Below are 104,019 nucleotides of genomic sequence, written 5' to 3'. Positions count from 1 at the left end.
GTGGGTGCGATCGGTGAGATCGCGGACATCATCGGCCAGATCAACGACTACCAGCTCACGATCGCGTCGGCGGTGGAGGAGCAGACCGCGACGACGAACGAGATGGGTCGTGGTGTGGGCGAGGTGGCGACAGGTTCCAGCGAGATCGCCGTCAACATCACCGGTGTCGCCGACGCCGCGGCGCAGTCGAGCGAGACCCTCGCACAGATCGGCGACTCGGTCTCCGAGCTCGCCCAGGTCTCCGAAGCGCTGCGTGCCCAGGTCTCGCGCTTCCAGATCTGACCGACCCGGACATGACCACCCGCACACCGAGGACGGCCGCTCGCCCGCGGCCGTCCGCGCACCGCCCGAAGGGAGGGCACCGATGATCCGCGTGCTCGTCGTCGACGACTCCGTCGTCATCCGCCGTCTCGTGACCCAGACTCTCGAGCGGGACCCGGACATCACCGTCGTCGGCACGGCGGCCGACGGGCGTCTCGCGCTCGCGAAGGTCGCCCAGCTCGACCCGGACGTCGTCACCCTCGACATCGAGATGCCCAGGATGAACGGCATCGAGACGGTGGCCGCCCTGCGCGCCGCCGGCCGCCAGGTGCCGGTGATCATGTTCTCCACGCTCACGGAGCGGGGGGCCGCGGCGACGCTCGACGCGCTGACCGCCGGCGCCACGGACTACGTGACGAAGCCGAGCGGGACCGGCTCGATGGCGACCGCCCTCGAGCGGGTCGGCGTCGAGCTGGTGCCGAAGATCAAGGCGCTGGTGCCTCAGGGCACCCGGCCGGCGGCCACCGCCCGCCCGGCCGGCGGACGGGCGGTGCAGACCGCTCGGCGCACGAGCCCCGTCAAGCCCGTGCGCGCCGTCGTCGTCGGCTCCTCGACGGGAGGGCCGGAGGCGCTGCGCCGCGTGCTGTCGGAGCTCGACGCCCGGCTGCCCGTGCCCATGCTGGTGGTCCAGCACATGCCGCCCGTCTTCACGCGTCAGCTCGCCGAGCGCCTCGACCGCGTGGGACCGACGACCGTCGTCGAGGCCGCCGGGAACGAGCCGCTGCTCCCCGGGCACGCGTACCTGGCACCCGGCGGCCGACACCTCGAGGTGGTCGGCCAGGGTGCGGGGGTGCGGACGCTGCTCACCGACGGGCCACCCGTCAACTTCACCCGCCCGGCCGTGGACGTGCTGTTCCGCTCCGCGGTCCGCGTGCTCGGCGGGGACCTCCTCGCGCTCGTGCTCACCGGCATGGGATCGGACGGGCGGGACGGCGCGGGGGAGATCGCCCGCGCCGGCGGCCACGTCCTCGCCCAGGACGAGCAGACGTCCGTCGTGTGGGGTATGCCCGGCGCCGTGACCACGGCGGGACACGCCCACCAGGTGCTGCCCGTCGGCACCATCGCCCAGGCCCTCGCGGCCGCGACCTCAGGGACGCGCCCATGACCGTATCCACCCAGTCCTTCACCTACGTGAGCGACCTCGTCCGCACGCACAGTGCGATCCAGCTCAGCTCCGGCAAGGAGTACCTCGTCGAGTCCCGGCTCGGTCCGCTCGCGCGCGAGAAGGGTCTCACGGGCCCGGGCGCCGTCGAGAGCTATGTGCAGCGCTTCGTGCGCGGCGGCAGCTCGACCGAGGTGGTGCGCGTCGTCGAGGCCATGACGACGAACGAGACCTCGTGGTTCCGGGACACCGCGCCCTTCACCGCCCTGCGCCAGGTGATCGTGCCCGCGTTCGCGGGGGCCGAGATGAAGATCTGGTCGGCCGCGTGCTCCACCGGCCAGGAGCCGTACAGCATCGCGATGGTGCTGCGGGACGCCGGGGTGCAGCGGTACTCGATCCTGGCGACCGACCTCAACGCCACCGTCGTGGAACGGGCGCGCACGGGCCGCTACAGCCAGCTCGAGGTCAACCGCGGGCTGCCCGCCCCGATGCTGGTGCGCAACTTCCGCCGCGCCGGCGCCGAGTGGGAGGTCGACCCCGCGCTGCGGCGGTCCCTCACGTTCGAGAAGCACAACCTGCTCACCCCGCCACCCGGGTCCGGGTTGTTCGACGTCGTGTTCATGCGCAACGTGCTCATCTACTTCGACCTGCCCACCAAGCGGTCGATCCTTGCCCGGCTCCACCGACGTGTGCGACCAGGGGGCTTTCTCGTCCTGGGCGCCGCCGAGACAACCGTCGGCGTCGACCCCGCCTGGGAGCGGGTCGACGTCACGCAGGGCTCCATCTACCGACTCAGAGGAGGCAGCGCATGAGGGCGCTGATCATCGACGACGCCCGCGTGATGCGCAGGATCGTCGCCACGACGCTGAAGGATCTCGGCTTCGAGACCGCCGAGGCGGCCGACGGCCGCCAGGCCCTCGACCTGCTCGAGGCGGGGGAGGAGTTCGACCTGGCGTGCATCGACTGGAACATGCCGGTGATGGACGGGCTGGAGTTCGTCCAGGCGGTCCGTACCCGCCGGGAGTGGCGGGACCTCACGCTGATGATGGTCACCACCGAGTCGGAGCAGGGCCAGATCGTGCGGGCACTCGCCGCCGGGGCCCACGAATACCTCATCAAGCCGTTCACCCCGGATGCACTGATGGCGAAGCTCGACCTGCTCGGGCTCCTGGCGACGAAGGAACCCGCACGATGACCGACACGACGACCGAGACGATGACGGAGACGCTCGCGCGCAGCGTCCTGCCCATCGCCCAGGACCTGTTCAGCGCCATGATCGACGGCGAGCCGGGGCTGCTCCAGGCCGGGACCGGCACGGCCGACCTGGCCACCGGCTCCGTCCGGGCGCGGGTCGACATCGTCGGCCCGACGTCGACGCGTGCCGAGGTCGTCACGACCCGGCCCACCGCCGACCGGATCGCTCGCGCCCTGCTGCAGATGGCGGACGACGAGCCGCTGTCCGGCGAGGACGTCGAGGACGCGCTGGGCGAGGTGGCGAACGTCGTGGGAGGCAACCTCAAGGGGATGCTCCCCGAGGGGTCGTCGCTCACCCTGCCCGTGGTCGAGCTCGACGGGCCGGCGTCCGCGTCGGCCGCCGACCACGACGAGCTGTTGCTGTGGCGGGGGGAGCCCCTCGTCATCTCCCTGTGGACCATGAACGGAGAAAAGCTGTGAAGGTACTGGTCGCCGACGACTCCCGCGTGATGCGGCAGATCGTCATCCGCACCCTGCGTCAGGCGGGCTTCAGCGCCTGGGAGGTGGTCCAGGCCGGCGACGGCGCGGAAGGGCTCGACACCACCCTGCGCGAGAAGCCCGACCTCGTGCTGTCGGACTGGAACATGCCCGAGATGAACGGCATCGACTTCCTGCGCGGCCTGCGGGCAGCCGGGTCCCAGGTCCCGTTCGGGTTCGTCACGTCGGAGGGCTCGCCCCAGATGCGCGAGCTCGCCGAGAGCGAGGGCGCGCTCTTCCTCATCGCCAAGCCGTTCGACGCCGACACCTTCGAGGACGCGCTGCGGCCGCACTTCCGCTGACGGAACCGGTGTCGCCAGACGTGCACGACGCCAAGGACCCCCGGCTCAGGCCGGGGGTCCTTGGCGTCGTGGGGTTGAGCCAGACCCACCGGTCGTGCCCCAGATCTGGGGGTGGCCGTGCAGGTGCAGGCGGTCCGCGCCGGGTGTCGTCCCGTGCCGGGAGTCGCCGGGAGTCGCCGGAGCTGTTGACGCAGCAGCGGTGCCCCTCGGCCGCGGCCGGGCCGGGGAGGTCTGGTCAGCGCAGGACGACGGTGAGCGCCCCGCCGCCGTAGCCCGCGATCTGCACCGTGGCGTCGAGACGCCGGCCCGTGCTGCGCAGGAACGACACCGGCAGACCCGGGAGGGCCCCGCGGTCGGAGTCCACCACGTCCTCGAGCTTGAGGTGCGGGGCGTCGTCGGCGTTGAAGAGGGACGCCGTGACGTTGAGGACCTCGCCGAGGTTCTCCAGCAGCACGTCGCTCAGGGAGTCGTCGGCCACGGCGTCCTTCGCCGGGCCGGGCGGCATGAGGCCGATCGCGGCGCCGAGGTAGGCACCGAGCGAGAGGTCGACGGCGACGACGGCCTCGACCTGGGCGCGGCGGCTCACATAGGTGGCCGCGACGATGCCGCGCGTCTCGGGGGTCATGAGCGCGCCGGCGCGCTCGGCGGTGCAGTCGCGGCCGACCAGGCCCGCGAACAGGTCGCGGATCTCCTTGAGCTGGGGCAGTGGCGTGATGGTCACGGGATTCGTCCTTCGGTAGCAGCGTGCGTCGTCGTGCGGGTGTGGCGGGCGCGTCGCGAGGCGCGGGCCGGGCTCAGACCTGGACGAGCGCGCGCCGGATGTCCAGCCCCTGCCCGTCCAGCACGGTCTGGACGGCGGCGCCGGTGTCCGGGTGCACGAGCACGGGCGCCAGGAGGTTGACGCTCAGCGTGCCGTCGTGGGTCCCCGCGACGACCAGCACCACGGGGTCCGGCCCGGCAGCGGCGATGCCGATGCGCTCGAGGTCCGGGGCAGGCAGCGCGGGGGAGTAGTCCGGCACCCACAGCCCCGGGTCGAGCACGAGGAGCGTGAGGCCGGGGGCGTCGAGGGCGACCAGCGTGTAGACGCCGTCGGCCGGCTCGGTGACGAGCTCGAAGCGACGGGCGGCGAGGCCGGGGGGCGGGGTGACGAAGGCGAGAGTGGTCATCAGCGGAGGTAGTCCATGAGGGTCGGTTGGAGGATGCTGGCACCGATGCTCAGCGTCGCCTGGTAGGCCACCTGCTTGAGCTGCAGGTCGATGGCGAGCTCGGCGAGGTCGACGTCCTCGATCGTGGAACGTCGGGCCTCGAGGTCGGTACGTACCCCGAGGTTGGTGTCGGCCGCCCGCTCGAGCTGGCTCTGGCGGGCCCCGACGGTGGTGTGCTGGGCGAGGACGGCGTCGAGGCGCTCGTCGACGGCGGCGAGGTGGCCGCCCGAGCCGTTCCCGGCGCGCAGGTCGGCCGCCATCGTGTCGAGCAGCGCGAACACCGAGCCCGCGCCCGCACCGAAGACGGCCGAGCCGTCGACGTCGACACGGACGGTCGAGTCGGCGCCGATGCGCCGCTCCACGGTGGTGCCCGCCACGCCGGTGTACGAGTAGTCGTCGCGGAACGCGACGCCCTCGTCCGAGGTGCCGGCGAACACGGTGCGGCCCAGGTACGTGGTGCCCGACTGGCGCAGCAGCTCGTCACGGAGCTCGATGAGCTCGCCGGCGATGGCCTCGCGGCCCTCGGCCGACGTCGTGTCGGAGGCGCCCTGGAGCGTCAGGTCGCGTACGCGCTGGACGATGTCCGTGACGGTGCCGAGCGCCGAGTCGAGCGTCGCGAGCCAGCCGGTGCCGTTGTCGACGTTGCGGGCGTACTGCTGCTCGGTGGCGAGCTGGTTGCGCACCGACATGGCGTCGGCGGCCGCGGACGGGTCGGACGAGGCCCGCGAGAGCCTGCGCCCGGAGGTGCCCTGCTCCTGGAGCTCGGCGATCCTCGCGAGGTTGGTCTGCAGGCTCCTCGTGACGTACGAGGCCTGCATCTGAGGGGTGACGCGCACGGTTCTCCTCCTGACGGACGGCGGGTCGGGCTACAGGCCGACGCGGCCGGTGCGGTTGATGAGCTGGTCGAGCATCTCGTCGACGGCGGTCAGCACCCGCGCGGCGCCCGAGTAGGCGTGCTGGTACTGCATGAGGTTCACGGTCTCCTCGTCCAGCGAGACGGCGGAGTGCGACTGCAGGTCGTAGACGGCGGCGGACGACGCCGCGGACGCGATCTGCGCCTCGTAGTCGGCCGACCCGGACCGGACCGCGAGCTGCGTGACGTGCGCCGACCACACGGCGTCGGGGCCGTCGTCGTCGAGCCCCAGTCCCGCGATCGCGTCCGCCACGGACCCGTCGAGCGCGCCGGACCCGGCGGCGCCGGCAGCGACCTGGCCGGGTGTCGTCACGGCGACCCGGAGGCCGGCGCCCGCCGGCACACCGGGGTCGAACGTGAAGAAGTCGGCGCCCGCGTCGCCCGACGGGGTCAGCGCGCTCGCGTGCAGGTCGTTCACCGTCGTGGCCAGCGTGGTCGCCAGGGCGTCGTAGCCGGCCGCGGCCTGCGCGTAGACGCCGCCGTCCGAGGCGGGGGCCATCGCCGACAGGTACCCGGCGAGCTCGCCGCCCGAGAGGTCGACGTCCGAGCCGGCACGGTGCGCCCACTCGAGCCGCACGGGGTCGCCCTGCGTGCCGTCGAGCGTCGTCGAGCCGGCGAGCCGCACCTGGTTCGTCCGGGTGCCGTCGACGAGGAGGTTGCCGCCCACGAGCACGTCGACCGTGCCGTCGGGCGAGGTGCTGGTGCTCGCGCCCGTCAGCCGCGCGAGCTGGTCGGTGAGCTGGTTGCGCTGGTCCACGAGCTCGTTGGCGGTCCCGCCGTCGGAGTTGAGGATCCGGTCGTTCAGGATCGCGACCTGGCCCGCGACGGTGTTGACCTCCTCGACGCGCGCGGAGGCACTGGTGCGGGCCTGCGTCCACTCGGCCGCGACCCGGGAGCGGCCGTCCGCGATCTGCGTGGCGACGGCGCCCGCCTGCTCGATGACGACCCACCCCTGCGCGTCCTTGCCGGGGGAGTTCGCGACGTCCTGCCACGCGCCCCAGAAGGACTGCAGGGCGGAGGCCACGCCGATGTCGGAGGGCTCGCCGTGGATGTCCTCGGCCGCCTGGTATGCGGCGGCACGCACCGACGAGTACCCGTCGCCGGACGCCGTCTGGCGCACGCGGGCCTCGAGGAAGAGGTCGCCGAGACGCGCCACGCCGTCGACGGACACGCCCTGGCCGTTGGTGACCTGCCGGCTCATGCGGCCCAGTCCCATCTCGGTCAGGGGGGCCACCGCCGACTGCTCCACGCGCTGACGCGTGTAGCCGGGCGTGTTCACGTTGGCCACGTTCTGGCCGGTGACGTCGATGCCCGCCTGGGCGGCGCTCAACCCGCGGAAGGCGGTGTTGAGGATGGCGAACGAACTCATGGGGGACTCCTCCTGCGAGGTCCGGGACGGTCGGGTCGGCCAGGGGTGCGGTCTACAGGACCGTGTCGAAGAGGCGGGCGCCGTCCGACTGCGCGGTCGCGGTGCCGGACGCGTCGTAGGTGCGCGCCTCGCCGTCGAGGTTCGCGAGGGTCTCCTGGGTGGAGCGCGCCGCGTGCGTGACGAACTGGGCGTTGGAGTCGCGGACGGTGCGGATGCGCACCGTCAGCTCGGTGAGCCCGGCCAGGTGACCCTCGAAGATCTCGCGCCAGGGCCCGGGTTCTGGCGCCCCCGCGGCGAGCTCCCGCAGCGTGGCCTCCGGCGCGAGGCCCCACGAGGTGGCCACCGTCTCCGAGGCGACGGTGCGCACCAGGGTCGCCTCACGGACCTTCTCCATGACGTTCTCGACCTCGCGGTTCGCCTGCGCGAGCCAACGGGTGCGGCCGGAGGTGAGCAGCAGCTGCTCCTCCTCGAGCTTGAACTGCAGCATCTCGAGCAGCTCGCGCTCTCGCCACAGCAGGGTCGACAGCTCCTGGGGGCCCACGGGGCTCTCCTCTCGCGGGGGGGGGTCGGGATGTTCGGCGAGCGGTGCCAGCCACGGGGCAGGACATCGCTCAAGGAGCACTGTCGGCAGCGCTCGTGCCGATGTGGCCGGCGGACGGCGACTGATCGCCGGCCCCGGTGCATGGGGAGTCCCAGATGCGGCCGACGCCGCGTGACCGACTCTCGTCCCCGGTGCCGCTGCCGGGGGCGCCCAGCAGAAAGGTGCTTCGGCGTGAACCTCACCGAGCGCAACGCTCTCGTCGTCGACAACCTTGCCCTCGTGGGCTTCCTCGTCTCGGACCTCGCCTCGCGCGCCGACCACATCTCGCGCGAGGATCTCGCGTCGGTGGGGGCGATGGCGCTGACGACGGCCGCCACGAACTACGATCCGGCGCGCGGAGTGCCGTTCGGTGCGTACGCACGACGCCGCATCCTCGGCGCGCTCGCGGACGAGCTGCGCTCCCAGGACTGGGCGCCGCGCTCCGCACGCCGCCGGATCAAGGAGCTGACGGCGGTCGAGCAGTCGCTCACGGCCTCGCTCGGGCGCCAGCCCACCGACGAGCAGATCGCTCAGACGATGGGCGTGACCCTCGCCGAGGTGCGGGACATCCGCGACGACGCCGGCCGCTCGATCGTCGCCGTCGAGGACGACACCTACGACCGGGTCGTGCACGACGCCCCCAGCCCCGAGGACGAGGTGCTGGCGGTGGAGGAGAGGCACGTCGTGCGGCAGGCGGTCGCGGCCCTGCCGGAGCGGATGCGGTACGTGGTCGAGGCGATCTACTTCGCCGACCGCAGCGTCGGCGAGCTGGCGGCCGAGCTCGGGGTCGGGCACTCCACGGTGTCCCACACGCGGATCGAGGCCGTGCAGATGCTGCGCGAGGCGCTCGAGACGCACTATGCGGCGGCGTCCGACAACCCGCGGGCCGCGCAGCCCGGCGAGACCGCGCCGCGGGTGGCCGCTCCTCTGACGCAACGCCGGCGGGACTACGCCGCCGCGGTGGGCCAGCGGGTCGCGGGCGGTGCCACGCGCCGCGCCGCTTGGGCGGTCCGGGCCGCGTCCTGAGGTCCGGTCAGGTGTGACCCAGGTCACAGGCCACATCCGGGGGAAGCCTGTCGAGAGTGCTCCATGAACCGGCCCACGGATGGGCTGGAGGAGAACATTCCACCCGCCCGACTCACGGAGGATCTTCATCATGGGCTTCAGCGTCAACACCAACGTCTCGGCACTCAACACGTACCGGAACCTCACCAACACCCAGAACAGCCAGAGCAAGTCGCTCGAGAAGCTGTCGTCGGGTCTGCGGATCAACCGCGCGGCCGACGACGCCGCGGGCCTCTCGATCGCCGAGGGCCTCAAGGCCCAGGCCGGTGGCTACTCGATGGCCGCCCGCAACGCGCAGGACGGCATCAGCGTCGTGCAGACCGCCGAGGGCGCCCTGGGCGAGGCCCAGTCCATCCTGCAGCGCATGCGCGACCTGTCGGTGCAGGCGTCCAACGACACCAACAACGCCGACGCCCGCTCGGCGATCTCCGCGGAGCTCGGCGAGCTCGCCAACGAGCTCGACCGCATCGTCGACTCGACGAACTTCAACGGGATCAGCCTGCTGTCGACCACCGCCGCGGACCTGAACGTCCAGGTGGGTGCCGAGGGCACCGGTGACGGCAACACCATCACCATCGACCTGACGACCAACAACCTGCAGACCGTCATCGAGGCGGGCGTGTACGACGCCGGCGGCGCCGGTGGCACCGCCCTGGACGTCACCACGGCTGCCGGTGCCCAGGCCGCCATCGAGACCCTCGACACGGCCCTGACCGCCGTCTCGACCGCCCGCTCCGGCCTCGGTGCGACGCAGAACCGTCTCGAGTACGCCATCTCCAACATCAACGTCGCCGCGGAGAACCTGACCGCCGCGGAGTCGCGGATCCGCGACGTCGACATGGCCAAGGAGATGATGAACTACTCGCGGACCAACATCCTGGCCCAGGCCGGGACCGCGATGCTGGCCCAGGCGAACCAGTCCTCCGCCGGCGTTCTCCAGCTCCTCGGCTGAGTCTGACGGAGCCGTCTGCGGTGGGTGGTGCGGTGCATACCGCGCCGCCCACCGCGGCACCAGGGCACTGTCGCGCGCCCCACCCCTTCGCCCCCACCCGATCGACGTCCAATCCTGGAGGCTGCCCGCATGAGCATCTCGTTCACCGGACTCGCGAGCGGCATCGACACCGCCGCGCTGGTCAAGGAGCTCATCGCCGCCGAGGCGATCCCGCAGCGCCAGCTCCAGGCCAAGGTCTCGGCCGAGCGGTCCGAGATCACCTCGCTCCAGGACCTCAACACGCGCCTCGCGGCCCTCGCGAAGTCCGCGAAGGAGCTGACGGGCCCCGACGCCCTCTCCCTCTTCACCGCCACCAGCTCCTCGGACTCCGTCGCCGTCGCCGCCCGTGCGGGCGCGGGCGCCGGGAGCCTCGACATCGTCGTCGACGCCGTCGCCGCTGCGCAGACGTCGGTCACGGCCGCCACGAGCGCGGCGACGACCACCAGCTTCACCATCACCGGCTCCGACGGCTCGCACACCGAGCTCACCGCCGCCTCCACGTCGCTCGACGACGTCGTGAGCGCGATCAACGGGGCCGACGCCGGTGTCCGCGCCGTCAAGGTCGCCGCCGGGACCGAGGCGGGGACCGGCGAGCCGCTGTACCGCCTGCAGCTCACCGCCACCGACACCGGGGCCGCGAGCGCCTTCTCCTTCCACGCCGGCACGGCCGCCGAGGTCGACGCCGGCACGGCCACCGACCTGCTGGCCGCACCGGGTGCGGCCACCGTGACGGCCGCCGCCGACTCGTCGGTCCGCCTCTGGGCCGGCACCGACGCCGAGCAGACGATCACCTCGGCGTCCACGACCCTCACCGACGTGCTGCCTGGCGTGGACGTCACCGTCTCGAAGCCGACCACCGACGCCGTGACCGTGACCGTGGGCGACGACCCCGAGGCCCGGGCGAAGGTCGTCCAGGGGCTCGTCGACTCCGTCTCCGCCGTCCTGTCGCGCATCGCCACGCAGACGAAGGTCACCGTCGGCACCGACGGCTCCACCTCGGGCGCGACGCTGGCCGGCGAGTCGGTCGTCCGCAGCGCCCGCCAGGGGCTGCTCGAGTCGCTGACCTACCCCGTCGGCGGCGTCTCCCTGTCCACGATCGGCATCGAGATCACCCGCTACGGCGACGTGTCGTTCGACGCCGACAAGCTCTCCGCCGCCCTCGCTGCCGACCCGGACGCCGTCATGGCCCGGTTCTCGGCCGTGGCCACGCGGGTCCAGGAGACCGCCGAGTCGTTCTCCGACAAGTACGACGGCCTGCTGACCACCACCATCCAGGGCCGGGTGACGAGCGCGAAGCGGCTGGACGACCAGATCCTGGCCTGGGACTCCCGGCTGGAGCAGCGCCACCAGCGCCTCACCTCGCAGTTCACCGCGATGGAGGTGGCGCTCGCCCAGCTCCAGTCGCAGCAGGACTGGCTCACGGGGCAGCTCGCCTCGATGAACACGTCGTCGTCCCGCTGACCGCTCTCCCCACCGAGGAACTGATCGTGACCCACATCGCCCAGAGCGCCTACGGGCGCGACGCCGTCCTGACCGCGTCCCCCGCCCGGCTGCTCACCATGCTGTACGACCGCCTGGTGCTCGACCTGCGCCGCGCGCAGGCGGCGCAGGCCGAGGAACGCTGGTCGGCCGCGTCCACCCAGCTGGTGCACGCGCAGGCGATCGTCGCCGAGCTGATGGGCACGCTCGACCGGACCGCGTGGGACGGCGCCGAGGACCTCCTCGCGCTGTACGTCTACGTGCACGAGGCGCTCGTGGCCGCGAACGTCGGCCGCGACGTCGCGCGCACGACCGAGGCGCTCGAGCTCGTGCTGCCGCTGCAGGAGGCCTGGCAGCAGGCTGCCGACCAGCTCCCCGTGGGTGGCGGCACAGGTGCCACCTCGCAGGGAGGGATCTCCGGTGTGGCGTGATCGGCAGTCCGAGCACGACCGGTGGGCGAGCGTGCTGGACGACCTGGAAGCGATGGCGACCGGCGCCGTCGGCGTCACCGACGAGGCGATGGTCAGGCGGCTGCTCGACTGGGAGCCGCCCGTCGACATCGGCCGGGTACCGGTCGACCTGCGGCCGCGGGCGCTGGACGTCCTGGACCGGATGTCCGACGTCGCGGACCGGCTGCGTGCACTCGTGGCCGATCACCGCCGGCAGGCGCGTGCCCTGGACGGTGTCCCCCGTGCGCACGACCCCGGCGCGGCGGCCTACCTCGACGTGTGTGCCTGAGGCCCTCTCGGTCATGCACACGGACCCGCTCGCGGGTCCCGAGCCGAACGTACGGCTCACCTCTCAACCCCCTGCATAGGGGTCGAGTGACGAACAGCAAGAGCGCAGTGCGCACGGCGAGGACGGATCGCTCGCCCGGCAGGCCATGGGACGGCCGACCACAGCGACACGGGAAGACCTCCATGTTCGACTCCGTCACCTCCATGGCGCTCCAGAGCGCGCTCGACGGGCTGTCCGCCCGGCAGAGCGCGATCGCGGAGAACGTCGCCAACATCAACACGCCCGGCTACACGGCCAAGCGCGTGCAGTTCGAGGAAGCGCTCGCCGCCTCCGTCGACGACGGCGGCGGTCGCGTGCACCCCGCCGTGACGCGCTCGCTCGAGCCCACGCAGCTCGACGGATCGAACGTCAACCTCGACACCGAGACGATCTCGAACATCGACACGGCGCTGCGCTACCAGTTCGCGTCGCAGGCCGTCGGCGGCGAGGCCGCCGCCCTGCGTGCGGCGATGAGGACGGCCTGACATGACGTACGACGCCCTGGGGATCGCCGGCACCGGCCTGTCCCTGCACCGCAAGTGGCTCGACGCCGTGGCCGACAACATCGCCAACGTCAACACCGTCACGTCCACCGACGACGCGGCCTTCCGGGCCCGCTACGTCCTCGCGACCGAGGGCACCGAGGACGACCCGGGCGCGTACGTCGCCGGCGCCGCCTTCGGCAACCCGGAGGGGCGCCTCACCCACGAGCCGGACCACCCGCTCGCCGACGAGGACGGCTACGTGCGCTACCCGGACATCGACATGTCCGAGCAGATGGGCAGCCTCATCCTCGCCCAGCGGGGCTACCAGGCGAGTGCCGCCGTCGTGGACCGCGCGAAGACCGCCTACGAAGCAGCCCTGCAGATCGGGAAGTGACCCCCATGCCTATCTCACCAGTCGAGGCCACGACCGCGACCGGGTACCTCCCCCCGGTCGAGAACCCGGCCGCACCGGCGGCGGCCACGTCCACCGGTGCCACCGACTTCGCGCAGGTCCTCGGGTCCGCCGTCGACGGCACCCAGCAGCTGCAGGGCACCGCGAACGAGCTGGCGGTCGCCGCCGTCACCGGCGACCTGAAGAACGTCCACGAGGCCACGATCGCGTCGACCCGAGCCCAGACGACCCTCGAGCTCGTCGCCGCCGTACGCAACAAGGCGGTCGACGCGTTCAACGAGATCATGAGGATGCAGGCCTGACATGCCCGAGAAGATCAAGTCGTCGCTGGGTCGCGCCTTCGGGGCCGTCCGCGACTTCACCATCGCGCAGCGGACGCTCGCTGTGCTCGCCCTGGCCATCCTCGCGGTCGCGGTGGTGGCGCTGGTGGCCTGGATGGCGCGTCCCAGCTACTCCCCGCTGTACTCCGGGCTGTCGAGCGCGGACGCCGCGGCGATGGTCGAGCAGCTGCAGTCCGCCGGCGTCCCGTACGAGCTGGCCGACGGCGGCGCCACCGTCATGGTGCCCGAGGAGCAGGTCTACGACCAGCGCCTCGCGGCGGCCTCGGCGGGTCTGCCCGCCGAGGAGCCCGCCGGGGGCTACTCCCTGCTCGACGAGATGGGTGTCACCTCCAGCGAGTTCCAGCAGGACGTCACGTACAAGCGCGCCCTCGAGGGTGAGCTGGCGCGCACGATCTCCGCGATGGACGTCGTGCGTACTGCCACCGTGCAGCTCGCGGTCCCCGAGGAGACGGTCTTCGTCGACGAGAAGGGCGAGCCGACGGCGTCCGTGTTCGTCCAGCCCGAGCACGGCAAGCAGGTCGAGACGGACGACGTCGAGGCGATCGTCCACCTCGTGTCGGCCTCGATCGACGGTATGGCGCCCACCGACGTCGCCGTCGTGGACGCGAACGGCGAGGTGCTCTCGGAGGTCGGAGTCGGGACGCAGTCCTCGGGCACGCAGTCCGCGGAGTACGAGGACAGGGTCGGCGGCCAGGTCCAGGCGATGCTCGACCGCGTCGTCGGTGCCGGCAACTCGACCGTGGCCGTCACCGCCGAGATCGACCAGTCGAGCTCGGAGCGGCTCGCCGAGACGTTCACCTCCCCCGAGGGGGACCCGGTGCTCAGCGAGTCGACCAGCACCGAGGGCTACACAGGTGGCGGCGGGGGCACCGCGGGCGTGCTCGGCCCCGACAACATCGCCGTCCCCGACGGCGGCGGCGCGGACAGCAACTACACGTCCGAGGAGGCGACCCGCAACAACGCCGTCGACAAGGTCACCGAGACCACGACCACTCCCGCGGGCACGCTGACGCGGCAGCACGTCTCTGTCGCGGTGGACGCGGACGCGGCCGGCGGGCTCGACACCGCGGCGGTCACCGCCCTGGTGTCGACCGCGGCGGGCCTGGACCCCGAGCGCGGGGACGCGGTCGAGGTCGAGATCCTGCCGTTCGACACCAGCGCGGCGGACGAGGCCCAGGCGGCGCTCGCCGAGGCCGACGCCGCCGCGGCGGCCGAGCGCCAGGAGGCGCTGGTGCGCAACCTGGTGATCGGAGGCGTCGTGCTCGTCCTCCTGCTGCTGACCGTCGTGGGCCTGCTGCGCAACCGCAAGCGCCGCGAGCGTCGGGAGCGGCGCGAGTCGGTCGACCCGGATGCTCTCGCGCTCGCGAGCGGCGCCGACGACCTGCCGGGCCTGCCCGTGGGTGCTGAGCCGGCGCCCGAGCTGCCGCCCACGCCCCCGCGTCCCGCCATCCAGCCCCCGGTGTCCCGCATGACGGACGTGGACCAGCGCCGCGCCGAGGTGGACGCGCTCGCCGCGACCGACCCGGACAAGACCGCGGAGTACCTGCGTGGTCTCCTCACCGACAACCGTGCGGGGGTCTGACCGATGAGCGTCACGACCGTTCCCGCCGACGCGACGACCGTGCTTCCCGCGGTCGGCACGACCAGCCCGACGCCGGACCAGCTGCGCCGGATCGCGGCGATGACAGGCGTCCAGAAGGTCGCCCTCGTGCTCATGCAGATGAACCAGGAGCACGCCGCGACGATCATGTCGCTGTTCTCCGAGGACGAGGCCGGCGAGGTGGCGGCGGAGATCATGCGCACCCAGGTCGTGGACGAGTCGCTCGCCGTCGCGGCGCTCGACGAGTTCTACGACATGGCGCTGTCCGGCAACCCGCGCCCGCGTGGGGGCAAGGACCTCGCCGTCGGGCTGCTCGAGGCGTCCCTGGGGACCGACCGGGCTGCCGAGGTCGTGGACCGACTGGTGACGAGCATGCAGGGCAAGGCGTTCGAGTACTTGGACGGGACCGAGCCGGGGCAGATCGTCTCGCTGCTCGACGGCGAGCACCCGCAGACCGTCGCCCTGGTGCTCGCCCACCTCGGGTCGCACGTCGCGTCGGGGGTGCTGGCCAGCCTCGGGGAGGACTATCGCACCGACGTCGCCCAGGCGCTCGCCACGATGGGCACGGCGTCCCCGGACGCGGTGAAGCTCGTCTCCGAGCAGTTCCGTACCCGGATGGGCGCCAGCATCGCGCCGCGACAGCCGGCCGAGACCGTCGGCGGCGTCCAGCCGCTGGTGGACATCATCAACCGGTCCGACGCGGTGACCGAGAAGGCGCTGCTGGACGGGCTGGAGGCCCGCGACCCGCAGCTCGCCGAGGAGGTCCGTTCACGCATGCTCACGTTCGAGGACATCGCCTCGTTCGACGCGCGCGACGTCCAGACCATCCTGCGCGGCGTGGAGATGGCCGTGCTCGCGCTCGCCATGAAGGGCACGAGCCGCCGGGTCGTCGACACGATCACGGCGAACATCTCGGAGCGCAACCGCGCCCTCCTCGAGGAGGAGACCGCGGGCCTCGGCGGCGTGCGCATGAGCCAGGTCGAGGAGGCGCGCGCCGACATCGTGCGCATCGTCCGCAACCTCGAGGCCGAGGACAAGATCACGATCCACCGCACGGAGGAGGACGAGCTTGTCTACTGACTTCGTCGCCGCCCACCGGGCGGCGGACCAGCCGACCACCAGCACCTTCGTGCCGCAGGTGGCCCCGGTCCTGCCCGGCACGCACCTCGCTCGGCTGGAGGCCTCGGCCTCCGCCCGCGGGTACGCGCAGGGGTACGCCGCCGGTGCCCGCGCCGCGCGGGAGGAGGCTGCCGCGCTCCGCGTCAGGCTCACCGCGCAGGACGAGCGGCGTGCCGCGGAGCACACGGAGCGCACCGCGCGCGCGCGGCAGCTGCTCGACGAGGCGGTCCGCTCCCTCGGTGCGCGGACGGTGCCGGTCGTCGCCGAGGCGCAGTCCGCCGTGCTGGCGGGCGCCCTCGACCTGGCCGAGGCGATCGTCGGGGTACACCTCGCCGACCGTCCCCACGCCGCGCACGCGGCCCTGGCCCGGGCGACCTCCGACCCGCAGGGCGCCGTCGTGGCGGTGCGCCTGCACCCGGACGACGTGCGTCTGCTGGCCGAGACGGGCGTCGACGTGCCGCTCGTGCCCGACCGGACGCTGCGCCCCGGCGACGCCGTGGCCGAGCTCGAACAGGGCTTCCTCGACGCCCGCGTGCACACCGCCGTCGAGCGGGCCCGCGCCGCGCTGGACGAGCGGAGCGACCCCGCCGGACGTGCCTCATGACCGCCACGACGACGGCCACCGGCACCGCCGCCCACCGGAGCGCCGAGGGGGTGCCGTCGCGGACCCGGTCGCGCGCGTTCGCCGCGCTGCTGTCGGCCGCCCGCCCTGAACGGGTGGGGGTCGTCACGTCGGCGGTCGGGCTGAGCATCGAGGTCGCGGGGCTGCGCTGCGCGATCGGTGACCTGGTGCAGGTGGGCTCCGCCCCGCACGTGGTGGACGCGGAGGTCGTGGCCACCGCTGAGGGGCGGGCGCGCTGCATGCCCCTCGGACGGCTGTCCGGGGTCGGTGCCGGTGATCCCGTGCACACGAGCGGCAGCGGCGTGGTCGTGCCGACCGGGCGCGGACTGTTCGGGCGGGTGATCGACGCGCTCGGGCGCCCCGTCGACGGCCTGGGCCCGCTCGACAGCGGCGCCCGCGTCCCGGTCGACAACGAGGCACCCTCGGCGATGGACCGCGCCCGCATCGACACCCCGCTGACGACCGGCGTCCGCGTGCTCGACACGCTCACCACGCTGGGTCGCGGCCAGCGCATCGGCCTGTTCGCAGGGTCCGGCGTCGGCAAGTCGTCCCTGCTGTCGATGGTCGCGCGCGGCACCGACGCGGAGGTCTCCGTCATCGCCCTCGTGGGCGAGCGCGGTCGCGAGGTGCGGGAGTTCCTCGAGGACGACCTGGGCCCCGAAGGCCTCGCGCGTTCCGTCGTGGTCGTCGCCACCTCCGACGAGCCGGCGATGATGCGCCGCCGGGCCGCGCTCACCGCGACCCGGATCGCGGAGTCGTTCCGGGACGCGGGCAAGCACGTCGTCCTCATGATGGACTCCCTGACCCGCGTGTCCATGGCCCAGCGGGAGATCGGGCTGTCCGTGGGTGAGCCGCCGGCGACGCGCGGCTACCCGCCGTCGACGTTCTCGCTCATGGCGAGCCTGCTGGAGCGAGCCGGCACCGGTAGCACCGGCTCCGTCACCGGGATCTACACGGTCCTGGTCGACGGCGACGACCACAACGAGCCCGTCGCCGACCAGGCGCGCTCCATCCTGGACGGGCACGTCGTGCTGGACCGCGCGATCGCGGTCACCGGCCACTATCCGGCAGTCGACCCGCTCGGGTCGATCTCGCGCGTCGCGTCGCGCGTCACGACGGCGGAGCAGCGATCCGTGGCCCTGACGCTGCGCAAGGTGCTCGCCGCCCGGCGCAAGGCGCAAGACGTCCTCGACATCGGCGCCTACAAGTCCGGCACGGACCGGCTCGTCGACGCCGCGCTGGAGCACGAGGCCGCGATCAACGGCTTCCTGCAGCAGGCGATGACGGACCAGACGCCGGCACCCGAGGCGTGGTCGCGGCTGACGCGGCTCGCCGAAGCATTGGCTGGGGAGGAGGCCTGATGGCGACCACGTTCCGGCTTGCAGGCGTGCTGCGCCTGCGCAAGCTCACGGAGGACCAGGCGAAGCTGCGGCTGGCGGGCGCCGGCGCGGAGCTCGACGGCGCCCTCGAGCGGGCGGGCGGTCTCGCCGCCTACGTCGACGGCGCACCGGAAGGGGCGGGCAGCACCGCGTCGCTCGCGGCCCTGGCCGCGTCGCGAGCCGCCGCGAGCGCCATGTATTCCGTGCTCGAGTCCGAGGTGCGCCTCAAGGCGCAGACCGTGGACGAGGCACGCACCGCGCTGCAGCAGGCCCGCAGCGAGGCCATGGGGCTGGAAAAGCTCCAGGAACGGCACGACCGCGCCGCCGCCCTCGCCGAGGGCCGCGCGGAGCAGGCCGCGCTCGACGAGGTCGCCTCGTCGGCCTGGCACCGGACACCAGGAAGGACCACAGGACCGTGAGCATGACCGACGCGCTGACCAGGGTCGGCGAGATCCGCACCCAGATCGCCACGCTCCAGGACGTCGCCGCGGGGCGAACCACCGCGACGACGAGCGCCGCCACGTCGGCGACGACGCAGCAGAACGCCACCCAGTTCGCGTCGGCGCTGGCTGCCGCCACCGGCACGGACGTCACGAGGATCGCGGGCCAGCTCTCCGGCGCCACGGCAGCGGGCACCACCGGCACCCAGCCCCTGGGCGGGCTGCTGGCGGGCGCCCCGACGACGACGGGCAGCGGGAGCGCGACGAGCACCCCGGCGTCGACCGACGCCGGCGCCGCCAAGGGGCGGGCGATCGTGGAGACCGCGAAGGAGTACCTCGGCACCCCGTACGTGTGGGGCGGCGAGTCGCTCGCCGAGGGCGGCCTCGACTGCTCCGGCCTGGTGCACCTCAGCTACTCGCGGCACGGCATCGACCTGCCGCGCGTCGCCCGCGACCAGATGGGCGAGGGCACCACCGTCAGGTCGCTGGCCGAGGCCCGCGCCGGCGACCTCATCATCCAGCGGGGCGGCAAGCACGTCGGCATCTACCTGGGCGACGGGCAGATGATCCACTCGCCGCGGCCGGGCAAGACCGTCGAGATCGCGAGCATCACCGACGACCGCGTCACCACCATCCGACGCATCGTCGACTGAGGCGCCGACCCATGACACCGACGACCTCCACCGGCGCGCCGTTCACCGGTGTGGCCGCACCGGCCCGTCACCGTCCGGCGGCGGGCGGCGAGCACGCCGGCGTCCGGTCCGACGACTTCCGACGAGCCCTGGCGAGCGCCGCGGGCCAGGACGACGCCGCGGCTCCCGCCCGGGGCAAGGGCCAGGGCTCCGGCACGGGCATGTCCGGCGACGCCGACACCGGTGCGCGTGCAACTGCCCTCGCGGTACCGGCCGAGGCCGGGGCCCTGCCGCTGCCGGTCTCGCCCGCGACGCCTGACGGCGCGCTCCCCGGAGCCGGCCGTCTCCTCGGCGCGGTGAGCGGCGCGGAGGGTGCGCTGCCCGAGGGCACCGTGGCGGACGCCGCCACAAGCCCGCGGGGTTCCGTGCCTGCGGGCCACCAGCCTGCGGACCACCCGCCCACGGGCGACGTGCCGGCGGACGACACGGTCGCAGGCACCGTGCTGCCGTCCCTGTCGTCGACCGAGCCCGCCGGGCCGGCCTCCGACGCCTCCGCGTCGGCCGGGTCCGCCCAGGCTTCCGGCCTGGCGACCGGGACGGCCGCGGTGGCTCAGGCACCGGCTGGATCGGCCGAGCCGGGCCGGGCGGCGGCTGTGTCCCCGGCGGGGCTTCCGGCCGCGCCCGACGGGTCGACGCCCTCGGCCCCGGCAGCCCAGGAGTCGGTCGCACCGGCCGCGCACGACGGGTCGACGCCCTCCGCCCCGGCAGCCCAGGAGTCGGTCGCACCGGCCGCGTCGGTCGCACCGGCCGAGTCGGGCCGCCGGTCCTCGGCGCCGCTCCCGACGGCCGGGCCTGTCGGCCCGGACCCCCGGCCCCCGGCGACGCCGGCGGTGGGACCCACCTCGGCGGCCGGCCCGACCGCCGCGCCGCCGTCGACCCCCACCCTCACGGCCAGTCTGTCCGGCCCTGCCCCCGCCGCGAGCGCGCCGGTGGTCGCAGGTGCCCGCGCCGCGGGAGGAGCCGAGGCGCTGCCCGCCGCCCGGGGCGCTGCCGCGCCTGCCGCCCTGGTGGACCAGGCCGCCGCGGCACCGGTCCAGGCGCCTGCCGTCCCGACGTCGTCCGCCGTCACGCCGGCCGCCCCCGCGCCGGCCCTCGCGCCGCAGCAGCCGCCCGTGCCGCTGCGCACCCAGGTGAGCGGGCCGACGTTCCAGCTCCTCGCGGCGGGCGACGGCGACCACGTGCTCACGCTGTCGGTCACGCCCGAGAACCTCGGACCGGTGACCGTGCGTGCCCACATCTCCGGGGCGGACGTGCGCATCGAGCTGTTCGCGCCGCACGACACCGGCCGGGAGGCCCTGCGCGGGCTCACCGCCGACCTCCGCCGCGACCTCGCGGGCATCGCGCCCACGGCGACGCTGACCGTCTCGTCGTCGGACACGCCGTCCACGACCGGCCAGGGCGGGCCGCAGGCCGACGGCTCTGGCGCAGGACGCCAGGCGCCGGGCGACACCCACGGACGGGGAGGCGACCGGGCCTCGGGCACGGCCGCCCCCGGGACCGGTCCGGATCCGTCCACCACCGACACCACCGACCAGCCGACAGTGAAGGACGGGACGATCGGCGCCACCCGGCGCCTCGACGTCCTCGTCTGAGGAAGGAGCGACGTGCCAGACGCCGTGTCCGCAGCAACGTCCACCCCCGTGTACGGGTCCGTCCCCGCCACCGGGGACGCCTGGGGGGCCTCGTCGACGACCTCGACGCAGGCCACCCGCACGCCGAAGCAGGAGTACGACTCCGAGCTGTTCCTCGAGCTGCTGGTCACCCAGCTGCGCAACCAGGACCCGGCCAGCTCCATGGACACCGGCGAGATCGTCTCCCAGACGACCTCGCTGGCGATGATGGAGGCGCTCACCTCGATGAGCCAGCTCGTCGAGGAGACGAACCTGCGCCAGCAGGAGTCGTTCGCGCTGCAGATGCGCAGCGCCGCGGCCGACCTGCTCGGCCAGCGGGTGTCCTACCTCGACGCCGACGGCGTGGAGCACACGGGCACCGCCACGGCGGTCTCGTACCGCGCCGGGGTCCCCACCGTGACCGTCGACGGCACCACGGTCGACCTCGACCAGGTCTCCGCGGTCGCCCACCTGGGCGGCACGGCGGACAGCACCACGGACGGCACGGACGCCGCCGACAGCCCGGCTGCCACGGACGGCGCCACCGACAGCTCCGGCAGCGGCGACGCCGCCTGACCCGAAAGGACCATCGTGCTCCGCTCTCTCAACACCGGGATCTCCGGCCTGCGCGCCCACCAGACCATGCTGGACGTCACGGGCAACAACATCGCCAACGTCAACACGACCGGCTTCAAGTCCTCGCGCACCCAGTTCCAGGACACGCTGTCACAGCTCGTCGCGGCGGGCACCGCCCCCGGCGACCAGGCCGGCGGCACCAACCCGGCACAGGTCGGCCTGGGCGTGACCACCAGCGCTGTGACCACCCAGTTCACCCAGGGCGCCGCCCAGACCACGGGCGTGCCGACCGACCTCATGATCGACGGCGACGGGTTCTTCGTCGTCGAGCGCGGCGGGCAGGAGTTCTACACCCGCAACGGTGCGTTCAACTTCGACGGCAACGGCCGCCTGGTGAACGCCGACGGCGACATGGTCCAGGGGTGGACCGCCGTCGACGGACAGATCAACCCGGGCAGCCCGGTCGGCCCGCTCACGATCCCGGTGGGCGACGTCGTCCAGCCGCAGGCCACGACCAGGGTGGGCCTCGGCGGCAACCTGCCGTCGGACGCCGCCGACGGCACCGAGCTCGTGCGCGACGTCGAGGTCTTCGACGCCCGTGGTGGTGCGAGCCGCCTGTCCCTCGTCTTCACCGCGACGACGAACGGCTGGTCCGTCCGCGCGCAGGACGGCGAGACGGGCGCGGCGCTCGCCGGCCCGGAGGGCCTCACCTTCACGAACGGCCGGCTCACCGGTGGCGGGACCCTCGCGGTCGGTGGCATCGACGTGGACCTCGCAGGTGTCACGTCGTACGCCGAGCTGTCGAACATCGCGGTGGAGGACTCCGACGGTCGCGCCGCCGGCTCGCTCACCAGCTACTCGGTCTCCGGGGACGGTTCGATCGTGGGCCGCTACTCGAACGGCACCACGGAGGTGCTCGGGCAGGTCGCGCTCGCGGCCTTCACCAACCCGGGCGGCCTGGAGAAGGCCGGCGGCTCGCTGTACTCCGCGACGCAGAACGCCGGCGACGTCGTCGTGGGCGCCCCGGGCGGCCAGGGGCTGGGCGGGATCACCTCGGGCGCGCTCGAGATGTCGAACGTGGACCTCTCGCAGGAGTTCACGAACCTCATCGTGTCGCAGCGCGGCTTCCAGGCGAACTCCCGTGTCATCACCACGGCCGACGAGGTCCTGACCGAGCTCGTCAACCTCAAGCGCTGACCGGGCGCCTGACCGACCGAGCGCCTGACCGACCGACCACCGACAGTCCGACCCCGCCCGCAGGAGGCCCCCATGATCGTTCTCACGCGCTTCAGCGCGGAGCGCATCGCGATCAACGCCGACCTCGTGGCGCGCGTCGAGACCAATCCGGACACCCGGGTGACGTTGGTCGACGGCTCGCGCTACATCGTGACCGAGCCGATGGAGGAGGTGATCCGCCTGGTCGAGGAGCACAAGGCCCGCGTGCTCGCGCTGGCACGTGCTCTGCCCGAGACCGGCGGTCACCTCCCGGCCGACACCACCCGCCCCGGCCTCTCGGCCGTGCCCGCGATCCGCGACACGACCGAGGGCGCACCCGGCAGCTCCGACCCGGCTGCCGCGAACCCGTTCAACGCACCGAGGACGAAGTAGGCCATGGACCCCGCAACCATCATCGGCATCGTCATCGCGTTCGGCTCGCTCGTCGCGATGGTGATGCTCGAGGGCGCGCACCTCACGTCGCTCCTGCTGCCCGCGCCGATCATCCTCGTCGTCGGGGGCAGCATCGCCGCGGCGCTCGCGTCCGGCACCCTGAAGGACGCGATCGCCGCAGGCAGGGCGCTGCCCCGGGCGTTCACCGGCAAGCCGGCCCAGCCGGGCGCAGCGATCGTCGACGTCGTGCGTGCCGCGGAGGTCGTCCAGAACGACGGCGGCCTGCTCGCCCTCGAGGCGGAGTCGCAGAAGACCGACGACCCGTTCGAGCGCAGCGCCCTGCAGTCGCTGGCCGACGGGGCGGACGCCGACCAGCTGCGCACCCTGCTCGAGGAGCGGATCGAGACGAAGGCTCGCCAGGACGGCGTCGCGTACGGGTTCGTCAACGCCATCGGCGGATACGCCCCGACCATCGGCATCATCGGCACGGTCGTGTCCCTGACGCACGTGCTGGAGAACCTGTCCGACCCGTCGACGCTGGGCCCGATGATCGCTGCGGCGTTCATCGCGACCCTGTGGGGCATCATGTCGGCCAACTTCATCTGGCTTCCGCTGGGCGCCAAGCTCAAGCGGATCTCCGACCTCGAGATCGAGCGGCTGAACGTGCTGCTCGAGGGGTACATGTCGATCCAGGCGGGCACGCGCGCCCGCATCATCGACGAGCGGCTGCGCACGATGGTCCCCGAGGGTGCCGTTCCGCTCGACGAGGCCGCCTGATGGCGCGGCGCAGGCACGGGCGCACGTCGGCCGGCGGCGGCGACGGTCATGACAGCAGCGGCAGCGGCCGCTGGATGGTGTCGTACATGGACATGGTCACGGTGCTGATGTGCCTGTTCATCGTCCTGTTCGCCATGAGCTCGGTCGACCAGAGCAAGTACCAGGAGCTCAAGTCGTCCCTCGCGGCGGGCTTCGGCACCGTCGCCGACGCCGATGTCGTCGAGGCGCGGGTGGGCAGCCCGGCGAAGACGCCGGAAGAGGCCATGTCGCAGGCCGACGCCGACCTCGAGCGCGCCAAGGCCGAGGTCGCGAACCTCACCGCGCTGCGCGACGCGATGTCCGACGACCTCGCGGACCGCGGCATGTCCGACGACGTCCGCTTCGACATCGACGAGCGCGGCCTCACCGTGCGGCTCGTGTCCGCCGACACCTTCTTCTCCTCGTCCAGCGCCGAGCTCACCGCCGACGCGCGCAGGGTGCTCAAGGTCGTCGGCCCGGTCCTGGAGCCGACGTCGTACCAGGTCCGCATCGAGGGGCACGCTGACGAGGTCGCACTGCGCCGCTCCGTGTACCCGACGAACTGGGAGCTGTCCGCGGCGCGCGCCACGGCCGTGCTCCGTCACCTCGTCGCCATGAACTCCGTCGAGAACGAGCAGGTCGCCGCCGTCGGCTACGGCTCCGCCCGCCCGCTCGTCCCGGGCAAGGACGCGAAGTCGCTCGCCGCCAACCGTCGTGTCGACGTCGTCGTGCTGTCGGCCGAGCCGGAGGCCGTGCGTGCGCTCATCCCGGGTATCCTCCGCGGCGCCGAGGGAGGCTCCGCGGAGAGCTGACCAGGGCGGACCTCGGGGTCGCGCGTCGCGTGCAGGCTCATGCCGGGTGACGCGCATAGGAAAGTCACGTGAGCCCGACAACTGTCAGATCCGCAGGATCAGCCCCCCCACGCAAGGTCGAGGTCTACGACTTCCGCCGACCGACCACGCTCGTGCGCGAGCACCACCGCGTCCTCGAGATGGGGTTCGAGAGCTTCGCGCGCCAGTGGGGCACCCAGCTGACGGCGCGTGTGAGGGTCGTGTCGCAAGCCACCCTCACGTCGGTGACCATGCGCACCTACGAGGACTACGTCGCCGAGCTGCCGGTCACCACGACGTTCGTCGTGTGCGAGCTCGAGGGCGTCGCACCGCGCGCCGTCCTGCAGTTTCCGCACACCGACGCGCTGATGTGGATCGCGCACATGCTCGGTGCGGGGCCCAGCATCCCGCAGATCGACCGCAAGTTCACCGAGATCGAGCGGGCGCTCGTGACGACGCTGGTCCACGAGACGCTGCGCGACCTGCGCCACGCGCTCGGTCGGCTGCTCGACGGGCCGCTGCAGATCTCCTCGATCCAGCACAACTCCCAGCTCGCGCAGGCGGCACCGACCGCCGAGCTCATGATCGTCGCCGACTTCCAGCTGCGGGTGGGCGAGCGCATGTGCCGCGCGACGCTCGCGCTGCCGGCCGTCGCCCTCATGTCGAACCTCGGCGAGGCGAACCCGGCCGAGGACCCCGCCGACGCCGCCCTCCGTGCGCGCAAGCACGTCTCGCGGTCCCTCGTCGACGTCGACGTCCGGCTCGCCGGCGCGGCCATGACGCCCGGTGAGGTCATCGAGCTCGCTGTCGGGGACGTCGTCCACCTGCCGCACCCGCAGTCCCGCGCGCTCGACGTCGTCGTCGACGGCCACGTCCTGGCGCACGGCGCGGCCGGCTCGTCCGGCTCCCGTCTCGCCTGCCGCATCGTCACCATCGAGGAGAACTGACCCATGAGCACCGCCATCAGCCCCGACCGTTCCGCCGTCGACGCCGCCAACCAGGCCGCGGCCGCACTGGTCGCGCTCGTCCCCACCCCTGCACCGCTGCGTGCCGTGCAGCGCGGACCTGCCCCGGCCGTCCCGGAGGGTGCCGCCACCGTCCTCGCTACGTACGTCGGCGGGGCGGGCACCGACCTGGCTCTCGTGCTGATCGACCAGGCGTCGCTCGCCGACGCGTCCGAGGCCGGGCCCGTGGAGGTCACCGACGTCCTGCGCCCGGCCCTCGAGGCGGCGGGCGCCACGACCGGCCCCGGTGTGCTCACCGAGGTGTGGTCGGGCGACGCCACCGAGCTGCTCGCCGACGAGGCGTCCGTGGTCTTCGAGCTCGCCGGAAACGACGGGCCGGCCGGCTGGTTCGCCGTGCGCACGCGCCGCTCCGTGTCCACGGCCCGCGACGCCGTCGTGCCCGACAACCGGCTCGCCCGCATCTCCAACGTCCAGATGCGCCTCGAGGTCGTCGTGGGGCGCACCCGGATGGCCGTGCGCGACGTGCTCGGCCTCGAGCCGGGCGTCGTCGTCGAGCTCGACCGCTCAGCCGGCGCGCCCGCCGACGTCCAGCTCAACGGCCGCACCATCGCCAAGGGCGAGGTCGTCGTCGTCGACGGCGGCGACTACGGCGTGCGGATCACCACCCTCCTCGACGCGGACGACTGACCGGCATGGACCTCGTCACCGTGCTGCGGGTCGCGTTCTCGCTGGTCGTCGTGTTCGGGCTCCTGTGGCTGTCCTACCGGATCGCCGGCAAAGGGTCACGGAGCACGGCGAAGGCCTCCGGGGCGCAGCTCGCCGTCGTCGCCCGCCAGGGCCTGACCGGCAAGAGCGCCGCCGTGCTGCTCCAGGCGGGCGGCACGCAGTACCTGCTCGGGGTCACCGAGTCCTCCGTGACGCTGATCGACCGGCAGGACGCTCCCGCGGTGGACGCGGCCGTCACCGAGACGGCGTCCTCCGCCGTGCCGGCCGAGCCGCTGTTCGACGACGCCGTGACGGCCGCGCAGCGCTGGCTGGTCCGCACGCGCGTCGCGCCCCAGCAGGACGTCGTCGACGTGCCCGGCGACGACACGCACGACACACCCCGTGAGGCGGACGTCGCGATCCCACGCCCCGCGCTGGCCGACGCACTGCGGACGTTCCTCGCGCCCGCCACGTGGCGCCGCTCGGCCCTGACCGTGTGGGCGGGCCGGAGATGACCGCTTCCACCACGCCCTCCGCGCCCCTGGCGCGGCGGCTGCGAGGCCCTGCCCTCGTGGTGCTGATCGCCCTCGTCGTCGTGCTCGCGGCGGTCCTGTTCGCCCCCGCGGCGGGGGCCGCGCCCGTCGACCCGACCCCGCCGACCGCGCCCACGGACCCGGCAGACCCTCAGGACGCCGGCAGCAGCGTGTCGGTAGATATCAACGGACCGAACGGCGAACCCTCGTCCTCCCTCGTCACCCTCGTCGGCATCACCCTGCTGTCGCTCGCGCCGACGCTGCTGCTGATGATGACGTCGTTCACCAAGATCTTCGTCGTCCTCGCACTGACCCGGAACGCGCTGGGCACCGCCACGGTGCCCCCGAACATGGTCCTCGCCGGGCTGGCGCTCTTCTTGTCGATGTTCGTGATGTGGCCGGTGATCGGCCAGATCAACGACGTCGCCGTGCAGCCCTACCTCGACGGCGGCATGACGTTCGCCGACGCGCTCGACGCCGGCGCGGCCCCCCTGCGCGAGTTCATGCTCGCGCACACCCGGGAGGAGGACCTGGCCCTCATGACCCGGGCCGCGGACCTCGACAACCCGGCGAACCCCGACGTCGTGCCCATGACGACGCTCGTACCGGCGTTCCTCATCTCCGAGCTGCGGGCCGCCTTCATCATCGGCTTCGTCGTGTTCGTGCCGTTCCTCGTCATCGACCTCGTCGTCTCGGCCGCCCTGATGAGCATGGGCATGATGATGCTGCCGCCCACGATGATCTCGCTGCCGTTCAAGCTGCTCCTGTTCGTCCTCGTCGACGGCTGGGGGCTCATCACCACGACGCTCATCAGCACCTACGGGGTGAGCTGACGATGGAGACCAACGCCGTCATCGACATCGCCACCCTGGCGCTCACCATGGCCGCCAAGCTGGCTGCACCGGTGCTCATCACGTCGCTCGTCGTGGGCTTCGCCATCTCGCTGGTGCAGTCCGTCACCCAGATCCAGGAGATCACCCTCTCGTTCGTGCCCAAGGCCGCGGCCGTGGCCGTGGCGCTCATCATCTGCGGCAACTGGATGATCGGCGAGATGGTGTCGTTCACCCACGCCATGTTCGAGCAGATCCCCTCGCTGCTCGGCGGCGGCTGACCCGTGGAGCTCGACATCGACCTGGGCTCGCTCCAGGCGACCCTGCTCGCCGGCGTGCGGATGGCGGCCTTCATGATCATCGCCCCGCCGTTCTCGCACCGGGCGATCCCCTCGCAGGTGCGGGCGATCCTCGCCGTCTGCCTGGGCATGGCCGTCTCCGCCGGTGCCGCCCCCGGCTTCGTGCCCGTGGGCACCGCCACGCTCCTCGGGTACGTCGTGGCCGAGGCCGTCATGGGTGCCATGCTCGGCGCCCTCGTCATGATCGTCATGTCCGCGATCACGGCAGCCGGCTCGCACCTCGACCTGTTCGGCGGCTTCTCGCTCGCCATGGCCTACGACCCGCAGACGAACGTCCAGGGCTCGCAGCTCACCCGCCTGTTCGCACTGACCGCCGTCGTGCTCATGTTCACGTCGAACGCCTACCAGATGGTCGTGCTCGGGCTCGCCCGCTCCTACGAGGCCGTCCCCGTGGGGGCGCTCGCGGGCGTGCCCGTCGACTCCTTCGTCGAGGCCCTGACCGGGTCGTTCGTCGCCGGCCTGCAGATCGCCGGTCCCATCATCGTCGTGCTGTTCCTCGCCGACGTCGGACTGGGCCTGGTCAACCGCGTGGCGCCCGCGCTCAACGCGTTCGCGATGGGCTTCCCGCTGAAGATCTTCCTCACCCTGTCCCTCGTGGGCACGGTCGTCGTGGCGCTGCCGCACGCCGTCGCCGTGCTGGTGGACCAGGCGCTGGGCTACATGGGGGAGGTGGGCTGATGGCCGAGGGCACCGAGGAGAAGACCGAGCAGGCCTCCGACCGCAAGATGAAGGAGGTGCGGTCCAAGGGCCAGCTCAGCCGCTCCCAGGACCTGACGGCCTGGATCGGGATGGGAGTGGCCGGCGCCGTCCTGCCGTGGACCCTGAGCAGGGGCGCGCAGGAGGCCACGACACAGGTGCTCTCCTGGCGCACGGTCATCGAGAATCCGGATCCCGACGTCGCCCTCTCGTACGCGCAGCAGGCGCTCGGCTCCGTGCTGCCCACCCTGGGCATGCTCCTCGCCGCGACCGTGATCGCGGTCGTCGTCGGTTCGGTCTCCCAGGGCGGGCTGCACCTGAAGAAGCCCCGCATCGAGGTCGAGCACCTCGACCTCGTCAAGGGCATGAAGCGGATCTTCGGGCCGCAGGCGCTGTGGAACGGGGTCAAGGCACTGCTCAAGACGACGGTCGTGGGGCTGGTGCTCTACGTCGTCGTCCAGTCGCTCATGCCCGTCCTGCTGGCGGCCGGCGGCCTGCCGATCGCCTCACTGCTGCTGGCCGCGAACGGCGGGGTCGCCTCGCTCCTGATCTGGGCCACGGCGGCCGGGATCGCGCTCGGCCTGCTCGACGTGCTCGTCGTGGGCAAGCGCAACCGCAAGAAGACCCGCATGTCCAAGAAGGAGCTCAAGGACGAGCACAAGAACTCCGACGGCGACCCCCTCGTGAAGTCGCAGCGTCGGTCGATGGCCCGCTCCATGAGCCACAACCGCATGATCTCCTCGGTCGCGGACGCCGACGTCGTGGTCGTCAATCCGACGCACGTCGCCGTCGCGATCGCGTACGAGCCCGGGAAGTCGGCCCCTCGTGTCGTCGCCCGGGGTGCTGACCACGTCGCGGCCCGCATCCGTGAGCGCGCCGAGGAGGCCCGCGTGCCGATGGTGCAGGACGTGCCGCTCGCCCGGGCGCTGCACCGGGCGTGCGACGTGGGCCAGGAGGTGCCCGTCGAGCTGTACACGGCGGTCGCACGCGTCCTGGCGTTCGTCATGGCGCTCGCGCGGCGAGGTGCCGCGGCCTCCGCAGTGCCGCACCGCATGACGCAGCCGGCGATGGACCCGGACACGGTCGTCGCCGATCGCCCGCTGCGCCGTCGTGCGGGTGCATAGGGAGTCCCGGCGGCCCCCGCCGCCCTACCGGAACGTGAAGGAGCAGGTCGCACCGTGAAGAACCCAGGCCTCGGCATGATGGCGGTCCCGCTCGGCGTCGTCGGCATCGTCCTGCTTCTCGTCGTGCCGATCCCGGCAGGGCTGCTCGACGTGCTCATCATCGTCAACATCCTGCTGTCGTTGGTGATCCTGCTGACGGCGATGTTCGTCAAGAAGCCGCTCGACTTCTCGGTGTTCCCGTCGATGCTGCTCATCGCGACGCTGTTCCGGCTCGGTCTCAACGTTGCCTCCACCCGGCTCGTCCTGGGCGACGGCTACGCGGGAGAGGTCATCGGTGCGTTCGGGCACATCGTCGTCGACGGCAACATCGTCATCGGCATGGTCGTGTTCCTCATCCTCGTGGTGATCCAGTTCCTCGTGATCACCAAGGGTGCGGAGCGCGTGGCTGAGGTCGGTGCCCGGTTCACGCTCGACGCGATGCCCGGCAAGCAGATGGCGATCGACGCCGACCTGAACGCCGGGCTGATCAGCGAGACGGACGCTCGCGCCCGACGGGCCGAGATCTCCGCGGAGGCCGACTTCTACGGGGCCATGGACGGCGCGTCGAAGTTCGTCAAGGGCGACGCGATCGCCGGCATCGTCATCACGCTCATCAACCTGGTGGGCGGCATCGTCGTCGGTGTCGTCATGCACGGCATGCCGGCCATGGAATCCGTCGACACGTACTCCATCCTCACCGTCGGCGACGGTCTCGTGACCCAGGTGCCCGCGCTGCTGATGGCGGTGGCCACCGGCATGATCGTCACCCGGTCCAACGCAGGCGAGGGGGACGTCGGCTCGCAGGCGTCCAAGCAGCTCGTCCAGTCGCAGCAGGCGGTCGGCATCGCCGGTGGCGCCGCGCTCGTCTTGGCTCTCATCGACGGCATGCCCAAGCTTCCGTTCATCCTGCTCGGGATCGGGCTGCTCGTGGCGGCGCAGCAGATCCGGGCGAGCCACCAGCGTGCCGAGGCCGCGCGCGCGGAGGCTGCCCGCGCGGAGGCGTCGGCCGAGGCGTCGCCGGAGAGCTCCGACGACCTCCTCGAGCAGATGCGCGTGCATGCGCTCGAGATCCTGCTCGCGCCCGACCTCGTCGACCTGGTGACCGGGGCGCACGACGACCTCCTGGGCCGCGTGCGCGCCCTGCGGCGCAAGATCGCCATGGACCTCGGGGTCGTCGTGCCACCGGTGCGCACCCGCGACTCGATCGAGCTGCCCGCCTCCACGTACGCGGTACGGATCGCGGGCGTCGAGGCAGGCCGGGGACGCGCGCCCGCGGGCAAGGTCCTCGCCCTCGGTGACAGTCTCGACTCCCTGCCGGGGCAGGTCACGGTCGACCCGGTCTTCGGCATGGACGGCAAGTGGGTGCCAGCCGAGATGCGGCACAGCGCCGAGATGGCGGGAGCCACCGTCATCGACCGCGTCTCCGTGCTCGTGACCCACCTGTCCGCGATCATCTCGGCGAACGCCGGACGCCTGCTCTCGCGAGAGGACGTCCGGGTGCTGACCGAGGAGATCAAGCGTCACAACCCGTCGGCGGTCGACGAGCTCACGCCGTCGCTGCTGTCGCTCGCCGAGATCCAACGCGTCCTGCAGGGTCTTCTCGACGAGCAGGTGGCGATCAACGACCTGCCGCGGATCTACGAGGCCCTGGCGCTCGCGGCGAAGCGGTCCACGGACCCGGAGCACCTGGTCGAGGCGGCGCGCGGCGCGCTGGGCCCGGCGGTCCCGGCCCGGCACACGACGGGCGGCACCCTCAAGGTGGTGACCATCGCGCCCGCGCTCGAGCAGGCCATGCTCGCGGGCCGGCAGGCCGGCGGCGAGCACGGCACGTCCATCCTGCTGGACCCGGCGCGCCTCGACTCCTTCCGCACCTCGGTGGTGGAGCAGGCGGCAGCCGCGCGCGGCGCCGGCGACGACGTCGCCCTCGTGTGCGCACCGTCGTTGCGTGCCGCGGTCCAGCGCCTCGTCGCCACCCAGGTCCCCGACCTGCCGGTGCTCTCCTACACGGAGGCCACCGCGGGGCACGCGCTCATCGAGACCGTCGGGGTGGTGAACGATGCCCCGGCGATCGCGGGTCGAGAGTGACACCCTGCGGGGCGCCCTCGACATGGCGAGCCGCACCTACGGGCCTGACGTCCGGATCGTTTCTGCCGAACGCGTCATCACCGGCGGGTTCGCGGGCCTCTTCGGGCGCCAGCGCTACGAGGTCGAGGTCGAGGTCCCGGACGTCCACCCGATGTCGGCCGCGAAGCGGCCAGGCGCTTCCCTGGAGTCTCGGCGCTCCGGCATCGCCGTGCTGCTCGACGAGGCCGACGAGGCCGACGACCTGGACACGTCCCCCGGCGTCGACCGCGAGGTCTCGACGGGCGGACAGGAGTTCGCCGAGCTGCTCTCCGGGTTGATCGCCGAGACGGCCGCGCCCACGACGGCCACCGAGATCGACGGACCGTCAGCGCGTCCGGGCGACCTCGTCGCCCTCGTCGGGCTCGCCGACGACGCCGTCCCGGTCGTGCGGGACATGGCCGCACAGCTCGGGATGCTGCCGGCCTGCGCCGGTCTGGCACGGACCGACGGGATGCTCCGGGTCGACGGGAGCCGCGACGCGGTGGAGGCGCGCGCCCACGGCGTCCGGTCGGGTGTCTCCGTCGCGGTCGCCGTAGGAGTCGGGCTGGACGGCACGTCCGCGCCGGGGCTGATCGAGCAGCTCGGGCCGGAGCAGGTGTGGGTCGTCGTCGACGCCTCCCGCAAGCCCGAGGACACGCGGGCCTGGGTGGACGCCGTCCGCCAGGCAGCGCCCGTGCGGGCCATGGCGATCGTCGGCCGGGAGCTCACCGCGACGCCCGGCAGCGTGGCGGCGATCGGCCTGCCCGAGGGATGGAGGTCGGCTGTCGTCGAGCCCGGTGCATAGGTCAGGTGACATGTCAGGAAGACACAGGAAACGTCAGGAGGACGTCGATGCTGGTGCTGGGACGCAAGACGGGGGAGAGGATCCTCATCGGTGACGACGTCGTCATCACCGTGGTGTCCGCCGGGAAGGACGGGGTGCGCATCGGCATCGACGCACCTGACCGCCTGAGGATCCACCGGGCGGAGATCGTGGACCAGGTCGCCGAGGTGAACCGCGCAGCCACGGCCGCCGACGGCACCGCGGACGAGGCTCGCGCCCTGCTCGGGCTGCGACCGGGACGGTAGGCGATCCGGGCCGGCGTCCTGCCCGGCTCTCGGGTCGTCGGGCCCGACGGGACGCCCCGTGCCTCTCGGGGCGGGTGTCAGCGCCGGCCGTGGCCGGAGCCGCCGCGGCCGGAGCCGCCGCGGCCGGAGGTGCTCCCTCGGTCGTCGCTCTTGCCGCGGGCGCGCTCCTGGCTGTCGGTGCCGCGGTCGCGACCGTTCGAACCGGAGCCGGCCCGCGCGCCGTCGTGCCGGTTGCGTTCCTCCGAGGAGGTCTGGCGCCCGCGCTCGTGGCCGCGCTCATCCGCGCGCTCGTGGCCGCGCCCATCCGCGCGCTCGTGGCCGCGCTCATCCGCGCGCTCGTGGCCGCGGGGCCGGTCCGTGAACTTCTTCTTCGAGCGGTCGTCGTCGGCGCCTCGGTCGTGACGGCCCGTGTGGGCGGGACGCTTCTCACCCTTTGGTTCCTTCGAGGCCCTGCCGCCCGGCCCGTGCTGGGTCTCGGAGCTGCCCCGCCGGGAGTCCCAGGGGCGGTACGGCCGCGTCGCGGACGGGTCCTGCCGGGTGGTCTTCGACGACCCGCGGTCGGTCGTGCTCCCTGCGGAGGACTTCTCGGTGCGGTCGGTCGCGGACGGGGATGCGACGGACGCCGTGGCGCCGTCGGTCGGATCGGCGTCCTGCGACGTCTCGCGATCCTCCGCGGGCCCGGTGCCGGCCCGGCCCTCGTGCTCGAACCGGACGACGGACTCGGTGAAGGGGCGAACGAACGGACCGTCCGAGAAGGGGACGTCGGCGAGCTCCGGGAAACGGTCGGCGAGATCGCTCGTGCTCCCGGTCGGCCGCTCGAGTGCGATCTCCGCCGCGTCGTCGGTGCCGCGGACGGCGGTCGCGACGTTCGCCCCGACGAGCAGGGTGACCGACGTCAGGACGGCGGCGACGCCCCACCGGGCAGGTCCGACGGCTCGTCGCGGGTGCCGAGGCCTCGAGGCCGGGCGGCGGGACGGTCGGTGGGCTCGCGGCTGTGCGAGGGGTGCGACGGCGGCCGGCTCGGCAGGGGCGACGGCGCCCCACCGCGCGGCGACCTCATCGACCTTCGTCGTCGTGCCCGACGGCCCGGCGGCGCGGCGCAGCTGCACCAGGACCGCCCGGTCGGCGGCGAGACGCTGGCGGTACGGGGTAGCGGCCAGCACGCCGCGCGCCACGCCCTGACGTGCCGCGCGTGCGGACTCGAACCGCATCGTCGCCGGCCAGGCGCGGTCGTCGACGTGCCGACGTCCCGTCGCGACGTCCTGCATGAGGGCGCGCTGAGAGGTTTCGACGATCTCGAGGGCCGCGTACCGGGCACCGGCGGTCGCGCCGATCGTGCGGACAGCCCGCCGGGCGGCGCGCGCGAGCTCGGCGTCGTGCGCGACGACGACCGCGGCGAGCGCCCGCTCGCGTTCGGCGCCGGGCAGTGCCCGAACCTCGGCGAGGGCGTGCCTGATCCCCGAACGCTGTTCCCAGCTCCCCGGTCCGTCCATACCTGTTTGCCCCCCTCGTGTCGCCAGCCCCCGCGGCTGTGTCGCTGTCAGCGGAGATGTCCACGGTGCGTTCGCGATCTGCCCACCGGCACGTCTGGTGTGCCGGCCGACCGCGTGGTGCCCTGCTGCTCCTGCCGGCGGTGCCTAGCAGGCGTAGGCCGCGTCTGCGGTCCGCACCGGGCTGCCGGGCGGAGCGTCGACGGGCTTCGTGTCCAGGTCGCAGGCCGCCTCGATGCCCATGTCACGCAGGTGCTCGGCGGCGATCTCCCGGACCCGCTCGACGTGTGCCAGCGCAGTGCGCCGGGTGATACCGAGCGTCCGGGCGATCCACACGATGGTGTCCTGGCCCGGGATCGGGCCGTTGCCGTACGCGTCCGTCATCCACAGGGCCGCGACACGCCCTCGCACCCGGTGCTCTGCGCGGGCGACCTCGACCACCCGGCGCAGCAGCAGGGGCACGTCGAGCGGGTGCAGCACGCCGTCGGGCGCGGTGACGACCAGCTGGTCGGAATCGAGAGACTCGTCGAAGGACAGCGTGCCCCGCAGCACCAGCTCGTCAGCCTCGCTCACGACCATGCCTTGGCGGGCGGCGTCGGCACGGGTCGCGCTCAGCCGCTCGTTCGTGGCCGCCACCGCGTCCTTGACGCTCGGCGTGGTCCCACGGACCGCGGCGAGCTCGGCACGGGTCCGGGCGAGCTCCCGCCGGCGCCGCTGTGCGGAGACCATGCCGGAGGCCGGAGCGGTCGCGTGGTCCAGGAAGGACCGCACCCTCGGGCGCGCGGTGAACACGACGATCGCCAGGAAAGACCGCATCGTGGCCAGGAAGGTGGGCTCGCGGCGGGACCGCTCGAGCAGCTCCCAGACCGTCTCGGTCACGATCGCCTCGACGTCGTCCACGTGCTGGCTCGTGGGCACCGAGCTCGTACGGCACAGCCGGGCAGCGACGTTGCGCCAGTGCGGACGGTGGAGGGCGAGGAACTCGGTGAGCGCGGCGGGGTACGCCTCGTCGTCGAGCGCGGTGAGGCGCTCGATCTCCGCCCGGATCGGGTCGGTGCCGTTGGCCTCGCCACGCTCTCCCGAGGTACGTCGAGGGCGCACCTGGGTCGCACCTGGGTGCGCACTGGGGAAGAGCGGGATGTTCACGCTCACCAGTCTGGGGCCGGAAGGCCCTGTGGAGGTATATCCGGACGCATCTTTCACACTGGGGTTCACCCTGGCGTGAGAGCCGGAGGCTCTTGCCGCGTCGTCCCTCGTGGATACACTCTCTTGCTGATCCCTGCCACCGCGCGCAGGGGCGGGACGAGAGCCGGAGGTAGAACCGTGGCCAGGACGCCATGCGTGCGGTCTCCGCGATGAGAGAGCGGGACGAGGCTGCCCACAGCATGTGGGACGACACCACCTGGGCAGCCTGGGGGGTCGGGCTCGTCGAGCCGCTGCTCGACCCCTACGACCGTGTCGCGGACCTGGAGGCCATGCGCCTGGAGGCCAGGGGAGAGCGCTTGCGGGCGGTGACGCTGCTCGCCGGTACCCTCACCGACATCCTCGACTCGCTCCCCGACCAGGACCCCTGGCGACACGTCGACCCCAAGACGTTCGGGACCTACCGCGACGGCCTCGACCTGATCCCCACCGAGGCGACCGAGATTCGCGAGGACATCGGGCTCGCGGCGCTCGCGCGGCCGCTGGACCGGGACGCCGTCCGCCTCGTGTGTTCCGCGGCGCACGGGTGGGAGAGCGTCGCCCACGACGCGAACGAGTTCGAGGAACCAGTGATCCCGCTGACGCGTGCGGTCGCGTGGGCGTGCTGGCGACGCCGCGCCTACCTCGGCGAGGACAACTACCCCGTCCTCGTGCTGTTCTCCTGGCTGCGCCGTGCGGCGCTCATCGCAGGCGGCGGCGCACTCGACGACGAGCTGGCGCACCAGCAGATGCGGGCGGCGGCCAAGATCGTCGACGACGTGGTCTGAGCCGACCGGTCAGACGTCACCGAGACCCACCGAGGTCTCCACGTGGTCCGGCATGATGATTCCGAGGTCGATCCCCTTGGCGAGCGCGTCTTCGCGGCGCCGCACGCCGAGCTTGCGGTAGATCGACCGCAGCTGGCTCTTGACCGTGTTGACGGACACCGTGAGCGCCTGGGAGATCTCGGCGGCCGTGGCGTGCTGCATCAGGGTCACGAGCACCACGACCTCCCGCTCCGTGAGCGGCTGCTGCAGGTCGACCGTGGCCGCGAAGATCTCCGGGACCGGTTCCGCCGCGGCGATGACCCGCTGCGCGGTCAGGTCGTCGCCGCGGTCGGCGAGCTCCGCGAGGGCGAGCAGCTCGCGCCGCGCGGGCAGAGCGAACACGAAGGACAGCTCGCGGTCCGCCGTGATCGCGGCGAGCCGGCCGACCGCGTCGCGTGCCCGCGTCTCCTGGCCTGACCGGGTGAGCGCCGCCGCGAACAGCATCGCGTGCGTGGCTCGGTGCCGGGGCGAGGTGCTCGGCCCCGGAAGACGCTCCACGAGGAGCTCCGTCGCGGACTGCCAGTGCTCGGTCAGGAGCGCGACGTGCGCGCGCTGGAGCCAGGTCAGCGGCGAGCGGGGGGAGGCCCCCCGCAGGCCGGCGTGGACGGCGCCCACCCGGCCGCGGGCGAGGTTGAGCAGGCCCGCCGCGTAGGCGAGCTGCTCGCTGTTGCGGGTCGAGATGCGCTGGCGCCCGCGGTCCGCCGCGATGTAACGGCGCAGCCGCTCCGAACCGAGCGCCGCCTCGAACGAGACGAGGTCGATCACCGCCTGGACGGTGGCGAACATCGGTCGGGTCTCGAGCGTGGCGAGGTGCGGCCGCATGACGTCGAGGTGCGCCTGCGCCGAGCGCGCCTCGAAGCGTTCGACGCACACGATGGCGCGGGCCAGACGGTAGAGGTCGTGGTCCCGCCGGGCGTGCACCTGCTCGAGGGGTGAGGCCTCGATGACCTCGAGGTCGCGCTGCGCGTCGGGCATGTCGCCGCGCACGGCGTGGATGAGGGCTCGCAACGAGAGGCCGTACAGCGTGCGAGGATTCTCCGTGGGGGAGTCGCCCAGGTCTCCCAGCATCGTCAGGGCCTCGGCCGCCTCCCCGCCGCGCGCGAGCGACATCGCCATCTCCGCGCGCAGCCGCGGGATCTCCCGTGCGAGGCGCCGGTGCTCGTCCGGGCCCAGCTCACCCAGCGTCCTGCGTGCCGCCCGAGCCGGAGCGATCGCCCGCTTCGCCGCGCCCGAGCTGCGCAGCGCCACGCTCTCGAGCACCTCGAGCACCACCCGTTCCCCCGCCCTGGCGGCGCGGGCACGGGGCCGGAGCATCGCCACCGTGAGGCGGTAGAGGTCGATGGCCTCGTCGCGGCCCCCCGGCACGCTGTCGAGATGGATCGCGAGCGCCCCGCACAGCAACGGCCAGCGGCGCAGATCGGTGGGGGCGACCCGCTTGATCGTCGAGAGTCGCTCGAGGTTCCCCGGCTCGATCAGCTCGACCCAGTAGCGCGACACCACGGCCGAGGCCACGTCCAGTGCACCCGCGTTGATCGCGTGCCGTAGCGCCTGGATCGGGTAGGCGTTGGCGAGGTACCAGCGGGCCGTCGCCTCCTCGATCGAGGCGATCTCCTCGGCGAGCTCGAGGCGCGCCGTGTTCAGCACGAGCGACCGCACCACGGGGAAGAGGACGAACACCCGGCCGATCGATTGCCGCTCCCACGTCCCGAGGCCGCGCTCCTCCAGCATCGTCAGCAGGTCGACGGCCGTCGGCGTCCGGGTCAGCGTCACCGCGAGCTCCGAGGTGAGGGTCTCCGGGACGGCGCACCGCAGCAGGAGCTGCTCGAGCTGCGTGCGCGAGGGGCCCTCGAGCTGTCTGTCGAGCGCGGTGCGCAGCAGCTCGTCCGCGACCTGCACGTGCCCGGGCGTCCCGTGCGACCCGGCCATCTCGGCGGCCAGCATCGCCACCCGGAGGTAGAGCGGCTGGCCACCCGTACGCACGTACGCGTCCTGGGGGTCCAGGTCCAGCCCCGCGTCGCGCAGCACGGCTGCCGTCTCATCGGGTGTGAGGGGGAGCTGGTCCGCGGTGATGATGGTGCGGTCCAGCTCGAGGCCGACCCCTGGGGCCTCCAGCGGTGACGCCACCCGGGTGGCGATGGCGATCGAGAGCTTCGGGCACGATCTCAGGAGATCGAGGACGTCCGTGTGGACCTCGTCGTCCGTCACGTGGTGATAGTCGTCGACGACGACGAGCACCTCCCCGCGCACCGACATAGCCGCCTCCGTCAGCCAACCGAGCAGGTGGTCGGTGTCCGCGTCCTGGGGGACGGGCGACGCCGCGAACCCGGGCATCGACGCCCGGGTCGCCCGCTGAGCGATCGCACGCCACAGGTCGGCCCGGCTCGTCGCCGGCGGAGCCGTGAACCACACGCCCGTGGCGTCACGGTGTCGGGCCCACTCCGCCAGGAGGGCGGTCTTGCCACTACCCGAAGGACCGCGCACGACCCGAAGCGCGGCGTCGGCGTCGAGCCGATCCAGCAGTCGCTCTCGCCCGAGCTTTAGTTGCTGCGCCCTCGGGGCGCCGTACAAGCGAAAGTTTCTCTCCTCCGGTTGCCGCATTGCGTCTCCCAGCCCTCCCCCTTGCGCCGTCGGTACCGGGTGCGGCAGCTCTGCCCTCCGGCGGGCGCCCAACGTCAAGCGCTGTTCTGGCTTCACCCTAGGCGAGTCGGCCCGAGGATTCTCGGGGAAGAGGCTGACCGACCGGCTCGCCACGCGCGGGGTGCATAGGGGCTGACGACCCGTGACGCGGCGCCAGACGCCGGAGAGGAGAAGGGCACCAGCCCGCAAGACCGATGAACCGAACTCTCGTGATCCTCGCCGCCGTGCTGGTGGCCGTCCTCGCCGGCACGTTCGCGCCGTCGTCCGTCGCCTTCGCCGCCGGGTTGGGTGCGGCTCCGACGGCGGGTGCCCCCGACGCCTGCAGCGCCCCCAGGCCGGAGGAGACCGGGCCGGAGGAGACCGGGCCGGAGGAGACCGGACCGGAGGAGACCGGGCCGGAGGCGGTGAGCCAGATGCCCGGCACCAGCGGTGCGTGCGATCCCGGGCCGGATCCCGCAGTGCCCGTCGTGCCCGCGGATCCCGCGGTGCCCGGAGCGGAGGTGCCGGAGGGCGGGTCGGGGGAGGAGCCGGTGACCGACCCGCCGCTGTCCGGGCCGGACGCACCTGACGCTGATGCTCCGGACGGTGGCGGACCCGCACCGGAGGCGGACCTCGACATCGAGCCGGGTCCCGACCTCGACGTCGAGCCAGGTCCCGGGCCGGGTCCCGATCCCGGGGTCGAGGCAGAGCCCGGGGACGAGGGACCCGTGGACCCGGCCGTCAGCGTTCCCGAGGAGCAGGTGCCGGACGAGACGGTCCCCGGAGCCGCCGACCCCGACGAGGCGGTGACCGGTGCTGACGCCCCCGACCGGTCGACCGAGGGGAAGCAGGCCACGGCCTCGTCACCGGACCGGCGGACCACGGAGAGCAGCAGCACGACGGCAGAGCGTGGGGTGCGGGCGTCCGGCGGCCGCACCGACGAGCATCGTCACGAGGCGACGGACCGGTCAGCGAGACCTGGGTTCTCGCGACAGGCTGCAGGGCCTGTCGCCGCGACCGAGGTCCCGGCCTCGACCACGCCTGCGGCCTCGACGTCGGACGCGGACCCGGGCACGCTGCTCGTCATCGGCGCTGTGCTCGCTGCCGTGCTGCTGGTGCGCGGGCGCAGGGACCAGCTGCTCTGAGCCTCGTCGGGTACGGCCCGGGCAGCTCGCCGAGTCGGTGGGCGCTGGCCGAGGCCCGCTGGCGGACGTCCGCGAGCCCATGAGGACGGTCTACCCCTGACCGCCACCCGTCGCCCCGCCACCTCCGCGGCACTGCGGGCGGCACTGCGGGCGACGCGGGGGGTGGTCCGGGAGGTCAGCGGAGCCGGTCGCCGAGCCGCGCCAGCTGGTCCCGCAGCGCAGCCGGCATGCGGTCACCGAAGGTGTCGAAGAACTCGGACGTCAGCTCGGCCTCGGCGAGCCAGGCCTCCGCGGGCACGTCGAACAGAGCCTCCAGGTCGCTGTCGGAGACGTCGAGGCCGTCGACGTCGAGCGCCCCGGGCGCGGGGAGCAGCCCGACGGCGGACGGGACGGCTCCGGCGTCGGTGCGCACGCCGCGCGATCGGTCGATCTGCTCGGCGATCCACTTGACCACTCGCGAGTTCTCACCGAACCCGGGCCAGATGAACTTCCCGTCGGCGTCCTTGCGGAACCAGTTGACCTGGAAGATCTTCGGTCGCTTCTCGGAGTCCAGGCCGGCGCCCACCTCGAGCCAGTGCGACCAGTGGTCGGCCATGTTGTAGCCGCAGAACGGCAGCATCGCGAACGGGTCACGCCGCAGCTCGCCGACGGCGCCCTCGGCCGCGGCCGTGCGCTCGGAGCTGATCGTGGCCCCCATGAACACGCCGTGCTCCCAGCTCGTCGCCTGGGCGACCAGCGGCACGTTGGTCGCCCGCCGCCCGCCGAAGACGATCGCGTCCACGGGCACGCCCGCCGGGTCCTCCCAGACGTCCGCGATCGACGGGCACTGCGCCGCCGCCACCGTGAAGCGCGAGTTCGGGTGCGCGGCGGGCCGGCCGGCCTCCCCGTCGGTGGGCGTCCAGTCGTCGCCCCGCCAGTCCACCAGGTGCTCGGGCGGCTCCGGGGTGAGCCCTTCCCACCAGACGTCGCCGTCGTCCGTGAGTGCGACGTTGGTGAAGATGACGTCGTGGGTGAGCGTCTCGATGGCGGTCGGGTTCGTCTCGACGCCGGTGCCCGGTGCGACCCCGAAGAACCCGGCCTCCGGGTTGATGGCACGCAGCGTGCCGTCGGGGCCGGGGCGCATCCAGACGATGTCGTCGCCGATCGTCTCGACGGTCCACCCGGGGACCGTCGGCTGCAGCATGGCGAGGTTCGTCTTGCCGCAGGCGCTGGGGAACGCGGCAGCCAGGTGGTACTGGCGCTGCTCGGGCGAGGTGATGCGGATGAGCAGCATGTGCTCGGCCAGCCAGCCCTCGTCACGGGCCATCGCCGAGGCGATGCGCAGCGCGAAGCACTTCTTGCCGAGCAGCGCGTTGCCGCCGTAGCCGGAACCGTAGGACCAGATCTCTCGCGCCTCGGGGTAGTGGACGATGTACTTGGTCTCGTTGCACGGCCACGCGACGTCCTGGTCCCCGTCGGCGAGCGGTGCGCCTACCGAGTGCACGGCGGGGACCCACTGCTGCCCGCCCTCGATGAGGTCGAGGACCTCGCTCGAGACCCGCGTCATCACGTGCATGGAGACGACGACGTAGGGGGAGTCGGTGATCTCGATGCCCACCTGGGAGATCGGCCCACCCACGGGGCCCATCGAGAAGGGCACCACGTACATCGTGCGGCCCTTCATGGAGCCGGCGAAGACCTCGTCCAGCTCGGAGCGCATCTCGGCAGGTGCGCACCAGTTGTTCGTCGGGCCGGCGTCGACCTCGCGCTCCGAGCAGATGAACGTGCGCGACTCGACGCGGGCGACGTCGGACGGGTCGGAGCGCGCGAGGTAGGAGCCGGGGCGCTTCTCCTCGTTCAGCTTGAGGAGCGTGCCCGCCGCGACCATCTGGTCGATCAGCCGCTGCTTCTCCTCGGCAGAACCGTCGCACCACACGACCTCGTCCGGCTGGGTGAGCTCGGCGATCTCGGCCACCCAGGCGAAGGGGTCGCGGACGGGCACGGCGGCCGACGGCGCACCGAACGTGTCCGGGAAGCCGGCGGCATCGGTGCGGCCCAGCGTGTCCGGCGTGAGCTCCGCGACCGCGAGCCGGGTCCGTCGAGGATTGGCGGTGAAGTGCATGGCGGCTCCGTCCGTGATGGTTCTCCCGTCGCGGCGGACGGGCTTCCTGCTTCCACTCTGCGCCTCGGTGGCGGCGGGTTTCCATCCGGACGGCCGTGAAGATTCGCCGATCTTCACGTAGCGTGAAGCCATGACCACCACGGCGGCGTCGGAGACCCCGGACCTCATCACCCTGGGGCGGCGCATCCGGCACGCGCGCACCTCCCGCGGACTGACGCTGGACGCGCTCGGCAGGGCCGTCGACGCCGCACCGAGCCTCCTCTCGCTCGTCGAGAACGGCCGCCGCGAGCCCCGGCTCTCCCTGCTGCGCGCCATCGCCGAGGCGCTCGACGTGGGGCTCGCCGACCTCCTGGCCGACGAGCCGCCGTCGCGCCGCGCCGCCCTCGAGATCGCCCTCGAGCGCGCGCAGCGCGGCCCGCTGTTCGCCACGCTCGGGCTGCCGGGGATCAAGCCGAGCCAGAAGCTGCCCGTGCCCGTCCTTGAACAGCTCGTGGGCCTGCACGCCGAGCTCTCCCGGCGCGAGGAGGAGGCGATCGCGACGCCGGAGGAGGCGCGGCGAGCCAACACGGTGCTGCGGCACGAGCGGCAGGAGCGCGGCAACCACATGCCGCACATCGAGGAGATCGGCGAGGACATGGCGCGCCGCGCCGGGTACACCGGCGGTGCGCTGACGCACCGCACAGTGGCGAGGATCGCCGAGGACCTCGGGCTGACGATCCTGCACGTGGACGACCTGCCGCGCTCCGCCCGCTCGGTCACCGACTGGAAGAACGGCCGGATCTACCTGCCGCCGGCCTCGATCCCCGGCGGGCACGGCCTGCGCTCGCTGGCGCTGCAAGCCATCGCCCACCGCGTGCTCGGTCACGAGCGGCCCCGCTCCTACGCCGAGTTCCTGCGGCAGCGTGTCGAGATCACGTACTTCGCGGCGGCGTGCCTCATCCCGGAGTCGGCCGCCGTCGAGTTCCTGTCGCAGCGCAAGCGCGAGAAGGACCTCGCGGTGGAGGACTTCCGGGACGCCTTCGGCGTCACCCACGAGGCGGCCGCCATGCGGCTCACGAACCTCGCTACGGTGCACCTCGGTATCCCGTTGCACTTCTTGCGGGTCGGCGACGACGGCGCGCTGTTCCGCGGGTACGCCAACGACGGTCTGCCGCTGCCGCAGGACGTCACCGGCGCCATCGAAGGCCAGCTCGTGTGCCGCCGGTGGCCCGCGCGCGAGGCCTTCACCCGCCGGGACCGGGCGTCGGAGTCGTACCAGTACACGGACACACCGGCCGGTACCTTCTGGGACTCCGTGCAGACGGGCACGGCCGCCGACGGGCGGCAGTTCTCGATCACCGTCGGGGTGCCGTACGCGCACGCCAAGTGGTTCCGGGGTCGCGACACCCAGGTGCGCCGCACCTCGACGTGCCCGGACCCGGCCTGCTGCCAGCGGCCGCCGTCGGACCTCGCCGACCGGTGGCAGGCGCACTCGTGGCCGAGCGCGCGCATGCACCAGCAGGTGCTCGCCGCGCTGCCGAGAGGAGTGTTCCCCGGCGTCGACGACACGGACGTCTACCGCTTCCTGGAGCGCCACGCCCCCACCCCCGCCGAGGTAGAAGGACAACCGTCGCGGTAGTACTACCTCGGCAGCGCCGCTACTACCTCGCGCGGTCGGGGAGCGGGCCGCCGCGGGCGTCGAGGCGCTCCAGCAGCTTCGCGAACACGTCGCCGGCGCGGAGCCCGTCGTGCTCGAACTCGTTCGTCACCCAAGCCCGGGCGTTGCCCACCCGCGCCGCGGTGTCCAGCGAGAGGTCGGCGTCGACGAACATGTCGTCCTGGTACACCGCCGCCTCGAGCGGCACCTCGTTGGCGGCGAGCACGTCGAGGTCGTACAGGTCCGGCCAGTCGTCACGGGCCGCGAGCGCCTCCGCGGCGGCCCGGAACGGCCGCAGCGCCGCGACCTGCTCGAACATCCAGGGGTAGATCATCTCGCCGGTGAACAGCAGCGGTCGGGCGTCCGTGGCGAACGCGGGGTCGCCGTCGCGCACACGCTGCGCCGCCCACGCCGTCGGGCCGGTCCCCTGCTGCGCGTAGATGGACTCGTGCAGGACGGCGTACAGCGGGTTGGTCGCGAACCCGGTGGCGGCCTCGACCTCGGCGAGGAACGTGTCGGTGAGGGTGTCGACGCCGACCGGTGCGGACAGGTCGTCGGACGCCTCGTCGACGATCCAGTGCACGCGCTCGAAGCCGGGCCCCATGCCGAACGCCATGCCGAGGGACTGGAACCGCTCGACGCTCAGCAGGTCGCCGCCGGGCAGGCGGACGTCCCCGGCCGCGACCCGGTCGGCGATCCGGGCGACGCGCTCGACGTCGGCGGGATATCGCTCGCGGTAGAGCGCGTTCTTGGCGGCGACGCGCGGCTGGGTGCGCCGGTAGACCTCGTCGGCGCTCGCCGTGAGTCCGGCCAGGCCGCCCGTGACGTACGCCGCCGCCACACCCTCGGGTGCGAGCGACAGGTACGTCAGGGTCAGGAACCCGCCGTAGGACTGGCCGAGCGTGGACCAGCGCCGCCCGGCGTAGACCTCGCGGCGCACGTGCTCGGCGTCCCGCACGATCGAGTCGGCACGGAGGCGGGTGAGGTGCTCGGCCTGGACGTCCGCGTCGCCGAGCGCCGTCAGCGCGTCCGCCCGGACCGCCGTCGACCGCCCGGTGCCGCGCTGGTCCAGCAGGACGACCCGGAACCGCTTCAGGGCCTCGCCGAGCCAGCCGTCCGGGCCGGTGGGTCGCGGGCCCTTGCCGCCCGGGCCGCCCTGCAGGAACACCAGCAGCGGCAGGTCGTCGTGCCGGCGCTGTGGCGCGACGACCTCGCGCGCGAACAGCGAGAGCGTGCGGGCGTCGTCGGGGGCGGACCAGTCGAGAGGGACCGTGAGGGTGCGGTCGGTGACGTGGGCGCCGGGGATCGTGTACTCGGAGGTCGAGGTGATGCTCACCTCGCCACCCTAGGCCGGTTGCGTTCGTGGAGTGCTTGCTCCAATAATTGCGGCATGACCCCCACCGAGGTGCGCATGCCGCGCGTCGCGCCCATTCTCATCGCCTTGAGCGTCCTGGTGCTGGCCGTCGGGCTGGGCGTCGCGCTGCCACCGTTCGCCCGCTGGCTCCAGGACGTGCTCGACGGCACGCCGCTGCCGGTCCACGGCGCGATCAACCTCGTCGCCAGCCTGCCGCTCGGCTGGTCGGTGCCGATCCTGACGGGTCTCGGCCTGGTCGCCGGTGCCTGGCTCGCGCTCGTCGCCGTCGCCGAGGCGCTGCGGCTGACCGTCGCCGACGACCATCTCGAGCACCGCACCGACGAGCACGAGGGCTGGATCGAGCGGAGCGACGTCTCCGCCGTCTTCCGCGACGGCCGGCACCTCGTCCTCGTCACCGCGGAGGGCCGGGTGCGCGCCCGCCTCGACGCCGACGACCTGCGGGCGGCCGAGCTGCGCGACGCGCTCGTCGGCCACGGCTGGCCGTGGTGTGACGAGGACCCGTACGAGGGCGACTATGTCGGCTGGGTCGACGGCCGGCCCGGGTTCACGGAGCCGGAGCGGGCGCTGCTGCGCCGTCGACTCCGCGAGCGCAAGGACGCCGCGGCCGTCGCGGAGCTCGACACCGAGCTCGGTGCGCACGACCTCGCGGTCCGGGTGCGCGACGACCGTCTGCAGGTGCGCCGCACGACGGCCGGTGCCGAGGGCGGTGCCCGTGGCTCGTCCCGTTGACCCCGAACGGCGCGCGGCCCGTCGGCTGCAGATCGTCGACGCCGGCCTGACGGTCTTCGCGGAGCGCGGGTACGACGGCGCCACGACCGCTCGCATCTGCCGGCGGGCCGGCATCGGGTCCGGCACGTTCTTCCACTACTTCGCGACGAAGGCCGACCTGCTGCTGGCCATCCTCGAGCTCGGGACGGCCGAGACGAGGGAACGGGCGGCGGGCCTCGAAGGGCGGACCGACCCGCTCGGCGTCCTCCTCGAGCTCGTCGCCTCGACAGCGGACGACGCCGCCGACGCGCGGATACCCGGCTTCGTCCGGGCGGTGACCGGGGTGATGCACGTACCGCGGATCGCCGAGGCGCTGGCGGCCGACGACGCCGCCCAGCGCGAGGTGCTGCTGGTGTGGGTCGAGCGAGGTCAGGCGAGGGGCGAGGTCCGCACCGACCTGACGGCCGCCCGCCTCGTCTCCTGGCTGGTGCTGCTGACCGGTGGCTTCCTGGAACGGGTGGCCGTCGACGAGGCGTTCACCGCCGAGGGCGAGCGAGAGCTCCTGGTCGCCACCGTCCGCAGCTTCCTGCGCGGCGGCTGACAGGCCATCCGCAGGAGGTCACGCCGGCGGTTGCCAGCCCAGGATGCCGTCGAGCCGCCGAGCGGCGCGGGGCAGTGCCCAGCGACCGGCCGCGCGCATGCCCACCTCCCGGAGGCGGACCGCCGTCGGGGAGCGCCAGGTCGTCATCCTGCCGATGCGCGCCGAGGTCCGCGCGATCCGTCGGGTGCGGTCGCGCCGACGGTCCGTGTAGGAGGCCAGGGCCGCCGAGAGCTGCTCGGTCCCGGCATCGGCCACCACGGAGGCCAGCACCACGGCATCTTCGATCGCCTGGGCGCCGCCCTGCCCCAGGTTCGGCGGCATGGCGTGGGCCGCGTCCCCGACGAGCGCCACCCGCTCGACGTGGTAGCGGGCCAGCGGGGTGCGCAACCATCGCAGGTCGTGATGCAGGACCTGGTCGGGCCGGAGGGCCGCGAGCAGCGCGGGCAGCGGGTCGTGCCAGTCGGCGAACCGCCGTCGCAGCTCGCCGAGCTCGTCGTCGAAGCGTGTCCGTTCGGGCAGCGTCGCGGTGAGGTAGCCGTAGACCCGGCCGTCGGCGAGCGGCGTGAGGCCGACGACGGCGCCGCGCCCCCAGGTCTCCGCCGGCTGGACGATGACCGGTCGGTCAGTGACGAACCTCCAGGCGGTGGCGCCCGAATACACCGGTCCAGGGTGGTCCGGGAACAGCGCGGCCCGTGCAGGGGAGTCGATCCCGTCGGCGGCGACGACCAGGTCCGCCGACCAGGTCTCGGCACCGGTCGTCACGGTCGCCGGCTTGTCCGGCCCGCCGGGGTCCACGCCGACGACCTCGACGCCGAGCCGGAGCGACGCGTCGGGAAGCTCGTCGGTGAGCAACGACACGAGCCGGGCGCGGTGCAGGAGCACGGTGGCAGCCTCGCCGGCCATGGCAGCGTCACCGCGGACCAGCCAGTCGCCGTCGGGCCGCCGGATACCGACGGGGCCCTGCAGGGCAGCCAGCTCGTGCACCCGGTCGCCGACGCCCGTCGTCGCCAGGGCGCGCACGGCGTTGGGAGCCAGCGCGATCCCGGCACCGACGGGCTCGAGCGACGGGGCGCGTTCGAGCACGGTCACGTCCCAGCCGCGTCGTCGCAGGGCGACGGCAGTGGTGAGACCGCCGATGCCGGCACCGACCACCACGGCGTTCCTCGTCGTTGTCATGCTCCGATGATGGGGCACGGACGGTCACGGCCGACAGCGGCGAGCGCTCACGACGAAGGCCGCCGTCGTCCTGGGCGGCGGCCTTCGTCGATCGGCGGGGCGAGCGGGACTACTCGCCGGAGTCCTCGTCCACCCAGTCGAAGGTCTTGGTGACGGCCTTCTTCCACTGCCGGTAGAGACGCTCGCGCTCGTCCTCCGCCATCGACGGCGTCCAGCGCTTGCCCTCCACCCAGTTCTCGGTGACGTCGGACTCGCCCTGCCAGAAGCCGACGGCGATGCCCGCCGCGTACGCGGCACCGAGCGCCGTCGTCTCGGCGACCTCCGGGCGGACGACGTCGACGCCGAGCTGGTCGGCCTGGAACTGCATGAGCAGCTCGTTCGCCACCATGCCGCCGTCGACCTTCAGCTCGGTGAGCTCCACGCCGGAGTCCGCCTTCATCGCGTCCATGACCTCACGGGTCTGGAACGCGGTCGCCTCGAGGGCGGCGCGCGCGATGTGGTTGCGGTCGACGAACCGGGTCAGGCCGACGAGCGCACCGCGGGCGTCGGGACGCCAGTACGGGGCGAAGAGGCCGGAGAAGGCCGGGACGAAGTACGCGCCACCGTTGTTCTCGACCTTGCCGGCCAGGTACTCGATGTCCGGGGCGTCCGCGAACAGGCCGAGGTTGTCGCGCAGCCACTGGACCAGGGACCCGGTGACGGCGATGGACCCCTCGAGGGCGTAGACGGGATCGGCGTCACCGATCTTGTAGCAGACCGTGGTGAGCAGGCCGTTCTCCGAGGGCACCTTCTCGGTACCGGTGTTGAGCAGCATGAAGTTGCCGGTGCCGTAGGTGTTCTTGGCGGTGCCGACCTCGAAGCACGCCTGGCCGAAGGTCGCGGCCTGCTGGTCGCCGAGGATGCCGGCGATCGGCACGCCGGGGACCATCCCGCGCGGACGGCCGCGGCCGTAGACCTCGGACGAGGAGCGGATCTCGGGCAGCATCGACATCGGGATGCCCATGTCGGCCGCGATGTCCTCGCGCCAGCTCAGGGTGTCGAGGTCCATGAGCATGGTGCGCGAGGCGTTGGTGACGTCGGTGACGTGGACGCCGCCCTCGGGGCCGCCGGTCATGTTCCACACGACCCACGTGTCGGTGTTGCCGAACAGCAGGTCGCCCTTCTCTGCGGCCTCGCGGGCGCCGTCGACGTTGTCGAGGATCCACTTGATCTTCGGGCCGGAGAAGTACGTCGCCAGGGGCAGGCCGACGATCGACTTGTACTTGTCGGGACCCTCGTCGCCGCCGAGCTCCTCGGCGATCGCCTGGGTTCGGGTGTCCTGCCAGACGATCGCGTTGTAGACCGGCTTTCCAGTGTTCTTGTCCCACACCACGGCGGTCTCACGCTGGTTGGTGATACCGACCGCAGCGAGATCCTCGTGCGAGATGTTGCCGCGGGTCAGCGCCAGGCCGACCACCTCGCGGACGTTGTTCCAGATCTGCTCGGCGTTGTGCTCGACCCAGCCGGCCCGGGGAAAGATCTGGTCGTGCTCGATCTGGCCGGTCGAGACGCTGCGTCCCGAGTGGTCGAAGACGATGGCACGCGAGCTCGTCGTGCCCTGGTCGATGGCGAGGACGTAGTCCGCCATGGTGTGCTCCTTTGCGTCGTGGGGTTCGGTGGTGGTCGCAGGGACGAGGGGTCGTCAGAAGATGACGACGGTGGCGAGCAGGCCGGCGAGCGCACCACCCAGGAGCGGGCCGACGACCGGCACCCACGCGTAGGACCAGTCGCTGGGACCCTTGCCCCGGATGGGCAGCAGTGCGTGGGCGATGCGCGGTCCGAGGTCACGCGCCGGGTTGATGGCGTACCCGGTCGGGCCACCGAGGCTCGCGCCGATACCGACCACGAGCAGGGCGACGGCCAGGGGCCCCATGTCGCCGGGCCAGTTGGCGAAGGACAGCACACCGAAGACGAGCACGAAGGTCGCGAGGATCTCGGTGACCAGGTTCCAGCCGTAGGACCGGATCTCCGGCCCGGTGGAGAAGACGCCGAGCTTGACCGCTGGGTCCGCGTCCTGGTCGAAGTGCTTCTTGTAGGCGAGGTACGTCAGGACGGCACCGAGGAAGGCGCCGACCATCTGGGCGCTGATGTAGATCATCGCGTTGGCGAAGGTCGCGGGGATGCCGGGGCCGAACTCTTCGGCACCGTTGGCCATCAGCCCGACCGTGACCGCCGGGTTGATGTGCGCGCCGGTGGAGAAGGCCACGAACACACCGGTGAACACGCCGAGGCCCCAACCGAAGTTGATGAGCAGCCATCCGCCGTTGAAACCCTTGGTCTTCGGCAGGATGGCGTTCGCCACCACGCCGCCACCGAGGAGGAGCAGCACCATGGTGCCCATCATCTCGGTGACGAAGATCTGGCCTGTTGACATCGTCGTCTCGCTCTCTGGTCTGACTTGGAGGTCCGTCCCGGACATCGGTGTCGGGACGGTCCGGCGCCGGGGCGCTGGGGTCTGTGGTGGTTCGGGTCAGGCGGTCCGCAGCGGCTGCATCGGCGCCACGTCGGGGGCCTGGGAGCGGGCCTCCCCGGCCGAGGCGTCATCCGGCTGCCGGGCTGCGGCGTCCTCGGCGTCGGCGCGGGCGCGATAGGCCTCGATCTCGGCCTGCGTCGCCTCCTCGTCCCAGCCGAGCAGCGGCGCCACGATCTCGGCGATCTCGTCGAGCGCCGCCCGGCCCTTGTCCGCCACCTCGTAGACGAGGCGGGTGCGGCGCAGGAGCAGGTCCTCCAGGTGGAGGGCGCCCTCGTGGCTGACGGCGTAGTGGATCTCCGCGCGCAGGTAGGCCGGCGCGTGCTCCAGCGGCCTGGCGAGCGACAGGTCCTCCTCGCAGAGGGTGACGAGCTCGCGCAGCGCCGAGCCGTAGCGGTGCAGCAGGTGGTCGAGCATGGCGGGGCTCCAGCGGTACCGCTGCGACCAGGCGCGCGCCTGGCGACGGACGGCGGAGAGGCCGACGGCGCCGACGAGCGGGATCTGGTGCGTCACCGACGGCAGGGCGTGCGCGCGCTGGCCGATCGCGAAGTCGACGGCGTCCTTGGCCATCACCCGGTAGGTGGTCAGCTTGCCGCCCGCGATGACGGTCAGGCCGGGAGCGGGGGAGGCGACGGTGTGCTCGCGGGAGACCTTGGAGGAGCCGGTGCCCTCCTTGGTGCCGGGCTGCAGCAGGGGGCGCAGGCCGGCATAGGTGCCGATGATGTCCTCGCGCGTCAGCGGGTGGGCCAGCACGGCGTTGGCGTGGTCCAGCACGTAGTCGATGTCGGCGGCGGTGGCCACCGGGTGCACTGGGTCCTGCTCCCACGGTGTGTCCGTGGTGCCGATGATCCAGTAGCGCGACCACGGGATGATGAACAGCACCGACTTCTCGGTCTGCAGGATCAGGCCGACCTTGCCCTTGACGCGCTCACGCGGCACGACGATGTGGATGCCCTTGGAGGCGAGGACCCGCAGGCCGCCCTCGTCGCCGGCGAGCGCCTCGGTGTCCTCGGTCCACACGCCGGTCGCGTTGATGACGTGGCGCGCACGGACGGGGATCTCGCGCCCCGTCTCGAGGTCGACGACGACGGCGCCGTTGACCGCGCCGGTCGCGCTCTTCGTGAGGCTCACCACCTGCGTGCGCGACGCGGCGTGCGCGCCGTAGTCGACGGCGGTACGCACCAACGTGCTGACGAGGCGCGAGTCGTCGACGGAGGCGTCCCAGTACTGGATGGCGCCGATGGCGGCCTCGTGCGCCAGGTCGGGGAACTTCTGCGCGATCTGGCGGCGGCTGACGTGCCGGTGGATGGGCATCGCGCGCCGGCCCGGCGCGATCGCGGCCAGGGTGTCGTACAGGGCGATGCCCGCGCCGACGTAGGCCCGCTCCCACACGCGGTGCTCGAGCGGGTAGAGGAACGGCACGGGCTTGACCAGGTGCGGCGCGATCTCCTTCAGGAGCAGGTCGCGCTCGGTCAGCGCCTCGTGCACCAGCGAGAAGTCGAGCATCTGCAGGTAGCGCAGGCCGCCGTGGACGAGCTTGCTGGACCAGCTCGAGGTTCCTGCCGACCAGTCCTGGGCCTCGACGATCGCGGTGGACAGCCCGCGGGTGACGGCGTCGAGCGCGATGCCGGCACCGGTGACCCCACCGCCGATGACGAGGACGTCGAGCTCGGTGGCGGGCTCCTGGGAGCTCTCCAGGGCGGTCAGGGCCCGGGTGCGGGACTCTGCGGTGAGGCGGGAGGCCATCGGTGGTGCTCCTCTCGGTGGGGACGACACCAGGGCAACACTGCGGGAACGTTCTCGCAACCTAGGTGCACGAACGTGCAAGAAGCGGTGTCATGCGGCACGCTGGCGTCGTGACGATCACCCGGGAGCGCGACATGGTCATGGCCGCGACCATGTACTACCTGCAGGACATGAAGATGGAGTCGATCGCGCGTCACCTGCGCACGTCGCGGTCCACCGTCTCGCGGCTCCTCAAGCGCGCGCGGGACACCGGTGTCGTGGAGATCACGCTGCGCCCGGCCCACTCCCGCGCGCCCGGGCTGGGCCGCGAGCTGGTCTCGCGGTACGGCATCGAGGTCTACGTGGTGCCCGTGGCCGACTCGGCCGACGACGCCGAGCGCCTCGGTCAGGTGGCGCGCACCGCCGCCCGCCTCGTCTCGCGCTGGTTCGACTCCGACATGGTGCTCGGCGTGGCGTGGGGGACGACGCTGGGAGCAGTGGCCGAGCACCTGACGCACAAGGCGACCCGTGGTTCGTCCGTGGTCCAGCTCAACGGGGCGGCCAACACCCGGACCTCCGGCGTGAGCTATGCGGGCGGCCTGATCGACCAGATCGGCTCGGCCTTCGAGGCCAGCGTGCACCACTTCCCGGTGCCGGCCTTCTTCGACTACGCCGAGACCCGCGCCGCGATGTGGCGCGAACGGTCGGTGCGCCGCGTCCTGGACTACCAGTCCCGCACCGACCTGGCGGTCTTCTCCGTCGGGGCGCTCACGGGAGTGCCCTCCCACGTGTACTCGGCCGGCTACCTGGACCCCGAGGACGTCGCCACGCTCGACCGCGCGGGGGTGGCCGGGGACGTCTGCACCGTGTTCCTGCGGCCCGACGGCACCTACCGCGACATCGCGATCAACGCGCGGGCGACCGGGCCGACGCCGGACCAGCTGCGCCGCATCCCGCGCCGGCTCTGCGTCGTCGCCGGCGACAACAAGGTGGTGCCGCTGCGCGCGGCGCTCGCGGCGGGCGTCGTGACCGACCTGGTGATCGACGAGATGACGGCAGTGCTGCTCGCCGACGACGCCGAGGCTATGCCCTGAACATTCGTGCGTGGCGGCCATAAGGTGGGCGGGTGCCCGAGCGCTTCACCGTCCGTCCCGCCCTGCCCGCCGACGTCCGCGTCGTGCGCCGGCTGGTCGAGCCGTACGCCAACGAGCGGATCCTGCTGGCCAAGGAGATGGTCGGCTACTACGAGGCCGTCCAGGAGTTCGTCGTGGCCGACGGCGGACCCGACCACGGGGTGATCGGCTGCGGCGCGCTGCACGTCATGTGGGAGGACGTCGCCGAGATCCGGACGCTCGCGGTCGACCGGTCCTGGACCGGGCGCGGCGTCGGGCACGCGCTGGTCACCGAGCTCGTCGACCGGGCGCGGGCGATGGGGTTGCGCCGGCTGTTCTGCCTCACGTTCGAGGTGAACTTCTTCGCCGCGCACGGCTTCCAGGAGATCCAGGGCACCCCGGTCTCGCACGAGGTGTACGCCGAGCTGTTGCGCTCCCACGACGACGGCGTCGCGGAGTTCCTCGACCTGGCCCGGGTCAAGCCGAACACCCTGGGCAACACGCGGATGCTGCTCGAGCTCTGAGGCTCAGACCGGCAGGAGGTAGCGCCCCGCATCGTCGGTCTCCGCCAGGCCGTCCTCGACGAGCCCGGCAAGGCAGCGGTCGAGCTGCCCGGCCGGCCCGGCGTCGGCGAGCAGCGCCCGCGGCACGGGAGCGTCGGCGCCCCGCAGTGCCGCCATGACGCGGCCCCGCACCTGCCGGTCGGTGCCCTCCCAGGCCTGGGTCCGCCGTCGGGCCGCGTGCTCGTCCGCGGGGAACCCGGCGAGCCGCCAGGCGCACGCCGCCCGCAGCGGGCACGCGTCGCAGCGCGGGGACCTCGCGGTGCAGACGAGCGCGCCGAGCTCCATCGACGCGGCGGCCCACGCGGCGGCGGTCGCGTCGTCGGCGGGCACCAGGGAGGCCGCGAGCGCGCGCTCGGCCGCCGTGTACGACGGCGCGGGCTGCGCGACACCGGTGACGGCCCGGGCCTGTACCCGCCGCACGTTCGTGTCCACGACGACGGAGCGCCGTCCGTACGCGAACGCCCGCACCGCGCCGGCGGTGTACTCGCCGACCCCCGGCAGCGCGCGCAGCGACTCCTCGTCGGCGGGGACCACGCCGTCGTGCCGCTCGACGACCGTGCGGGCGCAGTCCGCGAGACGCAGCGCCCGGCGGGGGTAGCCCAGCCGGCCCCACGCGCGCAGCACGTCGGACGTCGGTGCGGCGGCGAGGTCCGCGGGCGTCGGCCAGCGTCGCATCCACGCACGCCACACCGGCTCGACCCGGACGACGGGCGTCTGCTGCAGCATCACCTCGGAGACGAGCACGCCCCACGGCGTCCGGTCGGTCGCGCGCCACGGCAGGTCTCGGGCGGCGCCCTCATACCACGCGGTGACCCGCTCGACCAGATCGTGCACGGCAGCCATTGTGCCTGGTCCGCGAGCGTGCCGGGCACGCCCGCAGCGCGGCGCGGCTGCGTGTCCCGGCGCACCGGACGCCGTAGCGTGGCGCCGGAAGGGAACTGTCCAGGAGGCGGGGGCGCAGTGGCGGCAGCGAAGGACCGGGGTCGAGGCGACCCCGCTCGCAGAGGACGGCCGACGTCCTCGTCGAGGGCGTCGGGCGGTTCGCGCTCGTCGTCGCGTTCCTCGTCGCAGCGCACGACGGCGGCCCGCGGGTCGTCCGGTGCGGCCTCGGGCGGGCGCCAGCCTGCGGCCAAGAAGCCTGCCGCGAAGAAGCCTGCCGCGAAGAAGCCCGCCGCCAGGAAGCCGGCCCCCAAGGCCGCTCCCAAGGCCTCGACGACCAAGAAGCCCGCCGCGAGAAAGCCTGCCGCGAAGAAGCCCGCCGCGAAGAAGCCCGCCGCGAGGTCGTCGGCCGGTCAGCGGTCGGGCCGGCAGCAGCCGAGGTCGTCGGGGAGCTCGGGCGCGCGAGGATCCACCTCGACCCGGACGGCCCCGCAAGGCTCGGGCACGCGCAGGGCCGCTCCGCAGGGCGGCGCGCGGCGGTCGACCGGCCGGGCGGACGGAGGCTCGTCCGCACGCAAGGTGACGACGAACGGCCTCGTCGCGCCCGGGTCCACGCCCCGGCCCCGCGCGCGGCCCGCACCCCGCAAGGCACCGCAGCGCCGGCCGAGGAAGCCGTCGGCGGCCGAGCTCCGCCGTCGTCGGTCGCGGCGCAACCGAGCGCTCGTGGTGCTGCTCTGCGCCGGGCTCCTCGTCGGGCTCGGGACCGCCGCCGGCTACGGCGTCGGGCGGGCGGTCGACGGCGTGCGCGATCTGTGGCCCGAGCCTCGCCCGGACCTCACCGCCGAGAAAGCGGCCCCCCCAGAGCCTCTGGACCTGTCTGGGCCTGCCGACACCTGCACCGCGGGCGCCGTCGCCCTGGACCTGTCCGCGGGCGCGACCACGCTGGCCGCGGGGGACGTCGTGCCGTTCACCCTGCGCGTCACCAACGAGGGGCGGATGCCCTGCCTGCTCGACGGCCGCGGCTCCAGTATGCAGGTGGTGGTGACCGACGCCGAGGGGGAGCGGGTGTGGTCCTCCGCCGACTGCGGCGGTGGCGGCGGGGCGGACCTCCTGCTGGGCGTCGACTCGCCCTGGGACATGACGGTCCGCTGGAGCGGTTCGACGTCCGCTCCCGACTGCGAGGGGAAGCGCGAGCGCGTCCCGGCCGGGGACTACACGGCCGAGATCGTCCTGGGCGACGTCCCCGACGCGAGCGGTGAGTCAGTGACGGTGGCGGTGGCGGAGCCGCCCTCCCAGGAGCCCGAGCCCGACGACGAGAAGAAGGCCGACGAGAAGGCCGACGACGAGAAGAAGGACTGAGCCTCAGACGTACCGCTCGAGGATGCTGGACTCGGCGAGGCGGGACAGGCCCTCGCGCACCGCGCGGGCACGCTGGTCCCCGACGCCCTCGACGCCCATGAGGTCCTCGGCGCTGGCGGCCAGCAGCTTCTGCAGCCCGCCGAAGTGGGCGACCAGCCGGTCGATGATCGACGTCGGCAGGCGCGGCACCTTGGACAGCAGCCGGTAGCCGTGCGGTGCGACGGCAGCGTCCAGGGCGACCCCGCCGCCCGGCAGCTCGAGCACGCGGCCGATCTGGGACAGGTCCAGGAGCTGGGCGGAGTCGAGCGCGGCGAGGTCGGCGTGGACGTCCTTGGTGGTGCGTCCCGAGCGGTCCACGTCCACGTAGTCGCGCACCACGAAGTCGCGGTCGGCGCCGATACCGCCGAGCAGCTCGTCGAGCTGCAGGGCGAGGAGCCGGCCGTCCGTCCCGAGCTCGACGACGTAGCCGTCGATCTCGTCGGAGATCCGCCGGACCATCTCCAGGCGCTGCACCACGGCGCAGACGTCCCGGATGGTCACCAGATCCTCGATCTCCAGGGCGGACAGCGTGCCGGAGACCTCGTCCAGCCGGGAGCGGTACCGCTCCAGCGTGGCCAGTGCCTGGTTCGCGCGGCCCAGGATCGTGTCCGAGTCCTCCAGGACGTGCCGCATGCCACCGATGTAGATGGCGACGATCCGCATCGACTGGCTCACCGAGACGATCGGCAGGCCGGTCTGCTTCGCCACCCGCTCGGCAGTGCGGTGGCGGGTACCGGACTCGCTCGTCTCGATCGTCGGGTCAGGCAGGAGCTGGACGGCGGCGCGGCGGATGCGCGTGGCGTCGCGGTCGAGCACGCAGGCGCCGTCCATCTTCGACAGCTCGCGCAGGCGCGTCGCGGAGAACTCGACGTCGAGCTCGAACCCGCCGGAGCAGATCCCCTCGACCGTCTTGTCCAACCCGAGCACGATCAGCGCACCGGTGCGCCCTCGCAGGATGCGTTCCAGACCGTCGCGCAGCTCCGTGCCGGGGGCGACGGCGGCGAGGGTCTCCCGCAGCAGGGCGTCGGGGTGCGCGTTGGAGGGAGCCACCTGGGCATTCTACGACGGATGGTCCCGACGGCGAGGGGGCGTCCGCGCCGCGTCGTCCTGGGCGGCGAGCTCCACGGCCTCGGCGATGTGCCGAGCCTCGGCCAACCGGAGCCCGGCCGGTGCTTTGACGGCCGTCCCGGCGGGGACGACGGCGCGGGTGAACCCGAGCCGGGCCGCCTCGGTGAGGCGACGCTCGAGCCCCGTGACCGGGCGGATGTCCCCGGCCAGGCCCACCTCGCCGAGCGCCACGGTGCCGGCCGGCAGTGCGTCGCCCGTGCGGGCCGAGACGATGGCCAGCGCGGTGGCGAGGTCCGCGGCAGGCTCGGTGACCCGGGCACCGCCGATGGTCGAGGCGTACACGTCGGAGTCCGCCAGGCGCAGGCCGGCGTGCCGGTGCAGCACCGCGAGGATCATGGCGAGCCGCTGGGACTCCACGCCGCTGGTCGCCCGGCGCGGGTTGGCCAGGGGGGAGGGTGCCACGAGCGACTGGATCTCCAGGGCCAGCGGCCGGCGTCCCTCCAGCGTCACGGTGACGCAGGTGCCCGGGACCCCCGCGCCCAGGTGGGACAGGAACAGGCCGCTCGGGTCGCTCAGGCCCACGATCCCGGACTCCGAGAGGTCGAAGCACCCGACCTCGTCCGTGGGGCCGAACCGGTTCTTGACCGCGCGGACCATCCGGAGCCGCGAGTGCCGGTCACCCTCGAACTGGCACACCACGTCGACCAGGTGCTCCAGGGTGCGCGGCCCGGCGACCGTGCCGTCCTTCGTGACGTGCCCGACCAGGAGGACCGGCACCTGACGCGCCTTCGCGGCCGCGATGAGCGCGCCCGCCACCTCGCGCACCTGGCTGACGCCGCCCGGCGCCCCGTCGACCTCCGCCGAGGCGATCGTCTGCACCGAGTCGACGACCAGCAGCGCCGGGTCCGCGGCCTCCAGGTGCCCGAGCACCGTGGCGAGGTCCGTCTCGGCAGCCAGCAGCAGGGTGTCCGCCAGGGCGCCGATCCGCTCGGCGCGCAGCCGGACCTGCCCGGCCGACTCCTCGCCCGTGACGTAGAGCACCGGGCGCGCCACGCCGTCGGCCCCCCGCGCCGCGTTCGAGGCGACCGAGAGCAGCAGCGTCGACTTGCCCACCCCCGGCTCCCCGGCGAGCAGCACGACCGCCCCGGGCACGAGCCCGCCACCGAGGACCCGGTCCAGCTCCTCCACGCCGGTGGGGGTGGCGCGGGCCGCGTCGACGTCGATCTCCGCGATCGGCCGGGCGGCCGAGCGCACCGGGTTGACCGCCGTCGTGCGCGGACCTGCCGAGGCCGGCCCCTCCTCGGCGACCGTGCCCCACTCCTGGCACTCGCCGCAGCGGCCCACCCACTTCGCGGTGGTCCACCCGCACGCGTTGCAGCGGAAGGCCGGACGGGAGGACTTGGCGCGCGAGCGCGCGGAGGTCGTGGAGCTCACGGACGTCACGCTAGGCGCTGCTACCGACACCGGGAGGCGCCAGGCCGTAGGCTTCTGCGCGACGCCGCCGTCGGCAGCGCCGGCAGGCGGCGAGAGCAACCAGGAGGACGTCGATGGCCGACCAGAGACCGGGGTACATGTCTCCGGGATTCCGGACCCCGGGAGACAAGGTGCACCAGAACAAGTCGCGGGCCGCCGCCGTCCGCCGCCGCAGGGTCGGGCTCGCCGTCGCACTCGTCGTGATCGCCGTCGTCGCCGTCGTGACCGCCTTCGTGTGGCCCGGGTTCGCGCGCCAGCCGGCGGACCCGCTGCCGGACGTCACCGTCACCGCCGCCCCGCCCACCCCGACGGCCGACCCCGTCGACCTGCCCGAGGACGCCACCGAGCTCCTGTCCTCCATGCCGGGCTCCGTGCTGCAGCTCGTGCGCCTCGACGCCGCCGCAGACTCGGAGCTCGAGGAGGAGACCGAGGCCGTCGAGGCGTGGGGCCTCACCTACGGCGACGGGTCCGACGGCGGCGCGGAGGTCGCGCTGCAGGCCGGTCAGTGGGCGGACGCGGACGCCGCCGAGGAGGTGCACGCCGCCCTGCTGCAGGCAGCGGGCGACCCTGTGGCCGAGGGGGACGTCACCGTCGGCGACGAGACCGTCGGCACCTACGTCGTGACCCCGGGCGCGCAGAGCGGCACGTCCGTCGTCACCTGGCGCAACGGCACCGTCGTCCTCCAGGCCGAAGGCCCAGACCAGCTCGTGCAGGACTTCTACCAGGCCTTCCCGCTGTAGGCCGTCCCGCCGCCACCCATCCCGCCGTCACAGGAGAGCACAGATGACCACGCAGATCGCCGGGACGCGGGTCGCGTTCCTCGGCACCGGCACCATGGCCGAGGCCGTCCTCGTGGGCGCGCTGCGCTCCGGGCTGGCGCCGTCCGACGTCGTGGCCACCGCCCGGCGGCCCGAGCGGGGCGCCGAGCTCGCCGAGCGGTACGGGATCAGCACGACCGCCGACAACGCCGCGGCCGCCACCGGGGCGCGCGTCGTCGTGATCGGCGTCAAGCCGAAGGACGTCGGCGGGATGCTCGACTCCGTCGTGGGGGCGCTGGAGCCGGACACCGTCGTGGTGAGCGTCGCCGTCGGCCTGCCGCTGGCCTTCTACGCCCGCCACCTGCCCGCGACGCAGCCGGTCGTGCGGACCATGCCGAACACGCCGGCGCAGGTCGGTGCCGGGGTGACCGCCGTCGTCCCCGGCCCCACGGCGGCGGAGGCGGACGTCGCGCTCGTCGAGGCGCTGCTCGCCGGCACGGGGGAGACGTTGCGGATCACCGAGAAGGAGATCGACGCCTTCGGGGCGCTCGCCGGCTCCGGGCCCGCATACGTCTTCTACGTCGTCGACGCGATGGCCGAGGCGGGCGTCCTGCTGGGGCTGACCCGCGACGTCGCGCGGCGGCTCGCCGTCCAGACCGTGCTCGGCTCCGGCCGGCTGCTCGCCGAGACGGGAGAGCACCCGGCGATCCTGCGCGAGAAGGTCTCCTCGCCGGGCGGCACCACCATCCAGGCGCTCAAGCGGCTGGACGACGGCGGGGTGCGGGCCGCGTTCCTCACCGCCGTCGAGGCGGCGCGCGACCGTTCCCGCGAGCTCGCCGCCGAGCTGGGCTGACCGGACCGGCCCATGGACGAGACCTGGTCGGGACCGGCCGTGCGGACGCGCGGGCTGGTCGTGGAGCGCGGCGGGCGCCAGGTCGTCGACGGCCTCGACCTGGAGGTGCCCGCCGGGCAGGTCGTCGGTCTGCTGGGTCCGTCCGGCTCCGGCAAGACCACACTCATGCGAGCCCTCGTCGGTGTCCAGGACCACGTCACCGGCGACGCGACCGTGCTGGGCGAGCCCGCCGGCACCGCGGCGCTGCGACGGCGCGTCGGGTACGTGACGCAGGCCTCGTCCGTCTACACCGACCTCACCGTCACCCAGAACCTGCGCTACTTCGCGCGCCTGTCCGGGCTGCCGCCGTCAGGCACCGCGGCCGCCGTGGCCCGGGCGGTGGCCACCGTGGACCTGGGCGGGCACGAGAAACAGTTCGTCGGCACGCTCTCCGGCGGGGAACGGTCCCGCGTCTCCCTCGCCGCCGCCCTCGTGGGCGACCCCGAGCTGCTCGTCCTCGACGAGCCGACCGTCGGGCTCGACCCCGTGCTCCGCCGCGACCTGTGGGCGACGTTCCGCGAGCTCGCCGCGCAGGGACGCACGCTCCTCGTCTCCAGCCACGTCATGGACGAGGCCGTGCAGTGCGACCGCCTGCTGCTCCTGCGCGACGGCAGGCTCGTCGCCGACACCACGCCGGACGAGCTGCTCGCCACCACCGGCGCGCCCGACGCCGAACGGGCGTTCCTCGTGCTCATCGACCGCGCGGACGAGGAGCCCCGATGATGCTCATCACCGCCGCCAGGGTGCTCGGCCAGCTGCGCGGCGACCGCCGCACCGTCGCGCTGATCCTCGCGCTGCCGTGCCTGCTGCTCGGGCTCATCGCCTGGATGTTCGACGGCACGCCCGTGCTCGACCAGCTCGGGCCGCAGCTCGTCGGGATCTTCCCGCTCATCGTCATGTTCCTCGTCACCAGCGTCGCCACGCTGCGCGAGCGCCAGTCCGGCACCCTGGAACGGCTCATGACCACCCCCGCGCGCAAGGGCGACCTCGTGGGCGGCTACGCGCTCGCCTTCGCCGCACTCGCCCTGCTGCAGGCGTTCGTGGTGGTCGCCTTCGCCGTCGCCGTCGGCATGGACGTCTCCGGACCGCTCTGGCTGGTCGTCCTGGTCGCGCTGCTCAACGCGGTCCTGGGGTCGTGCCTCGGCCTCGCCGCGTCCGCGCTCGCCCGCACCGAGTTCCAGGCCGTGCAGCTCATGCCGGCGACGATCTTCCCCCAGCTCATCGTCTGCGGGCTGATCATGCCGCGAGACCAGATGCCCGAGATCCTCGAGTGGGTCTCACGAGCCTTCCCCCTGACCTACGCCGTCGACGCCATGCAGCAGATCGCCGCCGGCGCCGAGTGGGCCGACGTCGCAGGCTCCGCGGGCGTGACGGCCGCGTTCATCGTCGGCGCGGTCGGCCTCGGCGTCGTCACGCTGCGCCGGCGCACCCCGTGAGCCCGTGCGCCGGGGCGCCCGCACCTCGACGCCCCGTGGACGACGGCGTCAGGAACGCGCCGAGAAGCGCTCCAGCAGGTCGGCGTGCCCCGAGCACACCAGCAGGTCGTTGGCGCTGACGCGCGTCTCCGGCGTCGCGTAGGCGAACTCCACGCCCGGGGACTTCACGCCGATGACCGTGATGCCGTACTTCTTGCGGACGTCCGACTGCGCGAGCGTGAAGCCCTGCATCTCGCGGGGAGGGCGCATCTTGACGATCGTGAACCCGTCCTCGACCTCGATGTAGTCCAACATCTGGCCGCTCACCAGGTGCGCCACCCGCGAACCCGCGTCCGACTCCGGGAAGACGACGTGGTGCGCGCCGATGCGCGTCAGGATGCGGCCGTGCTCCGCCGAGACCGCCTTGGCCCAGATCTGCGGCGTTCCCAGGTCGACGAGGTTGCCGGTGATGAGCACCGACGCCTCGAGCTGGGTCCCCACCCCGACGACCACCACGCCGAAGTCCCGCGCCCCGAGCTGCTCGAGAGCCTCCGGGTTCGAGGCGTCCGCCTGCACCACGGGAAGCCGCCCGGACCAGTACGCGACCAGGCGGTCGTCGGACTCGACGGCCAGCACGTCCTGGCCGAGCCGGTCGAGCGTCGTCGCGAGGGACGAGCCGAAGCGGCCGAGCCCGACGACCAGCACCCCGGCATCGCGAGCGGGAGCCTTCTTGTCTGCCACGAGATCTCTCCTCCGGTTCTGCTCCGCCTGACCTGGTGCCCGAGTCGGGTGAGCCTGCGGTTCCGTCTCACCCGGTACCTGTTTCGGGTGAGCCTGCGGTTCCGTTGCGGGCGGTGACCTTGCTTCGCTGCGGTCCCCACCCTGCACTGCACCTCCGTCTCACCCGATCACCGGGCGCTCCTCGGGGAAGCGTATGACGCGCCGACGGTCCCGCAGCGCGATCGCGCCCAACACCGAGATCGTGCCCACGCGGCCGAGGTACATCAGCGCGCAGAGCACGTACTTGCCGCCGTCGGGCAGGCCGCTCGTGATGCCGGTCGTCAGGCCCACCGTCGCGAACGCCGAGATCACCTCGAACAAGATCTCCGACAGCGAGAAGTCGGTGATCCGGAGCAGCGCGATGCAGGAGGCCAGCACCATCGTGGCGCCGATGAACACCACCGCGATGGACAGCCGGAGCGTGTCGCGCGGGATGCGCCGTCCGAAGACGTCGATGTCCCGGTCTCCGCGGGCCTCGGCGACGATCGCGAGGATCATGACCGCCAGGGTGGTGACCTTGATGCCGCCCGCCGTCGACGCCGAGCCGCCGCCCACGAACATCAGGGCGTCGGTGACCAGCCACGTCTCCGGGTTCATGGCTCCCGTGTCGACGGTGCTGAACCCGCCGGAACGCGGCATCACCGAGGCGAAGGACGCGGACAGCAGCTTGGTCGCCAGGTCCTGCCCGCCCAGGGTCCGCGGGTTCGCCCACTCCATCGCGCCGATGATCACGAACCCCGCCACGAACAGCGCGACGCTCGTCGTCACGGTGAGCTTGGTGTGCAGCGTCAGGTGGCGGTACCAGCGCCGGCCGAACCGGCGGGCCTGCAGGACGTTCGCCATCACCGGGAAGCCGAGCGCGCCGACGAACACGCCCAGCCCGATAGGCACGACGACGAGCCAGTCGGAGGCGTACCCCGCCAGCCCGTCCGAGGTCGGCACGAACCCGGCATTGTTGAACGCCGAGACGCCGTAGAAGACGGCGTGCCACAGCGCCGAGCCGAAGCTCTCGCCCAGCGCGAGGAACCGGGGCAGCAGGATCAGTGCCACGGTCGCCTCGATCGTCACCGACACGACGACGATGAGGCGGATGAGGTAACCGACCTCGCCGAGGCTGCTGGTGCGCACCTTCGCCTCGGAGGCCGTGAGCAGCTTCTGGGTGAGACCGATGCGTCGTGAGACCGCCATGCCGAGCAGCGAGGCGAGCGTCATGACGCCGAGCCCGCCGATCTTGATGCCCACGAGGATGACGGCATGCCCGTACTCGGACCAGTAGTCGGCCGTGTCCACCACGACCAGCCCGGTGACGCAGACCGCTGACACCGCCGTGAACAGGGCGTCGACGAACCTCGCACCCTCTCCGGACGCCGTCGCCCACGGGGGCAGCAGCAGCACGGTGAAGAGCGCGATGACGGCGCCGAAGACGGTCATCGCGAGGCGCGCCGGGTACTCCCGGGCGGTGTGGTCCACCCACTCGCGCACCAACGCACCGCGATCGCGCCACCTCGTCGCCACCGACCGGGCCCTCCGTCGTCTCATCCGCCAGCCGTCGGGCCCAGCCTGCCACGGGTTCCGCTACCGTGACGGGATGTCCGTCGCCCGGCTGCTGTGGAGTCCTGAGCTCCTGACCTACGACTTCGGTCCCGGGCACCCCATGGCGCCCGCACGGCTCGACCTGACCATGCGGCTCGTCGAGGCCTTCGGCCTGCCCGACGAGCCCACGCTCGAGGTGGTGCGCATCCCGCCGAGCAGCGACGAGCTCGTGCGCACGGTGCACGACGGCGACTACGTGACGGCGGTGCAGTCCGCGGACCGCACCGGAGAGCCCGACCTGGCGCGAGGGCTCGGCACCGAGGACGACCCGATCTTCTCCGGGATGCACGAGGCGGCCTCGCGGCTCGTCAGTGCGTCCGTCGACGCCGCCGAGGCGATCTGGACCGGCGCGGCGGAGCACGGCCTCAACATCGCCGGCGGGATGCACCACGCGCGGCGCGGGGCCGCCTCGGGCTTCTGCATCTACAACGACGCCGCCGCCGCGGTGCAGCGGCTGCTCGACCTCGGCGCGCAGCGGGTCGCCTACGTGGACCTCGACGCCCATCACGGCGACGGCGTCGAGTCGATCTTCTGGGACGACCCGCGCGTCCTGACGGTCTCGGTGCACCAGGACGGCCACTCGCTGTTCCCCGGGACCGGCAACCCTGCGGACACCGGCGGCAAGGGCGCTGACTGCACGGCGGTGAACGTCGCCCTGCCGCCCCGGACCGATTCGGCGCGCTGGCTGCGTGCCGTGGATGCCGTCCTGCCGCTCGTGCTCCGGGAGTTCCGACCCGACGTGATCGTGTCCCAGCACGGCACCGACGCGCACGGGAACGACCCGATGACAGACCTGAACGTGGGGATCGACGCACAGCTCATGGCAGCCTCGTGGGTGCACGGGCTTGCGCACGAGCTCTGCGAGGGCCGGTGGGTCGCGCTCGGCGGCGGCGGGTACGCCGTCGTCGACGTGGTGCCGCTCGTGTGGACCGCGCTGGTGGCCGAGGCCGCGCACGTGCCGATCGCCCCTGCCGCGCCCCTGCCCGCGGCGTGGCAGACGGCGGTCGAGGAGATGTCGGGACTCTCGCCCGCGACGATGCTCGGCCGGGGCGCGGTGGAGTGGCGGCCGTGGAGCGAGGGGTACGACCCGTCCGACGCCGTGGACCGCGCCGTTCTCGCGACCCGTCGGCACGTGTTCCCCGGCCTCGGCCTGGACCCGTTCCTCGACTGAGCCGGAGGCGCGGGCGCAGGGCCGCGATTCGGGGCAGCCGTCCGTGTCGGGTACTCTGGGAGACGGACTTTTTCGCGTTGGTCGGCACTGCTTGGTCTCAGGACTCTTCCGGGGAACAGGATCGTCGGGACCAACCGGCCTCCACCACCGATCAGCATTGTGAGGACCTCATGGGCTCCGTCATCAAGAAGCGCCGCAAGCGTATGGCGAAGAAGAAGCACCGCAAGCTGCTTCGCAAGACGCGTCACCAGCGTCGCAACAAGAAGTGACGCACGGCCCGCCCGACGGCGGGCCGCACGCACCGAGCCCGGACCTCACCAGAGGTGCCGGGCTCTTTGCGTCCTGGGCGCGGCGGCGGGAGCCCGCGCCCTCGCGCCGCGTCAGCGCCCGTGGAGCCGCTTGCGCACGCTGCGCTGGGCCGCGCGCAGCACGAGGCCGAGCACCCAGGCCGCACCGGCCCACGACGCCGTCCGCACCCCGCGCCCGGCAGCCCGCTGGCCGCGGCCCCGGAACTCGCGGATCGGCCAGCCGACCTCCTTCGCGTGGCGCCGCAGCCGTGCGTCCGGGTTGATCGGGCACGGATGCCCCACGGACCGCATCATCGGCAGGTCGTTGAGCGAGTCGCCGTACGCGTACGACGACTCGAGGTCGAGCCCTTCGCGCTCGGCGAGCTCCCGCACGGCCGCTCCTTTGGCCTCTCCGTGCATGAGGTCGCCCACCAGCGCACCGGTGTAGTAGCCGTCGGCGTGCTCGGCGATGGTGCCCAGGCAGCCCGTGGCCCCGAGCCGGCGTGCGATGAGGCCGCCGATCTCCACGGGCGTCGCCGTGACGAGCCAGACCTCGTTCCCGGCCGCGAGGTGCTCGTCCAGCAGGCGCTTGGTCCCGGGAAAGATGCGCAGCTCCAGGACCGTGTCGTAGACCTCCTCGCCGACGGCGGTGATCTCGGCGACCGAGCGTCCGGCGATGAGCGACAGCGCCCGGGACCTGACCGTCTCGATCTGGGACCGCGACTCGCCGAAGACCAGGTACTTCGCCTGGATCCAGCCGAAGCGCAGCAGGTCCGCCGTGCCGAAGAACTTCCGTTGGTACAACGCTCTGGCCAGGTGGAACGCGCTGGCGCCGCGGATGATGGTGTTGTCGACGTCGAAGAACGCTGCTGCTGTCGGTCCGACCGGGGGCGCAGCATGAGACGACATGCTGCCCACTGTAGTAGCGCCGATACGCTGTGCTCGTGAGCAGGCCCACGATGCGACCAGACGTGACGTCCCGGGTCGTCGTGTACAGCAGGGCGGACTGCCACCTGTGCGACGACGCACGGGCGGTGGTCGCAGCGGTGTGCGCGGAGGCGGGGGAGACCTGGCAGGAGATCGACATCGATGCCGAGCCCGCTCTGGTGGAGCGGTACGGCGAGTACGTGCCCGTCGTCGAGGTGGACGGCGTGCAGCAGGGATTCTGGCGGGTCGACGCGGCACGGCTGGCGCGGCGGCTCGCACGGCCCCCGGGAGGGAAGAAGAAGACGTGATCGAGATCGGTGAGGTGACGGTGCCCGCGGCGACGGTGGCGCGGCTTCCGTTCTACCTGCGCGCGTTGCGTGACCTGACGCGCGAAGGTGTGGCGACGACGTCGTCGTCCGACCTGGCAGTGCGTTCCGGCGTCGGGTCCGCGCAGCTGCGCAAGGACTTGTCCTACCTGGGATCGTTCGGCACCCGCGGCGTCGGGTACGACGTCGAGTCGCTGTCGTCGTACATCGCCGCCGCGCTGGGCCTCGGCTCCGAGCACCGGCTGGCGATCGTAGGCGTCGGCAACCTCGGCCACGCGCTGGCCAACTACTCGGGCTACGCGGCCCGCGGGTTCCAGATGGTGGCGCTGCTCGACGCGGACCCTGCCGTGGTCGGCGGGCAGGCGGCCGGGATCGAGGTCGAGCACGTCGACCGCCTGGAGGAGATCATCGTCGAGCGCAGCGTCTCGATGGTGATGCTCGCGACCCCGGGACCGCCCGCGCAGGAGGTCGCCGAGCGGGTCGTGTCGGCGGGCGTGCGGGAGATCCTGTCCTTCGCTCCGGTGGCTCTGCACCTGCCCGACGACGTCGTCGTGCGCAGCGTGGACGTGGCGGGAGAGCTGCAGATCCTGGCGTTCCACGCGGCGGCCCGTCATGCCAACGGCGTCGCGGCGTCGGACGCCGACGTCCCGGCGCCGTGAGGTGGTACCGCTTGCGGCGAGGTAGTGCGGGTGGTGGTGCCGCGGGGTGTCGGGTCCTGACGATCGTGCACGGGACCCGACACCCCGCTTCGACGCTCCGGCCCGGCGCTACCACCTCGGGGAGAGCGGTCCTACCTCGGTAGGTCAGTTCTGCGCGATCGCCGAGACGTCGAGCGCGATCTTGACCTTGTCGCCGACCAGGAAGCCGCCCGTCTCGAGCGCCGCGTTCCAGGTGAGGTCGAAGTCCTTGCGGTTGATCACGAGCTCGGACTCGAAGCCCGCGCGGTCGTTGCCGAACGGGTCCTTGGCGGTGCCGGCGAACTCGGTGGGGAGCTCGACGGGCTTCGTCACGCCGTTGATGGTCAGGTCGCCGGCGATCACGTACGCGTCGCCGTCCACGGAGATGTTCTTCGAGACGAACGACCAGACGGGCTTCTCCTCGGCGTGCCAGAAGTCGGCGCTCCGGAGGTGGCCGTCGCGGTTCTCGTCACCGGTGTTGACCGACGCGGCGTCGAGCTCGGCGGAGACCGAGGTGGAGTCGAGGTCCTCGCCGACGGCGATCTCGCCGGAGACGATGGCGATGGTGCCGCGCACCTTGGAGATGCCGGCGTGGCGGACGGTGAAGGACGCGGTGGAGTGCGAGGCGTCGATGACGTAGGTGCCGGCGTTCAGTCCGGCGGGCAGCGGCGTGGCCATGGGGATGCTCCTCGTGTGTGGCGGTGATGTGCGGTGCGGACGCCCCTGAGGCGATCCATCGAAATGCATGAACCGCGGCCTCCTGGCAACTATTCCCGGGGGGTCGCATGCGATCTGCTGCGACAGTGAGTCCTGTCACCACCGTACTGGGACGCTCCCGGAGGGCATCTGGAGACGCCTGCGATCTGGGACACTGGTGGCCATGGCCACCACCACCGTCCATCTCATGCGGCACGGCGAGGTCCACAATCCCGACGGCGTCCTGTACGGACGCATCGCGGGGTACCGCCTGTCGGAGCTCGGCCAGCAGATGGCCCGCCACGTCGCCGAGCACCTGTCCGACGGCGGCAGGGACGTCGTCGCGGTCGTCGCGAGCCCGCTGCAACGTGCCCAGGAGACGGCCACGCCCGTCGCCGCCGCGTTCGGCCTCGAGCTGGCCACCGACGACCGTCTCGTCGAGGCGGGCAACAGCTTCGAGGGCACCACGATCGGCAAGCAGCCCGGCCAGCTCGCGCACCCGCGGTACTGGAAGCGGCTGTGGAACCCGCTGCGACCGTCGTGGGGCGAGAGCTACGCCGAGCAGGTGACCCGCATGCGTGCCGCCGTCGACGACGCGCGCCGCGCCCACACCGGCCACGAGGTCGTGCTGGTCAGCCACCAGCTCCCCGTCTGGGTGACGCGTCGGGCGTTCGAGGGCCGCCGGCTGGCGCACGACCCGCGCCGGCGCGAGTGCGCTCTCGCCTCCCTGACGTCGCTGACCTTCGACGACGACCGGTTCGTCTCGCTGCACTACAGCGAGCCGGCCGGTCCGCTGCTCGCCGGTGCCGACCCCGTGCCAGGCGCCTGATGGGACGTCGCAACCGCGGACGTCTCGCGCGCACAGCCGCCGTCAGCAGCGCCCTCGCCGCCACCGTCGGGCTGCTCGCCGCGTGCGGTGCGGCCGAATCCGGTGCGGGCGACGTCGTCGGCCAGGGCTTCGTCTCGGGTGACGGTTCGGTGCAGCAGTGGGAGCCGGACGAGCGCGGGGACACCGTCGTCGTCGAGGGCACGTCCTTCGAGGGCGACGAGGTCTCGACCACCGACTGGAGCGGCGACATCGTCGTGCTCAACACCTGGTACGCGGGATGCGCCCCGTGCCGCGCCGAGGCGCCCGACCTCGTGACGCTCGCCGAGGACCGGGAAGCCGACGGCGTGCACCTGCTCGGCATCAACACCGAGGACGACGCCGGCACCGCGCTCGCCTTCCAGCGCACCTTCGAGGTGCCCTACCCCTCGATCGAGGACCGCAGCGGCCAGGTCGTCGCCGGGCTCTCCGGCGTCGTCCCGCTGCAGGCCGTGCCGTCCACCGTGGTGCTCGACGGCGAGGGGCGCGTGGCTGCGCGGATCGTCGGCCAGGTCGCGGGCTCGACCCTGGAGGGAGTCGTCGACGACGTGCTCGCCGAGGACGGCGGGGACGAGGCGCAGGCCTCGTCCGTGACCGGGTCCGGGAGCGCCTGACGTGGGTGAGGCCTTCGCCACCACGGCCGCGAGCGGCTCGCTGCTGCTCGCGGTCCTCGTCGCGCTGCTCGCCGGCCTGGTCTCCTTCGCCTCGCCGTGCGTGCTGCCCCTAGTACCGGGCTACGTCGGCTACGTCGGCGGGCTGGCCGCGGCGAACGCCGGGCCTTCGGGCGCGATGGACCCCGGAGGAGCGGGGCGCCAGGGTCGCGGGACGACGGCGGCACCCCCGCGCGCACCCGGCCGCGGCCGCGTGGTGCTCGGGGTCTCGCTGTTCGTGCTGGGCTTCACGGCGGTGTTCGTGGCGCTCATGGCGGCGGCCGGCGCCGTCGGCTCGTACCTGGTGCGCTACGAGGACGTGCTGGTCCGGGTGCTGGGCCTCGTCGTGATCGTCATGGGTGTGGCGTTCCTCGGCGGCATCGGGTTCCTCCAGCGCGAGCGGCGGCTGCACGTGAGCCCGCGGGCCGGTCTGTGGGGCGCGCCCCTGCTGGGTGTCGTCTTCGGGCTGGGCTGGACGCCGTGCCTCGGCCCGACGCTCGCCGCGGTGCAGTCCCTCGCGCTGAACGAGGCGTCCGCAGGGCGCGGCGTGGTGCTCGGGATCGCGTACTGCATCGGGCTCGGTGTGCCGTTCCTGCTGGTGGCTCTAGGGCTGCAGTCGTCCGAGCGCATGCTCGGGTTCCTGCGCCGCCACCGGCTCGCCATCATGCGGTGCGGCGGCGGCCTCCTGGTCCTCATCGGCCTGGCGATGGTCACGGGCCTGTGGGGCACGTTGACGAGCACCCTGCAGAGCTGGATCAGCGGATACGTGACGGTGGTGTGATGAGCGAACGGAGCTACCGTCCCGAGGGCATCGCGGACGAGTTCACCCAGGGCACGCGCGGCGGCGAGAGCGAGGCCGGTGCGACGCCGTCGGGCGGGCCGTCGTCCGCGACCCGGCAGGCGCCGCGGACCGGCTGGCGCGGCATGCTGCGCTGGACGTGGCGCCAGCTCACCAGCATGCGGGTCGCGCTCCTGCTGCTGATGCTGCTCGCCGTCGCGGCCGTGCCCGGGTCGATCCTGCCGCAGCGCAGCCAGGACCCGGCGGCGGTGGTGGAGTACCTCGGCGAGAACCCGGCCACGGGGGAGTGGCTCGACCGGTTCGGGTTCTTCGAGGTCTTCTCCTCGCCCTGGTTCTCGGCGATCTACCTGCTGCTGTTCGTCTCCCTGGTGGGCTGCATCGTGCCGCGCACCGTCGCGCACGCCCGGGCGGTCCGGAACCGGCCGCCGCGCACGCCTGCGCGCTTCGAGCGCTTCCCGGCGCGGGCGACCGGCACCACCTCGGCCACACCGCGGGAGGTGACGGACGCCGTCGCCGAGCACCTGCGTGGCCGGATGCGGTGGCTGCCGACGTTCCGCGTCGACGCCGGCTCGGAGGAGGCGCGCGGGGCGCGCGGCAAGATCCCCGCGCGTCCCGCGGCTGCCACCGTCGCGGCGGAGCGCGGCTACCTGCGCGAGACCGGCAACCTGCTGTTCCACCTCGCGCTGCTGGGCCTCATCGTCGCGGTCGGTGTGGGGCAGCTGCTCCACTACCGCGGCCAGGCGATCATCACCGAGGGCCGCGGGTTCGCCAACGCCGTCGTGGACTACGACACGTTCGAGAGCGGGTCGTGGTTCCAGCCCGAGTCGCTGGTGCCGTTCTCGATGACGCTCGACTCGTTCACCTCGGAGTTCGCGACGGACACGGTCGCGTTCGCCCAGTCGCGCGACTTCACCGCGGACGTGACGGTGACCGAGCCGGACGGCTCGTCCTCCGCCGAGACGATCAAGGTCAACCATCCCCTCGTCATCGACGGTTCGAAGGTGTACCTGCAGGGCAACGGCTACGCGCCGGACATCACGGTGCACGACGGCGAGGGTGCGGTCGCGTTCGCCGGTCGCGTGCCGTTCCTGCCGGAGGACCAGGTGTACACCTCGCGCGGCGTCGTGAAGGTGCCGGACGTCTCGCCGGGGCTCGAGCAGGTGGGTCTCATCGGGTACTTCCTGCCGACGGCCGTCATCGAGCCCGACGGCTCGGCCCGCTCCGTCTTCCCGCTCCCGGAGGACCCGCTGCTCGTGCTCGAGGTGTACCGCGGCGACCTCGGGCTCGACGACGGCGTGCCGCAGAACGTGTACCGGCTCGACACCGCGAACCTCACGCCGTCGGTGGACGCCGACGGCGAGCGGGTGAAGCTCCTGCTGGAGCCCGGCGACACCGTCGACCTTCCCGACGGGCTCGGGACCGTGTCGCTCGCCGAGGAGGTGCCGCGGTTCGTCGCGCTCGACCTGCGCCACGACCCGTCGCTCGCGTGGGTGCTGGCCTTCTCGCTCGCCGCCCTCGTCGGGCTGACCGGTTCGCTGTTCCTGCCGCGCCGCCGCGTCTGGGTGCGATCATGGACGCACGACGGCGTCACGCACGTCGAGGTCGCGGGTCTCGCCCGCGGGGACGACGTGGGGCTGCAGCCCCAGGTGGACCGGACGCTGGCGGCCGTCCCCGGGCTGGACGCCGACCACGCTGATGCTGATGGTGACCCGGACGTCGGCCCTGACGCCGCGCCGACGCACAACCCTGAGAGAGGCTGACCATGGAGATCGCCGAGCTGAGCGACCTGCTCGTCTGGGCTGCGGCGACCGCGCTCGCGGTCGCGATGATCGCGTTCGCCGTCGACCTGGGCCGACGCACCGACGAGCGTGTCGGCGCCCGTGCCACGGCTGAGGCCCGCGCCACGGTCGGTGCCGGGTCGAGCGACACCAGCGCGCCTGCGGCTGAGGCGAGCGGACCTGGCCCGGACGGCGCCGTCGAGGCCCGCCGTCGGGCCGCGGGCATCGCGATGTCGACGACGTGGCTCGGCACCGCGATGCTGCTCGTCGCGATCGTGCTGCGCGGGCTGGCCGCGGGCCGGACGCCCTGGGCCAACATGTACGAGTTCACGATGGTCGGCTCGTTCATCGCGCTCGTGGTCTTCCTCGTGCTCAACCTGCGCCGCGACGTGCGGTTCCTGGGAGCGTTCGTCACCGGGCTGGTCACGCTCTTCCTGGTGCTCGGCCTCAACGCGTTCCACGTGGCGGCGACCGGGGTGCAGCCCGCCCTGCAGAACTACTGGCTGGTGCTGCACGTCGGGGTCGCGATCACCGCGACCGGTATCTTCACCGTGTCGTTCGTCGTCTCGGCGCTGCAGCTGTTGCGCGACTCCCGCGACGCGGGGTCGCCGTTCCTGACGCGGCCCGGCTTCCGCTGGCTGGACCGCACGCCGGGGCCGACGGCGCTGGAGTCGATGTCGTTCCGCCTGAACGCGGTGGGCTTCGTCCTGTGGACCTTCACCCTCATCGGCGGGGCCATCTGGGCCGAGGACGCCTGGGGCCGCTACTGGGGCTGGGACCCCAAGGAGGTCTGGACGTTCGTCATCTGGGTCGTCTACGCGGCCTACCTGCACGCCCGCACCACGCGCGGCTGGTCGGGACGCCGGGCCGCGTGGTTCGTCGTCGTCGGCTACGCCTGCGTGCTGTTCAACTTCACCGGCGTGAACCTCATCTTCAACGGCAAGCACTCCTACTCGGGCATCAGCTGACCCACCGCCGAGGCGGCACCACCACCCGACCTACCTCGCCGCGAGCCCTACTACCTCGGCGCGAGCCGCGCTACCGCGGCGGGTCGGTGTCGCCGCGGTCGCGGCGCTCCTGGCGGCGCTTCTCCTGCTCGAGCCGCCACAGGAAGTCCGGGTCGTCGTCGGGCGCGACCGGACCGGACGGACGTCGCGGACCTCGGCCGGGCCGCGCTCCGCGGCCGCCGGAACCACCACTGCGGCGGGACTGCTTCGTCGCGATCCAGGTGACCGGCCCGAAGACGGGCAGCAGCACGATGATGACCACCCAGAGCCACCGGGGCAGGCCGGCGCGGTCTTCCTCCTCCGACCCCGAGAGATCGGCAAGGCTGTAGACCAACAGGCCGACGACGACGAGGCCCACCAGGACGCGGAACATTCCTCCAGCCTAGTTCGCCCCGCGGCCGTGACCGAATCGCGAGGCGTGCGGGACCGGGATCGAGCGGCCGTATCCTGGATCCGTGCCTCTCGTGACCTACACCGTGCTCCGCCTCCTGCTCTTCGCCGCCGCCCTCGGGGTCGGCTACGTGGCAGGGCTGCGCAGCTGGCTGCTGCTCCTGGTGGCGATCGTGGTGGCGTTCGCGGTGTCGTACGTCCTGCTGGCGAAGCAGAAGGATGCGGCCGCGAGCTGGATCGCGGAGCGGGCGGAGCGTCGTCGCTCGGGTGACGAGGGCCTGGCGAAGGTCATCGGCGAGGACGCGGCGGCCGAGGACTCGGCGTTCGACGCCGACGAGCCCGCCGGCACGGAGCACCCGGACGGCGGACGCCCCACCGCCGAGCGGTAGGGGTCGGGGCGCTCAGAGCGCCAGGCCGAGCCCGAGCAGCACGCCGTAGGCGAGCTCGAACATCCCGGTGCCGGCGAGCACCGGGACGAGTGCGCGGCCCCGTGCGCCCGCCACGACCGGGATCGCCAGCAGGACGGCGGGCAGCAGGAGCAGAGCGACGAGGAACGCCCACGGGTTCCAGACCGCGCAGGCGAGCCCGAGGAGCACGGGCAGCACCACCCACAGCGCGTAGAGGCGCCGTGCTCGGTGGTCCCCGAGCCGCACCGCGAGCGTCCGCTTGCCCGCCACGACGTCGGTGGGGATGTCGCGGACGTTGTTGACCATGAGCAGCGCGCACGCGATCAGGCCCACGCCCACGGCGCCCAGCACGGCGGGCCACGTGATCCGGTCCGCCTGCGTGTAGGTGGTGCCGAGCGTAGCCACCAGCCCGAAGAACACGAACACGCCGACCTCGCCGAGGCCCGCGTACCCGTACGGCCGCTTGCCGCCCGTGTAGTACCAGGCGGCGAGCATGGCGACGGCGCCGACGGCGATCAGCCACCAGTGCCCGCTCACCGCGCACAGCGCGAGCCCGAGCACCCCCGCGACGCCGAACGCCCCGAACGCGGCGCCCTTGACCTGCCCCGGCCGCGCGATGCCGGAGGCGGTGAGGCGCAGCGGCCCCACCCGGTCCAGGTCGGTGCCGCGCACGCCGTCGGAGTAGTCGTTGGCGTAGTTGACGCCGATCTGCAGCGCGAGCGCGACACCGAGGGCGAGCACGGCGGGCAGCCACGCGAATGCGTCGACCTGCGCGGCGGCGCCCGTGCCGATGATGACGGGCGCGGCGGCGGCGGGCAGGGTGCGGGGCCGGGCTCCGGTGACCCACTCGGCCGTGGTGGCCATGCGTGCTCCTCTCAGTCGTGCGCCGGGCGGGCGCGCACCAGGTCGACGACGGCGGCACGGTCGACCTTGCCGGGCCCGCGCAACGGCAGGTTCTCCACCCGCAGGATGCGACGGGGCGCGGCGGCCGGGCCGAGTCTAGCGGCGACGGCGGAACGCACCCGCGCGAGCTCCGCCCCCTCCCCCCACCCTGTGGGTGCACGACGCGCCGCTGGGCGGGTCGGCTCGTCGGCGTGTCGTGCACCCACAGGGCCTGAGGCGACGGCGACGAGCTCCTGGCCCCATTCGTCGTGGGGCACGCCGACGACGCACACCTCGACACCGAGCAGCTCGCCCAGCACCGACTCCACGGCCGCGGGGGCGACGTTCACCCCGCCGGTGACGACGACGTCGTCCGCGCGGCCGATCACCCGGAGCACCTCGCGGTCCAGCGCACCGAGGTCGCTGGTGCGGAACCACCGCCCGTCCGGGCCGTCGACGAACGCGGTCGCCGTGGCGTCGTCGTCCCCGAGGTAGCCGCTCGCGAGCACGGGCCCGGCGATCTCCACGATCCCGGCGTCGCCCCCGGCCGGATCGAGGCGGACCCGCACCCCGGGCAGCGGCACGCCGTCGTAGACGCAGCCGCCGGCCGTCTCCGACATGCCGTAGGTGCGCACCACCGGCACGCCCGCGTCGCGGGCACGCACCAGCAGCCGGGGCGGGGTGGCGGCACCGCCGAGCAGGACGGCGCCGCACCGGGCGAGCGCGTCGAGCGCGGCCGGGGCTCCGCCGTCGGCCGCCTCGACGACGCGGTGGAGCTGGGTGGGCACGAGCGAGACGTGCACGGGGTCGTCACCGGCGAGCGGTGCGGCCAGCAGGTCGGCGAGCCCGTCGGGGGTGAACGGGCCACCGCCGGCGGCGGTCAGGGGCGTACCGGCCAGCAGCGACCGGACGATCACCTGCATGCCGGCCACGTGCGTGGGCGGCAGCGTCAGCACCCAGCGGCCGGGCGCGTTGAGCCGGTCCGCCGTCGCGGCGGCCGAGGCGCGCAGCGCCGCCGCGCTCAGCGCGACCTCCCGCGGCGTCCCCGTCGAGCCGGACGTCCGCACCACCAGCGCGGTGCCCGACGGCGGCACGTGCGTCGTGAGGCGGGGCAGCGGCGCGACGGGTGGGCCGCCGTCCAGCGCACGGCGCACGCCGTCCACGAGCGCGGCGAGGTCGGGGGTGCTCACGGCCTCACGATAGGCGGCGCGGGGCCGTCCACGGGCGCCCTGGTCAGACCGGTTCCGACGGACCCCGCTGCCGAGATCCCGGCATCACGGTGATCGCTGGTGCATCCTGTGGGGGGACGAGGAGGTGCCATGACGCTCAGGAGCACGGCGTCCGCGGTGCTGGCGACGTCGTTGGTGCTCGCCGTCGGCGGGTGCGGGACGGCGACGGACCCGCAGAGCGCACCACGGGTCACGGTGGCCCCGGACATGTCGCGCGCGAAGATCGCCCCGCCCGCCGTCGTCGTGCCCGAGCCGGAGCCCGAGCCGGCGCGCTGGCCGTTGACCGGCGTCCGGACCGGCACGAAGAAGGTCCCGGAGCGGCCCGCCGTCGCCGTCAAGATCGAGAACTCCGCCGCGTCGCGGCCGCACACGGGGCTGCACCGGGCGGACGTGGTGTGGGAGCAGGTGGTCGAGGGCGGCATCAGCCGATTCGTCGCGGTGTACCACTCGACCTACCCGCGGCAGGTCGGACCGGTGCGCTCGGTGCGTCCGATGGATCCCGCGACGGTGGCGCCCCTGCGCGGGATCCTCGCGGCGTCCGGTGGGCAGCCGCCGTTCCTGCGGGCCGTCGAGAGGTCCGGCACCCAGCTGCTGACCAACGACGACGGCGACCGGGGGTTCTGGCGCAGCGGCTCCCGTGCCGCGCCGCACGACGTCTACGGGAACGTGAAGGCGTTCGCACGGCAGGCGGACAAGAAGCGCACCGAACCCCCGAAGGCGGAGCTGAGGCACGCGACGAAGCGCAAGGACGCCACGGCCCGGGCGCAGGGCAAGAAGGGCAGGACGGCGGACGTGCGGCTCTCCCCGGCGCAGCGCACCACGTGGGGCTGGGCCAAGGGCTCCTACCGGCGCAGCGACGACGGCCGGGCGTCGATGTCCTCGGGTAAGCGTGTCACGGCGCGCAACGTCCTGCTGCTGCGCGTCGATGTCACGAACACCGGCTACCGGGATCCGAGCGGCGCTCCGGTGCCGAAGGCCGAGCTCGTCGGCCGCGGCAAGGGGATGCTGCTCGGTGGCGGCCGGGCCGTGAACGTCAAGTGGTCCAAGAAGGGGACCAAGGCGCCGCTACGGCTGAAACGGCCGGGTGGCGGCAAGGTGCTGCTCGAGCCGGGGAACACGTGGGTCGAGCTGGTGCCGGAGCGCTCCGGCTCGTGGGACGTGTCATGACGTACCGTGTGCGCCAGCACACACCCTCGGAGGACTGATGACCGCACGGTTCGCGCGGCTGGCGGCGCCGGGCGCGCTCGCCGCGGCCGCCCTGCTCGTCGCCGCGTGCGGCGGCGGCCCGGACCCGACCCCGACGACGACGGTCCCGGCCGCCGTCGACGCGCAGAAGGGCTCGCCGCCCGCCCCCGACGTGCGGGCCGTGTGGCCCCTGACGGGGGTCGAGGCGGACGAGGTCGCGGACCGCCCGGCGCTGGCGGTCAAGATCGAGAACTCTCGCGAGGCGCGGCCGCAGACCGGTCTGGAGCAGGCGGACATGGTGTGGGAGGAGGTCGTCGAGGGCGGGATCACGCGCTACGTCGCCGTGTTCCACTCGTCGGTCCCGGACGCCGTCGAGCCCGTGCGTTCCGTCCGCCCGATGGACCCTGCGATCGTCGCGCCGTTGGGCGGCATCCTCGCCTACTCCGGCGCCCAGCGGCCGTTCATCGACGCGGTGGACGCCAGCGGCGCCCAGTCGGTGATCATGGATGCGGGCGACGCGGGCTTTCGGCGGAATCCGGCCCGGCCCGCGCCGCACAACGTGATCGGCGACCCCGCGGCGTTCCTGGCGCAGGCCGACGGCGAGCGCAGCGTGCCGCCGCCGGCACAGTTCGCGATCGCGGACGACCCGGGTGAGGGGACCGCCGCGAGCGACGGGACGCCGGCGTCGTCGCTGGAGGTCGTGATGTCCCGGATGCAGACGACGGGTTGGCAGTGGGACGAGGACACGGGAGCGTGGCTGCGCAGCGAGGGCACGAGCCCGTCGATGTCGACCTCAGGGGACCAGCACTCCGCGACGAACGTGGTGGTGCTCGAGGTCGAGGTGGTGAACACCGAGTTCCGGGACGCCTCGGGCGCGGCGGTGCCGGAGACCCGGCTCGTCGGCGCGTCGGGCACGGGGGTCGTCGCGAGCGGCGGTCGCACGCTCGAGGTGGAGTGGTCCAAGGGCGAGCTCGCCGACGCGGTCGAGCTGACGGCCGGCGGCGAGACCGTCGAGCTGGAGCCGGGCAGCACGTGGGTCGAGCTGATGCCGGCGACGACCGGCTCCCTCACCGTCGCCGATCAGGCCGCCGGCTCGTCGCCGGATCAGTAGGCGTACGGGAATCCGGACCAGTCGGGGTCGCGCTTCGCCAGGAACGCGTCCCGGCCCTCGACGGCCTCGTCGGTCATGTACGCGAGCCGCGTCGCCTCCCCGGCGAACACCTGCTGGCCCATGAGGCCGTCGTCGGCCAGATTGAAGGAGAACTTGAGCATGCGGACCGCCTGCGGGGACTTCCCCGCGATGGTGCGGGCGTACTCGACCGCCAGCCCTTCGAGGTCGTCGTGCTCGGCGACCTCGTTGACCGCCCCCCAGCGTTCGGCGTCGTCCGCGGAGTACTCCCGCGCGAGGAAGAAGATCTCCCGCGCGCGCTTCTGCCCCACCTGGCGTGCCAGGTAGGCCGACCCGTACCCGCCGTCGAACGACCCGACGTCGGCGTCGGTCTGCTTGAACTTCCCGTGCTGGCGGCAGGCGATCGACAGGTCGGCGACCACGTGCAGCGAGTGCCCGCCCCCGGCGGCCCAGCCGTCGACGACGGCGATCACCACCTTGGGCATGGTGCGGATGAGGCGCTGCACCTCCAGGATGTGCAGGCGCCCGGCGCGGGCGGGGTCGATGTGGTCGGCGGTGTCGGCGCCACTGACGGGCCGGCCCGCACCGTCGGCCGTCGTGTACTGGTAGCCGGAGCGACCACGGATGCGCTGGTCCCCGCCGGAGCAGAACGCCCAGCCGCCGTCCTTGGGGCTCGGGCCGTTGCCGGTGAGGAGCACGGTCCCGACGTCGGAGGTCATGCGGGCGTGGTCCAGCACCCGGTAGAGCTCGTCGACGGTGTGCGGGCGGAACGCGTTGCGCACCTCGGGCCGGTCGAAGGCGACCCGCACGACGGGCAGGTCACGCACCTGCGCGGACCCGTCGTCGCCGGTGGAGCGCTCCACCCCGCGGTGGTACGTCAGGTCGGTCAGGTCCTCGAACCCGACGACGGTGCGCCAGCGGTCGGTGTCGAAGGTCTCGGAGACGGGTGCGGGGAGGTCGCTGTTGCTCACGCGGGCCAGCGTAGTGCGCGCCACCGGTCGACGGTCCGCGCTGGCTGTTCTGCAAAGTAAAGTCCAGATCGGCCGCAAAGTGTAGCCTGGAAAACCTGCAAACTGTAGTATTGCCTGATGGCGTACATCAAGAGGATCGCCGACAGGCTGGTGGCAGAGCGGCTCCGCTCAGCGGGAGCCGTGCTCATCGAAGGGCCGCGTGCGTGCGGCAAGACGTCCACCGCTCGGCAGCACGCCGCGAGCGCCGTGTACTTCCAGAACGATGACGCGGCGCGTGCGGCTCTCGATGTGGACCCGCAGCTCGTCCTGGCCGGCGCGACGCCGCGTCTCGTGGACGAGTGGCAGGTCGACGCGACCCGTCTCTGGAACGGGGTGCGCGCAACCGTCGACGACCGAGGGAAGCCGGGGCAGTTCATCTTGACCGGGTCGGCGGTGCCGGACGATGATGCCCGGCGCCACACCGGCGCGGGACGGTTCGCGCGTGTGGAGATGCGGCCGATGTCACTCGCCGAGTCCGGCGAGTCGAGCGGTGCGATGTCGTTGCGAGCACTCCTCGACGGGGACCCACCGATACCTGGGCGTTCCGACCTGTCAGTTCCTGACCTGGCACGGCTCGTGGTCCGGGGTGGGTGGCCCCTGCACCTCAGCATGGACGAGGTCGCTGCTGCCCAGGCGTCGTCGGACTACCTGGCCTCGATCGCCGATACGGACCTCGGACGCCTCGACACGTCGCGGCGGGATCCCGCACGTGCTGGACGGTTGCTGCACGCGTTGGCCCGGAACACCGCGATGGAGCTCGTCGTCGACCGGCTGACGCGTGAGGTCGACGGCCCAGACGGCGCGATGGCCCGCACCACGGTCTACGACTATCTCGCTGATCTCCGCCGGCTCATGGTTCTTCAGGAGCAGCCCGCCTGGTCGCCACACCTGCGGTCGAGGGCTCGGTTGCGTACGCGGCCGCGCGTCCACCTCGTCGATCCCTCGCTCGCGGCGGCAGCGTTGCAGGCCGACGCCGATCGGCTCCTCGCGGACCTGAACACCTTCGGCCTCCTCTTCGAGTCGTTGGTGGTCCGAGACCTACGCGCCTATGCCGATGCCCTGGACGCACGGGTCTTCCACTACCGCGACTCCGACAACCTCGAGATCGACGCCGTGGTTCAACGACGGGACGGCGTGTTCGGCGCGTTCGAGGTCAAGCTCGGTGCGGGCCAGGTCGACGCGGCGGCGGCGGCCCTGCTGCGCTTCGCGGCAAAGCTGGACGCAGAGCACACCGGTGGTCCTGCGGTGCTCGGCGTGATCACCGGCAGCGAGTACGGCTACGTGCGACCGGACGGGGTGGTGGTCGTCCCGCTGGGGATGCTGGGTGCCTGACGTGCCGAAGACCGCTACAGCGTGTCTCCCATTTCCGGTGCGGGATTGAGGAACTTCCTCGTCCTGAGCGACGACGGCCCCGAGTGCTGGGCGGTCACAGATCACCCGGAGTGGGGATCGCGAGCTGGCCAACAGGTCCTCGCCGTGGACACCTACTGGGAACGGCTCGAGGTGGGCGCCGCTCGTTCCGCGGACGGGCGGGAAGGGGAGCCTGCCCGGACGGTCGAGCTGCCGGTAGCTCTCCGGCTCGACTTTGCTGCTGGCCCGTGTAGGCGGCCGCGTCCAAGTGGGGCACCCGCCCGCCGAGGGAGCCCTTGCGTTGACGGGCGGCGATCTCGTCCTTCTTCTGCGGGACCACCGCCTTGATCCCGCGGGCAGCGAGCATCCGACGAGTGACGCCCGAGGAGTACGCGCGGTCGGCGATGACCGCGGCGGGCCTGGTGCGCGGACGTCCGGCACCGAGCCGTAGAACACGGATGTCGGCCAGCACGCTGGCGGGCATGGCCCCGTCGTTGCGCTGCCCACCCGTGACGACCGCGGCCAGCGGCCGCCCGTGGCCGTCGACCGCGGCATGGATCTTGGTCGTCAGACCGCCTCGGGAACGCCCGATCAGGAGCCGAACTCCTCGCGCGGCAGATCCTGCACGGGATCCCGGTCGTGAAGGCCGGGCGGGGCGGTGCGGCGTCGTTCGCTGCAGAGCCATGCGCGCCCGGCCCCGCGTCCGCTCACAGGTGGATGGTCACGTCGCCCTCGTCGCGCAGCGTGGACACGATCTCGTCGATCGCGGCGCCCTGCTGCTGGCTGGTCGCCTGCTGGGCGAGCTGGTCGCGGACCTCCTCGAAGGGCGGGATCTCGGCCTGCGAGGCGCCCTCGCCGCCCTGGGCCTCCATCTGCTCGACGAGGGTGTCGTACTGGTCGCGCAGCTCGTCCTCGGTGGGCTCCTCGATGTCCGCCTCGGCCTCGACGTAGGCGTTGACCTGGAACTGCGACGCCGCGTCCGAGCGCACCTCGTCCTCCGACATGCCCTGCTCGCCGAGCGCGGCGACGACCTCGTCGGCGGACTGCATCCCGTTCTGGGCCGCCACGTCCTCGAGCGTCGCGTCGATGTCCTTCTCGGTGACCTCGATGCCGGCCTCGGACGCAGCCTGCGTCAGCAGGCGGTTGCCCACGAGCTGCTCGACGACCTGCTGCTTGAGGGCGTCCTGGTCGACCTCCTGGCCGGTGGTCTGCTGCGACATCGCTGCCTGCTGCAGCTGGCCCTGGTAGCTGGAGACGAACTCGTCGCGGCCGAGCTCCTCGCCGTTGACCTCGGCGACGACGTCGGGCACGTCGTCCAGGTCGGCCTCGGGCACCTCCGGGCCGGCACCCGGGGACTGCTCGGCGCTCGGGGTGGACTCGGGGCTCTCGTCGGTCTCGGACGTGCAGCCGGCGAGCGCGACGACCGCGGCCACCGAGAGCGCGACGAACGGGCGCTTGATCGACATGGTCACTCCTCGTGAAGAAAGCTGGTCGACCGACCGTACCCACACGAACCTGAGTGTCCGCCGACCAGGTGATCAGGTGGCGTTCAGGAACGGCCCGGCGAACGGTCGTGCACAGGGCTCTTGCACGGCGTGGCGAGCATCCGCGCGCGTCGACCGCACATTCTGCACAAGGGTGTCGCACCATGGAGACATGAACACGATGCCACCTCGAGACACCGAGGTCGCCGACCCGGACGAGGTCGTCGACGAGCTCATCGCCTACGACGCCGCCGCCCTGCGCCGGGCGACGGCCACGACGCAGGCCGTACCGGTCGTGACGGTCCGCGCCCCCGGGCGCTGGTCCTACGGCAAGGTGCCGGAGGAGTTCACCGACTGACGTCCCGGGCCGCGCGACCCCGCTCGACCGTCCTACCCTGAGGTCGTGCCTGACCACCTCACCGCGACGAGTCAGCGCCGGTTCGCCTGGTCGAGCCCGCTGCGCACCCGGTTCCGCGACCTCGACGTCCGCGACGGCCTGCTCCTGCGCGGCGAGGCCGGGTGGGGCGAGCTCAGCCCGTTCTGGGAGTACGACGACGGCGAGTCGGCCGCGTGGTTGCGCGCGGCCCGGGAGGCGGCGGACCACCCGTTCCCGGCTCCGGTCCGTGACCGGGTCCCGGTGAACGTCACCGTGCCGGCCGTCGGGCCGGAGCGTGCCCGCGAGATCGTGCTGGCCTCCGGCGGTTGCCGCACGGCCAAGGTCAAGGTCGCGCAGCGCCCGGGCGTCGGCGGCACGGGAGGACCCGTCGAACCGGTCGACGCCGAGATCGCGCGCGTCGAGGCGGTGCGCGCCGCGTTCGACGACGCCGGGATGCCCGACGCCGCGATCCGCGTGGACGCGAACGGTGCCTGGACGGTCGACGAGGCGCTGCGCCGCATCCCGCTCCTGGACGCCGCCGCCCGCGGCCTGGAGTACGTCGAGCAGCCGTGCGCCACCGTCCCCGAGCTCGCGGCGGTGCGCCGTGGGGTGGCGGTACCGGTCGCGGCCGACGAGTCGATCCGGCGCGCCGACGACCCCCTGCGCGTCGTCCGCGAGGAGGCGGCCGACGTCGTCGTCCTCAAGGTGCAGCCGCTCGGCGGGGTGCGGGCCTGCCTGGAGCTGACGGAGCAGGTCGGCCTGCCGGTCGTGGTGTCCTCCGCGCTCGAGTCGTCCGTGGGGCTGGCCGCCGGGGTGGCGCTCGCGGCCGCCCTGCCCGAGCTGCCCTACGCCTGCGGGCTGGCGACGTCCCAGCTCCTCGTGCGCGACGTCACCGACGCGCCCCTGCTCCCCGTCGACGGCGCGCTCCCGGTCGGCCGGGTCGCCCCGGGCCCGGACCGGCTGGCGGCCGCGGCCGCACCCCCGGACCTGCGGGACCGCTGGTTCGCGCGCCACGACCGGCTGGCCGCCCTGCTCGCCGCGGGGCGTGCCGCGTGACCGGGGTGCCGCCGTCGGGCAGCGCGAGCCCCGCGGTGGACGCCGCGCGTGCCCTGGTCGCGGACCTCGTCGCCCAGGGCGTGCGCGACGCCGTCCTGGCGCCCGGCTCCCGCTCGGCGCCCCTCGCCTACGCGCTCGCCGAGGCCGACGTGCGGGGCGACCTGGTGCTGCACGTGCGGGTCGACGAGCGTTCGGCCGGCTTCCTGGCGCTCGGCCTGTCGCGCGGGTCGGTCCTCGGTGCGGCGGCCGACGGCGGCACCCGGGCCGCGCCGCGTCCCGTCGTCGTGGTCACGACGTCGGGCACCGCCGTGGCGAACCTGCACCCCGCGGTGCTCGAGGCGCACCACTCCGGGCTGCCGCTCGTCCTGCTGACCGCCGACCGCCCGCACGAGCTGCGCGGCACCGGCGCCTCCCAGACCACCGACCAGGTCGGGATCTTCGGGACCGCGGTGCGTGCCGCCGTCGACGTCCCGGCGCCGGACGGCCGCGACGGGGAGGTCCGTGACCTGCTCGCCACCGCTCGCCGGGTGGTCGCTGCGGCCCTCGGCTCGCGGGACAGGTATCCGGGGCCGGTCCACCTCGACCTGGCCTACCGCGACCCGCTGCACCCGGCGCCGGACGGGTCCGACCGCTCCGCCGCCGGGCCGCCTGGTCCCCGCCGTGCGGTGGAGGTGGTGCCGCCCGCGCCGGGACCGGGCGCCGACCCGGCGCTGCCTGGCGACCGGGCGCGCACGCTGGTCGTGGCGGGTGACGGCGCCGGCCCGGCGGCACGGCACCTGAGCGAGGCGCAGGGCTGGCCGCTGCTCGCCGAGCCCTCGGCCGGAGCCGGGCGTGGCGACCTCGCGGTGACCGCCTACCGGTCGGTGCTGGGTGTGGACGGCGTGGCCGACGGCGTCGACCAGGTCGTGGTCCTCGGGCACCCCACCCTGTCCCGCCCGGTGCAGCGGCTGCTCGCCCGACCCGACGTGGCCGTCACCGTCGTCGCGCCCGGTGGTGGCCCGTGGCCGGACGCCGCCCGCAACGCGACCCGGGTGGTCGACGCCCTGCACGAGCGGTGGTTCGAACCGTCGGCACCGGCCGACGGCGGGGCCTTCGCGGCGCGGTGGCGTGCGGCGAGCGACGCTGCGGCCGGGGTCGTGGCGGCCGTGACGTCCGACGAGGCGGTGCGGGCCGGACTGCGCGGCGCTCCGCACGCGGCGCTCGCCGTCGCCCGCGCCGTCGTCGCCGCCAGCGGCGGGGACGACGTCCTGGTCGTGGGCGCCTCGAACCCGGTGCGCGACCTCGACCTCGTGCTCGGTCTCGAGCCGGGCCCGATCCCGACGGTGCTCGCGAACCGTGGTCTGGCGGGGATCGACGGCACCGTCTCCACCGCGACGGGCATCGCCGTCGGGGCCGGTCGTGCGGGCCGTCGGACCCGCGTGCTCGTCGGCGACCTGACGTTCCTGCACGACGTGGGCGGGCTGCTGCGCGGCCCCGGCGAGCCCGCCGTCGACCTCGACGTGGTCGTGGTGAACGACGACGGCGGCTCGATCTTCGCGACCCTCGAGCACGGGGCGCTGGCGGCCACCGGTCCGGACGCGGCGTCGACGTTCGAGCGGGTCTTCGGCACGCCGCACGGCGCGCACCTCGCCCAGCTGTGTGCCGGTTACGGCGTGGACCACCAGCTCGTCGAGGACGTCCCGTCCCTGCGGCACGTGCTCGCCGGGCCGTCGCACGGGGTCCGGGTGATCGAGGTGCCGGTGGCGCGTGCCGCGCGGCTGGCGGAGTCCCGCGACCTCACGGCCCGCATCCACGCCGAGGTAGTGGCCCGCCTGGCGAGGTAGTGCATCGCTGACCTGCGCTGATACCGATTGCCAGGGGTTTCACAGGTTCAGCCAAGGGCCGCTCCAGGATCACGGTGTTTCCTGTACCCAGGACATCGAGGGAGAGGGCACATGAGCACCGACGACACGTCACCGCAGCAGCCGTCCGCAGGCGAGCACCCCGTCACCCAGCCGACCGAGCCGCAGCACGCGGGTTCGCGGGAGCAGCAGCACGGCCCGGCCGAGCCGCACCGCCCGGCGCAGTTCGCGCACCCTTGGGCGACCCAGCAGCAGCCATATCGCACCGCCGACCCGCGCGCGCCCTACGGTGGCGGTGCGCCGTCGTACCAGCCCGGCTACCAGCAGCACATGCAGTACCAGCAGCACCCGGCGGCGGCCACGCGCCAGCGCTCGGTGTGGGTCCCGGTCGTGGCCGCGGCGGCCGGAGCCGCGGTGCTCGCGAGCGGCGCGACGTACGCGATCACCGGCCCGCTGGCCGACGACCCCGCCGCGTCGCTCGCCGAGGTCGGCGCGCCGGAGCAGTCCGAGGCGGCGCCCGTGGCGAGCTCGAGCGACCAGAACCCCGACTGGCAGGCCGTCACCTCCGCCGTCGCGCCGTCGGTCGTGGCGATCCAGGTCTCCGGGCAGGCCGGCGGGTCGGAGGGGTCCGGCGTCGTCCTGGACGCCGAGGGTCACGTCCTGACGAACAACCACGTGGTCGCGTCCGCCTCGGAGGGGACCGTGCAGGTCACCCTCAGCGACGGCCGGCTGTACGAGGCGACGATCGTGGGCACCGACCCGACCACAGACCTCGCCGTCGTGCAGCTCGACGACGCGCCGGACGACCTGCAGCCGGCCACCTTCGGTGACTCGGAGGCCGTGCAGGTCGGCGACTCGGTCCTCGCCGTCGGCAACCCGCTGGGTCTGGCGAACACTGCCACGACGGGCATCGTCTCGGCCCTGGACCGGCCCGTGGCCGCGTCGGGCGAGGACTCGAACGAGGTCGTCGTCACCAACGCGATCCAGATCGACGCCGCGATCAACCCTGGGAACTCGGGTGGTCCGCTGTTCGACGCGCAGGGCCGGGTCGTGGGCATCACGTCGTCGATCGCCACCCTGTCCGGCGGGGGGAACCGCTCCGGCTCGATCGGCCTGGGCTTCGCCATCCCGGTGAACCTGGGCACGAGCGTCGCCGACCAGCTCATCGAGGGCGGCACCGCCGAGCACGCGTTCCTGGGCGTCTCGCTCCGGGACGCCACGGCGACCGCCGACGGCGTCACGCGGCGCGGCGCGGAGGTCGGCGAGATCACCGAGGGCTCGCCCGCGGCCGAGGCCGGTCTGCGGGCCGGTGACGTGATCGTCGCGGTGGACGAGGACTCGGTGAACGGCGCGGAGTCGCTCACGGCGCACGTCCGGGAGCGCACGGCCGGCGAGCAGGCCACGCTCACCTATGTCCGCGACGGTCGGTCGCAGACGGTGGACGTCACGTTCGCGGTGCGGGAGGACACCACGGGCTCCGGTGCGCCGGGCGGGCAGAGCCCTGGCTCGGGCGAGGGTCAGGGGTCCGACGACGGCGGGGCCGACCAGGGCGGCGAGTCCTCCGACCCGACGCAGCCCGAGAACATCCCCGGCTGGCTGCGCGAGATGTTCGGCGGCTGACCCCCGCCGAGCCCCTGCGCGGGGCGACCGACGCCCCCCTTTCGTCCGTCGGTCGCCCCGGGGTCTTTCGTGTCAGGCTTCCGGCCGCAGGGCCGGGTCGAGCGCCCCGGCGACCCCGATGGCGCTGCGCTCGAGGAACACCGTCAGCTCCGCGGCCGGGACGGCGGGATCGCCCGCGGCTTCGATGAGTGCCTGCTCGGCGAACGAGATCCAGGAGTGCAGCGCGGTGTCGAGCAGCGGCCCGGGTGCGACGCCGATCTCCTGGAAGACGTCGCGCAGGTATCCGGCGAGGACGTCGCGCGCGTGCTGCACCGTGGCGCGCACGCTCTCGTCGCCGCTCGCGGTGCCGCGCACGAGCGAGTAGAAGGTGGCCTCGTGCTCGCGCACGAACTCGACGAAGCGGTCGAGGGTGTCGCGCAGGCGCGCCCGTGGCGGCAGGTCTTCGCGGGGTTCGGTGGCGTGCAGCATGGCGTCGCGGGCGGTGCGCACGATCGCGGAGTGCAGCCCTTGGCGGCTGCCGAAGTAGTGGTGCACGAGCCCGGGGGAGACGCCGGCGGCGGCGGCGAGGTCCTCGACGGTCACGGCTTCGAGGGGCCGGTCGGCCAGGGCTGCCACGCCCAGCGCGAGGAGCTGTTGGCGTCGTTCGTCGGGACTCATCCGGGTGCGTGGCGCCATGTGCTGATCCTAGGGCCGGATACGGTCGACACTATTGACGCTGCCTCAATAGAGTCGTAGTGTCACGCCGTCGGGCGACATCGGCGTCGCCCATCCGTGAGTGGGAGGAACGATGAAGATCAGCTCTCTGACCCGCACCCGGCGCGGGCGCGCCCTGCTGGCCACCGTGCCGACAGTGGCACTGATCGGCGCACTGTCCGTCGGTGTCGCCCAGGGTTCGGTCCCCGTCTCGATGGCGGTCTCCGGCCAGCAGTTCAAGATCTCGGCGGACAAGCTCGACGGGACCGGCTTCTCGCAGTACGCCGGAGTGGCCAAGGACGCCAAGGGCGCCAAGCACCCGGTGGCGATCGCCAACATCAAGGACGCCACGCTCGACAACCTCTGCCAGTCGGTGAAGGTCCCCGGCATGCCGCTGGGCCTGATGATCTCCGCGGGCACCGATCCGAAGAACCCGGTCGAGGCCACCGACCTGCAGATCGGCATGAGCGACCTGCGCGGCACCGCGACCTTCGGGGAGATCCGCATCGGCGTGGACGCCTCCACGGTCACGACGAAGGCCAAGGGCAGCAAGGGCGACTTCGCCATGGACTCGGACTCCATCAGGATCGACGGACTCCAGCAGGTCTCCATGAGCACGTCGGCAGCCGTCTTCAAGCTCGCGGACCTGCACCTGCGCCTGACCGACGGTAAAGAGTGCTTCTGAGAGGGGGCGGGGGGCGTGCCGCGCAGGCTCCCGCCGTCCCGGCGAGCCGCCGCGTGCGGTTCGCCGGGTGGCGGCGCACGCGGCCCTTCGCCGGCGGGGTGCTCGCGGTGCTGGCCGGCGTGGTCCTCTGGTTCTCCGGCCGGCTGCGGATCGACGGGTTCGAGATCCAGCTCGGCATCGAGGGCATGCAGACGACCTTGCTGCCGCTCGTGCTCGTCCTGCTCGGCGCGCTGCTCCTGGCCCAGCCGCAGTTCCGGGTGTTCTACGGCATCCTGACGATCGGGATCGCCGTGTACTCGCTGCTCGGGGTCAACCTCGGAGGCTTCGGCATCGGCATGGTGCTGGGCGTCGTCGGTGGGATCCTCGCCGTGTCCTGGCTGCCCCGCGACGTGGCCCCGGACGCCCCGGGAGCCACAGCGGCCCCGGAAACCCCGGAGGCGACAGAAGCAACCGGGTCCCGGGAGGCCCCGGACGACGGCGCCGCCCCGGAGCCCGTCGAGGTGCCCGACGGCGGCCCGCGCCACTCCGCGGCGGTGGGCGCCCTCGCGGCGCTCGCCCTCGCGGTGGCGCCGCTCCCGGCCGAGCCGGCGGCGTCCGGCGCGGTGCGCGGGCCGGTCCTGTGCGACTGGTTCGGCGTCACCTGCCCGGACGATCCTGAGGGCGACGGGGACGCCGAGCCGTCCCCGTCGCCCTCAGCGGGCGACAACGCCGCGGACGACGACCCGGACGACGGCGACCCGGACGACGGCGCCGCGGACGACGGCCCGGACGAAGGTGCCGCGGACGGCGGCCCGGACGACGGCGCGGGATCCGACGGGGCGGAGGGCGCCTCCGACGAGCCGCAGGACGGCGACGACGAACCCGCACCGCCAAAGGAGGACGGGCCACCGGTGACGCAGGGCGGCCGCGAGGATGCGGACGTCTTCTCCGTCCCGGGCGAGCTGAAGTCCGAGGACCTGCGCATGGAGGGTCTGCAGTCCGTCTCGGTCGTCTCGGTGCCCGCGGCGACGCCGAGCGGGCGCCGTCTGGCGCTGAAGATCGTGGCGGACCGCGTCGAGCTCGACGGTTTCCGGCTCAAGACGTACGCCGACGCCGGCACCGGCGACGGGGGGACGATCACGGAGGCCGGCCGGGTGACCCTGGAGGGCGACGCCACGATGTACCTCACCTCGTTGCGGGCCGGCCTGCCGGACGGTGAGCGCCTCGTCGTCGACCCGGAGGACCCACCGACGCTCACCGGGTGGCTGCTGGCCCTGGCGAACCCGGCGATCGGGTTCCTCGGTGCCGTCTCCGAGGAGCAGGTGTGGAGCAGCTTCCGCGAGCAGGTCTGGGAGGACTGACCGGGTCCGTCGGTCAGGCGGCGCCGAGCGCCCAGGACATCGGCACCAGCTTGGCCTCGGACTCGGCCAGCTCGGACTGCGGGTCGGACGCCGCCACGATCCCGCAGCCGGCGAAAAGCCGCACGTGCCGCGGGTCGTCGCCGAGCTCCGCCGAGCGGAGCGCGATGCCCCACTCGCCGTCGCCGTCGGCCCCGACCCAGCCGACCGGCCCGGCGTACCGGGCGCGGTCCATGCCCTCGATCTCGCGGATGAGGTCGCGGGCGGCGACGGTCGGGGTGCCGCAGACGGCGGCGGAGGGGTGCAGCGCCGCCGCGAGCGTCAGCGAGCTGGCCCGGGAGCCCGGGTCGAGCACGGCCGTGACGTCGGAGGCCAGGTGCATGACGTTGGGCAGGTGCAGCACGAACGGCGCGTCCGGCACGTTCATCGAGGAGCAGAACGGCTCGAGGGCACCCGCGACGGAGCTGACGGCGAACTCGTGCTCCTCGAGGTCCTTCGAGGAGCGGGCGAGCTGGGCCGCGTGCAGCAGGGCGTCGTCGTCGCTCATGCCCGGCTCGCGACGGATGGTGCCCGCCAGCACGCGGGACGTCACGAGGCCCTTCTCGCTGCGCACGAGCAGCTCGGGCGTGGCACCCACCATCCCGGCCACGGAGAACGTCCAGCAGGAGGAGTAGCCGTCGGCGAGCCGGCGCAGCACCCAGCGCGGGTCGACCGGGCGTTCCGCGGTGGCGAGCACCTCGCGGGCCAGGACGACCTTCTCGAGCTCGCCGGCCTGGATCCGTTCGACACCTTCGGCGACGACGGCGGGCCAGTCGCGGGCGGCGACGGCACCGTCGGCGAGGGTCACCCGCCCGGGGTCGGTGACCGGTTCGCGCACGGTCCGGGCGAGGGCGTCGGGACCGGGGGCCTCCAGCTGGTCCCCGGGCGCGATCGTCGTCATCCACGACACGTCCCCGCGCCGTCCGACGACCACGCGGGGCACGACGAGCGAGCCCTCCGGGCGGGCGCCGTCGAAGTGGTCGCCGTTTCCGCCGTCGTCGAACGCGAAGGTGCCGAACGCGACCGGTCCGGTGCCGGGCAGGCCGACCTCGTCGCGCACGACGGCGCGGGCGAGCGTGGAGCGCCAGGCGGCCTCGGCGTCGGCGAACCGGCCCGGCCCGAACGTGTCGAGCCGCAGCGCCTCTCCCCAGCCGACGAGGCCGTCGCCCCGGCGCACCCACGTCAGCGGTTGCGTGTCCGGGAGCAGGTCCACCAGGGCCGTCAGGTCTGCCGGCAGGGGGTCGATGCGCGTGGTGCGCACGACGAGCGGCTGGGGCTCGGTGGCGTACGTGCGACTGCCGGAGGACGCGCCCGACGGCGGTACCGGCGCCGGGTGGGGCGTGGCGGACATCGCGTCCAGGATACGCCGCCGACGCACCGTGACGCCCGCGTGGCAGGGTCCCGGCGGCCGGTCCGGGGCAGACGTGGCACGATGTGCGACGTGTCCCGCGCCAGCCTGGAGAAGAACCCCGCCGAGGTCGCGTCGATGTTCGACGGGATCGCTCGGCGGTACGACCTGACGAACGACCTGATCTCGCTCGGGCAGGACCGCCGGTGGCGACGGATCACCGTCGCGGCGGTCGACGCGAGCCCCGGGGAACGGGTGCTCGACCTGGCGGCCGGGACGGGGACGTCCAGCGAGCCGTTCGCGGACGCCGGTGCCGTCGTCGTGCCCTCGGACTTCTCGTTCGGCATGCTCCAGGTGGGCAAGTCGCGTCGGGGGGACCTGCCGTTCGTGGCGGGGGACGCCACCAGGCTGCCGTTCGCGGACGCCGCCTTCGACGTGGTGACGATCAGCTTCGGCCTGCGCAACGTGGTCGACACCTCGGCGGCGCTGGCCGAGATGCTGCGGGTCGTGCGGCCGGGCGGGCGGATCGTCATCAGCGAGTTCTCGCACCCGACGTGGGCGCCGTTCCGGCGGGCCTACCTCGAGTACCTGATGCGGGCGCTGCCCGTCGTGGCGTCCACGGTGACGCGGGAGAAGGACTCCTACGAGTACCTGGCGGAGTCGATCCGCGCCTGGCCGGACCAGGAGGCGCTCGGCCGGCTGATGCTGGACGCCGGGTGGGCGCAGGTGGGCTACCGGAACCTGTCGGGCGGCATCGTCGCCCTGCACCGCGCCGTCCGCCCCTGACCGCCCCCGGTCTCCCTGACCGCCCCCGGTCTCCCTGGCCGCCGAACAACGAGTTCCGGACCGTTCTGGTGAGCCAGAACGGTCCGGAACTCGATGTTCGGCAGGCCGAGGCCGCGGTCAGCTCTTGCTGAACTCCGCGACCTTCTCCTGGACCCGAGGGTCGTGCCAGGTCTCGGTGGCCCACCCCTTGGCCTGGTCGAGGGTCGAGCGACCCTTCTCCGTGCCGAGGAAGTAGCCCAGTGCGGCGCCGATGACGAGCGCGGTCGTTGCCTTCATGGTGCGGTGCCTCCTGATGAGAGGTGCGTGGTCGGTCGGTGCGCGGATGCGGTTCGACCGTATGTCGCGACCTGCCTCGACGCCAGCGTGCGCGCCAGGGAAGGTTTGCCTTCCTACACATCTGCGGAGGATCGTGACTAGAGTGACGCGCAGGTACGTTGTGACTGAGTTCACAAGACGTCCCCGGCAACGGAGTCGGGGTCTCTCTTCGAGGGAGGTGGGGCAGTGCGAGCATCGCATCGCGACGACGCAGACGTGATCGTCGTGGGCGCCGGGCCGGCCGGCGCCTCGACCGCGCACTGGTGCGCCTCCGCCGGTCTCGACGTCCTTCTGCTGGACAAGGCGTCCTTCCCCCGGGACAAGATCTGCGGCGACGGCCTGACGCCGCGCGCCGTGGCGGAGCTCGCCCGGATGGGCGTCGACACCCGCGCCGACGACGGCTGGATCCGCAACGAGGGCCTGCGCGTCGTGGCCGGCGGACGGTCCTGGGAGCTCGCCTGGCCCGAGCTCACCACCTACCCCGGCTACGGGATGGCCCGGTCCCGCATGTCGCTCGACCACCGGCTGGTCCAGCACGCGCAGGCCTCCGGCGCCAAGCTCGTCGAGCGGACCCGGGTCGCCGGGGCGCTCACCGACGAGCGCAGCGGCCGGGTCGTGGGCGTCACGGCCCAGCCGCTCGACGGCCGCGGCCGCGCCGACGGGCCCGCGACCACCTACCGCGCCCCCGTCGTCGTCGCCGCCGACGGCGTGTCCTCACGGTTCGCGACCACGCTCGGCATCACCCGCCGGGACGACCGCCCCATGGGTACCGCTGTCCGCACCTACTTCCGCACCGACCAGGCCGGCGGGACCACATCCCGTCACGAGGACGCCTTCATGGAGTCCCATCTCGAGCTGTGGGACGGCGTGCCGGGGGAGTCGAACCTCCTGCCCGGCTACGGCTGGATCTTCGCGCTCGGCGACGGCACCGCCAACGTCGGCCTCGGCTCCGTGAGCTCGACGCCGGCACGCCAGTCCGCCACCGGGCACGACTACCGCGCGCTGATGGCCGCCTGGATGCGCAACACGCCCGCCGAGTGGGGCTTCACGCCCGACAACCAGGTCGGTCCCGTGCGCGGCGCGGCCCTGCCGATGGGGTTCAACCGGACCCCGATGTACGCCGACGGGGCGCTGCTCGTCGGCGACTCCGCCGGCATGGTCAGCCCGTTCAACGGCGAGGGCATCGCCTACGCGCTGCAGGCCGGCCGCGTGGCCGCCGACGCGATCGCGCAGGCCCGCACCCGCGTCACCGACGACGCCCGCGAACGCACGCTGACCACCTACACCGACCGGATGCGTGACGACCTGGGCGGCTACTACACGCTCGGGCGATGGTTCGTGCGCCTGATCGAGCACCCCGCGGTGATGCGGCTGTGCGTGCGGTACGGGCTGCCACGGCGGGTCGTCATGCAGTTCGTCCTCAAGCTGCTCTCGGACTGCTACGAGCCCCGCGGCGGCGACTGGGTCGACCGGGTGATCGCGGGACTGACGAGGGTGGTGCCCCGTGCATGAGGCCGAGGAGCCCTGGAGGAGCTGGGCATGAGACCCGACGTGGCACGACGGAGTGACGCAAGCGTGGAGGAGATCCGATGAGCAACCCGTACGTCCCGGTGCTGGTCCTCATGGGGATCGCCGCCGTCCTCGCGCTCGGCGGGGTGGCGGCGAGCGCCGTCATCGGGCCCAAGCGCTACAACCGCGCCAAGCTCGACGCCTACGAGTGCGGCATCGAGCCGACGCCGCTCGCGATGGGCGGCGGCCGGCTGCCGATCAAGTACTACCTCGTGGCGATGACGTTCATCGTGTTCGACATCGAGGTCGTCTTCCTCTACCCGTGGGCCGTGGACTTCGTCGTCCTGGCCGGGTTCGGGTTGGCGGCGATGCTCATCTTCCTGGTGCTGATCACCGTGCCGTTCGTCTACGAGTGGCGGCGCGGCGGGTTCGACTGGGTCTGACAGGAAGTTCGGCAAGGGTGCCACCGCGGTGGCACCGACGCTCCGCGAAGGAGGAGACATGGGGCTGGAGGAATCGCCGTCGGGCTTCCTGCTCACGACGATCGAGGACCTCGCGGGCTATCTGCGCAAGGCGTCCGTGTGGCCGGTGACGTTCGGGCTGGCGTGCTGCGCCATCGAGATGATGGCGGCCGGTGCGTCGCGCTTCGACCTGTCCCGGTTCGGCATGGAGGTCTTCCGGGCGTCGCCGCGCCAGGCGGACCTGATGATCGTAGCCGGGCGCGTCAGCCAGAAGATGGCGCCCGTCGTGCGGCAGGTCTACGACCAGATGAGCGAGCCCAAGTGGGTGCTGTCGATGGGCGTGTGCGCGTCCAGCGGCGGCATGTTCAACAACTACGCGATCGTGCAGGGTGTCGACCACGTCCTGCCGGTCGACATCTACCTGCCGGGCTGCCCGCCGCGTCCCGAGATGCTGATCAACGCGATCCTCGCGCTGCACCAGCAGATCCAGGACGCGCCGCTCGGCGTGAACCGGGTCGAGGCGGCGAAGGCTGCCGAGGCGGCGGCGCTCGAGGCGACGCCCACGTCCCAGATGATCGGGCTGCTGCGGTGACGGCCGGCGAGGGGCGCGAGGTCGCCCGCGGAGGTCATGACCTGCCGGAGCCGACGGCGGAGCTCGTCGCCGAGCGGACGGGCATGTTCGGGGCGCACGACACGGGCGACACGTCGGGCTACGGCGGGCTGGTGCGCACGGTCACGATGCCCCCGGCCGCCACGCGCCCCTACGGGAGCTGGTTCGACGAGGCCGTCGACGTCCTCGCGGAGGTCCTCGACGAGCAGGGCGTCGCGTTCGGCGACGCCGTGGAGCGGGTCATGATCACGGACCCGCGCCGGTCCGCCGAGGGCGACGGGCCGAGCCTTGACGCGGAGCTGACGCTGTACGTCGCCCGCGAGCACCTCGTGCGGGTCTGCCAGGTGCTGCGTGACGACCAGGACCTGCGCTTCGAGCTCTCCCTCGGGGTCTCGGGCGTGCACTACCCGGAGGACGCCGGGCGCGAGCTGCACGCCGTCTACCACCTGACGTCGGTGACCCACGCGCGCCGGCTGCGCCTCGAGGTGACCTGCCCGGACGCCGACCCGCACGTCCCCACGACCACCGGCGTCTACCCGACGAACGACTGGCACGAGCGCGAGACCTGGGACTTCTTCGGGATCGTGTTCGACGGCCATCCCGGCCTGGCCCGCATCGAGATGCCGGACGACTGGCCCGGGCACCCCCAGCGCAAGGACTATCCGCTCGGTGGCATCCCCGTGGAGTACAAGGGCGCCACGGTGCCGCCGCCGGACACGAGGAGGCAGTACTCATGACCGCGCCCGCGTATGACAGCCCGCACGCGGCGCGCTCGACCCGCCCGCCGAGCGAGGACTACGGCCCCAGCGTGCCGGGCTTCGAGGCCTCCGGCGGCGACTGGGACGAGATCGCGCGCGAGGCGATCGGCGAGGAGCGGATCGTCGTCAACATGGGTCCCCAGCACCCGTCGACGCACGGCGTGCTGCGGCTGATGCTCGAGATCGACGGCGAGATGGTGACCGAGGCGCGCTGCGGCATCGGCTACCTGCACACGGGCATCGAGAAGAACATGGAGTACCGCACCTGGACGCAGGGCACCACGTTCTGCACCCGGATGGACTACCTCGCGCCGCTGTTCCAGGAGACCGCCTACTGCCTCGGCACGGAGCGGCTGCTGGGCATCACCGACGACATCCCCGAGCGCGCGAGCGTCATCCGGGTGCTGATGATGGAGCTCAACCGCGTCGCCTCGCACCTCGTCTGCCTCGGTACGGGCGGCAACGAGATGGGCGCGACGACGGTCATGACGATCGGCTTCACCGCGCGGGAGGAGATCCTGCGGCTCTTCGAGGCGATCACCGGCCTGCGCATGAACCACGCGTACGTCCGTCCGGGCGGCGTCGCGACGGACGCGCCGGAGGGTTTCACGGACCAGGTCCGCGCGGCGCTGCCCAAGGTGCGCGGGTACCTGGGCCAGCTCGGCGACCTGATGCTGGCCAACCCGATCTTCAAGTCGCGTCTCACGGACGTCGGCGTGCTGAACCTGGCGGGCTGCTTCGCCCTCGGCATCACCGGCCCGGTGCTGCGCTCGGCCGGGCACCCGTACGACGTGCGCAAGGCCTTCCCGTACAGCGGGTACGAGACGTACGACTTCGACGTCCCGACCGACACGGCCGCCGACTCGTACTCGCGCGTGGTGCTGCGCCTCGAGGAGTGCTACCAGTCGCTGAAGATCGTCGAGCAGTGCCTGCAGCGCCTCGACGACACGGAGGGCGCGCGCGTGATGGTCGCGGACAAGAAGATCGCCTGGCCGGCCCAGCTGTCCGTCGGGGCCGACGGCCAGGGCAACTCGCTGGACCACATCCGCCACATCATGGGCAACTCGATGGAGGCCCTCATCCACCACTTCAAGCTGGTGACCGAGGGGTTCGGGGTCCCGGCCGGGCAGACGTGGCAGACGGTCGAGCACCCCCGCGGCGAGCTGGGTGTGCACCTCGTGTCCGACGGCGGCACGAGACCATACCGGGCGCACTTCCGCGACCCGTCGTTCAACAACCTCCAGGCCGTGTCGGTGCTGTGCGAGGGCGGCCAGGTGGCCGACGTCGTCGTCGCCGTCGCGTCCCTGGACCCGGTGCTGGGAGGGGTGGACCGATGACGGCCGAACCGGTGGGCGCACGGTCGCGCACGGGGTACGACGCCGAGACGCTGGCCGCGCTCACGGCCGACGCCGAGCAGATCACGGCACGCTACCCCGACCCGCGGTCCGGGCTGCTGCCGATGCTGCACCTGGTGCAGTCGGTGGACGGCTACGTGAGCCGGGACGGGATCCTGTTCTGCGCCGAGCGGCTGGAGATGACCGCCGCCGAGGTCTCGGCCGTCGCGACGTTCTACACGCAGTACAAGCGCCACCCCAACGGGACGTACACGGTGGGCGTGTGCACCAACACGCTGTGCGCCGTGATGGGCGGGGACACGATCTTCGACCGGTTGTCCGAGCACCTCGACGTCGGTCACGACGAGACCACGCCGGACGGCTCGATCACGCTGGAGCGCGTCGAGTGCAACGCGGCCTGCGACTACGCCCCCGTGATGATGGTCAACTGGGAGTTCTTCGACAACCAGACCCCGCAGTCGGCCACCGAGATCGCCGACCGCCTCCGGGCGGGCGAGGAGGTCGTGCCGACCCGCGGGGCGTCGAGCGTGTGCTCGTTCAAGCAGACGAGCCGGATCCTCGCGGGCTTCCCCGACGGGCGGGCCGACGAGGGCACGGGCGCCGGCGGCCCCACGCTCGAGGGTCTGCGGATCGCGCGCGAGCGGGGCTGGACCGCCCCCGAGCCCGACGGCGCGGACGCGGCGGGCGAGCCGGCGACCGAGGTGCCGCCGGAGACGGGCACGGCGCAGTCCAGCGCCGAGCGCAAACCGACGACGGCGCAGGACGAGAAGCCGGGCATGCCGGACGCGTCGGAGCCGGGCAAGCGAACGGAGGGTTCTGATGACTGACGTGCTCACGCCGGTGCTCAGCGACACCTGGGACGCCGAGCGGTCGTGGACGCTGGAGACCTACCTGGCCCACGGTGGCTACGAGGGTCTGCGTGCCGCGCTGGCGCAGGACCCGGCGGACCTGGTGCAGGCGGTCAAGGACTCGGGGCTGCGCGGACGCGGCGGCGCGGGCTTCCCGACCGGCATGAAGTGGGGCTTCCTCCCCGCGCCCGACGGCGGACCGCGCTACCTGGTGGTCAACGCCGACGAGTCCGAGCCGGGCACCTGCAAGGACATCCCGCTGATGCTCGCCAGCCCGCAGCACCTGATCGAGGGCGTGGCGATCACGAGCTACGCCATCGGGTGCCACCACGCGTTCATCTACGTCCGTGGCGAGGTGCTGCACGTCTACCGCCGCCTCCTGGCCGCCGTGCAGGAGGCCTACGACGCGGGCTATCTCGGCACCGACGTCCAGGGGTCGGGGTTCGACCTCGAGGTGACGGTGCACGCGGGGGCCGGCGCGTACATCTGCGGCGAGGAGACGGCGCTGCTCGACTCCCTCGAGGGCAAGCGGGGCCAGCCGCGCCTCAAGCCGCCGTTCCCTGCCGTCGCCGGCCTGTACGCCCGCCCCACCGTGGTGAACAACGTCGAGTCGATCGCGTCCGTGCCCGGCATCGTGGCCAAGGGTGCCGAGTGGTTCGCGTCGATGGGGACCGAGAAGTCGCAGGGCCACGGCCTGTTCTCCCTGTCGGGGCACGTGACCCGGCCGGGGCAGTACGAGGCGCCGCTCGGCATCACGCTCCGCGAGCTCCTCGACCTCGCCGGCGGGGTCCGCGAGGGCCACGAGCTGAAGTTCTGGACGCCGGGCGGGTCCTCGACGCCGCTGTTCACGGCGGAGCACCTCGACGTCCCCCTCGACTACGAGTCGGTCGGGGCGGCGGGGTCCATGCTCGGCACCCGGGCGCTGCAGATCTTCGACGAGACCACCTGCGTGGTGCGCGCCGTGAGCCGCTGGACGGACTTCTACGCCCACGAGTCCTGCGGCAAGTGCACACCGTGCCGGGAGGGGACCTACTGGCTCAAGCAGGTGCTGCACCGCATCGAGGCCGGCGAGGGCACCGCCCCCGACATCGACCTGCTGCTCGACCTGTGCGACAACATCCTCGGCCGCGCGTTCTGCGCGCTGGGTGACGGGGCGACGTCGCCCATCACCTCGAGCATCCAGTACTTCCGGGACGAGTTCGAGGCGCACCTCGACGGCCGGGGCTGCCCGTTCGACCCGGCCCGGTCCACGCTGTTCGACGACACACCCCAGGCGCCGCCGGCGCTCGCGGGTGCGGGAGGCCACCGATGACCGCCACCACGGACAAGGGGACGCCCGGCGCGGCCGACGCCCCCGTGGAGACCGTGACCTGCACGATCGACGAGGTCGAGGTCACCGTGCCGAAGGGGACGCTGATCATCCGCGCGGCGGAGCAGGTCGGCATCGAGATCCCGCGGTTCTGCGACCACCCGCTGCTGGAGCCGGCCGGGGCGTGCCGCCAGTGCCTCGTCGAGGTCGCCATGCCGGACCGCGAGGGCAACGTGCGCGCCATGCCGAAGCCGCAGGCGTCCTGCACCATGACCGTCACGCCGGGCATGGTCGTCAAGACGCAGCGCACCTCGCCGGTCGCGGACAAGGCGCAGGAGGGCATCATGGAGATGCTCCTCATGAACCACCCCCTCGACTGCCCGGTCTGCGACAAGGGCGGCGAGTGCCCGTTGCAGAACCAGGCCATGAAGAACGGCCGGGCGACGTCACGGTTCGTCGACATCAAGCGCACCTTCCCCAAGCCCATCCACGTCTCCTCCCAGGTGCTCCTCGACCGCGAGCGGTGCGTGCTGTGCCAGCGCTGCACCCGCTTCAGCGAGGAGATCGCCGGCGACGAGTTCATCGCGCTGCAGGAGCGCGGCGCGGAGCAGCAGATCGGCCGCTTCGACGAGCAGGTGCTGGACTTCGCGCCGCCCGGGGACGACCGTTCGAAGGTGGTCGACGTCCCGCTCGGCATCGCGCAGCCCGACGTCTCGGGCCAGCCGTTCGCCTCCTACTTCTCCGGGAACACGGTGCAGATCTGCCCGGTGGGTGCGCTGACCAGCGCTGCCTACCGGTTCCGTTCGCGCCCGTTCGACCTGGTCTCGAGCCCGAGCATCGCCGAGCACGACTCGTGCGGGGCCGCGATCCGCGTCGACCACCGCCGCGGCAAGGTGATGCGCCGGCTGGCCGGCGACGACCCGGCGGTCAACGAGGAGTGGATCACCGACAAGGACCGCTTCGCGTTCACGTGGCAGTCCGCTCCGGACCGGATCGCGACGCCGCTGGTCCGTGAGGACGGCGAGCTGCGGCCGGCGTCGTGGGTCGAGGCCCTGGAGGTCGCGGCGCAGGGCCTGGCCACCGCGCGGGACGACGGCGGGGTCGGCGTCCTGCCGGGCGGCCGGCTCACCGTGGAGGACGCCTTCGCCTGGTCCCGGTTCGCCCGGACGGTGCTGCGGACCGACGACGTCGACCAGCGTGCCCGTGTGCACTCGGTCGAGGAGACGGCGTTCCTCGCGCACCGGGTGGCGGGCACCGGCGTCGGCGTCACGTTCGCCGACCTGGAGGCCGCGCCCGCGGTCCTGCTCGCCGGCCTGGAGGCCGAGGAGGAGGGCGGCATCACGTTCCTGCGCCTGCGCAAGGCCGTGAAGGCCGGCGCGCGCGTGTTCTCGGTGGCGCCGTTCCGCAGCCGCGGCCTGGCCCGGCTGGACGGCACCCTGCTGCCGACGGCGCCCGGCACGGAGGCGGACTGGCTGAGCACCCTCGCCACCCAGGCCGACGGCGGCCTGGTGCCCGCCGGAGCAGACCGCGAGACGATCGAGGACGTGGCCGGTGCGCTCGGCCAGGAGGGCGCCGTCGTGCTCGTCGGCGAACGCCTCGCCGGTGCGCCCGGCGCGTACACGGCGGCGCTGCGCCTCGCGGAGGCGACGGGTGCCCGGATCGCCTGGATCCCGCGGCGCGCCGGTGAGCGTGGCGGCGTCGAGGCCGGCCTGCTGCCGGGCCTGCTGCCGGGTGGCCGCCCGCTGGTCGACGACGCGGCCCGGGCCGAGGTCGCCGCGGCGTGGGGCGTCGACGTCGGGTCGCTGCCCGACACCCCCGGCCTGGACACGGACGGCATCCTCGACGCCCTGAGCGTCGGTCAGCTCACCGGCGCGCTGGTGGGCGGCCTCGAGCTGGCCGACCTGCCCGACCCGGAGCACGCCCGCCGGGCGCTCGGTGCCGCCCGGTTCGTCGTCGCGCTCGAGGTGCGGCACACCGAGGCCACCGCACTGGCCGACGTCGTGCTGCCCGTCGCGCCACCGGTCGAGCGGGCCGGGTCCTACTGGAACTGGGAGGGCCGCGTGCGCTCCTTCGGCCAGGCGCTCGAGTCGTCGGCGCTGCCCGACCACCGGGTGCTCGACGCGCTCGCCGCCCAGCTCGACGTGGACCTCGGCGCCGCCGAACCGCTCGACGCGCACCGCGCGATCGCGGCGTTCGGCGCGTGGACCGGCGGGCGGGCTGCCGCCCCGCGGTCCGGTCCGCCCGAGCCGCCCGCCGTCGCCGCCGGTACCGCCGTCCTCGCGAGCTGGCACCTGATGCTCGACGACGGCGCGCTGCAGGACGGGGAGGAGCACCTGGCGGGGACGGCGAAGCGCCCCGTGGCGCGGGTCAGCGCCGTGACGGCTGCCGGTTTCGACGTGTTCGACGGCGACCTGGTGACGGTCTCCACGGACCGCGGCTCGGTCACCGTGCCGGTGGCGATCACGGAGATGGTCGACCACGTGGTGTGGCTGCCGACGGCCTCCCGGGGCTGCCGGGTCCACGACGACCTGGGTGCCAGGCCCGGCGAGCCGGTGCGGATCGCGCCGGCCGAGAAGGGAGACGACGCATGATCCCCGGAGTCGCCGCCGACTTCAGCGCGGACACGATCGTGACGACCATCGTCAAGGCCGTGCTCATCATCGTGTTCCTGCTGACGAGCGTGCTCTTCGCGATCTGGTTCGAGCGCAAGGTCGTGGCTCGCATGCAGCTGCGTCCCGGGCCGAACTGGCACGGTCCGATCGGTCTGCTGCAGTCGCTGGCCGACGCGATGAAGCTGCTGCTCAAGGAGGACCTGACGGTCACGCGCGCCGACCGGGTCATGTACCTCCTGGCACCGATGATCTCGGTGTTCTGCGCGCTGCTCGTCTTCGCCGTGATCCCGTTCGGGCCGAGCGTCACCATCCCGTTCACGGACTACTCGACCCCGGCACAGCTCACCGACTTCCCGGTGGCGACGCTGTACGTGCTGGCGTGCGCCTCCATCGGCGTCTACGGCATCGTGCTGGGCGGCTGGTCCTCCGGCTCGACGTACCCGCTGCTGGGCGCCGTGCGCTCCACCGCCCAGGTCATCAGCTACGAGCTGGCGATGGGGCTGTCGCTGGTGAGCGTCTTCATCATGGCCGGGTCGATGTCGACCTCGTCGATCGTGGAGTCCCAGACGGCCCTGTGGTGGTTCCTGCCGCTGGCACCGGCGTTCGTGGTCTACATCATCTCGATGGTGGGGGAGACGAACCGGCTCCCCTTCGACCTGCCCGAGGCCGAGGGCGAGCTCGTCTCCGGCTACATGACCGAGTACTCGTCGATGAAGTTCGCCTGGTTCTTCCTGGCCGAGTACATCGCGATGATCAACGTCTCCGCGGTCGCCACGACGCTCTTCCTGGGCGGGTGGCGCGCCCCGTGGCCGCTGTCGATGATCGGCGACGGCGTGCTCAACACCGGCTGGTGGCCGGTGCTGTGGTTCCTGGCCAAGGTGTGGGTGCTGATGTTCTTCTTCGTCTGGGTGCGCGGCACGCTGCTGCGGCTGCGCTACGACCAGTTCATGGTGTTCGGCTGGAAGGTGCTCATCCCGTTCGCCATCGTGTGGCTGGTGGCGCTGGCCTCGTTCCGCTGGGCCGGCCTGTCGGGCGTGACCCGCACGCAGATGATCGTGGCGATCCTCGTGGTGTTCGCCCTGGTGATGGTCATCCTGTGGTTGTGGCCGGACCGGAAGGCACCCGACAGGCGGGCGGTCGGCGGCGCGGGCCCGGACGACGGCGGCGGGTTCGACGCGTTCGCGGACGGCTTCCCCGTGCCACCCCTGCCCGGACAGGCGCTGCCGGCCTCGCCGCGTGCCCGTCGCACGGTGCCGCCGGCACCGCAGGACCCCCCGGCTTCCCCGGCCGACGTCGACGCGGAGGAGACGCGATGACCGACAAGCCGTACGAGCCGCTGCGCCCGACCAAGGGGCCGGTGGGCGAGCTCTTCGCCCCGGTCGCCGGGTTCGGCGTGACGTTCTCGTCGATGTTCCGACCGGCCGTCACCGAGGAGTACCCCCGGAAGAAGACGGCTCCGCAGACCCGCTACCACGGGCGTCACCAGCTCAACCGGTACGCCGACGGGCTGGAGAAGTGCATCGGCTGCGAGCTGTGCGCCTGGGCGTGCCCGGCCGACGCGATCTACGTCGAGGGTGCCGACAACGCGGACCTGCCCGAGGGCGCCCACATGAGCCCGGGCGAGCGGTACGGCCGCGTGTACCAGATCAACTACCTGCGCTGCATCTTCTGCGCGCTGTGCATCGAGGCGTGCCCCACCCGGGCGCTCACGATGAGCAACGACTACGAGATCGCCGGTCCCACGCGCGAGGGCATGATCTACGAGAAGCAGGACATCCTGGCACCGCTGGCCGAGGGCATGCTGGCCGCGCCGCACCCCATGGTCGAGGGCACGACGGACACCGAGTACTACCGCGGTGAGGTGAGCGCACCCACCGCCGCACAGGTCGACTGGGTGCGCGAGCGCCGCCCGGACGACCCGACGCTCGACGCGGCGGCCGCCGTCGTCGCCGGGGACGCGCCGCTGCCGACGCCGGACCAGCACCGGCTGCGTCCGGACCAGGACCGGGCCGCCGCGACGCGTGCCGCGGCCGAGGAGTCCAACATCGACGGGCGGTCGGCTGCTCGTGAGCGCGCGGCCCGCGAGGCGTCGCGGGCGGGCCAGGGGGGCACGCGATGAGCGGCGGTGAGGAGGTCCTCTTCTGGACGCTGGCACCGCTCATGGTGATCGCCGCCGCGGGGCTGCTCGTGGTGCGCCGCGCCGTGCACGCCGCCGTCTGCATCGTGTTCGTGATGATCGGCCTCGCGGTGCTCTACGTGGCGCAGGAGGCGCCGTTCCTCGGGATCGTCCAGGTGGTCGTCTACACGGGCGCCGTGATGATGCTCTTCCTCTTCGTGCTGATGCTCGTGGGGGTCGACGCCGCGGACTCGCTCACGGAGACGATCCGCGGTCAGCGCTGGATC

107 protein-coding genes and 2 pseudogenes are annotated in these 104,019 nt (G+C 73.1%); 79 read left to right on the top strand and 30 right to left on the bottom strand.

Annotated features, from left to right (window positions below):
• The 6 genes and pseudogenes from ACWAT2_RS07770 to ACWAT2_RS07745 all read left to right on the top strand — a co-directional run.
• Positions 1-282, top strand: a pseudogene (locus ACWAT2_RS07770) (methyl-accepting chemotaxis protein); the annotation flags it as partial.
• Between the two features lie 82 nt (positions 283-364).
• On the top strand, positions 365-1,426 hold the full coding sequence (locus ACWAT2_RS07765) for a protein-glutamate methylesterase/protein-glutamine glutaminase (protein ID WP_402372907.1): 1,062 nt from the start codon (positions 365-367) through the stop codon (positions 1,424-1,426).
• Positions 1,423-2,235 carry a CheR family methyltransferase gene (locus tag ACWAT2_RS07760; RefSeq protein WP_402372904.1) on the top strand — a complete coding sequence of 271 codons (813 nt, stop codon included), beginning with the start codon at positions 1,423-1,425 and terminating at the stop codon, positions 2,233-2,235. Before ACWAT2_RS07765 ends, ACWAT2_RS07760 begins: the two co-directional genes overlap by 4 nt.
• The gene (locus tag ACWAT2_RS07755) at positions 2,232-2,618 is read left to right on the top strand and encodes a response regulator (RefSeq protein ID WP_402372901.1); all 387 of its coding nucleotides are present in this window, start codon (positions 2,232-2,234) and stop codon (positions 2,616-2,618) included. The genes ACWAT2_RS07760 and ACWAT2_RS07755 overlap by 4 nt, the downstream gene beginning before the upstream one ends.
• A complete protein-coding gene (locus ACWAT2_RS07750; protein WP_402372898.1) occupies positions 2,615-3,097 on the top strand; it encodes a chemotaxis protein CheX in 483 nt (160 codons plus the stop codon). The genes ACWAT2_RS07755 and ACWAT2_RS07750 overlap by 4 nt, the downstream gene beginning before the upstream one ends.
• Positions 3,094-3,456, top strand: a complete 363-nt coding sequence (locus ACWAT2_RS07745) for a response regulator (RefSeq protein ID WP_225566880.1) — start codon at positions 3,094-3,096, stop codon at positions 3,454-3,456. The genes ACWAT2_RS07750 and ACWAT2_RS07745 overlap by 4 nt, the downstream gene beginning before the upstream one ends.
• Before the next feature lie 235 nt (positions 3,457-3,691).
• Here the strand turns inward: ACWAT2_RS07745 and ACWAT2_RS07740 are convergent, their stop codons facing one another.
• The 5 genes from ACWAT2_RS07740 to ACWAT2_RS07720 all read right to left on the bottom strand — a co-directional run bounded on the left by ACWAT2_RS07740 (position 3,692) and on the right by ACWAT2_RS07720 (position 7,484).
• Positions 3,692-4,177, bottom strand: a complete 486-nt coding sequence (locus ACWAT2_RS07740) for a hypothetical protein (protein WP_402372895.1) — start codon at positions 4,175-4,177, stop codon at positions 3,692-3,694.
• 73 nt (positions 4,178-4,250) lie between these two features.
• On the bottom strand, positions 4,251-4,622 hold the full coding sequence (locus ACWAT2_RS07735) for a flagellar assembly protein FliW (protein ID WP_402372892.1): 372 nt from the start codon (positions 4,620-4,622) through the stop codon (positions 4,251-4,253).
• Positions 4,622-5,497, bottom strand: a complete 876-nt coding sequence (locus ACWAT2_RS07730) for a flagellin N-terminal helical domain-containing protein (RefSeq protein ID WP_402372890.1) — start codon at positions 5,495-5,497, stop codon at positions 4,622-4,624. The genes ACWAT2_RS07735 and ACWAT2_RS07730 overlap by 1 nt, the downstream gene beginning before the upstream one ends.
• 30 nt (positions 5,498-5,527) lie before the next feature.
• Positions 5,528-6,943 carry a flagellar hook-associated protein FlgK gene (flgK, locus tag ACWAT2_RS07725; protein WP_402372889.1) on the bottom strand — a complete coding sequence of 472 codons (1,416 nt, stop codon included), beginning with the start codon at positions 6,941-6,943 and terminating at the stop codon, positions 5,528-5,530.
• A gap of 52 nt (positions 6,944-6,995) precedes the next feature.
• Positions 6,996-7,484 (bottom strand): flagellar protein FlgN, encoded by a 489-nt coding sequence (locus ACWAT2_RS07720; RefSeq protein WP_402372887.1) that lies wholly within the window; start codon positions 7,482-7,484, stop codon positions 6,996-6,998.
• A gap of 231 nt (positions 7,485-7,715) precedes the next feature.
• On the opposite strand from ACWAT2_RS07720, the gene ACWAT2_RS07715 reads away from it, so the two are divergent.
• From ACWAT2_RS07715 to ACWAT2_RS07570, 30 genes are all read left to right on the top strand, one after another.
• On the top strand, positions 7,716-8,549 hold the full coding sequence (locus ACWAT2_RS07715; RefSeq protein WP_402372884.1) for a sigma-70 family RNA polymerase sigma factor: 834 nt from the start codon (positions 7,716-7,718) through the stop codon (positions 8,547-8,549).
• Between the two features lie 130 nt (positions 8,550-8,679).
• The gene (locus ACWAT2_RS07710; protein WP_402372881.1) at positions 8,680-9,540 is read left to right on the top strand and encodes a flagellin N-terminal helical domain-containing protein; all 861 of its coding nucleotides are present in this window, start codon (positions 8,680-8,682) and stop codon (positions 9,538-9,540) included.
• A 129-nt stretch (positions 9,541-9,669) separates the two neighbouring features.
• Entirely contained in the window at positions 9,670-11,040 is a 1,371-nt protein-coding gene (fliD, locus tag ACWAT2_RS07705; RefSeq protein WP_402372879.1) for a flagellar filament capping protein FliD, read from the top strand.
• Between the two features lie 26 nt (positions 11,041-11,066).
• On the top strand, positions 11,067-11,489 hold the full coding sequence (fliS, locus tag ACWAT2_RS07700) for a flagellar export chaperone FliS (RefSeq protein WP_402372876.1): 423 nt from the start codon (positions 11,067-11,069) through the stop codon (positions 11,487-11,489).
• Complete coding sequence (locus tag ACWAT2_RS07695; RefSeq protein ID WP_402372874.1) at positions 11,479-11,796, top strand: hypothetical protein; 318 nt, start codon at positions 11,479-11,481, stop codon at positions 11,794-11,796. The genes fliS and ACWAT2_RS07695 overlap by 11 nt, the downstream gene beginning before the upstream one ends.
• Positions 11,797-11,978: 182 nt before the next feature.
• A complete protein-coding gene (locus ACWAT2_RS07690; RefSeq protein WP_402372871.1) occupies positions 11,979-12,320 on the top strand; it encodes a flagellar basal body rod protein FlgB in 342 nt (113 codons plus the stop codon).
• A gap of 1 nt (position 12,321) precedes the next feature.
• A complete protein-coding gene (locus ACWAT2_RS07685) occupies positions 12,322-12,714 on the top strand; it encodes a flagellar basal body rod protein FlgC (protein ID WP_402372868.1) in 393 nt (130 codons plus the stop codon).
• Between the two features lie 5 nt (positions 12,715-12,719).
• A complete protein-coding gene (gene fliE / locus ACWAT2_RS07680) occupies positions 12,720-13,034 on the top strand; it encodes a flagellar hook-basal body complex protein FliE (protein WP_402372865.1) in 315 nt (104 codons plus the stop codon).
• A gap of 1 nt (position 13,035) precedes the next feature.
• Complete coding sequence (gene fliF / locus ACWAT2_RS07675; protein ID WP_402372863.1) at positions 13,036-14,655, top strand: flagellar basal-body MS-ring/collar protein FliF; 1,620 nt, start codon at positions 13,036-13,038, stop codon at positions 14,653-14,655.
• Positions 14,656-14,658: 3 nt separating this feature from the next.
• On the top strand, positions 14,659-15,753 hold the full coding sequence (gene fliG, locus ACWAT2_RS07670) for a flagellar motor switch protein FliG (protein ID WP_402372860.1): 1,095 nt from the start codon (positions 14,659-14,661) through the stop codon (positions 15,751-15,753).
• Positions 15,743-16,396, top strand: a complete 654-nt coding sequence (locus tag ACWAT2_RS07665) for a FliH/SctL family protein (RefSeq protein WP_402372858.1) — start codon at positions 15,743-15,745, stop codon at positions 16,394-16,396. The genes fliG and ACWAT2_RS07665 overlap by 11 nt, the downstream gene beginning before the upstream one ends.
• Positions 16,393-17,775 carry a FliI/YscN family ATPase gene (locus ACWAT2_RS07660; RefSeq protein ID WP_402372855.1) on the top strand — a complete coding sequence of 461 codons (1,383 nt, stop codon included), beginning with the start codon at positions 16,393-16,395 and terminating at the stop codon, positions 17,773-17,775. The genes ACWAT2_RS07665 and ACWAT2_RS07660 overlap by 4 nt, the downstream gene beginning before the upstream one ends.
• Positions 17,775-18,212 (top strand): flagellar export protein FliJ, encoded by a 438-nt coding sequence (gene fliJ / locus ACWAT2_RS07655; RefSeq protein ID WP_402372853.1) that lies wholly within the window; start codon positions 17,775-17,777, stop codon positions 18,210-18,212. The genes ACWAT2_RS07660 and fliJ overlap by 1 nt, the downstream gene beginning before the upstream one ends.
• Before the next feature lie 2 nt (positions 18,213-18,214).
• Complete coding sequence (locus tag ACWAT2_RS07650; RefSeq protein ID WP_402372956.1) at positions 18,215-18,886, top strand: C40 family peptidase; 672 nt, start codon at positions 18,215-18,217, stop codon at positions 18,884-18,886.
• Positions 18,887-18,897: 11 nt separating this feature from the next.
• Positions 18,898-20,517, top strand: a complete 1,620-nt coding sequence (locus ACWAT2_RS07645) for a flagellar hook-length control protein FliK (RefSeq protein WP_402372851.1) — start codon at positions 18,898-18,900, stop codon at positions 20,515-20,517.
• A 12-nt stretch (positions 20,518-20,529) separates the two neighbouring features.
• Entirely contained in the window at positions 20,530-21,111 is a 582-nt protein-coding gene (locus ACWAT2_RS07640; protein WP_402372848.1) for a flagellar hook capping FlgD N-terminal domain-containing protein, read from the top strand.
• A 15-nt stretch (positions 21,112-21,126) separates the two neighbouring features.
• Positions 21,127-22,308: a flagellar hook protein FlgE gene (locus ACWAT2_RS07635; RefSeq protein WP_402372846.1), complete on the top strand. Its 1,182-nt coding sequence runs from the start codon at positions 21,127-21,129 to the stop codon at positions 22,306-22,308.
• 72 nt (positions 22,309-22,380) lie between these two features.
• Entirely contained in the window at positions 22,381-22,719 is a 339-nt protein-coding gene (locus ACWAT2_RS07630; protein WP_402372843.1) for a flagellar FlbD family protein, read from the top strand.
• Positions 22,720-22,722: 3 nt separating this feature from the next.
• Positions 22,723-23,496 (top strand): motility protein A, encoded by a 774-nt coding sequence (locus ACWAT2_RS07625; RefSeq protein WP_402372840.1) that lies wholly within the window; start codon positions 22,723-22,725, stop codon positions 23,494-23,496.
• A complete protein-coding gene (locus tag ACWAT2_RS07620) occupies positions 23,496-24,326 on the top strand; it encodes an OmpA/MotB family protein (RefSeq protein WP_402372837.1) in 831 nt (276 codons plus the stop codon). Before ACWAT2_RS07625 ends, ACWAT2_RS07620 begins: the two co-directional genes overlap by 1 nt.
• Positions 24,327-24,394: 68 nt before the next feature.
• Positions 24,395-25,291, top strand: a complete 897-nt coding sequence (locus ACWAT2_RS07615) for a flagellar motor switch protein FliM (RefSeq protein WP_402372835.1) — start codon at positions 24,395-24,397, stop codon at positions 25,289-25,291.
• 3 nt (positions 25,292-25,294) lie between these two features.
• Positions 25,295-25,996 (top strand): FliM/FliN family flagellar motor switch protein, encoded by a 702-nt coding sequence (locus tag ACWAT2_RS07610; RefSeq protein ID WP_402372833.1) that lies wholly within the window; start codon positions 25,295-25,297, stop codon positions 25,994-25,996.
• 5 nt (positions 25,997-26,001) lie between these two features.
• Complete coding sequence (locus ACWAT2_RS07605; protein WP_402372830.1) at positions 26,002-26,529, top strand: FliO/MopB family protein; 528 nt, start codon at positions 26,002-26,004, stop codon at positions 26,527-26,529.
• Positions 26,526-27,380 carry a flagellar type III secretion system pore protein FliP gene (gene fliP, locus ACWAT2_RS07600; RefSeq protein WP_402372828.1) on the top strand — a complete coding sequence of 285 codons (855 nt, stop codon included), beginning with the start codon at positions 26,526-26,528 and terminating at the stop codon, positions 27,378-27,380. Before ACWAT2_RS07605 ends, fliP begins: the two co-directional genes overlap by 4 nt.
• 2 nt (positions 27,381-27,382) lie before the next feature.
• Complete coding sequence (gene fliQ, locus ACWAT2_RS07595; RefSeq protein ID WP_402372825.1) at positions 27,383-27,658, top strand: flagellar biosynthesis protein FliQ; 276 nt, start codon at positions 27,383-27,385, stop codon at positions 27,656-27,658.
• A gap of 3 nt (positions 27,659-27,661) precedes the next feature.
• Positions 27,662-28,414: a flagellar biosynthetic protein FliR gene (locus ACWAT2_RS07590; RefSeq protein WP_402372822.1), complete on the top strand. Its 753-nt coding sequence runs from the start codon at positions 27,662-27,664 to the stop codon at positions 28,412-28,414.
• Positions 28,414-29,556 carry an EscU/YscU/HrcU family type III secretion system export apparatus switch protein gene (locus tag ACWAT2_RS07585; RefSeq protein ID WP_402372819.1) on the top strand — a complete coding sequence of 381 codons (1,143 nt, stop codon included), beginning with the start codon at positions 28,414-28,416 and terminating at the stop codon, positions 29,554-29,556. Before ACWAT2_RS07590 ends, ACWAT2_RS07585 begins: the two co-directional genes overlap by 1 nt.
• 78 nt (positions 29,557-29,634) lie before the next feature.
• Positions 29,635-31,680 (top strand): flagellar biosynthesis protein FlhA, encoded by a 2,046-nt coding sequence (locus ACWAT2_RS07580; protein WP_402372953.1) that lies wholly within the window; start codon positions 29,635-29,637, stop codon positions 31,678-31,680.
• The gene (locus tag ACWAT2_RS07575) at positions 31,652-32,503 is read left to right on the top strand and encodes a hypothetical protein (protein ID WP_402372817.1); all 852 of its coding nucleotides are present in this window, start codon (positions 31,652-31,654) and stop codon (positions 32,501-32,503) included. Before ACWAT2_RS07580 ends, ACWAT2_RS07575 begins: the two co-directional genes overlap by 29 nt.
• Before the next feature lie 47 nt (positions 32,504-32,550).
• Complete coding sequence (locus ACWAT2_RS07570) at positions 32,551-32,787, top strand: carbon storage regulator (RefSeq protein WP_402372814.1); 237 nt, start codon at positions 32,551-32,553, stop codon at positions 32,785-32,787.
• A 77-nt stretch (positions 32,788-32,864) separates the two neighbouring features.
• On the opposite strand, the gene ACWAT2_RS07565 is transcribed toward ACWAT2_RS07570, so the two are convergent.
• Positions 32,865-34,280, bottom strand: a complete 1,416-nt coding sequence (locus tag ACWAT2_RS07565; RefSeq protein WP_402372812.1) for a hypothetical protein — start codon at positions 34,278-34,280, stop codon at positions 32,865-32,867.
• Positions 34,281-34,424: 144 nt separating this feature from the next.
• The gene (locus tag ACWAT2_RS07560; protein ID WP_402372809.1) at positions 34,425-35,423 is read right to left on the bottom strand and encodes a hypothetical protein; all 999 of its coding nucleotides are present in this window, start codon (positions 35,421-35,423) and stop codon (positions 34,425-34,427) included.
• A 239-nt stretch (positions 35,424-35,662) separates the two neighbouring features.
• On the opposite strand from ACWAT2_RS07560, the gene ACWAT2_RS07555 reads away from it, so the two are divergent.
• Entirely contained in the window at positions 35,663-36,247 is a 585-nt protein-coding gene (locus tag ACWAT2_RS07555) for a hypothetical protein (RefSeq protein WP_402372807.1), read from the top strand.
• 9 nt (positions 36,248-36,256) lie between these two features.
• Here ACWAT2_RS07555 and ACWAT2_RS07550 read toward each other — a convergent pair whose 3' ends face one another.
• A complete protein-coding gene (locus ACWAT2_RS07550; protein ID WP_480048716.1) occupies positions 36,257-38,767 on the bottom strand; it encodes a helix-turn-helix transcriptional regulator in 2,511 nt (836 codons plus the stop codon).
• Between the two features lie 350 nt (positions 38,768-39,117).
• Here ACWAT2_RS07550 and ACWAT2_RS07545 point away from each other — a divergent pair, with 350 nt between their 5' ends.
• Positions 39,118-40,047 (top strand): hypothetical protein, encoded by a 930-nt coding sequence (locus ACWAT2_RS07545; RefSeq protein WP_402372804.1) that lies wholly within the window; start codon positions 39,118-39,120, stop codon positions 40,045-40,047.
• 175 nt (positions 40,048-40,222) lie between these two features.
• On the opposite strand, the gene ACWAT2_RS07540 is transcribed toward ACWAT2_RS07545, so the two are convergent.
• Positions 40,223-42,148 carry a phosphoenolpyruvate carboxykinase (GTP) gene (locus ACWAT2_RS07540; RefSeq protein ID WP_402372801.1) on the bottom strand — a complete coding sequence of 642 codons (1,926 nt, stop codon included), beginning with the start codon at positions 42,146-42,148 and terminating at the stop codon, positions 40,223-40,225.
• 130 nt (positions 42,149-42,278) lie between these two features.
• On the opposite strand from ACWAT2_RS07540, the gene ACWAT2_RS07535 reads away from it, so the two are divergent.
• A complete protein-coding gene (locus ACWAT2_RS07535; RefSeq protein ID WP_402372798.1) occupies positions 42,279-43,766 on the top strand; it encodes a helix-turn-helix domain-containing protein in 1,488 nt (495 codons plus the stop codon).
• A 22-nt stretch (positions 43,767-43,788) separates the two neighbouring features.
• On the opposite strand, the gene ACWAT2_RS07530 is transcribed toward ACWAT2_RS07535, so the two are convergent.
• Positions 43,789-45,120, bottom strand: coding sequence for an alpha/beta fold hydrolase (locus ACWAT2_RS07530; protein WP_402372795.1), 1,332 nt, complete (start codon positions 45,118-45,120; stop codon positions 43,789-43,791).
• 54 nt (positions 45,121-45,174) lie between these two features.
• Between ACWAT2_RS07530 and ACWAT2_RS07525 the strand changes: the two genes are divergently transcribed.
• Together ACWAT2_RS07525 and ACWAT2_RS07520 are read left to right on the top strand one after the other, a co-directional pair.
• Positions 45,175-45,888 (top strand): YqeB family protein, encoded by a 714-nt coding sequence (locus tag ACWAT2_RS07525; RefSeq protein ID WP_402372792.1) that lies wholly within the window; start codon positions 45,175-45,177, stop codon positions 45,886-45,888.
• Positions 45,872-46,468: a TetR/AcrR family transcriptional regulator gene (locus tag ACWAT2_RS07520; RefSeq protein ID WP_402372790.1), complete on the top strand. Its 597-nt coding sequence runs from the start codon at positions 45,872-45,874 to the stop codon at positions 46,466-46,468. Before ACWAT2_RS07525 ends, ACWAT2_RS07520 begins: the two co-directional genes overlap by 17 nt.
• Before the next feature lie 18 nt (positions 46,469-46,486).
• On the opposite strand, the gene ACWAT2_RS07515 is transcribed toward ACWAT2_RS07520, so the two are convergent.
• From ACWAT2_RS07515 to ACWAT2_RS07500, 4 genes are all read right to left on the bottom strand, one after another.
• Positions 46,487-47,644: an FAD-dependent oxidoreductase gene (locus ACWAT2_RS07515; RefSeq protein ID WP_402372787.1), complete on the bottom strand. Its 1,158-nt coding sequence runs from the start codon at positions 47,642-47,644 to the stop codon at positions 46,487-46,489.
• A 109-nt stretch (positions 47,645-47,753) separates the two neighbouring features.
• Positions 47,754-49,271 carry a glycerol kinase GlpK gene (gene glpK, locus ACWAT2_RS07510; RefSeq protein WP_402372784.1) on the bottom strand — a complete coding sequence of 506 codons (1,518 nt, stop codon included), beginning with the start codon at positions 49,269-49,271 and terminating at the stop codon, positions 47,754-47,756.
• A 54-nt stretch (positions 49,272-49,325) separates the two neighbouring features.
• Positions 49,326-50,057, bottom strand: a complete 732-nt coding sequence (locus tag ACWAT2_RS07505; protein WP_402372781.1) for an MIP/aquaporin family protein — start codon at positions 50,055-50,057, stop codon at positions 49,326-49,328.
• Between the two features lie 96 nt (positions 50,058-50,153).
• Positions 50,154-51,899 (bottom strand): glycerol-3-phosphate dehydrogenase/oxidase, encoded by a 1,746-nt coding sequence (locus ACWAT2_RS07500; RefSeq protein WP_402372779.1) that lies wholly within the window; start codon positions 51,897-51,899, stop codon positions 50,154-50,156.
• A gap of 110 nt (positions 51,900-52,009) precedes the next feature.
• Between ACWAT2_RS07500 and ACWAT2_RS07495 the strand changes: the two genes are divergently transcribed.
• Entirely contained in the window at positions 52,010-52,972 is a 963-nt protein-coding gene (locus ACWAT2_RS07495; protein ID WP_402372776.1) for a sugar-binding transcriptional regulator, read from the top strand.
• Positions 52,973-53,004: 32 nt separating this feature from the next.
• A complete protein-coding gene (locus ACWAT2_RS07490) occupies positions 53,005-53,514 on the top strand; it encodes an amino-acid N-acetyltransferase (RefSeq protein WP_402372773.1) in 510 nt (169 codons plus the stop codon).
• 3 nt (positions 53,515-53,517) lie between these two features.
• On the opposite strand, the gene ACWAT2_RS07485 is transcribed toward ACWAT2_RS07490, so the two are convergent.
• Positions 53,518-54,396, bottom strand: coding sequence for an HhH-GPD family protein (locus tag ACWAT2_RS07485; protein WP_402372770.1), 879 nt, complete (start codon positions 54,394-54,396; stop codon positions 53,518-53,520).
• 615 nt (positions 54,397-55,011) lie between these two features.
• Here ACWAT2_RS07485 and ACWAT2_RS07480 point away from each other — a divergent pair.
• Complete coding sequence (locus tag ACWAT2_RS07480; protein WP_402372767.1) at positions 55,012-55,791, top strand: hypothetical protein; 780 nt, start codon at positions 55,012-55,014, stop codon at positions 55,789-55,791.
• Between the two features lie 3 nt (positions 55,792-55,794).
• Here ACWAT2_RS07480 and disA read toward each other — a convergent pair whose 3' ends face one another.
• Together disA and radA are read right to left on the bottom strand one after the other, a co-directional pair.
• The gene (gene disA / locus ACWAT2_RS07475) at positions 55,795-56,880 is read right to left on the bottom strand and encodes a DNA integrity scanning diadenylate cyclase DisA (RefSeq protein WP_402372765.1); all 1,086 of its coding nucleotides are present in this window, start codon (positions 56,878-56,880) and stop codon (positions 55,795-55,797) included.
• 9 nt (positions 56,881-56,889) lie between these two features.
• Complete coding sequence (radA, locus tag ACWAT2_RS07470) at positions 56,890-58,332, bottom strand: DNA repair protein RadA (protein WP_402372762.1); 1,443 nt, start codon at positions 58,330-58,332, stop codon at positions 56,890-56,892.
• Positions 58,333-58,445: 113 nt separating this feature from the next.
• Here radA and ACWAT2_RS07465 point away from each other — a divergent pair, with 113 nt between their 5' ends.
• The 4 genes from ACWAT2_RS07465 to ACWAT2_RS07450 are packed head-to-tail and all read left to right on the top strand — an operon-like array spanning position 58,446 to position 61,457.
• The gene (locus ACWAT2_RS07465) at positions 58,446-59,111 is read left to right on the top strand and encodes a hypothetical protein (RefSeq protein ID WP_402372759.1); all 666 of its coding nucleotides are present in this window, start codon (positions 58,446-58,448) and stop codon (positions 59,109-59,111) included.
• 43 nt (positions 59,112-59,154) lie between these two features.
• Positions 59,155-59,982: a pyrroline-5-carboxylate reductase gene (proC, locus tag ACWAT2_RS07460; protein ID WP_402372756.1), complete on the top strand. Its 828-nt coding sequence runs from the start codon at positions 59,155-59,157 to the stop codon at positions 59,980-59,982.
• Positions 59,983-59,994: 12 nt separating this feature from the next.
• A complete protein-coding gene (locus tag ACWAT2_RS07455; RefSeq protein WP_402372753.1) occupies positions 59,995-60,744 on the top strand; it encodes an ABC transporter ATP-binding protein in 750 nt (249 codons plus the stop codon).
• Entirely contained in the window at positions 60,741-61,457 is a 717-nt protein-coding gene (locus ACWAT2_RS07450) for an ABC transporter permease (protein ID WP_402372750.1), read from the top strand. The genes ACWAT2_RS07455 and ACWAT2_RS07450 overlap by 4 nt, the downstream gene beginning before the upstream one ends.
• A 48-nt stretch (positions 61,458-61,505) precedes the next feature.
• On the opposite strand, the gene ACWAT2_RS07445 is transcribed toward ACWAT2_RS07450, so the two are convergent.
• Together ACWAT2_RS07445 and ACWAT2_RS07440 are read right to left on the bottom strand one after the other, a co-directional pair.
• On the bottom strand, positions 61,506-62,177 hold the full coding sequence (locus ACWAT2_RS07445; protein WP_402372747.1) for a potassium channel family protein: 672 nt from the start codon (positions 62,175-62,177) through the stop codon (positions 61,506-61,508).
• Between the two features lie 159 nt (positions 62,178-62,336).
• Positions 62,337-63,755, bottom strand: coding sequence for a TrkH family potassium uptake protein (locus tag ACWAT2_RS07440; protein WP_402372744.1), 1,419 nt, complete (start codon positions 63,753-63,755; stop codon positions 62,337-62,339).
• 49 nt (positions 63,756-63,804) lie between these two features.
• Between ACWAT2_RS07440 and ACWAT2_RS07435 the strand changes: the two genes are divergently transcribed.
• Positions 63,805-64,980 carry an acetoin utilization protein AcuC gene (locus ACWAT2_RS07435; RefSeq protein ID WP_402372742.1) on the top strand — a complete coding sequence of 392 codons (1,176 nt, stop codon included), beginning with the start codon at positions 63,805-63,807 and terminating at the stop codon, positions 64,978-64,980.
• Positions 64,981-65,150: 170 nt separating this feature from the next.
• Entirely contained in the window at positions 65,151-65,249 is a 99-nt protein-coding gene (locus tag ACWAT2_RS07430; protein WP_003792170.1) for a 30S ribosomal protein bS22, read from the top strand.
• A gap of 111 nt (positions 65,250-65,360) precedes the next feature.
• Here ACWAT2_RS07430 and ACWAT2_RS07425 read toward each other — a convergent pair whose 3' ends face one another.
• Positions 65,361-66,176 (bottom strand): HAD family hydrolase, encoded by an 816-nt coding sequence (locus ACWAT2_RS07425; protein ID WP_402372740.1) that lies wholly within the window; start codon positions 66,174-66,176, stop codon positions 65,361-65,363.
• A gap of 50 nt (positions 66,177-66,226) precedes the next feature.
• Between ACWAT2_RS07425 and ACWAT2_RS07420 the strand changes: the two genes are divergently transcribed.
• Together ACWAT2_RS07420 and ACWAT2_RS07415 are read left to right on the top strand one after the other, a co-directional pair.
• On the top strand, positions 66,227-66,502 hold the full coding sequence (locus ACWAT2_RS07420) for a glutaredoxin family protein (protein ID WP_402372950.1): 276 nt from the start codon (positions 66,227-66,229) through the stop codon (positions 66,500-66,502).
• Positions 66,499-67,179 carry a redox-sensing transcriptional repressor Rex gene (locus tag ACWAT2_RS07415; protein ID WP_402372738.1) on the top strand — a complete coding sequence of 227 codons (681 nt, stop codon included), beginning with the start codon at positions 66,499-66,501 and terminating at the stop codon, positions 67,177-67,179. The genes ACWAT2_RS07420 and ACWAT2_RS07415 overlap by 4 nt, the downstream gene beginning before the upstream one ends.
• A gap of 144 nt (positions 67,180-67,323) precedes the next feature.
• Here ACWAT2_RS07415 and ACWAT2_RS07410 read toward each other — a convergent pair whose 3' ends face one another.
• Positions 67,324-67,875, bottom strand: coding sequence for a YceI family protein (locus tag ACWAT2_RS07410; protein WP_402372735.1), 552 nt, complete (start codon positions 67,873-67,875; stop codon positions 67,324-67,326).
• Positions 67,876-68,077: 202 nt separating this feature from the next.
• Between ACWAT2_RS07410 and ACWAT2_RS07405 the strand changes: the two genes are divergently transcribed.
• From ACWAT2_RS07405 to ccsB, 5 genes are read left to right on the top strand one after another with little or no spacing between them, the layout of a single operon-like run.
• Positions 68,078-68,722, top strand: coding sequence for a histidine phosphatase family protein (locus ACWAT2_RS07405; protein ID WP_402372733.1), 645 nt, complete (start codon positions 68,078-68,080; stop codon positions 68,720-68,722).
• Positions 68,722-69,372, top strand: coding sequence for a TlpA family protein disulfide reductase (locus ACWAT2_RS07400; RefSeq protein ID WP_402372730.1), 651 nt, complete (start codon positions 68,722-68,724; stop codon positions 69,370-69,372). Before ACWAT2_RS07405 ends, ACWAT2_RS07400 begins: the two co-directional genes overlap by 1 nt.
• Before the next feature lies 1 nt (position 69,373).
• Entirely contained in the window at positions 69,374-70,189 is an 816-nt protein-coding gene (locus ACWAT2_RS07395; protein WP_402372727.1) for a cytochrome c biogenesis CcdA family protein, read from the top strand.
• Positions 70,189-71,967, top strand: a complete 1,779-nt coding sequence (resB, locus tag ACWAT2_RS07390; RefSeq protein WP_402372725.1) for a cytochrome c biogenesis protein ResB — start codon at positions 70,189-70,191, stop codon at positions 71,965-71,967. The genes ACWAT2_RS07395 and resB overlap by 1 nt, the downstream gene beginning before the upstream one ends.
• A gap of 2 nt (positions 71,968-71,969) precedes the next feature.
• A complete protein-coding gene (ccsB, locus tag ACWAT2_RS07385) occupies positions 71,970-72,953 on the top strand; it encodes a c-type cytochrome biogenesis protein CcsB (RefSeq protein WP_402372723.1) in 984 nt (327 codons plus the stop codon).
• A 70-nt stretch (positions 72,954-73,023) separates the two neighbouring features.
• Here ccsB and ACWAT2_RS07380 read toward each other — a convergent pair whose 3' ends face one another.
• Positions 73,024-73,365: a PLD nuclease N-terminal domain-containing protein gene (locus tag ACWAT2_RS07380; RefSeq protein WP_402372720.1), complete on the bottom strand. Its 342-nt coding sequence runs from the start codon at positions 73,363-73,365 to the stop codon at positions 73,024-73,026.
• An 82-nt stretch (positions 73,366-73,447) separates the two neighbouring features.
• Here ACWAT2_RS07380 and ACWAT2_RS07375 point away from each other — a divergent pair, with 82 nt between their 5' ends.
• Positions 73,448-73,771: a DUF4229 domain-containing protein gene (locus ACWAT2_RS07375; RefSeq protein WP_402372718.1), complete on the top strand. Its 324-nt coding sequence runs from the start codon at positions 73,448-73,450 to the stop codon at positions 73,769-73,771.
• Positions 73,772-73,783: 12 nt separating this feature from the next.
• On the opposite strand, the gene ACWAT2_RS07370 is transcribed toward ACWAT2_RS07375, so the two are convergent.
• Positions 73,784-74,653, bottom strand: a complete 870-nt coding sequence (locus ACWAT2_RS07370) for a 1,4-dihydroxy-2-naphthoate polyprenyltransferase (protein WP_402372715.1) — start codon at positions 74,651-74,653, stop codon at positions 73,784-73,786.
• A gap of 11 nt (positions 74,654-74,664) precedes the next feature.
• Positions 74,665-75,861, bottom strand: a complete 1,197-nt coding sequence (locus ACWAT2_RS07365; protein ID WP_402372712.1) for an AMP-binding protein — start codon at positions 75,859-75,861, stop codon at positions 74,665-74,667.
• 129 nt (positions 75,862-75,990) lie between these two features.
• Between ACWAT2_RS07365 and ACWAT2_RS07360 the strand changes: the two genes are divergently transcribed.
• Together ACWAT2_RS07360 and ACWAT2_RS07355 are read left to right on the top strand one after the other, a co-directional pair.
• A complete protein-coding gene (locus tag ACWAT2_RS07360) occupies positions 75,991-77,067 on the top strand; it encodes a DUF3048 domain-containing protein (RefSeq protein ID WP_402372709.1) in 1,077 nt (358 codons plus the stop codon).
• A 37-nt stretch (positions 77,068-77,104) separates the two neighbouring features.
• Complete coding sequence (locus ACWAT2_RS07355) at positions 77,105-78,196, top strand: DUF3048 domain-containing protein (protein WP_402372707.1); 1,092 nt, start codon at positions 77,105-77,107, stop codon at positions 78,194-78,196.
• Here the strand turns inward: ACWAT2_RS07355 and ACWAT2_RS07350 are convergent.
• Positions 78,190-79,185 carry a 1,4-dihydroxy-2-naphthoyl-CoA synthase gene (locus ACWAT2_RS07350; RefSeq protein ID WP_402372705.1) on the bottom strand — a complete coding sequence of 332 codons (996 nt, stop codon included), beginning with the start codon at positions 79,183-79,185 and terminating at the stop codon, positions 78,190-78,192. The genes ACWAT2_RS07355 and ACWAT2_RS07350 overlap by 7 nt on opposite strands.
• Positions 79,186-79,302: 117 nt before the next feature.
• Between ACWAT2_RS07350 and ACWAT2_RS07345 the strand changes: the two genes are divergently transcribed.
• Positions 79,303-80,556: an ATP-binding protein gene (locus ACWAT2_RS07345; protein ID WP_402372702.1), complete on the top strand. Its 1,254-nt coding sequence runs from the start codon at positions 79,303-79,305 to the stop codon at positions 80,554-80,556.
• Positions 80,557-80,815: 259 nt separating this feature from the next.
• Here the strand turns inward: ACWAT2_RS07345 and ACWAT2_RS07340 are convergent.
• Positions 80,816-81,244 (bottom strand): annotated as a pseudogene (locus ACWAT2_RS07340) (transposase); the annotation flags it as partial.
• A gap of 37 nt (positions 81,245-81,281) precedes the next feature.
• A complete protein-coding gene (locus ACWAT2_RS07335) occupies positions 81,282-82,040 on the bottom strand; it encodes a SurA N-terminal domain-containing protein (RefSeq protein WP_402372699.1) in 759 nt (252 codons plus the stop codon).
• 190 nt (positions 82,041-82,230) lie between these two features.
• Between ACWAT2_RS07335 and ACWAT2_RS07330 the strand changes: the two genes are divergently transcribed.
• The 4 genes from ACWAT2_RS07330 (at position 82,231) to ACWAT2_RS07315 (ending at position 86,951) form a co-directional block, all read left to right on the top strand.
• The gene (locus ACWAT2_RS07330) at positions 82,231-82,416 is read left to right on the top strand and encodes a hypothetical protein (RefSeq protein ID WP_402372697.1); all 186 of its coding nucleotides are present in this window, start codon (positions 82,231-82,233) and stop codon (positions 82,414-82,416) included.
• A gap of 45 nt (positions 82,417-82,461) precedes the next feature.
• Positions 82,462-83,490, top strand: a complete 1,029-nt coding sequence (locus ACWAT2_RS07325; protein ID WP_402372694.1) for an o-succinylbenzoate synthase — start codon at positions 82,462-82,464, stop codon at positions 83,488-83,490.
• Entirely contained in the window at positions 83,487-85,313 is a 1,827-nt protein-coding gene (gene menD, locus ACWAT2_RS07320) for a 2-succinyl-5-enolpyruvyl-6-hydroxy-3-cyclohexene-1-carboxylic-acid synthase (RefSeq protein WP_402372691.1), read from the top strand. The genes ACWAT2_RS07325 and menD overlap by 4 nt, the downstream gene beginning before the upstream one ends.
• Before the next feature lie 111 nt (positions 85,314-85,424).
• On the top strand, positions 85,425-86,951 hold the full coding sequence (locus ACWAT2_RS07315) for a S1C family serine protease (RefSeq protein WP_402372688.1): 1,527 nt from the start codon (positions 85,425-85,427) through the stop codon (positions 86,949-86,951).
• A gap of 72 nt (positions 86,952-87,023) precedes the next feature.
• Here ACWAT2_RS07315 and ACWAT2_RS07310 read toward each other — a convergent pair whose 3' ends face one another.
• Positions 87,024-87,626: a TetR/AcrR family transcriptional regulator gene (locus ACWAT2_RS07310; RefSeq protein WP_402372686.1), complete on the bottom strand. Its 603-nt coding sequence runs from the start codon at positions 87,624-87,626 to the stop codon at positions 87,024-87,026.
• A gap of 112 nt (positions 87,627-87,738) precedes the next feature.
• On the opposite strand from ACWAT2_RS07310, the gene ACWAT2_RS07305 reads away from it, so the two are divergent.
• Entirely contained in the window at positions 87,739-88,329 is a 591-nt protein-coding gene (locus tag ACWAT2_RS07305; protein ID WP_402372684.1) for a DUF6230 family protein, read from the top strand.
• 53 nt (positions 88,330-88,382) lie between these two features.
• A complete protein-coding gene (locus ACWAT2_RS07300) occupies positions 88,383-89,669 on the top strand; it encodes a DUF6114 domain-containing protein (protein ID WP_402372682.1) in 1,287 nt (428 codons plus the stop codon).
• 13 nt (positions 89,670-89,682) lie between these two features.
• On the opposite strand, the gene ACWAT2_RS07295 is transcribed toward ACWAT2_RS07300, so the two are convergent.
• Positions 89,683-91,056, bottom strand: coding sequence for an isochorismate synthase (locus tag ACWAT2_RS07295; RefSeq protein ID WP_402372680.1), 1,374 nt, complete (start codon positions 91,054-91,056; stop codon positions 89,683-89,685).
• A 90-nt stretch (positions 91,057-91,146) separates the two neighbouring features.
• Here ACWAT2_RS07295 and ACWAT2_RS07290 point away from each other — a divergent pair, with 90 nt between their 5' ends.
• Positions 91,147-91,839: a demethylmenaquinone methyltransferase gene (locus ACWAT2_RS07290; protein ID WP_402372677.1), complete on the top strand. Its 693-nt coding sequence runs from the start codon at positions 91,147-91,149 to the stop codon at positions 91,837-91,839.
• A gap of 117 nt (positions 91,840-91,956) precedes the next feature.
• Here the strand turns inward: ACWAT2_RS07290 and ACWAT2_RS07285 are convergent, their stop codons facing one another.
• Positions 91,957-92,115 (bottom strand): hypothetical protein, encoded by a 159-nt coding sequence (locus ACWAT2_RS07285; RefSeq protein WP_402372675.1) that lies wholly within the window; start codon positions 92,113-92,115, stop codon positions 91,957-91,959.
• A 225-nt stretch (positions 92,116-92,340) separates the two neighbouring features.
• On the opposite strand from ACWAT2_RS07285, the gene ACWAT2_RS07280 reads away from it, so the two are divergent.
• From ACWAT2_RS07280 to ACWAT2_RS07230, 11 genes are all read left to right on the top strand, one after another.
• Complete coding sequence (locus ACWAT2_RS07280) at positions 92,341-93,666, top strand: geranylgeranyl reductase family protein (protein ID WP_402372673.1); 1,326 nt, start codon at positions 92,341-92,343, stop codon at positions 93,664-93,666.
• A gap of 77 nt (positions 93,667-93,743) precedes the next feature.
• On the top strand, positions 93,744-94,106 hold the full coding sequence (locus tag ACWAT2_RS07275) for an NADH-quinone oxidoreductase subunit A (protein ID WP_402372671.1): 363 nt from the start codon (positions 93,744-93,746) through the stop codon (positions 94,104-94,106).
• Positions 94,107-94,164: 58 nt separating this feature from the next.
• Positions 94,165-94,716: a NuoB/complex I 20 kDa subunit family protein gene (locus ACWAT2_RS07270; RefSeq protein WP_402372669.1), complete on the top strand. Its 552-nt coding sequence runs from the start codon at positions 94,165-94,167 to the stop codon at positions 94,714-94,716.
• Positions 94,713-95,471 (top strand): NADH-quinone oxidoreductase subunit C, encoded by a 759-nt coding sequence (locus tag ACWAT2_RS07265; RefSeq protein ID WP_402372666.1) that lies wholly within the window; start codon positions 94,713-94,715, stop codon positions 95,469-95,471. Before ACWAT2_RS07270 ends, ACWAT2_RS07265 begins: the two co-directional genes overlap by 4 nt.
• A complete protein-coding gene (locus tag ACWAT2_RS07260; RefSeq protein ID WP_402372663.1) occupies positions 95,468-96,829 on the top strand; it encodes an NADH-quinone oxidoreductase subunit D in 1,362 nt (453 codons plus the stop codon). Before ACWAT2_RS07265 ends, ACWAT2_RS07260 begins: the two co-directional genes overlap by 4 nt.
• Entirely contained in the window at positions 96,826-97,674 is an 849-nt protein-coding gene (gene nuoE, locus ACWAT2_RS07255) for an NADH-quinone oxidoreductase subunit NuoE (RefSeq protein WP_402372661.1), read from the top strand. The genes ACWAT2_RS07260 and nuoE overlap by 4 nt, the downstream gene beginning before the upstream one ends.
• Complete coding sequence (gene nuoF, locus ACWAT2_RS07250; protein ID WP_402372658.1) at positions 97,667-99,007, top strand: NADH-quinone oxidoreductase subunit NuoF; 1,341 nt, start codon at positions 97,667-97,669, stop codon at positions 99,005-99,007. Before nuoE ends, nuoF begins: the two co-directional genes overlap by 8 nt.
• The gene (locus ACWAT2_RS07245; protein ID WP_402372656.1) at positions 99,004-101,595 is read left to right on the top strand and encodes an NADH-quinone oxidoreductase subunit G; all 2,592 of its coding nucleotides are present in this window, start codon (positions 99,004-99,006) and stop codon (positions 101,593-101,595) included. Before nuoF ends, ACWAT2_RS07245 begins: the two co-directional genes overlap by 4 nt.
• Positions 101,592-102,932, top strand: a complete 1,341-nt coding sequence (nuoH, locus tag ACWAT2_RS07240) for an NADH-quinone oxidoreductase subunit NuoH (RefSeq protein ID WP_402372654.1) — start codon at positions 101,592-101,594, stop codon at positions 102,930-102,932. The genes ACWAT2_RS07245 and nuoH overlap by 4 nt, the downstream gene beginning before the upstream one ends.
• Entirely contained in the window at positions 102,929-103,735 is an 807-nt protein-coding gene (gene nuoI, locus ACWAT2_RS07235) for an NADH-quinone oxidoreductase subunit NuoI (RefSeq protein WP_402372651.1), read from the top strand. Before nuoH ends, nuoI begins: the two co-directional genes overlap by 4 nt.
• Positions 103,732-104,019, top strand: a 288-nt coding sequence (locus ACWAT2_RS07230; RefSeq protein ID WP_480048697.1) for an NADH-quinone oxidoreductase subunit J, incomplete at its 3' end; no start/stop codon positions are given. The genes nuoI and ACWAT2_RS07230, both read left to right, overlap by 4 nt.

Source organism: Isoptericola sp. GX10416 (genome assembly GCF_056590155.1).
The sequence above is the reverse complement of the archived record's forward strand: the minus strand, read 5'-3'. Positions and strand labels throughout refer to the sequence as shown.

What these genes read in the sequence shown, in the direction of transcription:
- ACWAT2_RS07765 (WP_402372907.1), top strand. Translation starts at nt 365, where the DNA reads ATGATCCGCGTGCTCGTCGTCGACGACTCCGTCGTCATCCGCCGTCTC.
- ACWAT2_RS07760 (WP_402372904.1), top strand. Translation starts at nt 1,423, where the DNA reads ATGACCGTATCCACCCAGTCCTTCACCTACGTGAGCGACCTCGTCCGC.
- ACWAT2_RS07755 (WP_402372901.1), top strand. Translation starts at nt 2,232, where the DNA reads ATGAGGGCGCTGATCATCGACGACGCCCGCGTGATGCGCAGGATCGTC.
- ACWAT2_RS07750 (WP_402372898.1), top strand. Translation starts at nt 2,615, where the DNA reads ATGACCGACACGACGACCGAGACGATGACGGAGACGCTCGCGCGCAGC.
- ACWAT2_RS07735 (WP_402372892.1), bottom strand. Translation starts at nt 4,622, where the DNA reads ATGACCACTCTCGCCTTCGTCACCCCGCCCCCCGGCCTCGCCGCCCGT.
- flgK (WP_402372889.1), bottom strand. Translation starts at nt 6,943, where the DNA reads ATGAGTTCGTTCGCCATCCTCAACACCGCCTTCCGCGGGTTGAGCGCC.
- ACWAT2_RS07710 (WP_402372881.1), top strand. Translation starts at nt 8,680, where the DNA reads ATGGGCTTCAGCGTCAACACCAACGTCTCGGCACTCAACACGTACCGG.
- fliD (WP_402372879.1), top strand. Translation starts at nt 9,670, where the DNA reads ATGAGCATCTCGTTCACCGGACTCGCGAGCGGCATCGACACCGCCGCG.
- ACWAT2_RS07690 (WP_402372871.1), top strand. Translation starts at nt 11,979, where the DNA reads ATGTTCGACTCCGTCACCTCCATGGCGCTCCAGAGCGCGCTCGACGGG.
- ACWAT2_RS07685 (WP_402372868.1), top strand. Translation starts at nt 12,322, where the DNA reads ATGACGTACGACGCCCTGGGGATCGCCGGCACCGGCCTGTCCCTGCAC.
- fliE (WP_402372865.1), top strand. Translation starts at nt 12,720, where the DNA reads ATGCCTATCTCACCAGTCGAGGCCACGACCGCGACCGGGTACCTCCCC.
- fliF (WP_402372863.1), top strand. Translation starts at nt 13,036, where the DNA reads ATGCCCGAGAAGATCAAGTCGTCGCTGGGTCGCGCCTTCGGGGCCGTC.
- fliG (WP_402372860.1), top strand. Translation starts at nt 14,659, where the DNA reads ATGAGCGTCACGACCGTTCCCGCCGACGCGACGACCGTGCTTCCCGCG.
- ACWAT2_RS07660 (WP_402372855.1), top strand. Translation starts at nt 16,393, where the DNA reads ATGACCGCCACGACGACGGCCACCGGCACCGCCGCCCACCGGAGCGCC.
- fliJ (WP_402372853.1), top strand. Translation starts at nt 17,775, where the DNA reads ATGGCGACCACGTTCCGGCTTGCAGGCGTGCTGCGCCTGCGCAAGCTC.
- ACWAT2_RS07650 (WP_402372956.1), top strand. Translation starts at nt 18,215, where the DNA reads ATGACCGACGCGCTGACCAGGGTCGGCGAGATCCGCACCCAGATCGCC.
- ACWAT2_RS07645 (WP_402372851.1), top strand. Translation starts at nt 18,898, where the DNA reads ATGACACCGACGACCTCCACCGGCGCGCCGTTCACCGGTGTGGCCGCA.
- ACWAT2_RS07630 (WP_402372843.1), top strand. Translation starts at nt 22,381, where the DNA reads ATGATCGTTCTCACGCGCTTCAGCGCGGAGCGCATCGCGATCAACGCC.
- ACWAT2_RS07625 (WP_402372840.1), top strand. Translation starts at nt 22,723, where the DNA reads ATGGACCCCGCAACCATCATCGGCATCGTCATCGCGTTCGGCTCGCTC.
- ACWAT2_RS07620 (WP_402372837.1), top strand. Translation starts at nt 23,496, where the DNA reads ATGGCGCGGCGCAGGCACGGGCGCACGTCGGCCGGCGGCGGCGACGGT.
- ACWAT2_RS07610 (WP_402372833.1), top strand. Translation starts at nt 25,295, where the DNA reads ATGAGCACCGCCATCAGCCCCGACCGTTCCGCCGTCGACGCCGCCAAC.
- ACWAT2_RS07605 (WP_402372830.1), top strand. Translation starts at nt 26,002, where the DNA reads ATGGACCTCGTCACCGTGCTGCGGGTCGCGTTCTCGCTGGTCGTCGTG.
- fliP (WP_402372828.1), top strand. Translation starts at nt 26,526, where the DNA reads ATGACCGCTTCCACCACGCCCTCCGCGCCCCTGGCGCGGCGGCTGCGA.
- fliQ (WP_402372825.1), top strand. Translation starts at nt 27,383, where the DNA reads ATGGAGACCAACGCCGTCATCGACATCGCCACCCTGGCGCTCACCATG.
- ACWAT2_RS07585 (WP_402372819.1), top strand. Translation starts at nt 28,414, where the DNA reads ATGGCCGAGGGCACCGAGGAGAAGACCGAGCAGGCCTCCGACCGCAAG.
- ACWAT2_RS07580 (WP_402372953.1), top strand. Translation starts at nt 29,635, where the DNA reads ATGGCGGTCCCGCTCGGCGTCGTCGGCATCGTCCTGCTTCTCGTCGTG.
- ACWAT2_RS07575 (WP_402372817.1), top strand. Translation starts at nt 31,652, where the DNA reads ATGCCCCGGCGATCGCGGGTCGAGAGTGACACCCTGCGGGGCGCCCTC.
- ACWAT2_RS07570 (WP_402372814.1), top strand. Translation starts at nt 32,551, where the DNA reads ATGCTGGTGCTGGGACGCAAGACGGGGGAGAGGATCCTCATCGGTGAC.
- ACWAT2_RS07565 (WP_402372812.1), bottom strand. Translation starts at nt 34,280, where the DNA reads ATGGACGGACCGGGGAGCTGGGAACAGCGTTCGGGGATCAGGCACGCC.
- ACWAT2_RS07555 (WP_402372807.1), top strand. Translation starts at nt 35,663, where the DNA reads ATGTGGGACGACACCACCTGGGCAGCCTGGGGGGTCGGGCTCGTCGAG.
- ACWAT2_RS07545 (WP_402372804.1), top strand. Translation starts at nt 39,118, where the DNA reads ATGAACCGAACTCTCGTGATCCTCGCCGCCGTGCTGGTGGCCGTCCTC.
- ACWAT2_RS07540 (WP_402372801.1), bottom strand. Translation starts at nt 42,148, where the DNA reads ATGCACTTCACCGCCAATCCTCGACGGACCCGGCTCGCGGTCGCGGAG.
- ACWAT2_RS07535 (WP_402372798.1), top strand. Translation starts at nt 42,279, where the DNA reads ATGACCACCACGGCGGCGTCGGAGACCCCGGACCTCATCACCCTGGGG.
- ACWAT2_RS07525 (WP_402372792.1), top strand. Translation starts at nt 45,175, where the DNA reads ATGACCCCCACCGAGGTGCGCATGCCGCGCGTCGCGCCCATTCTCATC.
- ACWAT2_RS07515 (WP_402372787.1), bottom strand. Translation starts at nt 47,644, where the DNA reads ATGACAACGACGAGGAACGCCGTGGTGGTCGGTGCCGGCATCGGCGGT.
- glpK (WP_402372784.1), bottom strand. Translation starts at nt 49,271, where the DNA reads ATGGCGGACTACGTCCTCGCCATCGACCAGGGCACGACGAGCTCGCGT.
- ACWAT2_RS07505 (WP_402372781.1), bottom strand. Translation starts at nt 50,057, where the DNA reads ATGTCAACAGGCCAGATCTTCGTCACCGAGATGATGGGCACCATGGTG.
- ACWAT2_RS07500 (WP_402372779.1), bottom strand. Translation starts at nt 51,899, where the DNA reads ATGGCCTCCCGCCTCACCGCAGAGTCCCGCACCCGGGCCCTGACCGCC.
- ACWAT2_RS07485 (WP_402372770.1), bottom strand. Translation starts at nt 54,396, where the DNA reads ATGGCTGCCGTGCACGATCTGGTCGAGCGGGTCACCGCGTGGTATGAG.
- ACWAT2_RS07465 (WP_402372759.1), top strand. Translation starts at nt 58,446, where the DNA reads ATGGCCGACCAGAGACCGGGGTACATGTCTCCGGGATTCCGGACCCCG.
- proC (WP_402372756.1), top strand. Translation starts at nt 59,155, where the DNA reads ATGACCACGCAGATCGCCGGGACGCGGGTCGCGTTCCTCGGCACCGGC.
- ACWAT2_RS07455 (WP_402372753.1), top strand. Translation starts at nt 59,995, where the DNA reads ATGGACGAGACCTGGTCGGGACCGGCCGTGCGGACGCGCGGGCTGGTC.
- ACWAT2_RS07450 (WP_402372750.1), top strand. Translation starts at nt 60,741, where the DNA reads ATGATGCTCATCACCGCCGCCAGGGTGCTCGGCCAGCTGCGCGGCGAC.
- ACWAT2_RS07440 (WP_402372744.1), bottom strand. Translation starts at nt 63,755, where the DNA reads ATGAGACGACGGAGGGCCCGGTCGGTGGCGACGAGGTGGCGCGATCGC.
- ACWAT2_RS07435 (WP_402372742.1), top strand. Translation starts at nt 63,805, where the DNA reads ATGTCCGTCGCCCGGCTGCTGTGGAGTCCTGAGCTCCTGACCTACGAC.
- ACWAT2_RS07430 (WP_003792170.1), top strand. Translation starts at nt 65,151, where the DNA reads ATGGGCTCCGTCATCAAGAAGCGCCGCAAGCGTATGGCGAAGAAGAAG.
- ACWAT2_RS07425 (WP_402372740.1), bottom strand. Translation starts at nt 66,176, where the DNA reads ATGTCGTCTCATGCTGCGCCCCCGGTCGGACCGACAGCAGCAGCGTTC.
- ACWAT2_RS07420 (WP_402372950.1), top strand. Translation starts at nt 66,227, where the DNA reads ATGCGACCAGACGTGACGTCCCGGGTCGTCGTGTACAGCAGGGCGGAC.
- ACWAT2_RS07410 (WP_402372735.1), bottom strand. Translation starts at nt 67,875, where the DNA reads ATGGCCACGCCGCTGCCCGCCGGACTGAACGCCGGCACCTACGTCATC.
- ACWAT2_RS07405 (WP_402372733.1), top strand. Translation starts at nt 68,078, where the DNA reads ATGGCCACCACCACCGTCCATCTCATGCGGCACGGCGAGGTCCACAAT.
- ACWAT2_RS07400 (WP_402372730.1), top strand. Translation starts at nt 68,722, where the DNA reads ATGGGACGTCGCAACCGCGGACGTCTCGCGCGCACAGCCGCCGTCAGC.
- resB (WP_402372725.1), top strand. Translation starts at nt 70,189, where the DNA reads ATGAGCGAACGGAGCTACCGTCCCGAGGGCATCGCGGACGAGTTCACC.
- ccsB (WP_402372723.1), top strand. Translation starts at nt 71,970, where the DNA reads ATGGAGATCGCCGAGCTGAGCGACCTGCTCGTCTGGGCTGCGGCGACC.
- ACWAT2_RS07380 (WP_402372720.1), bottom strand. Translation starts at nt 73,365, where the DNA reads ATGTTCCGCGTCCTGGTGGGCCTCGTCGTCGTCGGCCTGTTGGTCTAC.
- ACWAT2_RS07370 (WP_402372715.1), bottom strand. Translation starts at nt 74,653, where the DNA reads ATGGCCACCACGGCCGAGTGGGTCACCGGAGCCCGGCCCCGCACCCTG.
- ACWAT2_RS07360 (WP_402372709.1), top strand. Translation starts at nt 75,991, where the DNA reads ATGACGCTCAGGAGCACGGCGTCCGCGGTGCTGGCGACGTCGTTGGTG.
- ACWAT2_RS07355 (WP_402372707.1), top strand. Translation starts at nt 77,105, where the DNA reads ATGACCGCACGGTTCGCGCGGCTGGCGGCGCCGGGCGCGCTCGCCGCG.
- ACWAT2_RS07345 (WP_402372702.1), top strand. Translation starts at nt 79,303, where the DNA reads ATGGCGTACATCAAGAGGATCGCCGACAGGCTGGTGGCAGAGCGGCTC.
- ACWAT2_RS07335 (WP_402372699.1), bottom strand. Translation starts at nt 82,040, where the DNA reads ATGTCGATCAAGCGCCCGTTCGTCGCGCTCTCGGTGGCCGCGGTCGTC.
- ACWAT2_RS07330 (WP_402372697.1), top strand. Translation starts at nt 82,231, where the DNA reads ATGAACACGATGCCACCTCGAGACACCGAGGTCGCCGACCCGGACGAG.
- ACWAT2_RS07315 (WP_402372688.1), top strand. Translation starts at nt 85,425, where the DNA reads ATGAGCACCGACGACACGTCACCGCAGCAGCCGTCCGCAGGCGAGCAC.
- ACWAT2_RS07310 (WP_402372686.1), bottom strand. Translation starts at nt 87,626, where the DNA reads ATGGCGCCACGCACCCGGATGAGTCCCGACGAACGACGCCAACAGCTC.
- ACWAT2_RS07305 (WP_402372684.1), top strand. Translation starts at nt 87,739, where the DNA reads ATGAAGATCAGCTCTCTGACCCGCACCCGGCGCGGGCGCGCCCTGCTG.
- ACWAT2_RS07295 (WP_402372680.1), bottom strand. Translation starts at nt 91,056, where the DNA reads ATGTCCGCCACGCCCCACCCGGCGCCGGTACCGCCGTCGGGCGCGTCC.
- ACWAT2_RS07285 (WP_402372675.1), bottom strand. Translation starts at nt 92,115, where the DNA reads ATGAAGGCAACGACCGCGCTCGTCATCGGCGCCGCACTGGGCTACTTC.
- ACWAT2_RS07275 (WP_402372671.1), top strand. Translation starts at nt 93,744, where the DNA reads ATGAGCAACCCGTACGTCCCGGTGCTGGTCCTCATGGGGATCGCCGCC.
- ACWAT2_RS07270 (WP_402372669.1), top strand. Translation starts at nt 94,165, where the DNA reads ATGGGGCTGGAGGAATCGCCGTCGGGCTTCCTGCTCACGACGATCGAG.
- ACWAT2_RS07260 (WP_402372663.1), top strand. Translation starts at nt 95,468, where the DNA reads ATGACCGCGCCCGCGTATGACAGCCCGCACGCGGCGCGCTCGACCCGC.
- nuoE (WP_402372661.1), top strand. Translation starts at nt 96,826, where the DNA reads ATGACGGCCGAACCGGTGGGCGCACGGTCGCGCACGGGGTACGACGCC.
- nuoF (WP_402372658.1), top strand. Translation starts at nt 97,667, where the DNA reads ATGACTGACGTGCTCACGCCGGTGCTCAGCGACACCTGGGACGCCGAG.
- ACWAT2_RS07245 (WP_402372656.1), top strand. Translation starts at nt 99,004, where the DNA reads ATGACCGCCACCACGGACAAGGGGACGCCCGGCGCGGCCGACGCCCCC.
- nuoH (WP_402372654.1), top strand. Translation starts at nt 101,592, where the DNA reads ATGATCCCCGGAGTCGCCGCCGACTTCAGCGCGGACACGATCGTGACG.
- nuoI (WP_402372651.1), top strand. Translation starts at nt 102,929, where the DNA reads ATGACCGACAAGCCGTACGAGCCGCTGCGCCCGACCAAGGGGCCGGTG.